Raw genomic sequence first — 115,343 nt, 5'->3', positions numbered from 1 at the left:
CCTGCGGAGGCGGGCCGTCCCCCTTGTGGCTCGGCTTCCCCGGGGGTTTAATATGGGATTGACCGACGAGGCTCCGGTCATGCAGCAGTGGAGGAACCCGAAGGAGTGATAGCGAATATGGACCCCAGGCTCAGGAACCTCGACTTCGCCTTCAACCCCCGCTCCATAGCCTTCATCGGCGCCACCGAATCCTTGCGCAAATGGGGTTTTCTCATCCTCAACAACCTGCTCACCGGGGGCTACGCGGGGGAGGTCTACCCGGTGAATCCCGGCAGGGACACCGTCCTGGGCCTCAAGGCCTATCCCCGCGTCCGGGACATCCCGGCAGAGATAGACCTGGCCGTGTTCACCGTCCCCTCCCGGCAGGTGATGGAGGCCCTTCAGGACTGCGTGGAAAAGGGAGTCAAGGCCGGGCTGGTGATCACCGCCGGGTTCAAGGAGCTCGGGGAACGCGGCGAGGCCATGGAAAGGGACCTGGTAAAAAAAGCCAGGGATGGAGGGATGGTGCTCATCGGGCCCAACTGCCAGGGCATCTGCTGCCCGGCGAACGACCTCTATCCCTGGATGCCCATCCTCTTCCACCCTCCCCGGGGGCGCATAGGGTACGTCTCCCAGAGCGGCAACATCCTCAACATGCTCATCGGCCACGCGGCCACCGCCGGGCTGGGTGTCTCCAAGGCCGTCTCCAGCGGCAACGAGGCCGACCTGCGCACGGTGGACTACTACACCTACCTGGGGGAAGATCCCGACACCGAGGTCATCGTCTCCTACATCGAGGGCCTCCAGGACGGCCGCGACTTCGTCGCCCGGGCCCGCGAGGTGACCCGCCGCAAGCCCATCGTGGTCCTCAAGGGAGGGCGCACCAGTTCCGGGATCTCAGCCGCCAGGTCGCACACCGGGGCCATGGCGGTAAGCGAGGAGCTCTTTGAGGCCGCCTGCCGCCAGGCGGGAGTGGTGGTCACCCGCTCCATAGAGGAATGCGGAGTAACCGCCGCTGCTTTCGTCAACCGGCCCCTCCCCCGCGGCAAGCGGGTGGGCATCGTCACCGGCGGAGGAGGGCTGGGGGTCATCGCCTCCGACTTCTGCACCGAGATCGGGCTGGAGGTGCCTCCCCTTTCCAACCGGACTCTGGAAAAGCTGGAGAAGATGCTCCCCGACTGGTGGGTCCCGGGAAATCCCGTGGACTTGGTGGCCGGGTTGGACTTTTCAGTCATCAAGCCGGTCATCGAGACCCTCATGACCAGTGGGGAGGTGGACGCGGTGATGTTCCTGTGGATAGGCGCACCGCGCCTGAAGAACGCCCGCATCAAGGGAGAGCGGGGCATGGACCTCACCGGGGTCTGGCGGACCATGGACCAGTACTTCCTGGAGCACATCGGTGAGCTCTACCAGCTCATGCATCAGCTGCAGGTCCCTCTCTACATCGCCACTTCCCTGCGCCTTGAAAACGGCGGCGGTGACCCCTCCGAGGGCTGCCCTCCCCTGATATTCGACAGCGTGGAGTCGGCCTGCCGGGCGGTGAGCGCCATGGCCGACTACCACCGGTACCGTGAAACGGTATCCTGACGCCGAAAAGGCGGGGCCCGGTGCGGATTCCCAGTACTGCCGCGGGGGTAGCCCCCATCGGGTGGTTTTTACTCCTTCCGGCGGAGCGAGAGTCGCCCTTTCGCGCGGGAACGGGACGGGGAGGGCGGTGGCCGTCCCAGGAGGTGCGCCGCGCCGAGCCCTGACCATGACGGTCCGGTAAGAGGCGGAAGATGACAAGTTTCAGGAAAATCCTTCCATCTAGGGACCGGCAGGCCGAGCTGGCCCTCCTTTCGGTCACCGTGGTCTGGGGACTGACCTTCTCCCTGGTCAAGAGGACCCTGGAGTCGGTGACCCCCTTCATCTTCATGACCTACCGCTTCTTGCTGGCCTTCCTGGTCATGCTGGCCGCAAGCCACCGTGTCCTGCGCACCCTGGATCGACGCGCCGCGTCCGCGGGGTGCCTCCTGGGCCTCTTCCTTTACGCCGCCTACTCCTTCCAGACCTTCGGCCTGAAGTACACCTCGGCGGGAAACGCCGGGTTCATCACCGGCCTCTTCGTGGTCTTCGTCCCCGTCCTCTCCACCCTGATCCTTAAGAAGAGGCCCGGGCCGCTCTCACTGATTTCGGTGGCAGTGGCGGTGGTGGGACTGGGATTTCTCTCCCTGCAACCCGGCCTGCGGGTCAACTCGGGGGACCTGCTGGTCCTGGCCTGCGCCTTCACCTATTCCCTGCACATCATCTACATGGACCGCTTCGTCCGGGAATACGACCTCCTCCTGCTCACCCTGGTGCAGATGGGGGTGGTGGCCCTCCTGCAGGCCGCATCCGCCTTCCTGTTCGAGGATTTCATGCTGCCCCGCGGGGGCTACGCCTGGATGACCATCGCCGTCTGCGGTATCTTCGCTTCCGCAGCGGCCTTTTTCATCCAGGCCTGGGCCCAGCGCCATATTTCCCCGGTGCGCACCTCGGTGGTCCTGATCATGGAGCCGGTCTTCTCCGTGCTCTTCGGGATGATCCTGCTGGGGGAGAGGCTCACCTGGCGCGGCTGGCTGGGCTGCGGGCTCATGCTGGCCGGCATGCTCATCACCGAGGTGCGCCCGGAGAGGGCGGGCCCCTCATAGGTGGGAGAGGATCTTGGAGAAGAAGTCCCTGGCCCGGGGGCTCTTCGGCTTGGTAAATATTTCCACCGGCTTACCCTCCTCCACTATCTCCCCCTCGTCCATGAAGATGAGCCGGTCGCCCACTTCCCGGGCGAAACCCATCTCGTGGGTTACCACCAGCATGGTCATCCCCGAGCGGGCGAGGTCCTTCATGGCGTCCAACACCTCCTTGACCAGCTCCGGGTCCAGCGCCGAGGTGACCTCGTCGAAAAGCATGATGTCCGGGTCCATGGCCAGGGCGCGGGCGATGGCCACCCTCTGCTGCTGGCCACCGGAGAGCTGGGAAGGGTAAGCGTGGGCCTTGTCCTCCAGGCCCACCCTCCTAAGGAGCTGCATGGCCTTCTCCTCCGCCTCCTCCTGCTTCATCTTCCTAACCTTGACCGGGGCCAGGGTGATGTTGCGCAACACGGTGAGGTGGGGGAAGAGGTTGAAGCTCTGGAAGACAATCCCCACCTTCTGGCGCATGGCGTTGATGTCCACCCCGCTGTCGGTGATGTCCACGCCCTCGATGAGTATCCGGCCGCTGGTGGCGTGCTCCAGCCCGTTGATGCAGCGCAGAAGGGTGCTCTTGCCCGAGCCGCTGGGGCCCACGATGACCACTACCTCGGAGGGCCTGACCTTCAAGTTGATACCCTTGAGCACCTCGTGGTGCCCGAATTTCTTGTGGAGATCCTGGACCTCCACCATGAAGCTCATGCGCCTGTACCTCCTCGCCCGGCCGGGAACCTCTCGCCCGGGGCCATGGCCTCTCTCCTTCTCCCACCTGGTATCCCGAAACAGCCCGCAGGAACATAATATAGAGTTCCGGGGCCGCGGGCCAGTTCCCTCCCCGGGGATACTTCTCCCCGGCGCGCCCCGGGGAGGTCACCACCGCGCATCTCATGCCTCGGGCCGGTCTATTCCGAGAACGCCTCGCCAGCTCGGTCCGTGAGGCGGGGCTGGACCACGGCGCCGTAACGGGTGATGGCGACCTCCCTTCCCCGGCGCCCCGGCTTCCCCTCCCCTTTCTCCAGGTCACGCCCCGTGACCCTCAGCGGCCCGCCGAGAGACGATCGGTTACGTACTGGACCAGGCGCATGAGGGGAAGGGTGATGATGAGGTAGCATATGGCCGCGCATACCAGGGGGGTCACGTTGTAGTATTTTCCCATCATCTCCGTCCCTCTCCGCAGCACCTCGGCCAGGGCGATCACCGAAAGCAGGGAGGTGTCCTTGAGCAGGGCGATGAACTCGTTGGAGAGGGGCGGTATGACGTTGCGTATGGCCTGGGGAAGGACGACGTAGCGCATGGCCTGCAGGTAGCCCATGCCCAGGGAGCGAGCCGCCTCCATCTGTCCCTTGTGGATGGACTCGATACCGGCGCGGAAGATCTCCGCCTCGTAAGCGGCATAGCAGATGGTCAGGGCGGCCACCCCGGCCACGAAGGGATCCAACTTGAACCCCAGGTAGGCCAGCCCGTAATAGACGATGAAGATCTGGAGCAGCAGGGGGAGCCCCCTGATCACGTCGATGTAGATGATGGCCAGCACGCGGAGGATGGGGTTGCGCGATATCCTGGCCAGGGCGATGACCAGGCCCACGACGAGGATGAAGACCTCGGAGACCAAGGCCAGCCTGACGGTCAGGGACAGCCCCCTTATCACGTAGGGCATGGACTTGCGGAAAGTCCTGGCGTTGAAGAACTCGTTGATGAAGGTCCTTCCGGCCTCGAAACGCAGGAAGAAAACCACTAGGAAGGCCAATATGCCCAGGGACAGGACCGTCCCCAGGACCCAGATAACCTTTCTCCAACGCTCGTCTATGGCAGGCACCTCCCCTCCGTACTCCGCAGGTTAAGCGGGCGGAAACCATGTACCGAACCGCCGGCCTCCGTTCCCTCTCCGGTCGCGGAAACCGGTCCATTTCCAGGCGCGGTCAGCCCCGAACCAAAACCGGGGCGGAAAGACAAAACCCGGTGCAGGTAATTCCCGTCTCCCGGTTTCCGCCCGGCCCTCCGTCCACCCCTTTCCGGAACGGGTTGTGCCGGTGGCCCAACTCTGGGCTTCCCCAGTTGCCGGGTCACCGGATATATAAAAGGGGCCCGCCCCGTGGCAGGCCCCCGGAATCACTCCGCGCCATCCGAGGAGTATCTCGCTTAGGCCTTTCCGAACCACTTCTCGTAGATGGTGTCGTAGGTACCGTCCTTCTTCATCTCGGCCAGCGCCTCGTTGATAGCCTCCAGAAGCTGAATGTTCCCTTTCTTCACCCCGATGCCGTATTTCTCGTCGGTCTTGATGGTGGCCACCACCTCGGTCTTTCCCCGGGTCTTGCTGATGTAGGCGTTGACCGGGTAATCGTTGACGATGGCGTCGATGCGGCCCAGCTCCAGGTCCTCGAAGGCCATGAGGATGGTGTCATACTTGCGGATCTCCTTAATGCCGGGGATCTCCTCGGCGGTGAACTGCCCCGTGGTGTCCACCTGCACCCCGACCACCTTACCGGCCAGGTCGGCCTCGCTCTTGATGGAGGTGTCGCCCTTCCTCACGGCGATGGACTGGTCGGAATCGATGTAAGGATCGCTGAAGTCGATCTCCATCTTGCGCTCGTCGGTGATGGTCATGGCGGACATGACGATGTCGTAATCACCGGTCTTGAGGCCAGGGATGATCCCCTCCCACTTGACGGAGACCACCTCCAGCTCCAGGCCCAGCCGCTTGGCGATCTCCCTGGCCAGGTCCACGTCGAATCCCACCGCCTCCCCCTTGTCGTCGATGGACTCGAAGGGCGGGTAGGTGGTGTCGCTGCCCATGAGGAGCTTGCCCTCCTGGATGGTGGTTACCTTGACCTCTTCCTCCTTTCCCTCCTCCTCGGCTTCTCCACAGCCTGCAAGCAGGGCCACGACCAAAGCCAGGACGAGAAAAACGCTCAGCAGGACGATGCCCTTTCCCCTTCTCATCTCCCCTCCTTTTTCTAAAACTGCACCTCCCTTGAGAATGGGGAAATTATATTATTATCTTCGCGCGATTGGAAGCAAACCGCTAAGCGACGCCGGATCCGGCAGCGAACCTTACCTGATGCCCATTATCCCCGCTAAACGGAATTCAGGGGTCATGCCCACCGCCCGAGCCGCCCGCCCGACGTCGAACCCGTCCAGGCGAAGGCCCACCGACCAGCCCAGGGAGGCGGCCATGAGGGTGAGGTGGGAAAAGGCGATGGGCAGGTCCACCATCCAGAAGGGCTTCTCGAAGAAGGTGGCTTCCCAACCTCCAGGCTGGCCCAGACCCACCACGGCGGCTCTCCAATCCTCAACCGCGCCGCAGGCCTCGGCTATCTCCACCAGGTTCCCCTCCCCGGTGACGGCCACGAAGCGCCACCGCTGGGCGTTCCCCGCGCTGGGAGCCAGTCGGGCCGCCTCCAGGCAGGCCTCCAGGCCCAGTTTCAGCGGCACATCACCCCCGCCGGAACGGTCCTCCGCCATCCAGCGCAACAACCCCGCCACGTCCTGGGTCGGCGACGTGGAGAGGGACGCGGGTTCCCCTTCCCCGACCGGAAAGGGATTTTCCAAGCTCTGCCAGCGGGCTACGGCGGGAAGCGGCTTGCGATGCCGGGATATGGTGCGGTAGACCAGGTGATCGAAGTCCGCCGCGCGTACCCTGGGCTTGGGCTTCCCGAAGGAGACCAGCGCCGGGACCACTGTTCCCGCTTCCAGCCTCAGCGCCTGCCGTACCTCCTCCTGGTTTATCCCTCCCAGCCAGCAGGTGCCCAGTCCCTGCTCCGTGAGCCAGAGCACCGTATCCTGGGCCGCGACCACGGCCCGCGTGAGCCTCCGCGGCGTCTCGCTCCGCACGTCTTCGGCGGGAACGGCCAGGACCAGAAAACCGTAGACCGGGGCCCTCGAAAGCCACAGGTTTATCTTGTTGGGTGCTCCCCGGTGGGCACGGCGCTTAATTCCCTCCACCGTTCCGGTGTCGGTTACCACCAGCAGGTCCCCTTCTTCCGCGCCGCGCGCGGAGACCGCCAGGCTCACCGCTTCACGAAGCCGTTTCTCCAACCCGCTTTCCCTCTCCATAGGAAGGTACTTCCGGTGCGAGCGCCGGGCATAGAGGGTCTCCCAGAAGGTCCAGGGCGTGCGGGATAGGGAGAGGTAATCGCGCGTCGGCTCCTTGGTCCTTTCCATGATGCCTCCTGCCGGAAATCCCGTCCTTGCGATTTCGCGTAATATTCTTCCCTCCCGGGCATGGGGAGTCAACGGCAGCGTTCGGAACTCCTTCCCGTAAAGCGCGAACGTTGACGGCGGGATAAACGAAAAACCCGGTGCAAGAGAACTTCCCGTCAAACTAAGCTCGCGAAATTATAAGCTTCGCGGTCGCACTCCCACACCGTCGAAAGAGGGGTTTTCACTCAGCCTTTGCCCAAGACGGCATGCCTTATTATCGTCCACAACCTCTCCGGGCGGGTATGCCGCGAGTCACTCAGGCATATCGCGTCGTGCTTAACGGTTAAAACATTTCCCTCTCCAGCAGCGAAAAGGAAGGACTTTCCATCATCGCCGGTTCCTTGTCGTAGGGACTCGGTGCAGGATCTGGACGTTGATTCTGGACGTTGATTCCCTCTTTCATCCGGTCACTTCCGAGAGTGAAACGGGAAGCTGGAAGAATCCGCGTCTCGCGGGTCATTCCCCGATCAGCTTCTTCACGCTCTCCAGGAGGGCGTCCGGTTCCACCGGCTTCTCGATGTAGTCGTCCGCCCGCACCTCCATGCCCCGGCTGCGCGGGATCTCCGTCTCTTTGGTCATACGGGAGCCGAAGCTGGTCAAGAGCATAAGCGGGATCTTGCTCAGCTCCTCGTCGGCCGCGATCTCGTCCGCCGCGGTGAAGCCGTCCTCGACGGGCATGATCACGTCCAGGATGATCAGGTCCGGCTTCACTTCCCGGGCTTTGGCGATCCCCTCGTCCCCGTCGTAGGCCACCACCACCTCGTACTTCTCCTCCAGCACGGTGCGCGTGGCCTCCACGAAATCCCGGTCGTCGTCCACGAGCAGAACCTTCTTCATCTTCCCCTCCTTTTGTCCCCAAGCGGCTGAATCCCTTATTTTCTTCATACCCCCGGCTCGCGGGTGCGAAACCTCAGGCTCCCTTCCTGGCCAGGGCCTTGCGTACCCTGTCCAGTACCACGTCCGGGTCTATGGGCTTCTCGATGTAATCGTCCACGTCCATGCGCACTCCGGTCTCCAGCTCGTAACGGCGCTGGCTGGCCTCCTCCCGCACCGAGGTCAGGACGATGATTGGTATTTCCTTCCACCTGGCCCAGCGGGGATCCTGGAGGGTCTTGCACACCCCGTATCCGTCCAGGCGGGGCATGAGCAGGTCCAAAATGATCAGGTCCGGGTTGAGCTCCCTTATCCTGGCCAGTCCCTCCTCGCCGTCGCTCGCGGAATACACCTCGTAGCCCTCTCCTTCCAGGAGGACAAAGAGAGCGTCCACGATGTCCGGGTCGTCGTCGATAACCAGTATCTTGGCCGCCATGGATACGCACCTCCTCAGAGCACGGGCCGGGGGAGCAACCCCGCCCTCTCCATTATCTCGGGCACCACTTCCTCCCAACCCACCGCCTGGACGTGGATCCCGTGCACGCCGGGGATCTCCTTGACCTCCTCGATGATCTCCAGGATGATGCGGATGCCTTCCTCCCTCACGTCCTTGGCCCCCTCCAGCCTCCTTATCATCTCGTCGGGCACCTCCACCCCCGAGACGTACTTCTGCATGTAGCGGGCCATTCCCACCGACTTCACGGGGATGATTCCCGCCAGGATGTGGACTTTCTTGTCCAACCCGGCATCGCACACCTCCTCCATCCATCGCCGGAACTTGGGTACGTCGTACACCGCCTGGGTCTGGATGAAATCGGCCCCCGCCTCCACCTTCTTGGCCAGGCGGGCGGAGCGGAACTCGAAGGGGTCGGCATAGGGGTTCTCCACCGCCCCGATGAACAGCGGGACCTCGCTCCCCACCTCCTCGCCGCAGATGAAGCGCCGCTCGTCCCGCATGTCCTTGACCGCCTTGATGAGCTGCACGGAATCGATGTCGAAGACCCGCTTGGCCTCTGGGTGGTTGCCGAACTTCACGTGGTCGCCGGAAAGACAGAGGATATTCCTTATCCCCAGGGCCACCGCCCCCAGCACGTCCCCCTGGAGTCGGATGCGGTTGGCGTCCCGGCAGAGCATCTGCATGACCGCATCCAGTCCCATGCGCCGCAGGATGGCGCAGGCGGCCAGGCTGCACAACCGCACCACCCCGGTCTGGTGGTCGGTGACGTTGAAGGCGTCCGCAGCGTGACCGATCTGCTCGCCCTTGGCCTCTATCACCCGGGCGGACGCGCTCTTGGGGGGTCCGATCTCCGCGGTGACCGCGAAGTGCCCGGCCTCCAGCACTTTTTCCAGGTTGCTGCCCGATTTCACGGCTCTTCCTCCTTCCGTCTCTCCCGGTAGGCGAGGTCGCAGACGGCACCCTTGGGTATGGTGAAGGTGACCCTGGTCCCGATGCCGCTCCCGGGAGCGGGGCTTTCCGCCCAGATCCTGCCGTGGTGCATCTCCACGATGCGCCGGCAGATGGAAAGCCCCAGGCCCGTACCCTCCTGGGCCTCCGGGTCACCCTTGAAGAAATCGTCGAAGATCTTGGGGAGGATCTCGGGCCGGATTCCGCATCCCTCGTCCTCCACGTATACCGTCACCTGATCCGGGTCCTGGAAGGCGCGGATGAAGATGCGCTTGCCCTCCGGCGTGTAGCGGACGGCGTTGGACACCAAATTGTTGACCAGCTGGCAGAGGCGGATCTCCGATCCGAAGATCTCCGGAAGGTTGGGGTCGATATCCACCACCAGCCGGATCCCCCTGGGCTCGGCCAGTCCCCTGGCCACCTCCACGCAGTTCTCCAGGACACTGCTCCAGGACACCGTCTCCAATTCGGGGGCGATGAGCCCCGCCTCCAGCTTGGAGAGGTCCACGATGTCGCTGATCATCTGCAACATCCCGTCGATGCGCTTCACGCTACGCTCCAGCCAGGTCCTCTGCTTGTCGTTCACCGGGCCCGTGCTTCCCCTCAGGATGACCTTTATGTAGCTCTGCACCGCAGCCAGGGGGGCCTTGAGGTCGTGGGCCACCATGCGGATGAAGTGCAGGAAACGCTCCCGGTCCTCGCTCAGGCGGCGCAGCTCCTCACGCGCCCTCTCCGCCTCCTGGGCCACCCGGTCGTGCTCCTCCTCCTTCTCCAGGACCAGCCCGGAGAGCTCGGCTATGGAATCCAGAAAGTCTATCTCCTCGGCAGTGAAATCTCGCACCTCCGAGGTATAGATGCGCATGATTCCCTTGATTCCTCCATAGGAACGCATGGGGATGGAGAGGATGGAGGCGATGCCCTCCCTGCGGGCCGCCTCCGGGTACTGCACGCGGGGGTCATGCGCCGCATCCCGGATGAACACCGCCTTCCCGGATAATACCTCCCGGACGGTCTCGTCCACCTCGATGTGGCCCTTGTTCACGTATTCGGGACTTATCCCGTAGCTGACCCGGTGGTAGAGCCTGTCCCCTTCCGGGGTGAGAAGGAGCAGCGAGCATCCCTTGGCCTCCGTGCCCAGGGTTATGGATTCCACGATGGCCCTTAGGACGTTCTCCACCCCCACGGCGGCGATGACCGGCTTGGAGATCTCGTAAAGAAGCCGTTTCCTCATTTTTCCTTGCTCTTCTCCTCGGGAGGGGGAACCGGGATGCGCATGCGGCGGGCTCCCCCGCTGAGGGACCGGCTCCAGTCCTTGTAGGGCCGGATGAGGGAGAGTTCCTCCAGCCTGCCCAGGGCCTTCATGCGGTCGTAGATGAGCTGCCAGCCGCAGGGAAGCCCGGGGTCCACCTCGCACTTGCCGGCCACCGACCCCCCGCAGGGCCCGTTGAACAGGCTCTTGGCGCAGTGGACGATGGGACATACTCCCGCGTAATCCCCCAGCAGGCAGTCCCCGCACTGGGCGCATTCCTCGACGAAGAACCCGGGCTCCGCCTCCCGCCCGATGAACAGGGTGTCCAGCGCGGGAAGCACCGGGAGGTCGGTGTAGTCGGAGACCATCCTCACCCCCAGGGAACAGGAGAGGATCAGCACGGCCTGTGCGTCCTCTAAAAGGGGCCGGAAACCCTTTTGAGCCTCACCGGGAAGTGGTTCGCAGGCCACGGGGATCACGGTCCTCGAGGCCACAGTCACCCCCCTCTCCTCCAGTTCCCGGGCCATCTCCTCCACCTGGCGGAGTCCTCCCGTCTCGGCCATGGTGGGGCAGGTCCCACATCCCACGAGGCTGACCTTCCTCGCTTTCCCCAGCAGACGGATTATCTCCTCCAGGCCCTTCTGTCTGGTGATGCTCTTCATCCTCGTACCCCCATCCCGTATGCCTTCCCCGATCCGGAAACCGTACCTTCCGTTTCATCTCCACCGCCGGAGCGTAAGCCGAAATCCTCCGGGAAGAATTCCATGCAGGCCCGTATCACCGGAAAGGTCCTGAGCAGCTGCGGGCAGAGGGCCAGAAGCTCCGCTCTCTCCAGCAGGTCCGCCATTCCCCGCCTCCCTTCTTCCCCGGTGCCGCCTTCCACGATGGAAGCCAGCACCGCGGCCGCGGCCGTCGGGGCCGTTCTTCCCGGCGTGCACCCGCCGCAACATTCCCCCTCCGCCGTAGCCAGCATGCGCTGCGCCCATCCGGCCATGCAGGTGGACTCGTCCAGGACCAGCAATCTCCTCGTGCCGCCGGGAATTTCCACCCGCTCCACACCGGACGGGTAGATACGGTTATCCATCCCCTCCAGGTAAAAGGCCCGGGGCGGCCGTTCTCCCGGAACTCCCTTCAGAAGACCCTCAAGATCCGAGGCGGAAAGGGAAGGCGGCGGCTCCAGCCACCGGGACGCCCCGTCCGGACTCACGGCGATCAGCGTCCGGCGCTCTTTCCATTTCTCTCCGCCGCCCTCTTGCTCCAGAACCCAGGGCAGTTTCCAGAGCGCCACGGCCCCGCACACCAGGGTGGGCGGGTCGAGGCGCAGGGGGCCGTCCCGGCCGCATATGGAGGCCGCCCTCCAGAGCATCATCCCCTGCAGGAACGCGGCCACGCCTATGTCCCGCCGGCATGGGATGGAAAGCGGGCCGGGAAGCACCTCCCACTCCAGCCCCGCCTCGGATGCCGCCTCCGCCGCCGCCAGGCGAAGGCGGGCTTCCAGCTCCTCCAGGTCCCAGGGAAGGAAAAAGATAACCTTCCTCGCCCCCAGGGCGGCGGCGGCCAGGACCGCCCCGGCGGCCACGACCTCCGGGCAGGACCTGGAGACCAGCAGATCGACACTCCCCTCCGAGGATGGACCCACCGCATCGCAGACCAGCAGGGCGGGAGGTCCGGCTCGTGCGAGGGGAGAGGAAAAACCGCATTCCTCCTCCAGGAACTCGCGGACCGACGTTGGATCCCGGGAGACCTCCTTCAGGGATCCCGTGTCCGGCGGCCGGGATAACCCCTTCCCGGACAGCGAGGCTAGCCAGGGGGATATCTCCCCTTCCGGAACCTCCACCGCTCCAGGGAACCGCTCTTCCTCCGGCAAGGGATAGGCGGAGAGGTCCCGGCGATCGAGGATCATGGTAAGTTCTTCCAGTTCACTCACCCGGAAACCCTCGATCAACCTCTCCCCCTCGCCGGGAAGGCGTGCCGTCAGCGCCGGTGAACGGTGAGGCCGCGCCAGTCCGGGTACCCGGAACACCTCGGCCCGCATGCCCAGTTTGGCAAGGGCACGCTCCGTCTCCGCTTCTGGCTCCACCGCCGCGCACGCAGGGCCGGAACATAACTGTAAAAGAGGCCGACCCGGGGGGCGGGTGAGCTCGGGGAACTGGCTGCAGAAACCGTAGACCCGGCTGGTAGGTATGCGCAGGCTGCGGGCTATGGTCTCCATGTCCTGACCGCTTAGGTACCCCTTCTCCCTGACCACGGAGACCACGGCGGACGCCAGGCCGGGCTGAGGGGGAACGTTCATCCTTCATCCCTCCCTTCCACTTTCTCCACCTTGACCGCGCACACCTTGAGGTCCGGTATCTTGCTCACCGGGTCCAGGGCGGGATTGGTGAGCAGGTTGGCGTTCTCCTCCCGGAAATGGAAGGTGGCGAATACCACCCCCGGCTGCAGGCGGGAGGAAATATGAGCCCGGCTGACCAGGGAACCCCTCCGGGAGGTGACCCGCACACCGTCTCCCTCGGAAAGGCCCAGGCGGGCGGCGTCCTGGGGATTCAGGGAGACCCAGCCCCGCTGCACCTTCTCCGCCAGGCCGCGCACCCTCCGGGTGAGGGAGCCGGAATGATAGTGGTAGAGCAGCCGCCCGGTGGTGAGGAGGAAGGGATATTCCTCGTCCGGCAGTTCATCCGCCGGCCGGAAGCTCACCGGGGTGAGCCTTCCCTTTCCCCGCGGGAAGGCCTCCACGTGCAGTACCGGCGTGCCGGGGTGGTCCTCATGGGGGCACGGCCACTGCAGGCCTCCCTCCTCCAGGCGCCGGTAGCTGATACCGGCGTAAGACGGGGTGAGGGAGGCGATCTCCTCCATGATACCGGCGGGCCCGGAATAGTCCATGGAATAGCCGAGCCGCTTCGCCAGGCTCACGATCACGGAGGCATCGTCCCTCGCCTCCCCGGGCGGTTCCACCGCCTTGCGCACCCTCTGTACCCGTCGCTCGGTGTTGGTGAAGGTGCCGTCCTTCTCCGCGAAACAGGCTCCTGGCAACACCACGTGGGCCAGTTCCGCCGTCTCGGTCAGGAAGATGTCCTGCACCACCAGGAGATCCAAGCGTCGCAGACCCTCCTCCACGTGCCCGATATCCGGATCGGTGACCAGGGGATTTTCACCCATGATGTAGAGGGCCTTGATCTCGCCCTTACGGGCGGCCTCCATCATTTCCATCACCGAAAGGCCGGGTGTTCCCGGCAGCTCTTTCCCCCAGGCCCGGGAGAACCTCGCGTTGATCTCCGGGTCGTCAACGCGCTGGTATCCCGGGAAGAAGTTGGGAAGGGCGCCCATGTCGCAGGCCCCCTGCACGTTGTTCTGCCCTCGTAGGGGGTTGATGCCCGCCCCCTCCTTTCCCAGGTTGGCGGTGAGGAGGGCCAGGTTGGCCAGGGCCATGACATTGTCCGTCCCGGTTACGTGCTGGGTGATACCCATGGCGTAAAGGATGGCCGCCCTCTCCGCCTCCGCATACAGGCGCGCCGCCTCCCGTAGGTCCCCGGCCGGTATTCCGGTGATTTCCTCCACCCGTTCCGGGGGGTAATCCTCCAGTGCCCGGCGCAGCTCCTCGAACCCTTCCGTGCGCTCGCGCACGAACTTCTCGTCGTAAAGGCCCTCCTCCAGGATCACCCGGGCCATGCCGTTTATCCAGGCCACGTCGGTGCCCGGCCGGGGCCGCAGCTGCAGCACGGCATAACGGGCGACGGGGAGCTCGCGCGGGTCCACGACGATGAGCTTCGTCCCCCCGGAAAGCACAGCCCGCTTGATGACCTCCCCGATTACTGGGTGGTTGACGGTGGGGTTGCTTCCGATGAGCAGCATCACCTCCGCCCTCTGGAGGTCGGAGATGGAATTGGTCATGGCCCCGCTTCCCAGCACTGCCGCCAGACCGGCGACGGTGGGGCTGTGTCATAAGCGGGCGCAATGGTCCACGTTATTGGTCCCCACCACCGCGCGGGCGAACTTCTGCAGGAGGTAGTTTTCCTCGTTGGTGGCCTTGGCCGAGGAGAGGAAGGCGATGGAATCCGGGCCGTGTTCCTCCCGGATGGCCGCCAGCCGGGAGGCCACGAAGTCCAGGGCCTCTTCCCACTCCACCTCCACCAGGCCCTCCTCCTTCCTGATAAGCGGCTTCCGAAGGCGGTCGGGGTGATCCACGAAATCCAGCCCGTAACGTCCTTTCACGCAAAGGCTCCACCCGTTGACCGAATTCTCCGCTCCCGCCTCCACCCCCACGATGCGGTTTTCCCTCACCTTGAGGACCAGAGAACAGCCCACTCCGCAGTAGGGGCAAACCGTGACCACCCTCTTGTCTTCCACTCCCCGGTGCAGATAGGGCTTTTGGAGAAGCGCCCCCACGGGGCAGATGGAAGCGCACAGCCCGCAGAACTCGCATACCGAGGCCTCCAGGTGGGTGTCCAGTACCGTTCCCGGCCGGGCGTGAGCGCCCCGGCCGAGCATCTCGTAATTCCCCACTCCCTGGATTTCATGGCAGGCGCGCACGCACAGTCCGCAGGAGATGCACTTGGACAGGTCGCGGTGGTAGAAGGGATTGGCGTCCACCACGGGCCGGAAATCCTGGTTCAAGGGGAGCTCCCGGCCGCTCACTCCCAGCCCGGCGGCCAGCTCCTTGAGCCGACAGCCGTTCGCCGCCTCGCAGACTTCGCAGTGCACGGGATGGGCAGTGAAAATGAGCCGCAGCGCTTCCCGGCGAGCCTCGAGCACCCGTTCCGTGTCCAGGAGGATGGACATGCCCTCGCACGCCGGGGTATCGCAGGCAGTGAGGAGGCTTCCGCTCCCTTCCTCCTCCACCACGCAGACCCGGCATGAGCCCTGGGTGGACACGGCGGGATGGTGGCACAAGGTGGGTACCTTGAACCCCGCTCTAACCGCCGCCTCCAGGAGCGAGTCCCCCTCCTCGAGCTCAACCTTTACGCCGTTGACCCTGAGCTCCATGGCCTCTACCTCCGTGATACTCGACGGGCATCCACTCCCGAGGAAACCCGGTTCATCCCGGACTCAATACGGAAAAGTAGCGCGGTACAACAAGCGTCGTCGGCGACGGTGGTGGGAATGGAGCTTGGTCTATGCACCGTCTGTTGCGGGGTTGGTGGGGCGAAGCCGCTATCCTTGGTGCCTTCAGTGTTATGAATATACCCCGAGCTGACTTCCGATAAACCGGCTTTCCCGAGATCCTTACGGACCCTTCAACTCGTGCTCATAACCTTCAAAGTAGGGATGGGGCAAAGAGATCGGGTTAAGTCTTGGCTTTCCAGGTTAATCACCAAGGGTGTGGTTCCAAGAGGTCCCGTCCCCAGCGGATGGAGATCCGCGCCCTTACTTTCCCGAGCCCCCGGCAAACTTTCCCCGGAAAGACCGGTAACGGTGCAGGGCGGCCAGGGCCCGGGCCGCCCTTTCCGGCGAGGGGATGACGGGTATTCCCGGCCCCAGGGCAAGGTCCAGGTCCTGGAGGAAGCCCCGGTCCCCCAGCGAACAGGCAACCAGGGGCTTTTCGGGCGCCAACTCCCGCAAGTTGGCGGCGCTGCCCAGGAAGTCCTGCACCGAGACTCCCCGGGCCTGGAACTCACGGAACACGGCGTAGGGCATGACCATGATGGAGAGCACCATGTCGATGCCGGGGTCCTCCAGGAGGGCCTTCATGGCCGGGAGGTAGGCGCCGGAGGGGCCCACGTCCAGGGGGTTGCGCACGTTCATCCACCGGGGAGCTATGTTCCTCATCCTGCTCTCGGTATCCCCCGAAAGGGCGGGCAGCGCGAGGCCCGCCTCTACCGCGGCGTCGGTGGCCAGGGCCCCCAGGCTCCCGCTGGAGGTGGCAATGCCCAGCCGGTTCCCCCGCGGCAGGGGCTGGGAGGAGAAGACCCGGGCCAGGTCCACGAGCTCCTCCAGGGTGCGGGCGCGAACGGCCCCCGCCTGTCGGAAGACCGCCTCATAGAGTGCGTCCTCCCCGGACATACTCCCCGTGTGGGAGGCGGTGGCCTCCCGTCCCTTTCCCGTGCGTCCGCTCTTCAGGATGAGCACCGGCTTGTCCGCGGTCACCCGGCGGAGGGTGTCCAGCAGTTTCCGACCATCGGCCGCCCCCTCCAGGTACATCATGATCACCCCGGTCCGGGGGTCGGCGTGCAGGTACTCCAGCACCTCGCATTCATCCACGTCCATGCGGTTCCCCAAGGTCACCGCCTTGGAGATGAAGACGCCCTGCTGGTGCAGGCCGTCCAGGAGGATGTTCCCAAAGACTCCGCTCTGGGCGATGACCCCCACCGTACCGGGGACCAGCGCCTCCTCCACCACCTCAACGGTAGAGAAACGGTTTTCGGTGTTGATGACCCCCACGCAGTTGGGCCCGATGACTCGAATGCCGTGACGGGCAGCCACCTCCCGGCACAATTCCTGGCGCGCCTTGCCTTCCCCTCCCACCTCTGCGAAACCGGCGCTCTCGATGACCGCGTTCCTGATACCGCGTTTCCCCAGTTCCTCGAGGGTGCGCGGCACGGCCTCGGCGGGCACGATGATCACGGCCAGGTCGGGATCTCCGGGAACGTCGGCCACGCGAGGATAAAGGGGCATTCCGTGCAGCTCGCCCCCGGCGGGATTTACGAGGTATAAGCGTTCTCCCCATCCCTGGCGCTGAAGGGCGAGGGGAAGGACGAAACCGAAACCGGGCGATCGGCGGGCGCCCACGATGACCACTCCCCGGGGCTCGAAAAAAGGCCGTAGATCGGAGTTTCCGGGCACCATCGATATTCACCCTCCTCCCTGGACCTTTCCGGATGGTTTCCGAAAAATTTCGTTATAAGCAAGTTATAGGCATCGCTGCCGACGTGCAAGTACCCGTCCATCCTCCGCCATGACCGCCGCCTTGTATATCCCGTGGAAAAAGGAGGGGAAGGCGAACCCCGGGCAGGACGCGTCCGAACGGATAATTAAGGCCGACAAGCGGAGGGAAAATTTTCCTAATCCAGCCTTCGCTCCGCGATTCCCCCGCCTATCACCTCGGCTTCCCGGTAGAAGACCACCGCCTGGCCCGGCGCGACAACCTTCTGTGGACTGGTAAACTTTACCATGGCCGATTCTCCTTCCAGGGGAACCAGCACGGCGGGAATCTCCTCCCCGCGGTATCGTGTAACCACCATAACTTCCAGCTCCCCGGTGGGAGCAAAGGCGCCCGTGTAGCTGACTTCCCGCAGGAAAACCCTTTCCTCCCTGTGGGGATCGCCGTCCACGATTATCGCGTTCCGGGAGGGATCCATATCCACTACGTACCAGCGACCGGGACGCGAGACCCCGAGCTTTCTCCTCTGGCCCAAGGTGTACAAGGGCAATCCTCGATGTGAACCCACCACCTCGCCCCTCCGGTCAAGGATGGGGCCCGGCTGGAACTCGGCCCTTCCCCTTTTGGCCAACAGGTCGACGTACCCGGCCTTTCCCACGAAGCACACGTCCTGGCTCTCACGCTTGTCGTGAACTTTCAGGCTGAGTTGCGCGGCGATCCTGCGGGTCAGTTCCTTGGTCATCTTCCCCAGGGGAAACAGGAGGCGGGAAAGTTTTTCCTGTTCGAGCATGTAAAGAAAATAGGATTGATCCTTGCGTGCGTCCATGCCCTTCAGGAGGAGGAACTCACCTCGTTTCGGGTCATACTCGACGCGGGCATAATGTCCGGTGGCCAGGTAATCGGCCCCCAAGGCCAGGCACCGTTCCAGGAGAACGTCGAATTTAATCACCCGATTACAGGCCAGACAAGGGTTCGGCGTCTCGCCCCGAAGGTAACCGTCGATGAAGTAATCGATGACCGCTTCCCGGAAAATTTCCTCCAAATCAAGCACATAGAAGGGGATGGAAAGAACCTGCGCCACTCTCCTGGCGTCATCCAAGTCCCGCAGGCCGCAACAGGTGCGGGGGCGCCCCTCTTCGGCGCCCGCGTCGAAGAGTTTCAGTCCCACGCCGATGACCCGGTAACCCTGTTCCTTGAGCAATGCCGCCGCCACGGAGGAGTCCACTCCTCCCGACATGGCCACCACGACCTTCTTGTTCTTCACCTCCTCCGACCTCCAGTCACGGAAAATACACCAGGCCTCGTCCGTGCGCGGAGTGATAAGTACCGCATGTACGGCTTTTCTACGCGGTCTCAGGGACCAGCATCCTCTCCACCGCGCGCAAAGCCCGTACGCGCACCGCCTCGGGGACCCTTACCCGCGGACGCAGGGTCTCCAGGGAACGCAGGACCTTGGAAAGGGTGGTCAACTTCATGTTCGGGCACAGGGGTTCCACCATCGGCGGGTGGAACCGCTTGTGAGGCAAGGCCTTCCGTAGCGGATGAAGCATTCCGCTCTCCGTGGCCACGATGAATTCCCGGGCCTCGGACTCCCGCGCCGCCTCCACCATCCCCGAGGTGCTGCGTATGTGATCCGCGAGCTCCAGCACTTCTTTCGTGCACTCGGGGTGGGCGATGATTTCCGCCCCGGGGTGAAGCTCCCTGGCCCTCAGGATGTGCTCCCTCCGAATGCCCTGGTGCACGTGGCAGTAACCGTTCCAGGGGATGATCCTCTTTTCCGGCACCCGTTCCGCCACGTAGGCGGCCAGGTTGCGGTCGGGAAGAAAAAGTATCTCGTCGCCTTCCACGCGGCGCACCACCTCCACCGCGTTGGAGGAGGTACAGCAATAATCGCTCAAGGCTTTCACCGCCGCCGTGGTATTCACGTAGGAAACCACCACCACTTCCGGGTGCTCCTCCCGGAACCTCTTCAGGTCCCGGGCGGCGGCCATGTCCGCCATGGGACAGCCGGCGTCGAGATCGGGAAGGACCACCACCCTGTCCGGGCAGAGGATGGAGGCCGTCTCGGCCATGAAATGCACGCCGCAGAAGATGATGACTTCCGCATCCGTGCGCGCCGCCTGACGCGCCAACCCCAGGGAGTCGCCCACGAAATCCCCCAGGTCCTGTATTTCCGGACGCTGGTAATTGTGGGCCAGGATCACCGCGTTCCGCTTTTCCTTCAAGGCGAGGATCCGCTCCACCAGGACTTCCTCGGGGAGCAGGAATTCCTCCTCGACGTGGTACTTCTTCATCTTCGGATCATCTCCATTCCCGACAGTCCCTTTTCAGTCCGAGTCTCATCGCCCGGGCCCGCCTCCTTGGGCCATTTCCTTCAAGTTTTATCCCGCTTTTTTCCATGCCCGTATCCCCGTGTCGTACCCGGTTTCAAGGGATGCGACGGATCATATGTAATACATCACCGTCGACCCCTCCTCCATCCGCCTCTGCATGCCCACCAGGTCGGCGAGGGACTTGCCGGCAAGCACCTCCCGCATCGACCTGGTTACCTCCTCCCAGACCAGCCGGGCGGCGCAATCGTCCACCCGGGCACAGAAATCCCTGCTCCTCACGCACTCCACCATGCTCAAGTCCCCTATGCAGGCCTCCACGATCTCCAGGAGGTCTATGCTCTCCGGAGGCCTGGAGAGCATGAAACCCCCTTTCGCTCCGCGAGCGCTGCGCACCAAGCCGGCGTGCCGCAGGAGGATGAAGACCTGGCCCAGGTAGCGTTCCGAGAGCATCTGCCTCGAGGCCACGTCCCGCAAGAGGACGGGGTGTTCGTGCCCTCCGTGCATGGCCAGGTCGAGCATGGCCCTCAACCCGTAGCGCGCCTTGGTGGGCATGCGCATGGCCATACCTCCCTCACCGGTACTTGAGCAGGCGGTACCGGCCGGAAACCCTTCTTATCCTCTCCACGATACCCGGCAGAACATCCAGCACGTAAGCGACATCCTCCTCGGTGTTCTCCCGGCCCAGCGAAAAGCGCAAACTACACTGGGCAAGATGAGGTGGCACGCCCATGGCCAGAAGCACGTGGGAGGGCTCCACCGACCCCGAGGTACATGCGGAACCGGTGGACACGGCAACCCCTTCCACGTCCAACCCGAGGAGCAGGGATTCACCGTCCGCGCCCTCGAAACTCAGGTTGAGCACGTTGGGTAACGAGTCCTCCGCGCTCCCGTTGCGGTACACGCCCGGTATTCTCTCCATTATCCCCGCGGCCAGCATCTCCGTAAGCTTCCGAAGGCGTGCGGTGGTCTCCTCCAGCTCCGCCAGCGTCGCCGAGAGGGCCCTGGCCATGCCCGCGATGCCGGGCACGTTCACCGTCCCGGGGCGCAACCCCCTCTCGTGATGGCCTCCTTGCATGATGGGCCGGATGGGGGTGCCCTCGCGGATGAACAGCGCCCCCACTCCCTTGGGCCCGTAGAACTTGTGCCCGGAAAAGGAGACCAGGTCCGCGCCGAGCTCGTCCACGTCCAGCCTCATTTTGCCCGCCGCCTGCACGGCATCGGTATGCAGGAGGATTCCCCTCTCCCGGGCCAGGCGCGCCACCTCGCTGATGGGCTGCAGGGTGCCCGTTTCGTTGTTGGCGGTCATGACGCTGATGAGGATGGTCTCCTCGCGGATGGATGCCCGGAGGAGATCCAAGTCGATGAGGCCCCGGGCGTCGACGGGAAGGTAAGTAACCTCGAATCCCTCTTTTTCCAGTTCCTGGCAACAATGCAGCACGGCATGGTGTTCCACGGCGGAGGTGATGATGTGATTGCCGACCTCCCTCGCTGCCAGGGCCACCCCCCTTATGGCCAGGTTGTCGCTTTCCGTTCCCCCCGCGGTGAAGACGATCTCCTCCGGCCGGGCTCCAATGCAGGAGGCGAATTCCTCCCTGGCATCCTCCAGCGCCTTGCGCGCCGCCTGGCCGTAAAGATGCACGCTGGAGGAATTCCCGAAGGCGTGCCGGTAGGTATCCGCCATGGCCTGCAGCGCCTCCTCCCGGATGGGGGTGGTGGCCGCGTGATCCAGGTAAACGGTTCTTCTCATCGATACCCTCCTTGCCTTGTGCCGGAAAAGGATCGCTTCACACACGCCGGGTCCTTCCTAAGGCCGTTGCCAGCCGGGCGCTTTATCCCGTTCCCGCCCGCTCGAGGGAGTCCTGGTCAAGGGGAAACCGTAGATTCGAAGAGCCAGGTGGAAAGGTAGCGTTCCCCGGTATCGGGCAGGATCACCACCAGGAACTTTCCCCGATTTTCCGGCCTCCGGGCCACTTCCAGGGCCGCCCAGGCCGCGGCCCCCGAGGAGATGCCTACCAGGATCCCCTCCTCCCGGGCCAACCTCCGGGCCATGACCCCGGCATCCTCGTCCTTCACCCTCACGATCTCGTCTATGAGCTCCACCTTCAATACCCCGGGAACGAATCCCGCTCCTATTCCCTGTATCTTGTGCGGTCCCGGCTGGCCCCCGGAGAGAACCGGGGAGGCGTCCGGCTCCACAGCCACCACATAGAACTCCGGCTTACGCTCCTTGATCACTTCCGCCACCCCGGTGAGAGTTCCTCCGGTTCCCACCCCGCTTACCAGGATGTCTACCCGGCCATCGGTGTCCTCCCATATCTCCCGGGCGGTGGTGCAGCGGTGAATGGCCGGGTTGGCGGGGTTCTCGAACTGCTGGAGCATGATGGCTCCCGGCGTGGAGCGCACCAGCTCCTCAGCCTTGGCCACCGCCCCCCTCATGCCCTCAGTACCCGGGGTGAGAACGAGTTCGGCACCCAGGACCTCGAGGAGCTTCCTCCGCTCCAGGCTCATGGTCTCGGGCATGGTGAGTATTAGCCGGTACCCCCTTGCGGCGCACACGAAGGCCAGGGCGATGCCCGTGTTCCCGCTGGTGGGCTCCACGATAACGCTGTCCTTTTTCAAAAGGCCCTTGCGCTCGGCGTCCTCGATCATGCTCACCCCGATGCGATCCTTGACGCTGGAGAGGGGGTTAAAGGACTCCAGCTTGGCGTACACCTCCGCCTCGATGCCCTCCGTCACCCGGTTCAACCTCACCAGCGGCGTGTTCCCGATGGTCTGGGTGATGTCCGCGTACAGCCTGGCCATCTTTCCTCCCGAGGTCGCATAAGTTTAAGACTATAAATACTATCGTTTTGATAATCTATTATATTACAATCCGTTTTTCAAGGGGCAATTTCGGGTGCCGTCTTCCCGGACATACTAACCGGACAAGGCACTGCCACTCAGGGCGATGGGGCACATCGTGGCCCTTTGGCGTACTTAACCGTAGGGGTGGGAAAGGTTCAGGCCCGCTTCAGGAGTATGTCCACGTAGCCCTCGCCTTCCTCCCGCCCCTCGAGGACGAGGTCCCGGTTTTCGAAGGTCTCCAGGAGCCCCCACACCCTCCCGGAAACGATGGGGCCCGAATAGGGGTTGAAGATCCTTATGTGAATGACGTTCCCCTCCCTCTTGAGGGTAGTCGCCCTTCCCCAGCTGCGCAGCGGGAACTTCAGGAGCTCGGCCTCCAGGGAGGTGCGATCCCTTATCTCCCCGTAATATTGCCGGGCGTAATCGCGGCTTATCTCCGCGATGATCTGCCCTATCTCCTCCCCCAGCTCCTCCTCCAGGACGCGGACCACGGCCACGATGCCGTTGGTGTTATGGAGGATGAAGCGCCTGCCGCTGATGCGCTCCCGGATGAGGGATATCTCCGGGTTCCACTCGAACTGCTCGGACACGGCCAAAGGTATGCCGCACTCGGGGCAATGACGGTACTCCAGGTCGCCTTCCTCCACGAAGGGGATGCCCAGCTCCACCTCCTGCTCGATGCGCTCCTCGAGCTCGGGTTCCCCCTCCACAGCCAGGACATCGATGATCTCTCTGGTGGATTCATCCCTCCAGCGCGGGTCTCCCCTCCTTCCGGCCGCCGCCTCGAAGACTCCTGCCCAGTCCCCCCGGGCCATGGGATCACTGTAGTAGTCTGGGGTCCGTATGGACAGGGCCTCACCCTCCCGATATTCCAGTATCTCGGCGATGCCCAACCCCCAGTAGGCACAGAAACGGGAGATCATGCGGAAGATGTCCATGGCCGCAGGTTCCATGCCCGCCCGGCGCAGGTTTTCCATGAGGGAGCGGGTGTAGCGAACCCCGTCCCTGCGCTTCCCCTCGATGACCAGCCGGGTGATGTCGAAGCCTATGCGCCGCGATATTGCGGGAAAGAGGTTGTTGAGCTCCTCCACATCGTAGAGGGTCCCCCTGATGTGCGGGGGCTGGCTGGCCGTGATTACCCCGTTCTTATGCCAGACGTTGCCCTTCCCTATCCCCCGGGGAAGGCCGCAGTGCGAACAGGCCCACTTCTTCCCTTCCATTACAACCTCCCTCCGCAAGATCCGGAATTTCCGCCCCTTCCCTATTGCCGCCCTCCGGTTCACCTTTACTTATTAATTCTTTATCCCCGGCCTTTCCCCTGCCGGGGTTCAGGCCCTCGCCTTCCTCCATACGCGTGTGACTCCATCGCCGGCCGCGGAGCGACCCTTCCGCTTCCGCCGCCTTCGACCATGACCACCGGGCTCCGGCAATCCTTTTCCCGATGCGGATGACGAACCCTCGGCCGACCAGGGCCGGAAACGGACGGCGACCACCTCCCCACCCGCCGCGCTTAGGCCCTCACCTTTTTCCATCCCGGGGGGAGCAGTTCCATCACCCGGTCGCGGATGAACTCGTTGTCCTCCTCCTCCGCCAGCCGGAAGAAGACGTCGAAGGGTATGTCCTTGCGGGACACGAAATCGGTGACGATGTGGATCATGCGGGCGATAAGCTTCATGCCCTTGCGGTCCCGAGGAACGGTGTCCGCCCACTGGCGCAGGGTCTCCACCTGCTGGATGAAACGGCCCTCGGCCTTCTCCCCCAGTTCCTCCAGGACCTCGTACATCCTACGCTTGGGCGGGAGGGTAAACAACTTCCCTATGTTTACCTGCACCCCCCCGTCCTCCTCCCGCCGGTAAACGGCCACCGGGAGGATGGGCGCCGGAGCGGCGCGGGCCAGGTTGGCCACCCCGAACTGGAAGGGCTTTACTTCCCCCGGCCTGCTCCGGGTTCCCTCGGGGAAGACGAGGACCAGCTCCCCCCGCCGCAGGTACCTGAGGCTGAGCCGTATGGCCTCTGAGTTGTCCCCCCCGGTACGGTCGATGGGGATGACCCCGAAGACCTTCCAGAGCATCTTTCCCAGGAAGCCCTCCGTTCCCGTTTCTATTTCCTTCTTGGCCCAGGGCCAGAGGTGTCGGTGCACCAGCGCCGGCTTGAGGGCCAGGGCGATGGCAATGATGTCCACGTTGCTCTGGTGGTTGGAAACCACGATGAAGGGCCCATATTTGGGCACGTTCTCCACGCCGGAAACCTTCAGGTTATATTTCGGCGACCTGGCCACCAGGGCGAAGGGCACCCTGAAAATTATGTACCGCCACCACATGGTTCGGACCTCCCAAAGCCACCGGGAGAACCGAAGCCCGGCTTATCATGCCGGAACCTGGTCCGCCTTCGATGCCGGAGGGGTAAGACTTTTCACCATCCGAGGTATTTCTTATTCCTTTAATTCGAATACGTCGCCAACCGGCTGACCACATACCGCTCCAACCTTTTCCAGTATACCCCATGGCCATAATCGAACCCCCCTGTGCGCCGGGGAACCGTCGGAGGCCGCAGCTTCATTTTCGCACCCCCTTTTCTCCTTCCTCCAGGATCGGCCGCACATGCGGGTCACCAATCCCGGGCGGCGGGTGAAAACGGGCCGAAGGGAACGGTCCAGGGAGGTTGAAGGATGGTCCGCGGCGGGGACGTGCCATTGGCCGAGTAAAATTACCGGTCCGCCCGTGTCCCTGAAACGGTTGTCTCGATGCTAACATTGAAGCACGGGAAATCGCGGCTTCGGGTGAAAGTCACTGGCGGTGGAAGGGTTAAAGGCGGTGATAAAGTTGAGGAAAGCGAGCACCGTGTTACGGAACCTCCTTTTATCGGCGGCGGCCGCGCTGGGTGAGTCCCTGCTGCGGGAAAGGGCCACGCGCAGCGCGCCGCGGGACCCCGTGGTGTGGACCCCGCTTCCGGGCCAAAGCGTGCTCCTTCGCGGCCTGGAGATCATAGACGTGATAAGGGGACAGGTGCTGCACCAGCGGGGGCTGCTCATCCGGGAGGGACGCGTCCAGGAGATACTCAGCGCCGCAAAGGCCGCCTCCCGGCAGGCGGACAGGGTGGTCGACGTCCCGGGGCTCTACGCCCTGCCCGGCCTGATCAACGCCCACTGCCACATCCTTCTCCCCATGGCCCTTGACATGCGACCCGACTTCCTGGCCGCCATTTCACGGCAGGCAGAGCGCAACTTCGAGGAATGTGTAGCCCACGGAGTGACCACCATCCGGGACGCGGGAACCTTCCCCATGCTGCTCCTCCGTTTTAAGGAGAGAATCGAGAGAGGTGAACTCCTCGGGCCCCGGGTCCTCTACGCCGGTTCCTTCATCACCGCCCCGGGAGGATACCCTTCCGACTACATGAAGCCCCTGCCGCCGTTCCTGGCCCGCCGCTGGGGAGATCCCGTCTTCCTGGTGGAGACCCCCGGTGCGGCGGCCGATGCGGTGAAGCGCAATCACGAGCTAGGGTGCTGCTTCATTAAGACGGCCATGGACGACCGGGCCCTCTTCGTGGGACAGAAAACCCTCCCCACCCTGGATGACGCCTCGTTGGCCGCGGTGTTGGAGCAGGCCCATGCGGCGGGCCTCAAGGTCTCCGCCCACCACCGCTTCCGGCGCGGGTTCCGGAGGGCCGTGGAGATCGGGCTGGACGGCCTGGAACACCTGCCCTCCGACGACTACCTCACCGAGGAGGAGGTGGAGACCTTCGTCTCCCGGGGTATGTACGTGGTCCCCACGGTGACCGTGGGGTGGGCCCTCAGCGGATACAGCAAAGGAGACCCCTTCCTGGACGATCCCATGGTACGGCGCTTCCTGGCCCACCGTCTGGAGTTCGTGAGGGCCTGGTATCCCGCCATAGCCGAAACCGGCGTCTACCGGGCCATGCTGCGTTTCGAGAAGCACTACCGCGATCCCTCCTTCGTGGAGCGACGCCACCTCATGTACACCCTGGATCCCGCCATTTTCACCGAGGCCCTGGTCAAGGGGAGGGAGAACCTCATGCTCCTTTACCGATCCGGGGCGCTCATAGGTTGCGGCAACGACGGGGGCATCCCTCAGTCCTCCCCGGCCCTGGTAGGCCTGGAGATCTATCTCCTGCAGGAAGCGGGGATGGAACCCATGGACGCCCTCCGCGCCGCCACCATCAACAACGCCCGCATTCTGGGCATGGAGGAGGAGCTGGGGAGCCTGGACCCGGGCAAGCTGGCCGACGTGGTGCTGGTGGCGGTAAACCCTCTCCAGGATCCGTTAAGCCTGCTGACGCCGGTCGCCGTGTTCAAGGAGGGAAAGCTGGTCTACAGCGCCCATCGTTTCGAGCTCGGGGGGGACGGAGGCCCGTCCAAAGGGGTCTCCTCCCCCTTGGAGGAAAAGGGCGGATGAGAGAAGGGCACTGGGGCGTCATCACGGTGGGAGCCTGACCGGGCGGCCTGACCACCGCCCTGCGCCTGGCCCGGGAGGGCCTTCGGGTGCTGGTGGTGGATTCCGCTCCCCATCCCGGGGGCACCGCTTACGTCTATCGCCGGGGAGACTTCCTCTTCCCCATGGGACCCCTGGGCTGCGCCAATCCGGAACTGGTCCGGGAAACCCTGTTCCGCGCCGAGCTGGAAGGTTCTCCCAGTTTCCGAAGGGTCCATTACGGCCTGCGCGCCGCGGAGTACGTTCTAAAAGGCTTCGGGCCGGTGGAGGACATGGAGCTCGCCGGGACCTGGAAAATCACCGGGCCCGGTAAAGGGCAAGCGCTCTTCCCGTCAAGGGATCGCACGTCCTGCCGATTAATAAGGAGAAAGCGGGATAAAGCGGTCGATTTCGTAGATATGAACGCCGGATTACCCGGTTATGGGTCGACGGACCGGCAGCCGGAAGGAAAAGGCCCGCTCCCCGGGTTCCACCGGGGGTGAGGCTGTAATTACACGAGGCCGCCTCTCCGAGAGCGCTCTCACCGGGTGGGCGTGGTTGGAAAGGCAATAACCGGGCGCGATGCCCATTCCGCACCGCGGACAGTCCCTGAGCCTGGAGCCAGAGGGGCCTCCGCGTTTGGACGGTAAGCGCTTCCTTCTCCGTCCCGCCCCCCGGCAGGAGAATCGGAATCCCCGCGCGAAACGGCCCGGGGAGATCCGGGAACGGAACCGGGTAAAGGTTTGTACACCCCGCGGGACAAAGGAAATGCGCCGGATGAAGGGAGTGGCGAAGAACAAGGCCGGACAATCGCCGGACAGTACGGAGGGCCGGGGGTGGAACCTGCGCCGCAAGGTGGTGGCCCTCTTCGCCATCGCCTTCCTGGCCATGGTGATCATCCTCAACCTGGTGGCGTGGTATGTCGTCCTCGGGGGCTATCGCGAACTGGAGGAGGACCGTGTGCTGGAGGACATTTCCCGGGCCACCGACGCTTTCCGCCACGAGGGGGAAAACCTCGACCTTGTGGTCAGGGACTGGGCCTTCTGGGACGACACTTACGCCTTCGTGGCCGACCCCGATCCGGCCTATATCCAAGCCAACCTGACCGAAAGCACCTTCACGGGATTACGCATCCAGGTGATGCTCTTCCTTGACGACCAGGGCCGCATGGTCTATGCCAAGGGCGTGGACCTCAAGATGGAAAGGGAGATGCCCGTTCCCGAAGGCCTCCTCTCCCATCTTTCCGGCGATTGTCCCCTTCTCCACCCTCTCTCCACCGGCGAGGGGGTGACCGGCCTGCTCCTGCTCCCCGAAGGGCCCTTCCTGGTGTCCTCCGAACCCATCCTCACCAGCGACCAGGAAGGGCCGCCGCGAGGAGTACTGATCATGGGTCGGCTCCTGGACGGGGAGGAGATGGATCGAATCACCGGGCCCTACCACCTGGAAGCCCAGGCCCGCGCCGCGGGGACCGTTGCCGGGGCCCCGGAGTGGGAAAGGGTGCAGGAGCTCCTCGCCTCCGGAAAAGGGGACGTCATCCGGACCGAGGGCTCGAGGCTCATACACGGCTACACGCTCCTGCGCGACATCTACGGTGAACCCGCCCTGATTCTCCGGGTCACCCGGGACCGCTCCCTGTACCGCCAGGGCGTCAGGACCATACTCTATTTCACCATCTTCATCACCGGGTTCTGCCTGGTGATCATGGCCGCCACCATGGTCCTCCTGGAAAGGTCCTTCCTGCGCCGTATAAGCCGGCTGAGCGAGGATGTCTCGCGCATGGGCGGGGAAGGCGAGCCGGGATGGAGGGTGAGCGTCTCCGGAAACGACGAGGTCTCAGCCCTGGCGCGCTCCATCAACCGAATGGTGGAGCTCAGGGAGGAGGAGGAAAGGCGCTTCCGTTCCCTGGTGGAGCACGCCCAGGACATCATCGTGGTCCTGGACCGGGAGGGCACGGTCACCTACCAGAGCCCCTCCACGGGAAATATCCTGGGCTACGGGCGGGATGGGATAGTGGGAAAAAACGTCTTCGACCTCATCCACCCCGAGGACCTTTCCCGGGCCCGCCACGTCTTCCGGCGCGGCGTGGAGCAGCCCGGTTCCCTGGGACGCCACGAGTTGCGCTTCCGCCGCGGCGATGGCTCCTGGTGCCGCCTGGAGTTCACCGGGCTGAACCTCCTCGAGGACCCCGCCGTCCGGGGGATGGTGGTCAACGCCCGAGACATCACCGCCCAGGTGGAGGCCAGGGAACGGCTGGAAAGGATCAACCGCCTCTTCACCGGACTGGGAGCCGAGGTCATGGATAACATCGACCGCATCGTCTTCGCCTGCCGTGAAATACTGGGGGTGGACTTCGCCGCCTACAGCCGGGCGGAGAAGGACAAGCTGGTGGTCATCTCCACCGCTCCCGGGGAGGAGGGCTTCAAGGTGGTCGAACCCTCGGAGAAATGCCCCTTCATCAATCTGATTTCGATCAACGCGAGGGAGCCCCTGCCCCCGCGGAGGCTCAATGTTCAGGAGCACTGCGGTGAATGCCCGGTGGGTTCCCTGGAGGGATACGGGCTCTGCGCCGCCTATCCGGTGACCCGGGTCGACAAGACGGTGGGCTTCCTTTCCGTGTTCGACCCCCAGAAGAAGGACCTCTCCCGGGACGAGCTGGAAACCCTGGGGACCCTGGCCCGGGCCATATCCGTTGAGGAGGAGCGCCTGGCCCACGAAGCGGAGCTCAAGGACTTCATCGACATCGCCTCCCACGAGCTGCGGCATCCCATAACCCTTATGAAGGGGTACGCCGTCACCTTGCGTGATTACGGGGAGCGTATGCCCGAGGAGACCCGGAGGGAGCTGCTGGAGAACATCGACCGGGGGGCTGACCGCCTGGACCTGCTCATCCGGGAGCTCCTGGACGTCTCCCGCATTGAACGGGGACGGCTGGACCTCAACCTCCGGGAGGTTCCGCTGCGGCCGGTGGTGGAGCGCGCCCTCTACGAGATGGAAGCACGTGGATACCGGGGACGCTTCCGGTTGAACCTCCCCTCCGGGCTCTCGCCGCGCACCGTGGATCCGGAGAAGATACAGCGCGTGCTCATAATACTCCTGGAGAACGCGGTCAACTTCTCCCCGCCGGAGAGCCCCATCGAGCTGTCCGTCGAGGAGAAGGACGGCGGGGCGGTGTTCTCGGTCCTGGACCGGGGGCCGGGTGTGCCGGATAAGGACCGGGAGCGTATCTTCGAGCGCTTCTACCAGGTGGAGGACGTCCTCCACCACTCCAAGTCGGGCATGGGCATGGGCCTGTACATCGCCCGGGAGATAGTGGAGGCCCATGGTGGAAAAATCTGGTATGAACCGCGTCCCGGCGGCGGCTCCGTCTTCCGCTTCACCCTTAGATAGAAGGCCGAATTCGAGTATACCCGACGGGTTCGGCAGGCGTCACTCGTCCCCGAAGGAAGTCCCCACCGACTTGGCATACATTACCATTTCCCCGTCCGGCGGTACCTTTTTCTGCTTGCAAACCGCCTCCAAGAGATCCACGGAGCAGATGCGCGGTGTCCGGAGGCAGGCCATGCGTCCGAAGTCGCCGTCCGCCACCATCTCCACCGCCTTGACCCCGAAGCGGGTGGCCAGTATGCGATCAAAGGGGGAAGGGCTTCCTCCCCTCTGAAGATGACCCAGGACGGTGACCCTGGTCTCCATCCCGGTCCGGGACTCGATCTCCCCGGCAACCAGTTCACCTATGCCGCCCAGGACTCGGTTTCCGTTTCCAGTCTCCTTGTAGATCACACCCTTCTCCGGGTGCGGGGTTCCCTCCGCTACCACCACGATGCTGAATTTCTTTCCTCGCTTCTTGCGCTCCATTATCTTTCGCACTACGTTTTCAAAGGAAAAGGGTATCTCCGGGATGAGTATGACGTCCCCGCCCCCGGCTATGCCGGACTGCAGGGCGATCCACCCTGAATTACGCCCCATCACCTCCACCACCATTACGCGGTGATGGGATTCGGCCGTGGTGCGCAGCTTATCTATGGCTTCCGTGGCCGTGTGCAGGGCGGTATCGAAGCCAAAGGTTATATCGGTAGCCATGATGTCATTGTCAATGGTTTTGGGGATTCCCACCAGGGGAATGCCCTTCCGGTAAAGTTCCAGGGCGATACGCAGGCTTCCGTCTCCCCCGACTACTACCAGGTGGAGCTCATCGATTATGGCGCCGTGGATGTTTAGTAATACGCAGGCTTTCCTCTCCCCCGATTACTACCAGGGCATCGAGTTTAAGTCAGTGAAAATTCTCGACGACCACGTTCGAGAAATCAGCATATACTTTGCCGTTCTCATCCTCCCGTATGAGGTAACGGAAGGGATTGCCGCGGTTGGTGGTCCCCAGTATGGTCCCACCGCGGTGCAGGATGCCTGAAACCCCACGGTCGGTCAGCTCACTCCACTTCCCATGGATCAGGCCGCCGAAACCATCGCTTATTCCCACCACCTTCATGCCGAAACGGTGGATGGCGGTCTTGGTGACGGCCCGTACCACCGCGTTCAGGCCAGGGCAGTCGCCTCCCCCGGTGAGCACTCCTATGCGCCCGGCGGCCGTGTGGGGCATGACCTCCTCCTCGCCAGAGCACTTCGTCGGAACAGCAAAACCGGTTTTAACTCTCCGATACCGTTTCGTCATCCTGCGTGCATCCCCAAAAAGGGTGGGCGTCCGCTCGGCCAAGGAGGGGGCTTACGCCGTCGTGAGATATCATCCTGACAAAAACCACAGGTCAACAGGACGGTAAATGTTTTCAAGCGCTTCCGCTTCTGGTATTATTCTTTTCACGGCTGTCTACGGTGTACCGGTTCAAGGAAGGAAAAGGGGAAAGCGAGGCGAAGCACTGTATTCGTAGCCCGAGCCACGACACCGTCGGGAACGGTGGAGGACGGTTCTTGCTTATTCCACCCGACGGGAGGGGCTTCTTCTTCCATCTTCCTTAACATACCATTCGTAAGCATCGCCCGGCGGTGAAAAACCGGCGGCGGAAAAGCGCCGGGAGGTAACGGTTGTGAGCAAGGAGGGAGAGATATGACCGACATCTATGCCGAAAAGCCCTGGCTGAAGAACTACGACGAGCACGTTCCGCCCAAGCTGGAGTACGAGGAGAAGACCTTCGCCGAGAAGTTCCGGGAGATTGTGGAGAAGTACCCGGACAAGACCTGCCTCATATACATGGGTAAGATGATCTCCTACCGCGAGGTGGACCGACTCTCCAACCAGCTGGCCGCCTACCTCATCAAGAACGGCCTCCAGCCGGGCGACGTGGTGGGGATGCACATGCCCAACATCCCCGCCCATTACCTCGGCGTGGTGGCAGTGCAGAAGGCGGGCGGGGTCTCCACGGGATTGAGCCCCCTGCTCACCCCCCACGAGATGGAGCACCAGCTCAACGACTCCAAGACCAAGTTCGTCATGACCGTGGACGTGCTCTTCGAGAAGATCGCCGAGGTGGCGGATAAGGCAGGATTCGAGACGGTCATCGTCAGCGAGATAGCGGATTTCCTGCCCGGCATCAAGCGGGTACTGGGGAAGGCATTGAAGAAGATACCCACCGCCGAGGTCAAGCCCCTTCCGGGTAAGAAGGTGGTGCGCTTCATGGAGGCCATAAAGGGTATGCCCACCGACCCGGTGCTGGTCAAGCGGAGCATGGATGACCTCATCTTCCTCATGTACACCGGGGGCACCACCGGACCCTCCAAGGGAGCTATGCTCACCCAGCGCAGCTACATGTGCAACCGCCTGCAAACCCTAACCTGGCTGGATCTTAAACCGGATGAGGTGGCCCTCTCCGCCTTCCCCCTCTTCCACATCGCCGGCCTGGCCCTCGGGGGATTCTCCCTCACCAACGGGGCCACCATCATCTGCGTGCCCAACCCGCGGGACGCCCACTTCATCATCGAGTGCGCCAAGAAGTACAAGCCCACCATCATCGTCAACGTGCCCACCGTCTTCTACGAGCTCATGAAGAACCCCGAGTTCAAGGAGCTGGACTTCAGCGGCATCAAGTTCTGCCTCAGCGCCGCCGCCCCCTTCCCGCCGGAGAGCATCGATGAGCTGGAGAGCGTGATCGGCAAGAACCGCTTCATCGAGCTCTACGGGATGACTGAGACCTCCCCGGTGACCTGCTGCAACCCCCGCTACGGGAAGAAGAAGCCGGGCTCCATCGGCATGCCCATCTCGGACACCGAGTTCAAGCTGGTGGACCCGGAGACCGGAGAGCTTGCCCCCCTGGGCCAGCCCGGGGAGATCGCCGTGCGCGGGCCCCAGCTGATGAAGGGGTACTACGAGAAGCCCGAGGAGACGGCCAACGCCATACGCGACGGATGGATGTACACCGGCGACGTGGCCTACATGGACGAGGACGGTTACTTCTACGTGGTGGACCGGGTCAAGGACATGGTCAACGTCTCCGGGTTCAAGGTCTTCACCCGCGAGCTGGACGATATCCTGGTCAAGCATCCCGACGTGGACCTGGCCGCCTCCATCGGCGTGCCCGACCCCGATCGTCCGGGATCGGAGAGGGTGGCCGCCTTCATCATTCTCAAGCCCGGCGTGGAGAAGAGCGAGGCGGAGAAGGAAAAACTTCTCCAGTACCTGCGGGACAACGTGGCTCCCTACAAGGTGCCCAAGGTCATCGAGTTCGTGGACCAGCTTCCCACCAGTGGCGTGGGCAAGATCCTCAAGCGCGAGCTGCGCGAGATGGCCAAAGACATACTAAAGAAATAGGGGTCAGTTATTGAATTTTGATATCCCGGGAGGTATATAGGATCATCCCAAACGAGGGTGCCCGGGTTCTATTGTAAAGAGATAAATTTTTCGCAAGGGCATGAAGGCCGGGAAGGGACATTTCATGTTTACTTTCGATCACAACCCCGGCATTCCCGTATTGTAGGAAAATTTCGCCTCCTGAAGGCAGCGAAAAGGGAGACTACTGCTTAAGGCCTGCAGGCTGACGTGTTCAGCCACGATGGCGTTATTTTGCGGCGAGGGATTCGCCAAGGGAAATCAGGAGATATTATTTATTTAGCAACTGGATTATCCATACGGCATTAAGTAGAATTTTCGAGTGGGTCCCGGAACAGGTATCTATTAAGGGGGAATTCTTATGTCCGAAGTGTATTTCGCCAACATGCGCTGCGCTCCCAGCCGGGGGATGCTTGTGAAGCTCTCTGAACTATGCCGAAGGGTGGGCCTCAAGAACATCATCGCGGAGAGGGATTTCGTGGCCATCAAGACTTCCTTCGCCGAGCCCGGCGGAACCGCCTACATCCCCTCCATCTACATCCGCACCATGGTGGAGGAAGTGAAAAAGGTCGGGGGGCGGCCCTTCGTCAGCGATACCAACACTCTGTACGTGGGAGGCAGGGCTCACGCCCTCCGCCACCTGCAGACGGCGGCGGCCAACGGGTTCACCATGGAGACGGTGGGAGCCCCCATCATCATCGCCGACGGCCTGCGCGGCCACGATTTCCACGAGGTGGAGATCGAGGGCCGCATCCTCAACAAGGTGAAGATAGCCGCCGCCTTCTACCAGTCCGATGCCTTCGTGGTCATGTCCCACCTCACCGGACACGAGTTCATGGGGTTCGGGGGAGCCCTGAAGAACGTGGGCATGGGTATGGGCAGCCGGGGAGGCAAGCAGCAGATGCATTCGGACATCAAACCGGCGGTGAACCCGGAGCGGTGCACGGCCTGTGCCAAGTGCATCGAGTGGTGCCCGGCTGGCGCCATCTCCATCGTGGGTAAAGGCAAGGAAAAGTACGCCAAGATCGACCGCAACCTGTGCATCGGGTGCGGGGAGTGCACGGTGATGTGTTTCCAGGCCGCCATCCAGGTGCGCCTCACCGGGGTCCTGGAGAACGCCCAGAAGAAGGTGGTGGAATACTGCATGGGAGCCCTCAAGGGCAAGGAGAACAAGGTGGCCTTCTTCAACTTCCTGATCAACGTGACCCCGGACTGCGACTGCTGGAACTATAACGACGCCCGGGCCGTGGAGGATATCGGTATCCTGGCCAGCCGGGACATCGTGGCCATCGAGCAAGCCAGCCTGGACCTGCTGAACGAGAAGGCGGGAAAGGACCTCTTCCGCTCCATCTACCCGGCGGTGGACTGCCAGAAGCAGGTGGATTACGCCGCGGAGATGGGCCTGGGCAGCAAGGAGTACGAGCTCATCAGCATAGACTAATAAAGCCGCTCCTCCAGGTAGCCGAGGCCCAGGTCGCGCAGCTTCTCCGGCCTGGGGAGACCGTCCTCTCGCAGGCCGCGGTACTCGTAGAACTCCCGGAGCATGGTCTCCATGTCCGGGACTACCCCGGCGATGTTCCCCTCCTTGACCGGGGTCATTATCCTCTGGCCCAGGCGGTCGTCGGCCCCGGTGGCTCCCCAGATGTGGCCCAGGCAGCGTTGTAGGAACCAGACCCGCTCCCCAGCCCTCATCATGGCCTCCACGTCCCACCCGTAGCCGGCCACGGCGTTGAAGAGTCCCACCAGGATGGGGATGGTGAAGTCCGTGGCCGGGAATTCGCACCAGCAGGCGGAGTTCATGATACAGCCCAGGTCGGTGGCCTTGGCCACCGACTCCGCCTTGGTCTCCGTGGTCATCCCCGGGTGGTGCTTATCCAGCCCTATCTCCGGCCAGCGGATGGCCCCCCACTCCAGCTGGTAGGTCATGTTGGAGACGTGGCAGGCCCCCCGCACGGAGATGGCGTAGGCCAGGCCGTCCCCCCAGTCCAGGCGCGGGTCGTGCATGGGGGCCTCCAGGCCCTTGGTGTCGGTGAGGAAGCGCTCGCTGCCTCCTCCTACCTCCTCGGACGCGGCCCGGGAGCCCTTGGCCAGGAGGGCGGCCAGCTTTCCCTCCCTCCTCACCAGCTTGGGCAGGAGGTCGATAATCGTGTCTATGTCCCCCCACTTGAGCTCAATGCCCTCGTAGTCCTCGGGCTTGAGGATGCCATGCTCGTAACAGTCCATGGCCCAGGCGAAGGTGGCCCCGCAGGTGATGGTATCCATGCCCAGCCTGTTGCAGATGTCGTTTATCTTGGCCACCGCCCGGAGGTTGGAGTTCATGAGCATGGTCCCGAAGGCCCCCAGGGTCTCGTATTCCGGGCCCGGGCCGGGCCCCATGGCGTAGGGTCCCTCCTCCACCTGGACCACCGGCTTGCAGCGCACCACGCAGTGGCGGCAGGCGCGCCTCCTCACCAGGATCTCCTCGGTGAGTGTTACGCCCGAAAGGCGCTCTCCTCCCTCCTCCCAGATTCCCAGCCCCCAGTTGCGGGTGGGGACGTCCCCCTCGATCATCTTGGACTCCATGTTGCTGGGGGTCCCGAAGGCGCGCAGGGCCTTGGTCATCCCGCTCCGTTCCACCCGGGCGGTATAGGCCTTGGCCAGCTCCTCGAATTTCTCCGGGTCCCTGTAAGTCATCCGGAGGTCCCCCTTGGCCACCACGGCCTTGAGGTTCTTGGAGGCCATCACCGTGCCCATCCCGGTGCGCCCGAAGACGTGCCCGTAGTCGTTGACGATGCTCCCGAAGGGGATGAGGTTCTCGGAAGCGGGGCCGACGGCCAGCACCCTGTAGGTCTTGCCGTGCCTCTCCTTGAGGATATCGGTGGTCTCGTAGGTGTCCTTTCCCCAGAGGTCGGAGGCGGGAAGGAGCTGCGCCGACCCCTCTTCCACCAGGAGGTAGACGGGCTGGTCCGACTTTCCATGGAAGAAGATGGCATCATAGCCGCAGCGCTTCAGCTCCGGCCCGAAGTTTCCCCCGCAGGAGGCCTGGCCCCAGATCCGGGTGAGGGGGGAGCGTGAGCCTACCGACAGGCGGCTGGAACCCGAGAGTCCCACGCCGGTCAGGGGTCCGGCGGCGAAGATCAGCGGGTTCTCTGGATCCAAGGGCTCCGCCTCCAGGTGCCCGTGGTCGTAAAGCAGCTTGGCGGCTAGCCCGGCCCCACCTATGTAATCCCGGTACATCTCCTCGGGGAGTTCCCTGTCCTCCATCCTTCCCGAGCCCAGGTCCACCACCAGGATCTTTCCCATGTTCCCGAAGGCCATCGTCTCCTCCTTTCCGGCTCTACCCCACCGATCCCCACAAGGTTGGCCGCGGAAAAAGGCAAAAGGTGTTTTTCTCCCCGCTGTTTCCCTTCCCCTCGAAAAAGGTCATCCGAGCCCAGTGCAGACAACCATCTTGCGGAGTACCTCACGCCCTTTCCTCGCTGAAGTTGACTTCAATGTAAATTATATAGAAGTGAGGTCAGCCATACTACCGGTGGGTTAACGGGCACGAGTGAAGGGCTGTCCCAAGAAAACACGCGTCTTGCAAGCGACCACCGCGTCTCAGGTGTCTCCGCCTGGGACACGATCATGGCCTCCAGCGGCTGGCCCATGTGATTAAATCACCTGTTCGGCAGGGTATCGAATGGCTACCCATCGCGGTCCCGTCGGCAAGGAGCAAACGGTCTCCAATCCGTCGCCCGTAATACCTGGGCCGAACTCGCGATTTTCCCTCCCCCGTGCCCGGATTGTCCCCGGACAATTACCAAGTGAGCTCCGTCATTCCGCACGGTTGAACTGCCAGAGGGCCAAGGTGAAGAGGAAGGCGCCGAAACCGGCCATCACCAGCACGTCCAGCCAGAGCGGGTGGGCCTGGGCGGGGAGGGAAGCCTGCTGGGCCATGGTGGAGAGGGCCGAGGGATCCGGGTATCCCTTGCCCAGCCCGATCCTCAGTATCTCTGGGTCCTTGAACCAGGCGGCGAATTGGGCCAGGTTGCTGGGCATCCCCGATGCCAGGTTCATGCCCTTGAGCATTATCCCCCGCAGCGCGTCCACCCCGTAGGTCAGGGGGTCGATCTTGGTGAGGACGTCCATCCAGCGGGGCAGCCCTTGTAGGGGGAAGAAGGCCCCGGAGAGGAAGAACATGGGCATGAGGAGGAAGTTCATGATTATGGGAAATCCTTCCATGGAGGTCATGCGCGCGGCCACGGACACCCCCAGGGAGGTAAGGCTCAAGGACATAAGTATTATAAGGGGCATTACCGCCAGGACCTTCCACAGGGTGTCCAGGCTGAAACCGTAGACCCACGGGGTGAAGGCCAGGACCAGGAAGATGGCCCCCTGGATGAGGGCGGTGATGGAGCCCCCGATGATCTTGCCCAGGGCCACGCTAGAGCGGGGAACCGGGGAGACCAGGACCTCCTTGAGGAACCCGAATTCCCGGTCCCAGATGATGGAAATGGCCGAGAACACCGAGGTGAAGAGGACGGTGAGCCCGAGGATGCCGGGGAACATGAACTTGATGTAGGGAACGTCGCCTCCCCCGAAGACCTTGAAGGCGCTCTGCATCCCCACCCCCAGGAGGGCCAGGTACATGATGGGCTGGGCGAACCCTCCTATGCGCCGCGCCCGGTCACGCCAGAACCGCCGGAACTCCCTCAACACGATGATGTATATCCCGCGCATGGCCCAGCTAAGGCCGGAGGATTTACTTCTGGCAGGCGTCGTGATCTCTTCTGATCCCAGGTCTACCGCTTTCTCCTCCAGAGCTCCCATCCTTGTTTCCTCCGGTTCTTCCGATAAACCGCCTCGACTTCCCGTGTCCGCGTACCACCCGTGCGCCTAACGGGCGAAGGGAGGCCTCACCCTGGTCACCATCTGCCTCATGCCTGCGAGTCCATCCGCTTCATCGTCCCGGATCTCCCTTCCGGTGAGCTTGAGGAATACGTCGTCCAGGGTGGGGCGATGCAGGCTGATGGACTGGATGGGCACGTCCAGCTCACGGATTAGCCGGGGGATGAACTCCTCGCCTCGCTCCACCTCGAAGCACAGACAGTCACGGTCCTCGAGGATGCTCACCCTGAACCTCTCCTTCAAGAGCTCCTCGGCACGGGCATCGTCTTCGGTCTTCATGCGGATGACGTCCCCACCCACCATGTTCTTGAGGTTTTCGGGCGTGTCCATGGCGATGATGTTCCCGTGGTCGATGATGGCGATGCGGTCGCAGTGCTCCGCCTCCTCCATGTAATGGGTGGTGAGGAAGATGGTGATCTCCTCGCGTCTCCTCAGGTCCTTGATGTAATCCCAGATATACCTCCGGGTCTGGGGATCCAGGCCGATGGTGGGCTCGTCCAGGAAGAGCACTCGGGGATGGTGCAGGAGCCCCCGGGCGATCTCCAGCCTCCTCTTCATGCCCCCGGAGAAGGTGATCACCAGGTCGTCGGCGCGGTCCAGGAGATCCACCATCTCCAGGAGTTCCCGCTTGCGGCTCTCCCGGATGGAAGGGGGAACGGCGTAGACCACGGCGTGGAAGTCCAGGTTCTCGTTTGCGGTGAGACGGTCGTCCAGGCTGGGGTCCTGGAAGACCAGGCCTATGCGCTGGCGTACCTCCCGCTTGTGCTTCACCACGTCAAAACCGTCCACCGTGGCCTTTCCGGCGGTGGGGGTGAGCAGCGTGCACAGCATGTTGATGGTGGTGGTCTTCCCCGCCCCGTTGGGACCCAGGAACCCGAAGACCTCCCCCCGGTCAACGTTGAAGGTCACCCCGTTCACGGCGACCAGGTCCCCGAACTTCCTCACCAGTCCCTCGACTTCCACCGCGTAATCTTTCATGTACCTTCCTCCCGGTCACCCACCCTCCGGGTCATAAGACCTTTTTTAGCACAGCTAAACATAGCATAACTTAAAACCTCCCTCGCCGCCCTGTCAATATGCAGGATCATGGAGGCGGGAAGCCGCCTGTCCATGCTGGCCCATGTCCCCTCGCTTGGACACCAAGGTCCCCGCACCCCCGAGAGAATTGCCTTCCCGCCCCGAAGATGGGCAGAGGGCGACCGAAGATCGAAGCCAGGCCCCGGTCGCATCATCGATCCGTCATGGCGCCTGTAAAAACCGTTTTTCTGCTCAAAGAACAATGCAGCCCTCTCCAGTCATTCTTCGAATCGTAGAAGCGTTTCTTGGGACCGAATCGCACTCCAGTGCGACATCCAATAAAGGCAAGGGGTTTCCGGAAGGTCTACCCTCGATCCGATTCCCCTTCCAGGGCGGCCGAAAGCCGGGCGGTGAACCTCTCCAGCCACCCCAGGAAGGACTCGATCTCCCGCAGGTCATGGTCATCGATGAGTCTCAGGAGCTCCTCCTTCTGCATCATCCCCAGTTCCTCCAGGATTCGGTGGCCTTCCCGCGTGAGGCGTACCCGGGTAAGGCGGCGGTTCTCCGGGTCCTTCCATCTCTCCAGCCACCCCTTCTCGCAAAGGTTGTCGATCATCCGGCTGGCGGTGGGCGCCGCCACCATCATCACCTGGGAGGCCTGGGTGACGGTCATCTCCCCGTGGGCTTTGACCATCTTCAGGAGGAAGAACTGGGGCAGGGTCACCCCGTGCTTGCCCACAGCCCGGCGAAAGGCGTTGCCCCGGATGCGCATGATGACGCCGAGGCTCTCGATGAGGCGTTCCGCCAGTTCCTCCCGCCGCTCCCGCTCCTTCGTCATGCCGACTTCCTCCGCCTCCCGCGCTGGGGGAGTGATTCTCTCTCGCGCCGCCACGCCAACATTATGCCACACCCACCACCGTCATAAGGGTGGAAAGGATATCTCACGCCCCGCGAGGCAACCGATGCTCGAGAGAAACGTCGGGGGCCGTTAACCCTGCCTGGCAAGTCCCTTTCTCACCGCGGCAGAGCAGCGAGTTCCGTGGGAAGCTCCGGGATATCCCTCCTCGACGTGGGATTGGCAATCTGAAGCCAGGGAAGCGCATCGGGCACGCCTGTTACACGAAGCGATCGGGACCCGGACCGCGCGTCACGTCCTAGATAGAGCACCTCCCCCGCTCAGAGAAGGCGGGTTAGCTCGCGCACGTCGTCCAGTTCCTCCAGACGGTCCACCGTCTCCGCGATCTCCTCCCGGCGCGCGTCGTCCAGGATGTCCCGGGTGCAGATGGCGAGCTTCTCCCCCACGTCCACCGGGTTGAGATGGGAACCCCTCATCGCTTCCGTGAACCTGGAGACCTTCCGGCCGTCCCTGAGTAACAAGGTCACCTCCCCAGCATTGACGCCCTCCTCCATCTCCTTCAGGTCGAGCAGGGGATCGGCGGTGTAGGAAAAACGCCCCAGGAACCTCCGCAATTCGGGGTCCTTCATCCTTTCCTTCCTGAACTGGGCCGCGGTGAGTTCCCGGTCCATGACGGCCACCGCCAGGGGATAGGTGGCGTCGAAGAACAGGGGGACCGGGGTCAGCCATTCCGTCTCCGCGATGCGGTCCATGAGGTCCAGGAGCTCCTCCAGGGGCCGGCGCAGCAGCAGGGTCACCGTGGGGCACCTCACCTCCACCCTATCAATATCCTTCCAGGTGATCGAATGCTCCTCGAGCAGTTCCAGCGCCGAATCCACCAGGGCATCCAGCCACCCGCAGCAGGGATAGACCTTGGGGGAGTGGGTGTCCGTCCTCCAGTCGGTACCCAGGTCCCTTACCATCTCCTCCAGGTCATACCTCTCGAACACGGCGTTGGAAAAGCCGTCTGGATGCTCTATGATGCCCCGGAAGCCGTGCATACCGTGGGCGGCGAGGGAGGCAGCGGTTATCCCGGCCAGCGCCGGGGCTCCGGTTATCATCCCCTTGGTGCCGGACATCCACCCGGCGAAACACTGGGTGAGGGGCGGAAAGCAGGCCTTACCTTCCTTTCTCGAATCCCTGGCTCTCGCGCTCGGCCCAGTAGTCGAGAAAGCCGCGCATCACCGCCCAGTACCAGTCCTCGTCGAAGCCCATGAAGGCGCAGTGCGAGCCGGTGGGAAGCACCCAGATGTCCAGGTTGGGATTGCCGCGGCCGGCCCGGCGCAGCTCCTCCATCTCCTCCACCGGGCACACCGGATCGTCCTCGGCATGCACTATGAGCACCGGGTGCTCAATCCGGTCCACGAAGTTCCGGGGGCTGGAGAGGGCATAGATGGCCTCCTCGCTCTTCCCGTAATGGGGGGCCACCACCTCCCGCACGTAGCGCCGGAAATCCGGGGAGAAGGGCCGGTCGCCCAGGGTGGCCACTATCTCTTCCTTTCCCCGGCGCAGCATCTCCAGGCGCCTTATCTCGGTCAGGAAAATGAAGGCCGCGTAATAGGGGAAGAAGGGGTCGTTCACGGGAGGCCTGCGGCTGAATCGAGACACTATCGCCTCCATGGAGGCGAATCCGCTCCAGGCGATGATTCCCCCGGTGATGTAGGAATAGAGGTCGTTCTGGTAAGCCGCGTTCAGGACCGCGCTCGCGCCCAGGCTGTAGCCCACAGCCCCTACACTGGTAACTTCTTCCATCCCGCCCAGGAAGCGGCAGGCACCCAGGATGTCCTGTCCTTCCTTCCACCCGCCCGTGGAGGGAGCGTGCGAGAGGTCCCGGCTCTCGCCGAAGTCGCGCAGGTCCAGGGCCAGGACGTTGTAGTCCCATTCCGAGAAGGCCTTGAGGGCCGCCTCCATGATGTAGTTTTTGTTCTTGGAGCCGTGGAAGCCGTGGCAGAAGACCACCCCGGGGCGCCTCCTGCCGTCCCGGTGCAGCCCCAGGATCCCCACCAGGGGCGTATCATCCAGGCTGGGAAACACTACCTTCTCGAAGTTCTCGGGATAAGGACGGGTGCCGTCCGGCATGGCGCCCAGGATGTCCGTGCTTATCCTGGTAAAGTCCGGTGAGTAGGCATCCGCGAGGGCCAGGAGGCGCGGCCTGCGCGGCACGAAGGGAATCTCGCGCAGCCTCTCCCCTATCTCCACCATGCTCTTTACGGACATCGCCTTCCCTCCGGCTGACGAGAATCCCGCAACGCAAGTGATCCGCCTTGTTCCTCCGAGCTCCTATCCGTCACTTGACTCCCCAAGCCCTTGGGAAATCCGGAATGCGGATCAGCCGCTCCTGCCATCGGGCTTTTTCCGTCCTTCCCGGAACCCCGATTTGTTCTCCGCGATACGCAAATCACCTGCCGATCTCGCCTATGCCTTCCCTGAGCTTTCCGAGGGCTGCAAAGAGGGCGGCGGCCTCCGACTCCGTAAGCCTGCCCATGATCCTCTCCCCCAGCCGGGCTATCTCCGGCACCACTTTCTCCTTCAGCTCCTCCGCCAGCTCCCTTCCTTTTTCGGTCAGGGAGACGTAAACCACCCGCCTGTCCCCGCGGCCGCGCCTTCTCCTCACCAGGCCCTTCGCCTCCAGCCTGTCCACCAGGCCGGTCACCGTGCAGCGCGCGCGGGAGAGTCCCTCGCTCAACTGGCCCAGGGTCTGCGAACCCGCCTTGCTCAAGAGCAGGATGGCCCTGAGCTGGACGAAGGTCACCCGGTTCTCGCGCAGCCACTCGGCGGCCCTCTCGTTCCAGGCCTCCGCGATGCCGGTGACCGCGTCGAGCACCTTCTCAAATCCGTCTTTCCCGCTTTCTATCCTCCCCGCCATACCTCTCGAACGTCCCCCTCATGTAAATATTTTATATATAAACTTTTTACATAAAAATTGCATGGCTCAAGCTCGACGTCAAGCGATCGTCGCCGTCCTAAACCACGCCGCTCGCCAAAGGACCTCGATCGCCCGACCGACGGAGGGGATACCGGGCTAATCGGCTTTCTTCCCCAGGCCGGGTCATGGGTGTCGATATCTCGACGCCACCGGTGACGCGTACCATGTGCCGGAGCGTTCCCCGGTGGAATACGGACGGCCCACCCCCGCCCACGAATACCGGATGTCCACGTGGACGGACACGGCCGAACCGTACACCTGCCCGCTCGCCTGGGCACTCGAAGCGGGCGGAAAGACCGCTTCGGGGGTTCAACGCTTCCGGATAGGGAATAATGTAGAAAAAGTCACAGTTTTCGCCGCGCCGCGTCGGATCAACACCTTCGGATGGTCGGTTGGGAAGCGAAAAAACCGCTAGCGCGAGGCGGATAAGAAACCGGGGGCGCCGCGAAGCCAAGCCGGCAAGCGGAAGGATAAGGAGAAGCGCATGGTCTCACCGATCACCATGCGGGGAGATGAGGGGAGGCTGGCCACCGTTCTGGAGGCGCTGCGGAGATCGCTCGCCGCCACCAGGAAATACATCTTCGGGAGCATGGCCTTTTACCTGGTCCTCGTCACCGTTTTCGCCATCCTGGTGGCCACCGTAAAGGACCCCGAGGCCAGGGGAGCGGACCTGGGGATCCTCATCCTGGTGTCCCTGGGGCTTCTGGGTCTTTGGATCTCCGCCCTGCGCGGGTTGCACGGCAGGAAGATCAACCCGGCCGTCTTCCTCAACCTTTTCCGCCTTCCCCTCACGGAGGACCTCCGAAAGATGGAGGACCACGACTCCTGGGACAGCGAGGAAGAACGCCTGCGCAAGGCCGTGGAACTGCTGGAACACCAGGCCGCCGCGGAAAGGGAACACCGGGACTGGCCCAACCGGCTGCTCAGCCTGTCGGTGATAACCGCCATCGATCTGCTCATCTGGCTGGCCTGGAAAAACTGGGTAATGGCCCTGGTGAACCAGGTCATAGCCATGATCGTGAGCCAGGTGCATATCTCCATGGGCCCAAGGAGGGCCATCGAAGCCCTGGCCTCCCTGGAAGAACGCGAGTGACGGGCGAGCCACGGGAAAAAGTCTCTTTATCTCCATACGGAGAGGGGTCACATGCGGCTTCCTTTAACCGGCCTCGGCGCGTTCCCGGTGCGCCCGGTTCATGGCCTGGAAGGGCCCGCCGGACAACCTCTCCACCACCGGCATGACCAGGGGAGCGAGCAGGCCCTTGACCAGCACCCCGTGCCGGAGCAGGGTGCCTCCTCCCGGCTCCGGCTCGAGTATCCAGTAATGCTCGAAGTCGAAGATCCCGGGCAGCGGCGGCCAGCCGCCCCAGCGCAACTCCCTTTCCGGGACCACCACCCGCAGCCGGGGATTAAAGGTCCTCCCCCTTTTCCTCTCCCGGGGATGGAAGCGGACCCTCAGCCTGGCGCCTTCCCGGATCTCCCCCTCCGCCCACCTGATCATGGGGTTCCATGCAGGGTAGGAGGAGAGGTCGGTGAGCACCTCCCAGACCCGGCGCGGCGAGGCCTTGATAACCACGCTGGTGACCATCTCCCTTTCCGGCACCTTCATACCTCCATTACCCTAGGAACTCCTCGGGGCGGCGTAAATTTCGCTCCCGTCAAACTCCGCCCGTCTACCCGAAAAACATGTTCCGGAACAACCTCATTATAAGGGCCGCAACCCTATCCAACCCACTCCTTGGAACACGTGCGAGGACAAGGCTCGCTTGCCCTCAGGAGTCCTTGTAGTCCAGCGTTCGCATCGATTTTCCATCTTTTCCCATTGATTTCCCTTCCCTTATTATTTAACCGTCGCTGAAACCCGGTCTTCCCCGGCTCCTTCTCCCCCTCCCGATCTTCGTTTCTTTTTCCCGTCCTTCCGATTTTCCACCTCAATCCAGGGGTCGCCCGAATCGACCGCGATATTCGAACTGGTCGTGGGCGGCGATAAGTACCACGTCGTCCAGCAAGCCCCTCACTTTCACGAGCTGGTAAAGGGCCAGGGGGAGGTTCACGTGGGCCATGGTGCGGAATCCCGTTACCCCCAGGGGGGCCTTGTTCCCCTCCCTCAGCTCCTCCTTAACGTAAAAGGCGTCTCCGCAATGGAGAAGCCATCCCTCGCAGGTGTACACCGCCACCCCGCAGTGGCCACGGGTATGGCCTCGCAGGGGAACCAGGAACAAGCCCTCGGGAAGGCCGCGCAGGGGAATGCGCCTGAGATCCCGCCACTCCTCCCCCTGCCTTTCGTCGTAGGTCTCCCATCGCGGTCCGTGGGCGAAGTGGCAGGGGCGGTACCTCTCCCTCTCCCGCGCATTGCGTGGGGAAAGTGCCGCTTCTTTCTCCTTCCCCAGCACGTGGACCCTGGCGTAGGGAAAATCTGCCAGCCCTCCCGCGTGGTCGCGGTCCAGGTGGGTACAGATGATGTCGCTCACCTCGTCGGGGTCATGGCCGAGACTCTTCACCTGTTCCCTGGCGGTCAAGCCGGTATCCATGCGTGGGTTCAAAAGCCAGGCCCCGAACTTGCCCAAGCGGGCGGGGTCGGCCACGTCCCGGGTCCCGAAACCGGCGTCCACCAGCACCAGCCTCCCCTCGTCCTCCAGGAGAAGGCACAGGCAAGGGACCCGGTCCAGGTGGGGAACGAAAACCGGGGCCAGGCGGGGGTGCATAAGGCCGCAATTCAAGAAGTGGACTTTCACCTTCTCTCCTTTCTACCGCCCTACCGCGCCCGGTGCCGCGAGGCGCTCCTGCAACCACTCGAAGCTCAAGTCCAGCCACTCCCGGTAATGTCCCATGGCGCAATGGTCGTCGTTCTCGTAGAGCTTGAGCAAGGCCCGGGGGGCCCGGGCGCAGAGGAGCAGGGAGTCCTCGCTTCCCAGCAGGGTGTCTCTCTCGCCGTTGATCACCAGCACGGGAATGCGGATGCGTCTGAGGAGATCGTTCCTTTCCAGGGAGAGGGCACGCAGCTTCTCCCCCATCTCGGCCAGGTTTCTCGCACCGGTGACCTTCTTGAGCGCTTCCACGACGATCTCCGGCGTTCCCGGGAAATTGGACATCCCGAAGGCCCGGTGCAGCGGGGCCCCGCAGACCACGGCGCAGGACAGGTGCGGACTCACCACCGCCATTCTCGCCGCCCAGTAACCCCCGAAGCTCACCCCCACCATGGCCAGGCGCTCGGGATCCACCCGGGGGTGCGTGACGAAGTATTCGATCACCCGGGAGTAAATACGTTCCGACTCTCCACTCATGGGCTTCCGGTAGGAATAGGTTCCAGGCATCTCCATGAGGAAGACCCCCAGGCGGGCCTCCCGGTATTCCAGGAGGGGCAGGGCGAGTTCCTGCAAGGTGCCCTCCAACCCGTTGGTAATGATCACCATGGGAACCCGGTTTTCCCCGGGAGGGAAGCGCACCATGCCCTCCACCTTCTCCCCTTCCGCCTCTAGGACCACCTTCTCCATGTGTTCGTCCACCATGGGGGCTACCCTCTCGAAAAGGTCCCTGGCCTTGCGGTAAGCCTCCAGGCGCCCGGGCGAGGTTCCCGGGAAGGCGCTCACCGTGTAGTAGGTGATTGCCTTGATGTACAGGTCCACGGCCTCCTGAGTAACCTCGCCTCCCGCGCTGCGGAGAGCCTTCTCCGCCCTCTCCTGGTAGGAGGCGGCGATGGCGTTCCAGTACCCGCACCAGCGGGAGTCCTCGAAGGACTTGAGCTCATCCAGCTGCCGGGAGAAAGCCGCCGCGTCCAGGCCCCCCATGTTGGCATAGCGCAAGGTGAAGAGCCGGGGCAGGAAGCGGCGCACTCCCAGCCTGGACGCCGCCCGCTCGGTGGTCCCGGTGAGCATGCACGTGGTGACCAGGATGTCCTCCGCGATCATCGATAACCTCCTCTTGGCCGCTCCCTATTACTCATCTCCTTGCTTCTTTTTTGCCCTTCAAATTAACCGGAAGACGCCCTGGCCAGGGCCCTGGCCGATGCCGCTCATCTGCTTGCTTCTGAGTTCCGCCCTGCAAATCAACCCGCCGCCCCATTCTCAATCCGCCGGTCTCCATGGCGGGAGATACGGATTACGGGGCGCGTCCAACTCCTCCCAGTGCCTTTTTTCTCATCCGCTTTCCCCGCCTTCCCCCGGAGCAGCGTCCTCCCGCCACATGATCTCCTTCAGCCATTCCGCAATGGAAGGCACGATCTCGTCCACGTAGTCGATCATCACCAGGTGGGGCGCATCCGGTAGATAGAGGAATTTTTTCTCGCAACGCAGGCGATCGTAGACGCGTCGCACGTAGTCCTCGGGGAAGATGTTGTCCTTCCCAGAATGAATGACCATCACCGGGGTGGTTATCTCCTCCACCCGCCTGGCCAGGGGCGTGGTGGGCAGGGAATAGAGGGCCCCCAGGCTCACCGCGTTCACCGCCAGGGGGTCCTGCTTCAAGAATTCGGCCACGTCGGGCACCAGGCGCGTGGGTTCCGCGGCCAGGTCCAGGTAGGTGGTCACGGGAATCATCAACTTTCCCAGCGGGGATTCCATGAGCGGCTTGAACAGGGGGAGCAGGGGCATCAGGGGACGGAAGAGGGAGGGATTGCGGGTCATGCGGTAATTGTCCGGCTCGTCGGGTGCGATGAGGTTATGGCATACCGCTGCCTTGAGGCGCGGCTCCGCCGCCGCGCAGTAGAAGGCGGTCATCCCTCCCTGGCTGGAGCCGGCAATCGCCACCCTGGGGTGGTAGCGGCGCACGACATGATCGATGACCGCCTGTGCGTCCTCCACCAGCCCCCCCAGGGTATAAACGCCGCGCCAGCCCGAACTCATGCCGTGGCCGCGGGGATCGAACCCCACCACGTTGAAGCCCCGGCGGCTGAGCTTGTACAGGAACTCCGTGTACAGCAAGGCGTAGACGCTGGTCCCGGGCACGAATACCACGACCGGGTCCTCGGGTTGGCTCCGGAAATGGTAAAGCCGCAGTTCCCGGTCCTCCAGGTATAGCGCCTCATCCTCCCAGGTGCCGTAAAGCTCACCCATTCCCACCCTCACCAGCAGGGAACGGGCGTAAGCCTCGGCCTTTTCCCTTTCGGGAACCGGCTTGTTCATGACCTTCAGGCTGTAGGCCGCCCATGCGCCGGCCCCCAGCGCCGTTCCCACCGCCGCCAGCGTTCTTGCCTTCAAGGCCGACCTCCTTTCCCTCCGCGACTGCCGGACCGCGGCCCTGGTGATTCCCGTTTTAAGCATGTCACACCGGTGAATGCAGGGCCTCTCTTCGTCCCCACCGCCTGGATGCCCACCCCCATACTATCCATCCAACGGGAGACATCCCCGCCACGGGGTTGAGACATTTTCGTCCCCGCCGCCTGGATGCCCTCCGCCGCCGTACGTCATCGCCTCCCGGGAGCTTTAAAACCTATACTGTCCATGACCTATCCGCTCTTGTTATTCACGGAACGCCACGTTCACGAAACGCCATCCGAACGAGAAGGCGTCGCTCCGCGGACGGCATCCGTTTTACCCCCCCCGTGTCAACCCCCACGGTTTTCGAAGATTCGACTTACAGATAAATGAGTGAATTCTCATTCAATATTTTGGGTTTATATTATATAAAGCCAGCCCGGTTAAGATGTCAAGGAACAACTTTAGCACGCTGAAATCCATTCATATTGAGATATTTCCCAATGATCATCCTTCTCCTCCTTCCTGCACTTTTCCCGCTTTAACAATTATTGATGGTTTGTTATTATTAGTTTTATTTATTACTAATACACAATATTTGCGGTGAAGGATGAGCGAGGTGACCAACGTGGAAACTGATGCCCAGGTGTTGAGGATGAGCGACCTGGAGAGGCTCTCCGGGATACCACGTCACACCATACACCAGTACATCAGGCGCGGCCTTCTCCCCCCACCGGTGAAGACGGGAAAGACCTCCGCCTACTACAACGAGATCCACCTGGAGGGCCTGAAAAAAATCCGGGAAATCAAGGGAGGGTCACGCCTGCCCCTTTCCTACCTTAAGCGTCTGCTGGACGAGAGCGGCGCGGAAAACGGGAAGGGAGAAGAAACGGCTATCGTTCAAGGGGAGCATAACCACCGGGAGGACGAGAAGGAAAAGAAGCGGCGTCGCATAAGGGAAGCCGCCCTGGAGCTCTTCGTCCGGAAGGGCTACGGGGGCACCAAGATCAAGGATATCACCTCCCGCGCCGGTGTGTCGGTGGGCACTTTTTATCTTTACTACCGGGACAAGAAAGAATTGTTCATGGATGCTGTCGATGAATTGATACAAAGCGTTGTCCACGCCATAGAGAAAGAGGCCTCCCGGGACGGCGATCCCTTCCGGAAAGCCATCCGCACGGCGCGCTTCTACCTGGATAATTATTCCAAGTTCTCAGTTATCATCAATCAGCTGCGGGGCATGATGGTAACCGAGAATCCCGACGCTTATCACAAGTACATAGCCCTACACAAGCGAATAGCCGATCCTGTGGTCCGCGAGCTGCGCAATGCCGCCAAGCGAGGACTGATCAGGGACCTGGATCCGGAACTTCTGGCCCGCGCGGTCATGGGGATAGTGGAGTTCACGGCCATTTTTCTGACCTTCGACCGCCGCTATGACTCCGGAGAGGCAGTGGCTTTTATCGTGGATCTACTCAAAAACGGCCTGAGGGTGTCCAAGGAATAAGACTTATCCTTGCGATAACGTCCGCACCTCCTTCCGGTATGCCAAACTCCCATGTCTATGAATTCGGATGTTCCCTGAAGGCGACGGAACCGGAAGTGGCCCGAAAACAGATGGACGTAATGCCAATACCGGGAAATATTGTTCCTTTTTCGCCTGAACGGGTCATTGCAATAGGTCAATTGCGTCGACACGCATTCTACGGAAATTCTTGAAGGTTGACGTTTATCGGCATGCTTTCCTCTAAAAAACAGGCCGGAAACACGATGCTCCGGCCTCCTATCCTGGTGGGGGAGGGTGGATTCGAACCACCGAAGGCTGCGCCAACGGATTTACAGTCCGTCCCCTTTGGCCACTCGGGTACTCCCCCGCTAAACTCTCTACGTCCCGGTTCCTCTCCGGTTCCTGCTCCTATAGGGTCCGCTCTGCTTATCTATCCCCCCGCCGTCCACCGACGAAGGGAAGGCATCCCGGGTTCCCCTTTCAATCATCTAGGCACCGCTGCAAATTATCGTAAATGGCGAACACTTTGTCCAGACCGGTAATGGAAAAGACCTTCATGATACTACGTTTGCTGCACACCAGGCGGATGCGTCCGCCCTCCATGCTGGTCCTCTTGAGCACCGCCACCAGCACCCCCAGGCCGGTGGAATCCATGAAGTCCAGGCCGTCGAGGTCCACGACGATGTCACGCTTACCGGAGTCGATCAACTGGTAGACGGTCTCCTTGAACTGCGGGGAGGTGGAGAGGTCCACCTCGCCCTCCAGCTCCACCACGGGTATTCCCCGCTCCTCCCTCACCCTGGTCTGAAAAAAGACCGTCCTCTTTTCTTCCACGCAAACTCCTTTCCCGGACCCCCCGCACCAATCTATTCTCAATTCCCATTTAACATGAAACCCTCGCAGCTTATCAACCCGACACATGATAAAAACCCCTTTACGCTCCGTTTGGTTCACACCGGGATATCCGGATTGTTCTCCTAGTGCGGGGACCTTAACCCGCTCTTTCTTCCTCCGGCAATCGTCCAGGGAGCGGCCGCCATCCGGTTCGAGTTCGCCGAGGCAGTAAAACGGCATCGGTGGCGCAGGACCCGGCCATCCGCCTTGCTGAAGCGGGTGATGGGTTGATTTCCCCCCGGACGATACCGTGAAAAAGTGCGGGGCGAACCGCCTGGAGTTTGAGCCTCGCGGTTTGGGGAAAATTATAAGACTAAGACTATGGACGCGCCCTCCCACAGGCCATGAGGGTAAGGCTGCGGACGGCCCACGGCAGGCCGGGAAAGGAGGTTTGACCGTTGAGGGACAGCGGCGATCTGGTCAGGCTGCGCCTTCCCGCCGAACCCTTCTCCAGGCAGCTTATCAGGCTGGCTGTCTTCCTGGTGGCCAGCCGCATGAACTTCGATCTCTCCACGCTGGAGGACCTCCGCCTGGCCGTGGACGAAGCCAGCAGCTTCGCCATCGCCCATTCCCCGCCCGAATCCTCCCTGGAAGTTGAAATAGAGCCGGGAAAGGAGTACCTTGAAATCGAGCTAAGATCCCGGTTTGCCGAGAACGGGGAGAAACGAACCACCGTACCGGAATCATTCAGCCGCATGATCATGGAGTCCGTCGTGGACCAGATGGACCTTCGGAGGGAGAAAGATACCTGCCGCATCCTGTTGAGAAAGAGATGCGCCGGCTAGTCGAAGTGCGCCGGGATGATGAACCCCACGAGGAGAAATCCGTGCGCGAAGAGGAGGAGAGGCGGCGGGAAAGGCGGGAGAAGGTCCGGGAACTGTTCGAAGAGTTGCGCCGGACCGGGGACCCGCGGATACGCGATCAGCTCATCGCCCACAACATCCACCTGGTGGAATACCTGGCCCGGAAATTTGCCAACCGGGGCGAGCCCCTCGAGGACCTGCTGCAGGTAGGATTCATCGGCCTCATCAAGGCCATCGACCGCTATGACCTGGACCGCGGCGTGGAGTTCAGCACCTACGCCACGCCCACCATCGTGGGGGAACTAAAGCGCTACTTCCGGGACAAGGGCTGGGCCATCCGCATACCTCGGCGCCTGCAGATGCGCGACTTGGAGCTCAACCAGGCCGTGGACCACCTCACCCAGGAACTGCACCGCGCTCCCACCCTCCAGGAGGTGGCCGAGCACCTGGAGATAAGCCTGGAGGAAGTTGTGGAGATCATGGAAAGCTCCTACGCCGCCAATTACCTGAGCCTGGACAACATCTTCTACACCAACGAGGGGGAGGACCGGGGTTTCAGCCTCCTGGACTACCTGGGAGGGGAGGACGACGATTTCTCCCTGGCCGAGGACCGGGACACCCTGGCCAAGCTCATCTCCAGGCTATCCGACCGGGAGCAGAAGGTCATCTACATGCGGTTCTTCCGGGGAATGACTCAGATGGAGATCGCCCGGGAGCTGAACATCTCCCAGATGCACGTCTCCCGCCTGCTGCGCAAGATACTGGACAAGCTCCGCGGCGACCTGGATAGCGACGCCCTGGAATGACCGTTTCCGCCGGCTCCCTGCCACTGCCCTTTCCGGCCCATTCCCGTCCGGGCCGGGAAATTATGTCATTCCTCCCAAAGCTTCGGGTAACCCGTTTCCGCCCCCAGCGGCACCACCCTCTCCGGGGGCAGGAGGGAGGCCAGCATGACCGCGTTGCGGGGGGCCTTACCCCGGTAGTGGTTGTTGAAGATGGCGTAGGTCCGCTCCGCCTTTTCGTCCAGCTCCAGGATCCTCGGAACCCACTCCCCCAGCTCGTCCTCGGTGTATAGATAGTCGTACCTCTCCCACGACTCCCGGTTGCGGTCCCACCAGGTCTCGTAATTGCGGCCGTGGAACCTCACGTATCCGATACGGGAGGTCAGGAAAACGTGCGGGCGCACAAGTCCTTTCAGGCGCGGCTCATCAACGCAGCAGAAACCCATGCCCAGCTCGCGGAGCAGGCCCAGGGTCTCATCGGTGATCCATCCCTCGTTTCTGAATTCCACCACCAGCTCACGGTCGGGGATGAGCTCCCGGAAACGGCGGAGGTAGTCGCGGTTGGCGGGGGTGTTCTTAAATCCCCAGGGAAACTGGGCCAACACGCAGCCCAGCTTCCCGTAGTCCTCCAGGGGGCGGATGACCTCCAGGAAACGCCGGAAGTCCTCCTCGTTGTCCTCGTACTTGTGTGTTAGCCCCTGGTAGGCCTTGACGACGAACTGGAAGTCCCGTGGTGTTCTCCGGGCCATGGAGAGGATGGTGCGCGGCGATGGAAGGGCGTGCCAGGTGCTGTTCACCTCCACCACCGGGAACCGGGATGAATAGTACTCCAGCATGTAGCGTTTATCCTGGTCCTCGGGGTAGAAACGCCCCTTCCAGTCCTGATAGCTGAACCCGGCCGTCCCGATATGGATCATGCCCTTGAACCTCCTCCTACCGGGCGCCTCGACGGATCATCCCGGCCCACCCGATCGATGAACCACCCACGGCGGTTGGGTTCGGGCTCGAGCCGGCTACAAGTGGATGTTGGCCGCCCGCCGGCCCGCTGTCCCTTACCCTTACCATCATGATAACCCTTGTTCGACGATGGCCGGTGATCGGGGGACATTGCGGACGGAAAGGGCGGCCAGGTGCTCCAGCGAAATGCAACCGGCAATTTCATGATTACCTGGTAATTCTCGGCCTGAGCCGGAAAAAGTGGCCAAGTATTTCCCATGAGATGCGGCCCGTCCGCCGTAACCCGAAAAAAGAATCCCGCCGGCGGGATCCCGGCGGGTCGTGGTCTCGCGGTGAAACTTGTCAATTCAAAATCTTCACGTCGTCGATGGCCACGTCCACGTAGCTGTAGGCCACCCGCTCGTCCACGTTGCGGCGGTTCTTGAAGCGAAAGAGAAATACCGTGGGGTAAACGCCCTCGATGACGCCTTCCCTCTCCTCCCAGTGGGTCTTGGGCTTGGATTCCTTGACGGAGATGCGCACCACCTTGCCCACCAGCTTGCGCATGTTCTCCATGATGTCCGAAAGGTTCTGGTTCTCGATTCCCGTCGGCTTCATTCTTTACCACCTCTCGCGCTTCTGAGAACGGAAATAAATATTATACCAGACTTGCTTCCGATCTCCAACACCATTCTAACACAATTGACGGAAGATTTGGCGATTTTGTTCCGCCAAATATACCCTCGCCTCTTAAAGAGTCTTCGCCACCCGTCACGTTAGTCCTTCCCGCCCCATCCCTGCCTTACGGTAAATCCCCCGTTAACCGCTGCCTTATTCTGCCTTATCTACTTTCCCGGCATGAGAGCTCGCCCATCGCATGAGAGCTCGCCCATCGTTTTTACCTGGCGGCGCGAACCATTCCCTCATCCACCGCCCCTCTCTTCCTGCATGGAAAGCAGAACGGGAATCCCGGCGTCTATTCGCCGGGGCAATGACAATGATAAAACCCGTCCACACCCGGGAAACCTTTTCTATCTATCAAATTTAAATAACTTATTAAGTTAAATGGTTACAGGGTAACGCCGCCCTACCGGTCATTGTTTCCGAGCAAGTCGATGGATAATGGAATCCCGCCTCCGTGAGAGGCGGGAGGAGGTCATGATCGCCACTCCGAAGAAGGCGCGTTGATGGCAGGACGCTTAACTACCTGAACAAGGGAGATGTTTATCAAGGTTATTATTGCCAGGCGAGGAGTTGCTCGCTGATTCCGCCGTAGAGATCGAGAGCGAGGCACATGTCTATCCAGATATCGATGGCCACGCCGAAGAAGGTGCACAAAGAAAGCTGTGGCGCTGCGGCACGCGAGTAGCGGTGGGCGGTGTCTTCCCTCAATCCACCGTCGGCGAGAGGGCTTTCAGTGCCTCCTCCAGCGAATCCACCGGGATCAACCGCATGCGTGTGTCCACGCCCGCCAGGTCATCCTGGTTCTGGCGCGGGTAGAGAAAAACCTCGGCTCCCCGCGCCTCGGCGGCCTTGATCTTCATGGGCAGCCCTCCTATGGCCCCTACCCTCCCGTCCAGGAATACCTCGCCCGTACCTGCCACCCTTCTTCCGTGGGTGAGGTCCTCCGGAAGCAGTAGGTTCAGGAGGGAGAGGGTCATCATCAGGCCGGCGGAAGGGCCCCTCACCGATTCCATCTTCCAGGTGACGCGCACGGGAGAGCGGCAGGCGAAATAATCCCGTGTGTAGACCCCGATCACTCTCCTTCCCAGCTCCCAGTCCCATACGGGAATAAGAGACACCTCCCGCGTCTCTCCGGCCATCAGCTCTTCGGGGTCGGACCATTCACCTCCCTTCAGGCTGGAACCTAGGGCTTCCCAGTCTATCTCCCGGACTCCAAGGACCACCTCCTCCCCTTCCGACGCGGCCGCGATGCGCTCGCCCAGATCGGTCGAGCCCTTCACGGGAACCCCGTCCACGGTGGCGATAACCTGGCCGGGATTGAGCCTCCCCTGGGCGGGTGACCCCTCGACCACACCCAGGACCAGGGCACCGAGCTCCTTCACTTCTACCTCCAGGCCGGCTCCGCGCAGGGCAAGCACCGCGGCCGTCTCCTGGCTGAGCACGGTCAGGGCCCCGTCCAGCCGGTCCTGGGTCTCCATGTCCAGTTCCTCCCCCAGGAAACGCCGCGCCTCGATGAGGCGGTTGTCGCGCTTGGCAAGGGAGAGTAGCTGGTAGACGAGGTTGGATTCCCGCAGGCTCACCGAGGTGAGCAGGAACTCGCCCCGGGAGGGATGGGTCTCCGCTCCCTCCACCTCGAGCTCAGCCTGGAGGTCGAAGGAGGGCCCCGGGCTCTCGAGCACGAACCCGGTGGGTACCGAGGTGAGCAGGAAAGCCAGTGGGAGCAAGAAGGCGAGCACCAGTTCCATCAAGCGGCGCAGGAACCCGTCTTCCCCACCTCCGGGAATCGAGTGCCGCCTCCCTTCTGCGGGCGGAGGGCAGAAAGACCCCCTCCCATTCCCGCCTTCACATTCCCTCAAGGAACCGGTATCCCCCACCATTTCACATGACCACGTCCGCCGGGCGTCCGCACCGGGAACAACCCCCGTCCCTGATCCCGGCCACCGAGACCAGGTAACCCCGGCGGGATATGAGGAGGTTGCCACACTGCGGGCAATAGGTATGCGAACCATCGCTCACCGCCACGTTCCCCAGGTAGACGTAGTAGAGCTTCTCCCGGGCTATCTCCCTTGCCCGCAGCAGGGAGGAAAGGGGGGTGGGCTCGATGCTCATCCGGTAACTGGGAAAATAGGCGGAGAAGTGGAGGGGCACCTCGGGCCCCAGGGAATGGACGAAATCCACCAACCGGGTAAAGAGCTCATCGGTATCGTTCAGGGTGGGGATGACCAGGTTGGTTATCTCCACGTGGATGCCCGCCTCCCGGGCCTCCCGGCAGGTGGCCAGCACCGGTTCCAATTTGGACTTGCATATCTTGCGGTAGAAATCGGGGTCCATGGACTTCACGTCGATGTTCATGGCGTCTACGTAGGGCGCCAGGCGGGAGAAGGGCTCCGGGTTGATGGAACCGTTGGTCACCAGGACGTTGACCATTCCCCTTTGCCTGGCCAGCCGGGCGCATTCGAGGACGAACTCGTACCAGATGGTGGGCTCGTTGTAGGTGTAGGCTATGCCTACCGAACGATTGGCGAGGGCTTCCTCCACCGCCCTGCCGGCATCGAACTCCACGGTGGGGGCGTCGTCTTGCAGCATGTGCCAGTTCTGGCAGAAGTCGCAGTGCTGGTTGCATCCCCGGGTGCCCAGGGAATAGATGGGCGCCCCGGGATGAAAGTGGTAGAGAGGCTTCTTCTCCATGGGGTCCATGGACCTGGCCATCACCCGGTTGTAATTCTCGCTGTAGAGGACGCCGTCCACGTTGACCCGCACGCGGCAGAAACCCTTTTTCCCCGGGGCGATCACGCAATCCTGGGGACAGAGCAGGCAGTGGACCTTCCCGTCCTCGACCTTCTCGTAGAACAGCGCTTCCCTCATGACCCACCCCTTCCGGACAACCACTATTTTACCCCCTCCCACCCGCGGTCTATGCCTGAAGAAGCGCTATCACCAGGTGGGAGAGGCCGCCAAGGAGCAGGGCCAGGATAACGGTGGAGGCGGCCACCAGGAGGGAATCCCTGGGGCCCAGTTCCCTCCACAGCACTGCCAGGGTGGCCACGCAGGGGATGTATATGGAACATACCAGGACGAAGGTGAAGACCTGCCCCCGGGTCATGAAATCCAGCAACGTGGAGCTCTCCGTGACCCCGGGAATGACCCTGGCGGCCAGGACCACCAGGAGGGCCAGGGCCAGTTCCTTGCGTAGGAAGCCCAGTACGAGGGCCAGCCCGGCCACCGCCGGGATCCCCAGCCACCACTCCGTCAGCGGGCGCAGCGGTCCGGTAAGGTGGACTATCCATCCGCTCTCGTAGAGGATGCCCAGGACCACGCTCCCGGCCACGATGAGGGGTGCGGCGATGTAGAGGAAGTCCCTGATGCGCAGCCAGGTCTTCTTGGCTATGCTGGCTACGGAGGGGGCGCGGAAGGGGAACATCTCCATGACCAGCCCCGTGGATTCTCCCGGAAGGAAGCGGTTCAAAAGGAGCCCAGCCCCGACGACCAAGAAGAGGAGGATGGCGAAGAGCAGCAGGGCGTAGGGCCAGCCCACGAAGCGGGCCACCCCGCCCATGATCACCGCCACCCGGGCGCTACAGGGCACCAGGACGATGAGGGCGCAGGCGATTATCCTCTCCCTGCGGGTGGAGAGGACCCGGGTCCCCATTATCGCCGGCACGTTGCAACCCGCGGCGGTGATGAGGGGGATCACCGCCCGGCCGTGAAGCCCCAGCCGGTGCATGAGGCGATCGGTCAAAAAGGCCACCGCGTTGAGGTACCCGCTGTCCTCCATCACCGCCAGGATGACGTAGAAGACCAGGAGGTAGGGCAGGGCGATCTCCAGGACGGCCCCCAACCCGTCCACCGCCCACTGGATGGTCCGGGAGAGGAGGTTGGCGCCCAGCGTGGAGTCCAGCAACCGGCCCAGGGGTGTGCTTACCAGGCTTTCCCAGAAACGGGAGAAGAGCGACGCCAGCTCCCCTCCCCCCCAGAAGAGGGCGGCGAACACGGCACCCATTACCAGTATCAGGATGGGGAGGCCGCTCCTGAAGGAAGTGGTGTATTCCCAGAGCCTCTCCCCCCACAGGGGCCGCCGGTACTCGCGGCGCACCTGGACCCCCTCGGCGATGCTCCCGGCGATGCCGTGACGCTCCCGGGCCAGGATGACCGGGGCCCTCTCGCCGTGTTCCCTCTCGATCTCGGAGGCCAGCCGGCGGGCGTACTCCAGGATTCTCCTGCCCTCCTCCCGCTCTTCCATCCACTCCACGAACTCCCGGTCCTCCTCGAACAGGAGTATGGCCAGGGCGCGGGGTGAAACCCCGTAAGGGATGTCCTCCATTTCCCTCTGGATGCGGCGCGCCAGGCGGCGTAGGCGGGTCTCGATGTCCATGGCGTAGGAAAAGGGGATGACCGGATATTCCTCCCGGCGCTCCGCCACCTCCACCGCCTGGGCCATGAGCCGGTTGAGCCCGTCCCCGCGCACCCCCACGGTGGGAACCACCGGCACGCCCAGGTACTCGGAGAGAAGCCCGGTATCGGTGTGGATACCCGATTTCTCCGCCTGGTCCACCAGGTTGAGGGCGGCCACCACCGGGAATCCGAGGTCCAGGAACTGCAGGAGAAGGTAGAGGTTGCGGGCCAGGTTGTTGGCGTCCAGGATGACGATGACCACGTCCGGCCTTCCCTGCAGGACTCCCCGCCGGGCCACCAGCTGGTCCTCGGAGACCGCCCCCAGGGCATAGGTCCCCGGGAGGTCCACGATCCCCAGGCGGCGCCCGTCGAACTCGGTCAGGGCCAGGTTGAGCTCCACGGTCATCCCGGGATAGTTGGCGGTCATCACCCCCAGGCCGGTAATACGGCCGAAGATGGTTGATTTTCCCACGTTGGGGTTGCCGGCCAGGGCGAAGACGTACTCCGCCCGGGAACGTAGTTTCTCCAGCTCCTCCAGGACCTGCATCCCTACCTTCCGCCACTGCCCCTACGCGGACCGGGACCCCTCCCTTTGCCTCCCCTGCGCGCCGGACCCTTGCGAGTCCAGATCTTGGAGGCCACCTCCCTGCCCAGGGCGTACTGGGAATCCCCTATCCTCACCAGCAGGGGCCCGCCGAAGGGGGCCACCTCCATGACCTCCACGTCCACGTCGGGCATCACGCCCAGGGAGGCCAGGTACTGCAGAAGCTGCGGCTCGTCCTCCTCCACCCTGGCTATGCATCCTTTCTCATCGGGGCAGAAGTCACAGAGGGGCTTTATCTCCTCCTCCGCCATGTGCCCGTTCTCGTCCGGTATGGGATACCCGTGGGGGCAGGTTTCGGGGTTGCCCAGCATCTCGGAAAGCTTTTCCTCCACCACCGGGGAGATGACGTGCTCCAGGCGGCAGGCCTCGCGGTGCGCCGATTCCCAGTCCAGTCCCAGCATGTCGGTGAGGAACCTCTCCGAGAGGCGGTGCCTCCGGATAAGGGTGCGGGCGGCCCTCTCGCCCTTGGGGGTTAGGACGATGGTCCGCCTTGTCCTGCCGGAACCCGCTCCCCTGCCCTTCCCAGTCCCCGGGCCCTGGTAACGGATGTAACCTTCCTTCTCCAGCCTGCGCAGCATGTCCAGGGTGGTGGGCGGGGTTACCCTCATGTATTCGGCCAGGCGGGTCGGCGTGAGGGCGCTTTCCTCCCTCCTGAGCTTGAACAGGGCCTCCAGGTATTCCTCCATCTTCTCCGTGAGCATACCGGCGCCTTCGTCGTGCATGGCCTCCACCTCTCTTCCTCGCTCCGCCTGCGGCCAGGGCCTCGCCGTCCCGGGCAGCCGCCTCTCCCCGCCCCGCACCGGCCTCAGCCGCATATGTGGTGCATATCTTCAAAATCGTTAGACTTATTTAACTATATTTCTATTGCACCTCAAAAGGAAGGGATAAGATCAATATCCCTAAGAAATGATGATATTCCGAAAGCTTTCGACGCGAAGCCCGAACCCGAAGAGGACCGGACGGGTTCCGGGCGCGCGGGAAGGTAACTTGCTCCCCTTGGGGTTGACGCCGCGGGCCACCCAAGGGGTCCGGACAGGGGAGAAACGACCCCGCGAACCCGGCGAGGTTCAATATACTGTAACCGTCGGCACCGACGGAGGAGACAGGGTGAGGCCCGAGGCAATCCGTTGACTTTCATCGGGTAAGAAATGTTCGGTCGAGGATTCCGTCGGAAAAAGGCGTCGGGAGAAAGGGGAGGGGATATGTTCGAGCTCCACGGAAAGGTGGCGGTGGTAAGCGGTGCCGGGCGGGGTATCGGCAGGGCCATCGCCCTGGCCCTGGCCCGTGCCGGGGCCGACCTGGTGGTTTTCAGCCGCACCGAGGAACAATTCCAGCGCACGGCGGATGAGATCCGCCGGCTGGGACGGCGGGCTCTGGGCCTCCGCGCGGACGTGAGCCGACCCGAGGACGTGGATTCCATGGTCCGCTCCACCCTGGAAACCTTCGGGCGCCTGGACATCCTGGTCAACAACGCCGGACTCAACCCCAGCTATACCCGGATGGAAAGGGTCAGCGAGGAGGATTACGACCTCATCATGTCCGTCAACGTCAAGGGGGCTTTCCTCTGCTCCCAGCGGGCCATCCCGGTCATGAAGGAACGAGGCGGGGGGTGCATAATCAACGTGGCCTCGGTGGCCGGCCTCAAGGGGCTTTTCAAGTGCAGCGCCTACACCGCCAGCAAGGGCGCCCTGGTCCAGCTGACGCGCACCATGGCCCTGGAGCTGGCCCCATTCAACATCAGGGTGAACGCCCTCTGCCCGGGTTTCGTGAGGACTGAACTCACGGATGGCCTCCTGTCCTCGGAAAGGGGCCGGGAAAGGGTCCTCTCCCTCATACCCATGGGGAGGACCGCCGAGCCGGAGGAGATCGCTCCCGCCGCGGTGTTCCTGGCCTCCGACGAGGCTTCCTACGTGACCGGAGCCGTGCTGTGCGTGGACGGCGGCTGGTCCGCATGGTGAGGAACCGGGCAGGGGAAGCTCAATCCGTAAGCCCCCGGCGCCGGCAGGAAGCCAGGGCCTTGCGGGCTTCGTTGCGCAGGATGGGGTCGGGGTCGTCCAAATACTGCCGGATGAGGCCCACCACCCCGGGGCCCCCTATCTGCCCCAGCGCGTAGCAAGCCGCCGCCTTAACCCGCGGATGGACCGACCGCCGCCGGATGGAGAAGGTCCTCCGGCGTAGGATATCCTGCAGCGGGCCGAGGGCCTTCTCCGGGCCCAGCCTGGCCAAGGCCAGGCAGGCGGCTTCCTCCACCCCGGGGTGCTCTTCGCCCAGCGGAGACTTACCCTGCAATATGCCCAGTAGGGCATCCACCGCTTCCGCGTCGTCGATGGTGCCCAGTCCTCGCACCGCCTCCCGGCGCACCTCCGGTGCCTCGTCCCGTAGCGCTTGGAGGAATAGGGGAAGCAGGGCGGGGTCCCCGGGGGACATCATGGCCAGGGAACGCAGGGCCTGCTTCCTCACCTCGGGGATGGGATTCCTGACTGCCGGTTTCGCCAGCGCCAGAGCGGCGTTACCGCCCACGCCCTCCAGCAACCTCAGGACCCGGACGTAGACCTCCTCCCGGGCGTTGGACTCCAGGATCTCGGAGAGGGCGGAAATGAGGGGGTCGCCCAGGCAGCGGCAGAACTGCGCCAGCCCGGGCGTCACCTCCATCTCCTCCTCCCCTTTCAGGCGGTCCACCAGGTATTCCACCGCGAAATCGTTTTTCATGCGTAGGAGCAGCCCAGCCGCCAGGGAGGCCATGTTCTCGTCGCCCTTAAAAAGACTTTCCAGCAGTGGTTTCCCCACCTCCCAGGGATCGAGGGAACCGAGTGCCTCCTCCGCCGCTTCCCGGCATTCGCCGCCGCTTTCCGCGTAGCGTAGCAGCGTCCGGCAGGCGCGCATAAAATCCTCCCCCCGGCCTTCCGCGAAGGAGGCGCCGGCGAGGTCCCCCAGGAGGCGGAGCATTCCTCTTTTCACCTCCGGGTCGTCCTCACGGTCCAGCAGGCCCAGCAGCCATCCCAGGTCGGAGACCACTACGGGGCTGAAGCCCAGCCGGCGGAAGCAGCGGTACATGCGGTCCAAGAAGCGGGCGGCACGCAGCCTGAAATCCGGGCGCTCGCTCTCCAGGTTCCGCGCCGTGACCGCGGTTATCCTATCCACCCAGCCCCGCTCCCCCATCTCCAGGAGCTTGGTCGCCACCTCGATCACCTGGTCGTCGTCCAGCCCCTCCAGGGGGCGCAGGGAACCGCTGTCCCGAATCCGGGCGATGACGGAATAGGCCTCCATATCCTTTCCGGCCTGGGGATGGACCTCGGCCAGGCGGGATAGCAAGCCGGATCTCTGCAGGCGCTCGGTGATGCCCGCATGGTACTGGGGGTCGGATTCCGCGTACAGGTCGGCCACGATCTCGTTGAGGACGGCGGAGATGTCCCGGAAATCCTCGGGATCCATGCTTGCCTTTTCATCCAGCAGGCGGTGATATTTCTCGATCACCTGGTCGGCGAGGAGGAGGACGTTCTCCCCCTCCACGGAGGAGATGATCTCCCTCCGGGTCTCCGCGTCGTTCAAGGCCTGGGGAGTTTCCTCGGAGAGCACCTCCACCAGCGTTTCCGGCTCCAGGGCGGCCAGGATGTTCACCATCTCCTCGCTGAGGGTCTCCCGTAGACCTTCGTCGGCCAGGGACTCCACCAGGGTGAACATGCGGTCCACGGTATCCTTTATCAGGCGGGCCTTTTCCGCTCCCACCTCGCCCCCCGAACTCTTGAAGCCGAGCATGACGGCCTGGAAGGTGGCCTTCACCCTCTGCGGATCGGACAGGAGCCCGGCCACCTCCCCGGGCGGGACGTCCAGGGCGGGCAGGTTGCCTACCAGGAAGCGCACGAAGACCTCGTCCCGGAGCATCTCCATGGCTCCCGCTTCGCTCCCGCCCCCGAGGGAGGACAGCTCCTGGTCCTTGCCGATGGACACGTAGATCTTCTCGTCCACCCTGACGTGTTCCACCCCGCCCCTCGACAGGAGCGCGGAAAGGCCCTCCTCGAGGCCTTGTCCGCGCTTGCGGCTGAAGACCTCCAGAAAACCCCGCAGGTCCTCGTCGGTCAGGCCGCGTTCGAAGGTGATGCTCCGGGCTTCCCACCTGGCCAGCTCGCGGAGGAAGGATACGGTGTTGGGGCGGGACTGGTCCCTCTCGTCCAGGCAGAAATCGTTGATGAGCAGTTTCCCTTCCAGCTCACAGAAGGTGACGCTCTCCCATTGAGCCAGGGCCTGATCCAAGTCCTGCTTGGCCCGCAGCACGGATTCCCTAACGATTTCCGAAGTCTCCGGGTAGAGATGGTAGTTGACCATCGCCGCGTGCAGGGAACTCAAGATGGCCAGCGACCGCTCAGCCAGGTCGGGTTGCCTCGCACCTTCCATTTTTCACTCCGGTTCTTCCAGGCGGAACCCCCCTTACGGTCTCAACCCTGATTTCTATGGTCCTTATCGGTATCCCTTTGCCATACTTTTAATCCCTGCCCCATGCCGGCAGGCAACAAGGTTTTTCAATTCCTCCGCCTAGAGGTACCGAAGGGTAAAGGTTTACGTTCCCGCTCGAAGACCCTGATTTTTCCGGGGTACGGCGGCCAGGAGCAGGGAAGCCGCCAGGGCCAGGCCGGCGCCCGCAAGGAAGGCTGTCCTTGCCCCCACGGTGCTCCACAGGAGCCCCATGAACAGGGAGGCGGGAAGGACGGTGACGCTGACGGTGAAATTGTATATACCGTAGGCGCTTCCCCGCAGTTCGGGAGGGACCATATCGGCCACGAAGGCCTTCAGTACCCCCTCCGTAAGGTAATAGAGTCCGTAGAAGGCGAAGAGCAACCAGGTCCAGGCGGCCCCCCTCAGGAGGGCGAAACCGGTGTAGGCAAGGCAATATATTCCCCACCCCAGGAAGATCACCCTCCTGCGGCCCAGGCGGTCGGAGAGGGCACCGCCGGGGATGGATACGCCGGCCTTAACCACGTGCAGCACCCCCCAGAGGGCGGGAAGCAGGGCCAGGGAGAAACCGCCCACCTGCCGGGCCCACAGTAGGAGGAAGGCGTCGCTCGAGTTCCCCAGGGTGAAGACGAACACCGCCGCCAGAAGCCACCTGAAACGTCGGTCGAACGGGCGGAGGTCCAAGCGTGGAAAACTCGTTCCCTCCACGGCGGCGCAGGTCACCTCCTTCTCTCTCACCTGCCACAGGAGAAGGAAAATCCCCAGGGCTATGGGGACCAGGGCCAGGGCGAAGATGATGCGGTAACCCGGGGAAAAGGCCGCCAGGAGGAGGGAGGAAACGGCCGCCCCCAAAAGAGCGCCGCCGTGGTCCATGGAACGCTGGTACCCGAAAGCGCGGCCCTTTTGACGGGGATGGCAGGAATCGGCAATCAGGGCATCACGGGGAGCAGTGCGTACCCCCTTTCCCACGCGGTTGAAGAACCAGCCCAAAAGGGCCTGCCAGGGCGCCATCACCAGGGCCAGCGAGCCGCGGGAAAGCGCCGAAAGCGTGTACCCGCCTGCCACCAACCCTTTCCTGCGCCCGAGGCGGTCGGAGATCCAACCGGACAGGAGGTTGAGCAGGCTGGCCACGGAATCGGCCAGGCCCTCCACCAGCCCCAGGAACCATGCTCCTGCCCCCAGGAATTCGGTGAGAAAGGTGGGGAAAAGAGGGTAGACCATCTCGCTCGACAGGTCGTTGAAAAAACTCACCAGCCCCAGGCAGAAGACGTTGCGCGAAAGGCCGGCTACGTTCCCCTTCTTATCCCCGGAGCGCCCCACGTTCCTGCCTTTCGTTCACTCTTTATTCCGCTCTACCTTCTCCGCTCCCCTCTTCCGATGCGAAGGGGTTAAGGAAATCAGTGAACACGGACTCGCAGGGATGCCCGTAGGTGACCAGCACCCTACGGCTGCGGGGAAGCATGATCAGGGAACAGGTGGTGGTGAAATAGGGACCGTGCCGGCAGACGGTGTTGTCGTCGCCCCGCCCGCTCTCGCCGTGATCGGAGAACACCCGCAGGAGGTCCTTCAGGGAAAAAACCTCTGTCTCGGAAAAGAGCTGCTCCACCCGGGCGTAACGCATCTCGCTGGACTCATGCACCCGCACACCCCGGAGGGCACGCACGTTGCGGGTGGTATAGAAGGCGTTATGGGGAATGTCGTAGGATATCATCTCCCGGCACCGGTAGTGATTGGTGTTGATCAGCACCCCCTGCTCAGGCTCCCGCACCCCGCTGAAGTTGGGGGAGAGCTCCACGGTAGCCATCTCTCCTTCGGCGTCCGCCACCAGGAGGATGGCCCCTCCGGACCTCTTTCCCGCGCGCAGGAAGGAGACCGCCTCTTCCGTGGTGGCACAATTTTCCAGGGCCTCCTGGACCAGCACGCTGACCGGGATGCTGCAGGTGGGCAGGTCCGTCCCGTGCCCGGAATTGCAGGAGATGCACAGGCCGTGCTCATTGATGCCGTCGTGACATCCAGCCAGGGGAGCCATGGTGACGTCCAGGGTGGAAGCGGTTTCCGCGGAGCGGTTTAACCGGGACACGTAATAGGGCTGGAAGAACTCCGGGTGATCGAAATTCTTGATCACCACGGGCTCCCCCAGGGCGCTCCTCTCCGGCGTCAGCCCCGCCGCGGTACAGGAACCCAGGCGGTAGTCCGCTTCGGCCAAGAAGGTCTCCGCGGCCAGGGCCAGGAAGAGCAGGTGCTCGCTTATCCCCGCCCCCTTGGCGATACCCTCCATCCGCGCCTTCTGCCGGGGATAATAATCGTAGAGGTCCTGCGCCGCTTCGCGGAACGCCCTCTTGGCGGCCATGACCACGTGCGTCCGGAAGGGCAGGAAAAAGGGTCTTTTCCTCCGGAAGGTCTCCAAGTCCCTGAGATGGTCGAAAAAATGGTGGATGGCCTCCCTCATCTGTAGGCCCTGCTGGTAACCCATCTCGTAGTGGCTGCCCTGCAGGTCGAAGAGGCGCACCTGCCGGCGACCCGGCGTTTCTCCCCTTCCCAGGGTGGTCCCCAGGTCCAACGCTTCCACCTTCTCTACCCCTGCTCTCCCCTTACTCGGCCGATGTAAGAAATAGTAAACCATCCCCGGCCCACCACACCAACCGGCCCGGGATTCACGCGGTTTGTCGTGGAGCAGTCATTCTCCCCCCGGCCGGCGACCGAAGGCGCGAACTTTCCCACCCTCCTAGTCCCTTATTCCGCGGGGGCTTCCCATAATCCTTGTCCTCGTCAAGAGTATTTTCAAGGCCAGTGGGCGGGTTGTGAGGGGTCCACGGGAGTCCTTCACGAGCCCGGCGGTCCACCCAGAATGCAAGGATGGAACGAGCTTCATGGGTGGGCCAAAGAAGGATCGCCGATAAGCCCCGGGGGCTTCACGGCTTCCCTTCCGCCCATCGCTCTTCCTTCCCTCCCGATCACCCCGCTCTCCAGGAAAGGAAGGTCCGTTAATCGTTCCTTCACTCCCGGTCGACCCCCCGGATACCAGCGGCGGGTACTTCAATCAGGGCCGGCACAGCCGGCCTTCCGGCCATCGGTTGAAAGAAGGTTTACGAAACCCGGCCTTGTGGATGGACAGGAGAAAGGGAAGGTGACGGGGACACGCCGGCCACGATTCGCGCAAAGGCCTCTTCTCGACCTTGAACGGAGCGCTGCGGGCGACAGGAAACGATCTTCTGCTATCCTTAACCCGTAAGGGATTCGAACGGTGCCGAGGGTAAAGGAGCCGCCTGCATGCCCGAGTTGGATCCATCCCGCTTCTCCGGCTGCCTTCTGGGCCTGGCCGTGGGCGACGCCCTGGGTATGCCCCTGGAGGGCATGAGGGCCTCGGCCATAAGAAAGCGCGTGGGCCGGGTACGAGACTTCTTGGACGCCCCCTGGAGGATGCTCAAAGCGGGCCAGTGGACCGACGACACCAAGATGATGCTCTGTCACGCCCGCAGCATCCTGGAGCGGAAAGGGGTGAACGTGGAAGACACGGCCCGCAAGTTCGTTGCCTGGTTCGAATCCGGTGACTGGCGGGGAATCGGAGGTTCCACCTACGAATCCATCCAGAGGCTGCGCGCCGGGGTCCACCCCCAGGAAAGTGGGGCCCGGGGCGAGATGGCGGCGGGAAACGGGGCGGCCATGCGCATCGCCCCGGTGGGCCTGGTCGACTGCCTGGACCTGGAGAAACTGCGCCGGGACGTGCGGGAGGTATCCATGATCACCCACGCCAACCCGGAGGCGGTGGCCGGGGCCCAGGCGGTGGCTTTCGCCGTGGCACGCGCGGCACGGGGGGACCTGGACCCCTCCTCGCTGATTGCGGAGACGGTGGATTTCATCGGCCCCTGCGCGGTGTCCGAGCGCCTCCTGCTGGCAAAGGATTTCCTGGCCAAGGACATGGAACCCGATGAAGCCCTGGCCCGACTGGGGACCAGCGGCTACGTGGTGGAGACGGTGGCCAGCGCCTTCTTCTGCTTTCTGCGCACTCCGGGCGACTTCGAGGAAACGGTATCCCGCGCCGTCGAAGGAGGGCTGGACGCCGACACCACGGGGGCGGTGGCCGGGGCCGTCAGCGGCGCCTTCAACGGACTGGAGGGTATTCCCGAGAGGTGGAGACAAGGCGTGGAGGCCGCCGAGGAGATAATCGACCTGGGGGAAGGGATATTCCGCCTGGTCTCGGGAACCTGATCCGGGCGGCGAAAAGTATATCAACGGACTGACGCTTCGAGCTCCAAACCAGTCCCAGCCGTCCAAGAACCGTCTTTCCCCCTCTCCCAATCCCCACGACTCCCGGCCCTGCCGCGGAACCCGGGCGCCCTGCCACTGCGCGCCTCCCGGAAGCGGGAATAACGACCGGGCGCCCCAAGGGGAAGACGGGCATAAAGGACGGAAACGGGATAGGACGGCGTCATGATCGTCCTGGAGCGACACGGTCACCAGGGGGAGGGACGAGAGACTGCAAGGGGATGGACCGGGCGTTTCGAGTTCGATGGATAGGGAATAATAAATATAAATCCCCGGGGATAAAGGGACAAGAATCGGGGAACCGCGGGCCGCGAGCGGCAAAGGGCTGCGGACCGGGAGCGAAGGGATACCGGGGTGTTCAAGAAAGGGGGAAGAGAAGATGGAAGCTCCGGAAGTCGAGTTCCTTCTCTACCTGCTCACCCGCTACATCCGCAACAACAACATCGACCCTGCCAAGGTGAGCGTGGCCGAGCTCATGGAGAACATCAACGTCAACCTCACCCCCATCGGGGGAGGCTGATTCTCAATCCTGGCTCGCCCGGGGAAAATGGGCGGAACACGATCCGCCAGGTAGAGAAAATGGCAATTAAGGCGAGAATGGTGATCGCTTTCCCTTCATATGGAAAATAATGCCAATTACGGCGCGGAACTATTGCTTTACATGAGGCTAAATCGTAACTGGCGGCACACACGCAGCAGACGAGGAACGCGTGGAGTATCTGCTCGGACTGAAGAAAACGGGTGTCTCCGGAGCAAGAACCCCGCCCTTCCTATGCAGTAACGGGGGTACACCGGCGTACCAAGCTCCGATTGTCGATGCTCGCCGACCTTCCGAGTATCCTTGGCCCCGGGTTACAAGCAGGTTTATCGGGGTGCTTCCTCGAGGAAATAGCGGCGGGGGTCGAAGATGCGCACGTCGTAGAGCTCCTCGCGGGTGGGTGGTTCGACGCGCCTCAGGGAAGACGCGGCCCGCAGCTCCCACCCGCAGTGGGAACCGATGACCTGCAGGGCTTCCCTCCCGTCCGCGGCCACGTGGGGGAAATAGGCGGTGAGCACCAGTTCCTCCTCCCCGGGCGGCTTCTGGAAAACCCCCTCCGTGGTGACCACGGTTTTCACCCTTTCCCCGGGCGCGGTGACGTAGGAGACCCTTTCCGGAGTGCGCAACCGGTCCTGGGCCACGGTCACCAGGACCTCCCCGGCTCCCAGCGCCACGTCGCAGGCTCCCCCCGAGCCGACCAGGAAGAGCTTCAGCTCGGGGATCTTGGTGGAGTTGATGTTTCCGAAGCGGTCCACCTGCCCGGCCCCCAGGGCGCCTATGGCCCGGCTGCTTGCCGCTCCCACCATGGAACCCAGGACGGTGAGGATGTCGGTAAGCATGACGCAGGTGGGGATGTTGCGGAAGTTGAAAATGAAGGGGTCGGCGGGTCGGGGCGTGTACCCATAGAAGCCGACCTCGGCCATGAGCTCCACCGGGACTCCCTCCTTCCGGAGGTCGTACCAGGCCTTCCAGGCGGCCAGGTTGGAGGCGCCGATGCCGGCCAGTATGGTCCGGTAACCGGCTTCGCGCACGCGCCGGCGCAGCAGCCGCGCCGCCTCCACCACCATCATCTCCACCGGGGTATATTCCTCCGTATCGGGGATGGAGGTGACGCGGTCGGCCAACTCGGAGACCCAGGAATCTCCGGCCGCCCTGCCCTTCAGGTACCATATCCGCTCGTGTCCCAGCTTGGCCAGGTAATGTTCGTGGGATTCCACCCCCAGGAGCCATTCCCGCACCCATTCCTCCAGCGTTTCCTCGGAACGGCAGGCCTCCCGCAGCCGGAGCATGAACTCCTCGTCCTCGGCGTAGGCGTCGAACTCCTTTATCCCCTGGTTGGATGCCCCGGAGGGGTGCACCCCCATGGGAGCCGGACAGACCGCGCGCACCAGGTAACCTGGAACCTTCACGAAATGGGAGTAGCGGCGCAGGAAGGAAGTGGGGACCACCTGCTCCACGGTCGCCAGGACTCCCTCCCGGGCGGCGAAGGCGGCGAAGACGTTTTCCGCGTAGGGGGGCGTGAGCAGGACGTTGCCCGCCCGGTCCGCGGCCCAGGCGTGGATGAGGGTGAGGTCCGGGCGGAGGGCACGCACCATGCCCACCCGGCTTCCGTCGGGCATCTCCACGACCCGGAAGTCCCCGGCGTTCTCCTCCTCCATGGAGCTCCCCAGGAGGGAGTGAGTGGGCATCCATTCCACGCCCATGGCGCCGGCCATCAACCGCTGCGGAAGGGTGAGAACCGTCCAGTTCTCTATCTCCAGCCAGCCCTCCCGGTATGCCTCCTGGTATACTCGGTTGGGCCCCGGAAAGGGGTAGGAATCGCCGCAGAAGGTGGTTATCAACTTGCGGGCCAGCCCCCCGTGGACCAGGAGGACCATGTTGGCTATGAAGCCCAGCGAGGAGACGGTGAACCCGGGATCCTTTCTCCAGAAGCGGCGGCAGATCTCGTAGAGAGCGGCATTGGGGCGCATGTAGGCGTGCCCCAGGTGGAGGTGCATCCCCGGCCTGACCAGTTCCCCTACCGCCCGGTGGAGATCCATGACCTTGTTTTCGGAGGTCTCGCTTTCAGCCGCCGAGAGGGCCTCCGCCACCCGGTCGGAGAAGATGCCGAACATGCCTTCCACTCGCATTTCCCCCTTCGCTACTGCCCTTCCCGCGAATTCTGCTATACTATAACACACCTTTTCCGGTGGAAAGTGCGGAAGGCGGGGCGCGACCCCGCCCGCAGGGAGGGAGAAAGGAGATCCCACCGGGTCCGGCACCCGGGGATCCGGCGCCACCATACGGACACGAGGTCCGCGGACCCGGATGCGGCCGGTTCTCCATTTGGTCCTTCCCACCCGCGTTGGATGGGAACTCCCTGCGGCCTCATGGCTCGACCGCCGGCAAATCCCGGGGATCGCCGTTTCCACCGTTCGCCGGTAACCATAGAATAGGGTAGCGGCATACGTCGCCATGGCGGCGGGAAGACGGGCAGCCGGTCTACGCTTAAGGGAGTTCCCAAGCGAGGCGCAACGATCTGCCGTGTATGACAACAGGATAAAAAGCCAGCCGAGCCTCCGCCGGCGGAGCGGCGGGACACGACGCGTCGAAGGAGTGAAGACCATGCTGAAAAAACTCTTGACCCCCCTGCGCATCAAGGACCTGGAGCTCAGGAACCGTATCGTAATGACCGCCATGCACCTCAACTTCACCCCCGACGGACGGGTGAACGACCGCATCGTGGCCTTCTACGAGGAAAGGGCCCGCGGCGGCACCGGGCTGATCATCGTGGGAGGAGCCATCATCGACGATTACGCCGGGGCCTACTGGATGCTAGACCTGCGGGACGATTCCTGCGTGGAGGGGCACCGTATCCTCGCCCAGGCCATCAAGAAGCACGGCGCCGCGGCCGCCTGCCAGCTCTACCACGCCGGGCGCTATTCCCATTCCATCTCCATGGAGGGGAGGCAGGCCCTGGCCCCCAGCCCGGTGGCCTCCCGCTTCACCCGGGAAACCCCCAGGGAGATGACCCGGGAGGACATCCAGAGGACCATCCGGGCTTATGCCGACGCGGCGCGCCGGGTCAAGGAAGCGGGTTACGACATGGTGGAGGTCCTGGCCTGCACCGGCTACCTCATCTGCCAGTTCCTCTCCCCGGTGACCAACCTGCGCACCGACGAGTACGGGGGTTCCTGGGAGAACCGCATGCGCTTCGGCCTGGAGGTGGCCGATGCGGTGCGGGAGGCGGTGGGGCCCGATTTCGTCGTCGGCTTCCGCATCGCCGGGCACGACTACATGGAGGGCGGAAATACCAACCGCGAATGGGCGCTCTTCGCCGCCGAGCTGGAAAAGCACGGCGTGGACCTCATTAACGTCACCGGGGGATGGCACGAGACCCGGGTGCCCCAGCTCCCCATGTCCGTCCCCCGCGGGGGCCTGGCCTACCTGGCGGCCCACGTCAAGGAGAAGGTGGGCGTGCCGGTTATCGCCTGCAATCGCATCAACGACGTCTTCGTGGCCGACGAGATACTGCGCATGGGCATGGCCGACCTCACGGGCATGGCCCGCGCCCTTATCGCCGATCCCTACCTGGCCCTGAAAGCGTCCGAGGGCAGGTATGAGGAGATCACTCACTGCATTGGCTGCAACCAGGGATGCTTCGACCACGTCTTCTACCTCCAGCCGGTGACCTGCATGCTCAATCCCCGGGCGGGGCGAGAGCTGGAATACAGGGTGGAGCCGGCGGCCCGGCCCCGCAAGGTGGCCGTGGTGGGAGGCGGACCGGCGGGGATGAAAGCCGCCCTGACCGCCGCCGAGCGGGGCCACCAGGTTACCCTGTTCGAAAGGAAGGATTACCTGGGAGGACAGCTCAACCTGGCCGCCGTTCCCCCGGGCAGGGAGGAGTTCTGGACGGCCATCGAGGACCTGGAAACCCAGCTGGATAACGCCGGAGTGGAGCTGCGCCTGGAGACGGAGGTCACCGCCGACCTCCTCCGCGAGGAGGACTTCGAGTCGGTGGTGGTGGCCACGGGGGCGCGCCAGGCGGTCCCCAGCATCCCGGGCATCGACCAGCCCCACGTGGTCATGGCCTGGGATATCCTGGAAGGAAAGCGGGACCCCGAGGGTCGGGACGTGGTGATCATCGGGGGCGGAGCCGTGGGGTCGGAGACGGCCATGTACGTGGCCAGCATTGGCACCATCTCCCCGGAGACCCTTTTCTTCCTCTTCATGAACAACGGGGAGGACGTGGAGACCCTCCGGGAACTTTGCAGCCGGGGCATCAAGCGGGTCACGGTGGTGGAGATGCTGGACAAGGTGTGCCGGGATGTGGGCATCTCCACCCGCTGGACCATCCTCCAGGACATGCGCAACCTGGGCATCCAGGTTCGGAACAACGCCTCCGCCAGGCGTATCGAGCCGGATCGAGTGGTGGTGGAGGTGGAGGGAAAGGAGGAGTCCATACCCGCGGACACGGTGATCATCGCCGTGGGAAGCTGCCCGGAGAACCGCCTCTACGAGGAGCTCAAGGATTCGGGACTGGAAGTTCACCTGGTCGGGGACGCCCGGGAAGCGCGCAAGGCCATCGAGGCCATCCAGGAGGGCTACGAGGCTGGTTTGAAGGTCTAAGGTTTATAGCCGAATCGCCGCAGGGTATCCCTGGCCAGTTTCACCAGCTCCGCTATCTGGGCGTCCATCTGGAAGCCATGCTGGACCACCAGGTCCAGCATCTCCTTCTGGCGCTCGTTCAGCTCGCCCACCTTTCCCCGGCTTACCGTGCTGGCGTAGGAGATCATCACCGTTAGCGGGGTTCGCAGGTCATGGGACATGACCGAGCGCACCTTTTCCAGAGCTTCCAGGAGCTCCCGGGTTTCAGCGTCGGGAGAGCGTTCTCCTTCTCTTTCCCCCTCCCGGCCCGGCTGCGTTGCCGAACCCCGGCTAACCGCCGCCCCACCGGATGGGCTGACGGCAATTCCCTTCCCGGACGGGAGGCCCTGGACCGGCGGATGCCCTTCCCTTGCGCCCTGCCACATGAACTCCCGCACCATGCGGGGGAAGAGATCCACGTCCACCGGCTTCTGGACGTAACCGTCGAAACGCTCGAGTACCTCCGGCCGCTCCTCATCCTTCAGGGAAGCGCTGATCGCCACTATGGGAACCTTTTCCAGTCCGGGCATCTCCCGCAGGCGCTCCGCCAGCTGGCAGCCCTCCGTCCCCTCCAGGTGGAGGTCCAGGAGTATCATGTCGGGGCGCACCCTTGCCGCCATCTCCAGGCCTTCCTCCGCTTTCTCGGCGGTAAAAACCCGGAAACCGTCGTCCTCAAGGAGCCGCTGCACTATCCTGCGCTCCACCCCGCTGTCGTCGATGTACAGAACTACCGGCGTCAAAACAGAACCTCCTTCTCCTTTAATAATCTTTCGGTATCCTGCCACAAGAAGGTAAGGGGGTCTTATTTTCAATGTTCGGTTCCCGAAACGACTGGAAAATTTCATTTTTCTTGGGCGGAGCAGCCAAATATCGAAGTACAACCCCCTTGTTTATTACACGCCGCTCGGAGGTGTTTTATAATTCCATCAGGTTTCCATAAGGTTTGACGAGACGTGAGGGAGCACCGTATGCGGGCGGAGGGGCTGTACCCCTGCCGCGGAAGTAATCCTAGCCCGGTCGGCTTGGACCCGGACGCTTAGCGAGGCGACTTCGGGGTCCGGCGGGGGCGGGGTGAAGAAGAGGAGGTTTTCCGTGGAGATAATCACCTTTACCGACTATTCTTTCGGCAGCAATACTTACCTGGCAGTCAACGAGGAGGAGAAGAAGGCGGTGCTCATCGACGCCGGTGTCTCCCCTTCGCAGGTGTTGAAATACCTCGAGGACCACGGCCTGGAGCTGGAAGCCGTGCTGCTTACCCACGGGCACCCGGATCACCTCATAGGCCTCAAGGAAATCGTGGACGCCACCGGGGCGCCTGCCTACATGCACCCGGCGGACGCGGAAATGGTGAAGTCCATCCCTCCCCTCTTCCTGAGGATGCTGGGGCTGGACGACCTGGATCTCCCGGAGGAGTTCCTGCCCCTGGAGGACGGCCAGGAACTGGAGCTTGGCGGGATGAAGTTCAAGGTGCTGCACACCCCGGGGCACTCGGAGGGGAGCGTGTGCTTCCTCACCGACGGCGTGCTCTTCGGCGGGGACCTAGTGTTCAGGGGTTCCATCGGCCGCACCGACTTCCCCGGCGGCTCCATGCAAACCTTGCTGCGTTCGGTCAAGGAAAAGGTCTTCACCCTGCCCGGCGATACCCGCATCCTTCCCGGCCACCTGGATTCCACGGTGGTGGGCTGGGAGAAGCGCACCAACCCCTTCCTCATAGGGATCTGATCATGCACCGCAGGCTCTTCTTTTCCGTGTCCCTCCTGGTCCTGCTCCTGGCCCTGGCCCCGGTGGGGTACATGGCCATAGAACACATGAGCTACACGGAAGCTCTCTACATGACAGTGATCACCATCTCCACGGTGGGCTTCCGCGAGGTCCGTCCCCTGTCCCAGGCGGGAATGTATTTCACCATCCTGGTCATATTCACCGGGGTTTTCAGCCTCTTCTTCATAATATCCGGCCTGATAAGCTACACCTTCGGCGAGGCCTTGCGGGAGATCTTCGGGAGGAGAAGGATGGATCTCAGGATAAAGAAGCTGCGGGACCACCACGTGGTCTGCGGGTTCGGGCGCGTGGGGGAAGTGGTGTGCGAGACCCTGGCCGAGGCAGGGGCCGATTTCGTGGTCATCGACAAGGATCCGGAACGGCTGGCCGTGGCCCAGGACAGGGGTTACCTCTGCCTGGAGGGTGACGCTACCTCGACGGAAGCGCTCCTCAACGCCGGGGTGGAGAGGGCCCGGGGGGTGGTGTGCGCCCTGGAGAACGACGCCGACAACCTCTTCACCACCCTCTCGGCGAGGAGCCTCAACCGGGAGGTGACCATCGTGACGCGCTGCGTGAGCCCGGACTCGGTGGACAAGCTACTCTACGCCGGCGCCGACCGGGTCATCTCCCCCTACGCCTTGAGCGGGAGGCGCATGGCCACCTTCCTTTTGAAACCGAGCGTCTTCGACTACCTGGACCTGGTGGCCCACGGCATCTCCCTGAACTACCGCCTGGAGGAACTGGTGGTGGAGGAGGGATCCGAGCTGGCGGGCAGGACCATCGGGGAGATGGACATCCGGGTTCGTACCGGGGCCCTCATCGTGGCCGTGCGCAAGGCGGCCGACGGCGAGTTCAACACCAGCCCGGACAAGGACACCCGCCTGGACGCCGGGGACCTGCTCATCGCCCTGGGTACGCCCCGCGACCTCTCCAACCTGGAGAACGTGAGCGCAGTGCGGCGCTGACCCCATGGGTCAGCACGGGTCGGCTCCGCCCGGTCCTCCTGCCGGAATCTACGGGTGTAGGTGAGGAAGGTGCGGTGTTTATGTCGGTACGGAAAAACTCAGTAATTTCCGTGGTCATTCGCCGATCCGCCCCCCCGGTGCCGAACGTACCCGGGAGTGAGGTTGCTCGCCCTTCGAAGCCTTCTACCATCTACCGACGGAGGATTGCGGGATCCACGGGTGCAGGCGAGACCTGATAATGCCCTGCCTGGCGCCCCCACGCCACATATCGCCGACGGGTGATTCAACTGCCCCCGGAGGGGATGAACACCGCCCCCAGGTCGTCCGCCACCAGAGCCCCCGCCCCCTCCACGTTCAAGCGGACCATGAGGCTGTCCGCACCTCCGTCCAGGGGAATCCGGGCCTCGAATTCCTCCCAGCCCGTGCTTCCGACCAGTTCCCGCGAGGCCATGAATCCCAAGGAGCCGGAAACCCCGAAGGCTACCGCGTCCACCCATACCCTGCCGGACACGGCCTGGGCGCGTAATCTACCCCGCAGGAGCAGGGACCCCTTTCGCCCCGAAAGCCCCGGCACCGTCTGGTAAAACCCGGTATGGGCCGAGGGGTCGGCGCCCGGCTGGTTTTCTACCCGCAGGGAGCGTTCCTTCCCTGACCAGCCGGGTTCGGAGCCGTAAACGGGGGGCCTGTCCGTCCCGGAGAAGAATAGGTGCCAGTACCTCGCCCCTTCCTCGAAGGAGGGATTGCCGAGGAGGTTCACCCCCGCCGGAGGATATTCCTCCCTCTCCTCCACCTCCAGGGACACGTCGTCGAACCAGGCCCTGCCTCTCCCGTACATCCCGCATTCCAGCCACACCTCGCGGGCCTCCAGGGGCACGTAGCAGCGCAGCTCCACCGGCGTCCACCCCGTGGTTCCCTCCCCCCGGTCGGAGTAGGCAACCACCAGGGTGCGCAGCTTAGCCTCTTCCTCACCGGCGCCCCGGACGATAATCCCCAGGTATGCCTGCCCCTCCAAACCCTCGGTGCGCACCTGGCCCCTGAAGACCGCGTCGTGGCCCACGGGCGTCTGTCCCAGCATCGTGTACCAACCGGCATCCACGAAGTCGCTTTCCTGTGAACTGACCGCCGCGCTGGCGAACCCCTTGTAGGAACGTTGCCGGTCCCTGAAGACCAGCGCGCCCCGCTCCTCTCCCTTCTTGGCCCACCCCCAGATAGTCTCCCTCGTGCCCACCTCGAAGCTGTAGTTGCTGATCAGGTTGGTGTGCAGCGGGATATCCGATGCCGGGTGCCCTTCCTCGCCGTGTTCCTCCTCTTCGGCGTGGACGTGTCCTTCCTCGTGTTCGTGATCTTCCTCGTGCTCATGGGCGTGGGAGTGGGCGTGTTCGGAAGCCAGGCCCGTCACCACCTCCCGGCGGACCATGTACTGGATGGGCACGGAGGCGGCCAGGGCGGCCAGGACGACCACCACCACCCACCACCTGCCCCACAACGTTTTGAGTCTTCCAGCCATCAACCGCACCTCGCCATCGATCGGGCCGAGGGGTATCCGTATTTACGCCTTGTCATCAGGCCTTAACGCGCATACCAGTGATGTCGGGGCCTTCCGGTTCCCGTCAAGGTTCATCGCTTTCACCTCGCCTCCGGTCCCGACACCGGGGAGGAGCCCCCGGGAAGGTAGAGCCTGGGGAACGGTCATCCTTAGCAAGCGGCCAAGCCCTCCCACCCCCAGGGAACCCGTGACCGCGCTTCCGGTACCGGACCATTGTCACACGCTGTTCTTCCCCTCGCGCCGCGATTCCTCGTGACCACGCCTTCGTAATCCCGCCTTTTTAACCATGATATTACTTGTAACCACGCGTTCGTAAACATTGATAACCATGAAATACAGCGGTCACCTCGTTTCGCTGCATATCCCTCTTCCTATATTTTCGGTGCACATTCATATTCCTGTATCGCTCCGGCTGATATCCATCTTCCCTTCCGTTCCACGCCCCCATGCTCCCTTCCCGTTGATCCTCCGGGCCTCCTCTCCGTATATAATGTTGGCGGGACACAAGGAGGTCGTGGAAGTGAACCGCATGGAATTTATATCCAGCCTGCGAACGGCAGCCGGGTCCAAAATGGTTCTCCTGGTCCTGGACGGCCTGGGGGGTCTTCCCCACCCGGAGACCGGCCTCACCGAGCTGGAGACAGCCCGCACGCCCAACCTGGACGCCCTGGCCCGGGACTCCGCCTGCGGGCTGATCCACGCCGTGGGCCCGGGCATCACCCCGGGAAGCGGCCCCGCCCACATGGCCCTCTTCGGGTACGACCCGGTACGTTACGAGGTGGGAAGGGGGGTGCTCTCCGCGCTAGGGGTGGGCATGGACCTGGGCCCCGACGACCTCGCGGCGCGGGTGAACTTCTGCACCGTCGAGGACGGGGTGATAACCGACCGGCGGGCCGGGCGTATACCCACGGAGAAAAACGCCCGGTTATGTGAGAAACTCTCAGCCATCAGGCTGGACGGAGCGGAAGTGATAATCCGCCCCGAGAAGGAGCACCGCGCCGCCCTGGTGCTGAGGGGCGAGGGCCTATCCGAACGCATCTCGGACACCGACCCTCAGAAGACGGGGGTACCTCCCCTGCCCTGCCGTCCCCTCGTGGAAGGGGACGAGGCGGCGGAGAGGACGGCGGCCCTGGTCAATAAATACTTGGAAGAAGCTTCCCGGTTGCTCGCTGACGAGCACCCGGCCAACATGTTGCTCACCCGCGGCTTCGCCAGGAAACCGGACATCCCGCTCATGACCGACCTCTACGGCATACGGGCGGGAGCGGTGGCCACCTACCCCATGTACCGCGCCGTGGCCCGCCTGGTGGGCATGGAACTGGTGGAAACCGGTCCCTCCTTCGCCGACCAGGTGGAGGCCCTGGCGAAAGCCTGGGAAAAGTACGATTACTTCTTCGTCCATTACAAGTACACGGACAGCCGGGGCGAGGACGGCGACTTCGACGCCAAGGTGGCCTGCATCGAGGAGGTGGACGCCTCCGTGCCCCGGATACTGGAGCTCCAGCCCGAGGTCCTGGTGGTGACCGGCGACCATTCCACCCCCGCCCTCCTCAAGGCCCACAGCTGGCACCCTTCCCCCCTGATCTTCCATTCCCGCTGGGAGAGGAGGGACGACGTGGATTCCTTCGGGGAGAGGGCCTGCGCCCGCGGTATCCTGGGGACCTTCCCGGCCCTGGACCTCCTGCCTATGATGCTGGCCTGCGCCCAGCGTCTCACCAAGTTCGGCGCCTAACGGGGTCAGGTCTTGAATTTTGATACCCCCGGGGATATTGAGGAGCAGTACAGACCTTCTTCGAATTAAGGCCGCCTTGGGAGGTATCACTGGACGGTGCTTCTCAGGGATTTCCCCGCTGAGCGGAAACACCCGGGGGCGGTCATACCCGCCACCCTGCAGCGGAAGGTCGTGCACTATGTCGCTAATCTTTCCCTCTTGGGTATTTCCAGGTCGAAATTCCGGCCAACCTCCTCGAAGATCTCCCTGACCGCCTCTTTCTCCCCCAGAATGATACCCCCACGCGCACCCGCGAGGGGCGATGGTGCCTCAATGCCCTCCTGGACGTAGGACACATAAGCCTTATAGCCTCATCTTTTAGGTTGGAAAACAAGCACAGGATATGGCTCGCGTTCAGAAACTTTTTCGGCTTGTCCAAGCCTACCATTGCCCGATAAGACGACCATTTCCAATCCTCCGGCCTTTCCACCATGCCGGCCCGCACAGGGTTGAGGACTACGTAGCGAGCTACCGTCAGGAGCCTCTCCTCATCCTTAATAAGGAAGGCCTTGAACCTTCCCTGGAAGACATGACCTACCCTCTCGTGGCACCGGTTGAAATACTGCGCATATACCCCGTTCAACTGGCGCATTCCCCTGGAAAGGTTGGCCTGCTCTGTTCTTAGAAGAAGGTGATAGTGGTTTCCCATAAGGCAGTAAGCGTACACAGTCCACCGGTAACGCTCGGCGACCTCGGAAATTTTCTTCAGAAAGACGTAACGGTCTTGATCGTCTAGAAAGATTTAACCTTCTCATTGCCGCGCGAAGTGATATGGTAAAGCCCATTCTCTTACCTGCAGTCTAAGAGGCCTGGACATGGGAGTTATTCGATCCGATAGTTCAGTAAATCTAATACCATATTGTTATATTATTTATATTATTAATGTTTTATAACTTAATATACTTTATACATTCAGTCAAGTGACCGGCCATCCGAGATAAAAATACCCGCAAACGAGAAATCAGGTTTATCGCGAGGAACAAGATATACCCATGGGGGTATCAAAATTCAAGACCTGACCCCTTGTACCTTGACGGCGCAGACCTTGAGCTCGGGGATCTTGGCCACGGGATCGAGGGCGGCGATGGTCAGGACGTTGGCCGCCGCCTCGGCGAAGTGGAAGGGCATGAAGACCACGCCCCTCCCCACCCGGTCGGTTACCCGGGCCTCCACCTCCACGCTGCCCCGGCGCGAGGAAAGGACGACGCGTCCTCCGTCGACGATTCCCAGCTCCTCCGCGTCCTCGGGGTTTATTTCCGCGAAGGGGCGGTCCACTTCCTTCACCAAGGAAGGTGAGCGCCTGGTCATGGTCCCCGTGTGATACTGGAAAAGGATGCGCCCCGTGGTGAGGATGAAGGGGTACTCCTCGTCCGGCACCTCGGCCGGTGGGCGGTAGGTCACCGGGGTGAACCTCCCCTTCCCGATGGGAAAACTTTCCACGTGAAGGATGGGCGTCCCGGGATGGTCCTCGGTGGGACAGGGCCACTGCAGTCCCCGCGTACCCAGCCGCCGGTAGGTCATCCCCGCGTAGCTGGGGGTCACCATCCTTATCTCCTCGAAGACCTCCTCCGGGGAAGCGAAATCGAAACCGCCCCCTCCCATACGCCTTCCCAGCTCGCAGATTATCTCCCAGTCCGGACGGGCCTCTCCCGGAGGCTCCACGGCCCTTCGTAATCTCTGCACCCTGCGCTCGGTATTGGTGATAGTCCCCTCCTTCTCGGCGAAGGAGGCGGCGGGAAGCGCCACGTGGGCGTAGCGCAGGGTCTCGTTGTCCATGATGTCCGCCACGGCCAGGAAATCCAGCCTGGACAGGGCCTCCCGCACGTGGTTGACGTCCGGGTCGGAGACCATGGGATTCTCTCCCATGATGTACATGGCCCGCAGGTCGCCCCGGGCGGCCGCCTCGGTCATCTCCACCACCGTGAGCCCCGGCTTCCTGGAAAGCCCTTCCACTCCCCAAGCGGCCTCGAACCTGCGCGCCGCCTCCTCGTCCTCCACTTTCTGGTAGCCGGTGAACACGTTGGGGAGGCCACCCATGTCGCATGCCCCCTGGACGTTGTTCTGGCCCCGCAGGGGATTGACCCCCGTGCCCGGCCTGCCAATGTTGCCGGTGAGCAGGGCCAGGTTGGCCACGGCCAGGACGTTGTCCGTGCCGGCGACGTGCTGGGTGATCCCCATGCAGTAGACGATGGCCGCCCTGTCCGCGCTCCCGTAAAGGCGGGCCGCCTCCACCAGGTCCGCAGCCGGGATCCCGGATATCTCCTCCACCCGCTCGGGGGTGTATTCGGCCACCGCCCTCCGGAACTCCTCGAAGCCCTCGGTCCGGGAGGCGATGAACTCGTTGTCCTGCAGCCCCTCCTCCAGCACGACCCTGGCCAGGCCATTGAGGTAGGCCACCTCGGTACCCGGTCGCGGGCGTAGGTAGACTTGGGCGAAGCGGCTGAGGTGGATGGAGCGGGGGTCGATGACTATGAGCCTGGTCCCCTTCCTCATCGCGGAAAGTATCCTCTCTCCGATGATGGGATGCTGCTCGGTGATGTTGGAGCCCACCACCAGGATTACCTCCGCCTCCTCCAGGTCCTGGATGGAGTTGGTCATGGCCCCGCTGCCCAGCGCCGTCGCCAGACCGGCGACCGTGGGGCCGTGTCATAACCGGGCGCAGTGGTCGACGTTATTGGTGCCGACCACCGCGCGGGCCAGCTTCATGAGCAGGTAGTTCTCCTCGTTGGTGCAACGGGCGGAGGCCAGAAAGCCCACGGCGTCCGGACCGTGTTCATCCCGTGCCTTCTGCAATCCCTCCACCACCACCTGGAGCGCCGTATTCCAGTCCGTTTCCACCAGCTCACCGTTCCGGCGTACCAGGGGTCGGGTTAGGCGGCGCGGGCTGTGCACGAACTCGTGAACCGCCCATCCCTTGATGCAGAGGGTCCCGCGCGACACGGGATGGTCCTTCTGGGGAAGGGTCCCCGTCAGGCGGCCGTTGCTCGCCCGCAGGAGCACCCCGCATCCCGTCCCGCAGTACACGCAGGTGGAGGGCACCATCCGGAAATCGATCTCCTTGTCCGCCATCGAATCTACCTCGTCTCTACGTTGGTCCTCATACCGGTTTTTCATCCCTCGATACCCGGGGGGGTATCAAAATTCAAGATCTGACCCCATGATCTTTTTGATTTCTTCTTCGGTGCCCAGTTCGCTCAGGGGGTTTCTCCGATCCGGGTCCTCGCCCGGGCGGTACCCGAAACGCTCCTCCATGACCTCCTGCATCTTCCGGTAGATAGCGCGCAGCGGTATCCCCGCCGGGCAGGCCTCCTCGCACAGGCCGCAGTCAACGCAACGCCCCGCCATGTCCAGGGCCCTTACGAGGTGGAAGGAAGGGAACTCCGGCGGGATAACACCGGGTTCCACCAGTTGCGGGTTCTCCAGGGCGCAGTCCTCGCAGAAACACATGGGGCATACGTTGCGGCACCCGTAGCACTTGATGCACCGGGAGAAGTGTTCCTCCCAGAAGCGCAGGCGCTCGGGGTCGGGCAGGGACTCCGCCTCCTCGATGACCTCGCGGGAGGGTGCCGGCTCCGCCCTCTCCCCCAGGTCCACCCGGCCGGGATAGGGCTGCCGGCAACCGCAGGCCCTAGCCTCCTCCTCCGTGCAGGCCAGGCCCACCAGCTCCACCCGGTCCAGGTCCACCTGCTCCAGCTTGGCCAGCTCCACCAGGGCGCGCTCGTCGCAGCCCCGCACCAGGACGGCAAAGCGTCGCTCCGGGTATTCCCGCAGGAGCTCGACGAGGAGCCTCCCCAGGGGATACCGCGTGTCGCCCAGCGTCAGCCGTTCCAGTTGCGGGGAACCGGGATCGGTGATCAAAGCCGGGAGGGGACTTCCCTCCTCCTCCACCAGGCAGAGGAAGGCGTCCGCACCCTCTTCCAGTTTCTTCCTTACCAGGGATTTCAATCCTTCCATGATCCGACCGCTTATGTACTCCTCTCCGCTTCAACCTCCACCGCTCGCCCCGGAGCGCCAGAACCTGTCCCCCGCCGGGTTCCTCCGGTCCCTCCATCCGTGACCGCTCCCCAGGCCGCACCAGATCCGGAGGGGGAACCCCATCCCCGGCGTTCTTCGGCGCCTCCTCCCTTTGCCATGTTTTACCATGCGGCCCTCCGTTCAGCCCGCTCCCCCGCCTCCCTTCCCCGGCGCACTGGTTTCCGGCGCAGGGGCGAGGGCCCCAGGGCCTTGACCTGCTCGGTGAAGGAGCGCACCACCTCGGCGTACTTCTCTCCCTCCGCCGCGGAAATCCACTCCAGGCGCAGGCGCCTTTCCTCCAGCCCCAGGAACTTGAGGGCCTCGCGCAGCACCAGGAAGCGCTTGGCGGTCATGTAATTCCCTTTCAGGTAGTGGCAGTCCCCTATGTGGCATCCGGCGATGAGCACCCCGTCCATGCCCTCCTGGAAGGCCTTGACCACGAAGTAGGGGCTGATGGTCCCCGTGCACATCACCCGCACGTCCAGGACGTTGGGTGGATATTGCAGGCGGGAGACCCCGGCCAGGTCCGCCCCGGCGTAGGAACACCAGTTGCACAGGAAGGCCAGGATGCGGACGTCGTCCGTGGAACCCCGTCCTTCTTCACCTTGCTTCTTCTCCGTCTCCGCCATCTCCGTACCTCGCCGCCTATACGACCCTCAACCCTCCCAGGCGGTGGCCGCCGCCTCAATCTGTTCGCATATCTGGTCGGACCGGAACCCCTGCAGCCTGCTGGCCCCCGCCGTGCAGGCCGCGGTGCACGTTCCGCAACCCTTGCACAGGGAGGGGTTGACGGAGGCCTTCCTTCTCTCCCGGTCCAGGGTCACCGCCTCGAAGGGGCACAGTCGCACGCAGATGCCGCACCCGGAGCACTTCTCCTCCTCCACCACGGCCACCACGCCCTCGGTGATTATCTTCTCCCTGCACAGCACGGACTCCGCCCGCGCCGCCGCGGCAGCCGCCTGGGCCACGGACTCCTCGATGGACTTGGGGGCATGGGCCAGGCCGCACACGAAAACGCCGTCGGTGGCGAAGTCCACCGGGCGCAGCTTCATGTGCGCCTCCAGGAAGAAACCTTCCGCGTTGCGGGGGACCTTGAGCATGGGGGCCAACTCGGCGTTGTCCGGGTTGGCCACGATGCCCACGGAGAGGACCACCAGGTCGGCGTCCACGGTCACCTCCTCGCCCAGCCCCGCCTCCGGGACGGTGACCCGCAGGGCCCCTTCGGAGCGCGTCACCCGCGGTCGTACCTGGTCATCGAAGCGCAGGAAGACCACCCCGGCCTCCCGGGCCTTCCGGTAGAGGTCCTCCCTGAACCCATAGGTGCGCACGTCCCGGTAGAGGACGAATACATCCACCCCCGGGTTCAGCTCCTTCAGGGCCAGGGCGTTCTTCACCGCCTCCGTGCAGCAGACCTTGGAGCAGTAGGGTCTCTCCTCGTCCCGCGAGCCCACGCACTGGATCATGACCACGCGCCTGAGATCCCGCAGCCCCGGGTCCCGGGAGGCCAGCCTGGCCTCCAGGTCCCACTGGGTGAGAACGCGGTCGTCCTCCCCGAAAAGGTACTCGGTGGGCTGGTACCGCCCGCCGCCGGTGGCCACGATGACCGCCCCGTGCTCCAGTAGGGTTTCCCGCCCCTCGCCGTCGCGGATGAGGGTGCGGAACTGGCCCACGAAACCGGAGACGTCCACCACCCGGTGCCCGGTAAAGACGGTGATGAGCTCCTCCCGTTTCACCTTTTCCACCAGGTCCCGGAGGTAGGCCTGCACATCCTCGCCCCGGTAGTCGAAATGCACGTTGCGCGCCAGGCCGCCCAGCTCGTCCTCCTTTTCCACCAGGTAGACCGGGAAGCCGGAACCGGCCAGGTGCAGGGCGGCGTTCATCCCCGCCACCCCTCCCCCGATGACCAGGGCGCGGGGGATGACCTCGCTCTCCCCCTCCGCCAGGGGCTCCAGGCGCCTGGCCTTCTCCACGGCCATCCTCACCAGGTACTTGGCCTTGCGGGTGGCCCGGTCCGGCTCCCGCATGTGCACCCAGGAGCAGTGCTCCCGGATGTTGGCCATCTCGAAGAGGTACTTGTTTATCCCCGCCGAGCGCAAGGTCTCCCGGAAGAGGGGCTGGTGGGTACGCGGGGTGCAGGAGGCCACCACCAGGCGGTTCAATCGGTGCTCTTCCACCGCCTGGCGTATCCACTCCTGGGCGTCCTGGGAACAAGCGTAAAGCCTCTCCTCGGCGAAGACCACTCCCGGAAGGGTGCGGGTGTATTCCACCACCGCGGGCACGTCCACGAAGCCCCCGATGTTGGACCCGCAGCGGCAGATTATGGCCCCCACCCGGGGTTCCTCCCCGCGCACGTCCCTCTCCGGGGGATGCTCGCGGCGGGTAAGCAGGGTCCCCCGGGCCTGGTGCAGCTCAAGGGAAGCCACCCCCGCCGCCGCCGTGGCCTGGGTCACCGTGTCCGGGATGTCCTTGGGCTCCTGGGCGGCCCCGCAGACCAGGATTCCCGGGCGCGAGGAGAGGACGGGCAAAAAGGGGTCCGAGCGGGCGAATCCGTATTCGTTTACCTCCAGGCCCAACCCCTCGGCCAGCCCGCAGGGTGCCTCCAGGCCGATGGAAAGAACTACCAGGTCGAACTCCTCCTCCCGCATGCGCCCCCCGCCATCCAGGTAGCGCAGGAGCAGGTTCTTGGTGCGCTGCTTCTCCCGTATCCCGGAGATCAGCCCCCGCACGTAGCGAACGCCGTGGCGCGACTCCGCTCCCGTGTAGTACTTCTCGAAGTCCTTCCCGTAGGCTCGCAGGTCGATGAAGAAGATGGTGGGCTCGATGGAGGGGAGGTGCTCCTTGGCGATGAGGGCCTGCTTGGTGGCGTACATGCAGCACACGCTGGAGCAGTACCCGTTGCCCACGGTCACGTCCCTGGACCCCACGCACTGTATGAAGGCCAGCTTCCTTACCTCCCGCCCGTCGGAGGGCCGGACCACGTGTCCCTGAGTGGGGCCGTTGGCCCCCAGGATACGCTCGAACTCCAGGGAGGTGACCACGTTGGGATATATTCCGTACCCGTACTCCGTCTTCCGGGAGGCGTCGAAGGGACGATAGCCGGGGGCGGCGATCACCATCCCCACCTCGAGGGTTTCCTCCCGCTCCCGGTCCTCGAAGTTCACGGCTCCCGCCTGGCATACCTTCACGCAGTTGCCGCACTTCCCCCTGGTGAGGTAGCGACAGACCGTGCCCTCGATGACCGCTGCCCCGGGGACCGCCTGGGGAAAGGGCACCCGGATGCACCGGGTGGTGTTCAGGTTAGCGTTATAAGGGTCGGGTATCTTCACCGGGCACTTGGCGGTACAGTCCCCGCACCCGGTGCATTTATCCACTTCCACGTAGCGGGGCCGCAGGCGCAGCCGCACCCGCATTTCTCCCGGCTCCCCCTCCACGGAGAGCACGTCGGCCAGGGTGATGACCTCGATGTTCAGGTCGGAGGCCACCTCCACCATCTTGGGGGAGAGGATGCACATGGAGCACTCGTTGGTGGGGAAGGTCTTGTCCAGCATGCCCATGACCCCGCCGATGGAGGGGGAGGACTCCACCAGGTACACGCGGTAGCCCAACCCGGAGAGCTCCAGGGAGGCCTGGATGCCGCCCACGCCACCGCCCACCACCATCACCGAACCCAGGGGGCTCTTGCCTCCAGGTCCTCCGGGGTGTTTTTCCATCCTCTTTTCCCGTTCCGCCATCCCTATCCCCCCGTGGGTATCCCGGTCCTCCAGAGGAGGGGCCGCGGGTCCAGGAGGTGCTTGGAAAGCCAGCCCTCCGCCTCCTCCATCCCCAGGGCCAGGCCGATGAGCTCGGTGAAGAAGAATACCGGGAGGTCGTGCTCATGGCCGAAACGCAGCCTTCCCTCCCGCTGGCGCATCTCCAGGTTGGCCAGGCACATGGGGCAGGCGGTGACCAGGCTGTCGGCGCCGGCCTCCTCCGCCGCCTCGAAGAGCCGGTTCACCAGCCCCACCACCAGGTCGGTGCGGGTGAGGGAGAGGCTTCCCCCGCAGCAGTCGGTCTTGTAGGACCAGGGTTTCACCTCCGCCCCCAGGGCGGATAGCAACTCGTCCATGCGGGTGGGATGGTCGGGGTTGTCGCCCTCCATCATCCCCCGGGGACGGGCCATGAGGCACCCGTAATAGGAGACCGGCTTGAGCCCGCGGAGGGGATTGACCACCCTCTCCCGCAGGGCCTCCAGGCCCACCTCCTCGTAAATGACGTCCAGCAGGTGGACTATGCGGCCTCGAAAGCGGGGGTCGGAACCTATTATTTCCTCCACCCGGGAGGCCAGCGCCTCATCCTGGAGGAGCTCCTCCCGGGCCGATCTCAGGTTGTGGTAACAGGCGGCGCAGACCACCACCAGGTCTTTCCCCAGCTCCCGCGCCTGGGCCAGGTCCCGTGCCGGGAGGGCCACCGAGAGGAGATGGTTGGTCATGTGGGCCGAGGAGGCGCCGCAGCAGCTCCAGTCGGGGAGGGGCTCCAGCCGGACGCCCAGGGCTCCGGCTACTTTCACCGCCGAATCCCCGTACTCCTCCGCCGAGGAGAGCTGGGAACAACCCGGGTAATAACTGTAGGTCCTCATTCCCGGCTCACACCCCCGCGCTTCCCTTCTTCCTGCTCTCCCGGAAGATGCGCCGGATCTCGCGGCGTCCACGCGCCAGGCTGGGGATGAGCCTTATCTTGCCCTTGCGGAGCATCTCCACCGCCAGTCCGAGGTCGCTGAAGAGGTCTCCGGACAGCGCCTTGTAAGCCCCCATGAGCACGGGCTCGCTTATCCTCCCCGTGGCCTGGATGTTGCCCAGGAAGCAGTAGTGGAACAGGGGGATGTTCTTCTCGGCGGGCTTCACCCCTCCTTCCAGGGCCATCTCCCGCAGGGAATCGATCACCCGGGCCACGTCGATGTCGTTGGGACAGCGGGCCGTGCAGGTGACGCAGGAGGCGCAGATCCAGATGGTGCGGCTGGCGAGAAGCCTATCCTGCTGCCCCAGCTGCACCAGTTTCATAGCCTGATGGGGAAGAACGTCCATGGCCGGGCTGAAGAGGCACCCCGTGCTGCACTTACCGCACTGGTAGCAGAGCCGTACCTTCTCGCCGCTGCGGGCTTCGATCTCCTTCTCCAGCCCGGATCCGCTCGCGCTTATCATCCTTCCTCCCTGCCCGAAACTGACAACGAATCATTATATTATTCTCATAAAGTTTGCCATGCGCTACATCATGCACTGATTTCAAATCCTCTTCCAATAAAAGTCCCGATCGGGCTGCGTTTACGGCCGCTTCCGTCACCGTGACATGGATTTGCCTGCCTCCTAAAGGTTTTACATCCATCCCTCGACACCACAAGCCTCCTCCGCCATGAATCCTGCAATTAAGAATCTCGGCCTTTTCACGCCCTCCCGGGGGAACGTGCATGCCCGGACACGATAAAACAAAATAGATATAATTATTGACTATATAGTATTTTATGATATCCACTAAATTGTCAACTGGTCATGGCCGAGATTTAAAGGATATCCCGGACGGCAGATAGAATTTTTCGTAGCGAAAGACCAGGTGATGGGCAAAGCTTCACTGGATTAAGATGAGGGTAAAACCGGTAAGAGCTGAATATGCGGCGGTAATTATTTTTTTCTTCCTGGTTTCGGTGCTATATACCTGGCCGCTGGCCCTACATGTCCATAATTCGCTTCCCGGCGACAACGGGATATACAAGCCCACCGGGGAGCTGGGAGGCTTCGGTGATTCCCTCCATGCCGCCTGGCTTACCTCCTGGAATGCTCGCAAGATTTTCACCGATCCCGGCAACTTTTTCCAGGGCAATATCATCTATCCCTCGCGGGACGTTAACACCTACTCGGAGCACCTTTTCATCCTCGGGGTTTGCGGCGCTCCAATATTTTTAATAACCGGAAACCCGATCATAACTTTTAACTTCCTTCTCTTCTTCTCGCTGATTCTCACCGCCTTCGGTACTTACCTCTTTCTCAAAGAACTGACCGGAAATCCCATGGCGGGTCTCGTGGCGGGATCGATATTCGCTTTTGCTCCCTTCCGCATGGCCCGACCGGATCACCTCTGGTTCCTCTTCTCGCCATTCATGCCTTTCATGTTGCTCTACCTTCATCGATACCTCGACATAGGTCTTAAAAAACATCTTTTTTTATTCACCCTTTTCTTCCTGCTTCAATCCCTTTCCAGCTGGCATTACACCATGTTCTGTACCCTCGCCGCCGGACTCCTTCTGCTCTGGAAAGCCATCTTTTCACGCAGAAGCACGGAATGGAAAAGAATAGGCCTGTCCACTTTATCCCTGATAGTCGTATTTCCGCTCCTGATACCGCTTCTGCTCCCCTACCTGAGGACTCATTCCCGCCTCCCCGGTTTCGAGAGATCGGTCTCGGAAACCGTGCCCTATTCCGTTCACGCCTCGGATTTTCTGCGGGTTCTTCCCCAGAGCGTGTTCTACGGAAAAGCTCCCGGTCCCTTGCGTACTATCATGGCCTTCCGTGGCGTGGCATTGTTCCCCGGCTTTTCGGTCATCATTCTCTTCCTGTTCGGACTGTTCGCCTTCTACCGCCGCGTGAGGGGCCGAACCGTTTCCGCAAATGAAGATCCCGGTGACCCCGATGAGACAATGCCTGCCCTGGAAAGGGACCCTTGGAACGGAGAACCGACGCCGGATAGAACCAGGCACATGCCCTTGCAAACCTCGAAGACCAAACGTGATGCCGGTTATTTCTTGCTTCTAACGGCAGTAGGATTGTTGTTCTCTTTCGGGCCCCGCTTTGGAAAACTGAGTAACCCCTTTTACACCATTCCCTATAACCTCGGAATCCTGAAATTCACCCGTACGCCCATGAGGATATACCTCCTCGCCCTGCTAGGAATCGCCGGCCTGGCGGGATACGGTGCAGCCTATCTCCTCACTCGCATGGCCGTCATCCGGAAAAGAAGCCGCCTACGGCTGTCCGTGGTGAAGGCGTTTCCCTTTCTGCTCCTTGTCCTCCTGGTACTTGAGATGGCCACTTTCAACATCCCCATCTACCGGGTTGCGGTTGGTAAGGAAGTTCCAGAGGTTTACCGTTGGGCTTCGAAGCAAGATGGTGCTCGCTTCATCGAACTTCCCTCCCCACCTATAGCCCAGGGCGCCCTCACCTACGACGGGTGGGAGCTTGGCTTCATGACCGCGGACCCGGTGGAATATATCGATCATGATGGCCTAGCGATGTACTACAGTACCTATCACTGGAAAGAAATCGTTAACGGGCGTAGCTCATACTTCCCCTACTTCTACCGACGCATATACAACGAGATGACCGCCTTCCCGTCCACAAGGACCGTCGACCTCCTGGCCGGTCTCCATGTAGATTACGTCATTTGGCACTGGGAATGGACCGAGGAGGGCGCAAGCGAGGAGCTGCGGGAAAAACTGCTCTTCTCTCCGGGACTCGACCTGGAGAGGGACTTCGGAGACCAGACCGTCTTCCGGGTGAAGGAACACGAACTCGCGGAGGTAGGGGAGCTCGAACTTACCCTTGCCTCCCCAGATTCCGCACCTCAAGGGGAACGCCTGAATCTAGGGCTCGTTATGCGTAATCCCTCCGGGAAACCGTTCGTCATGGCCGTTGAGGAGGCGCAACCCTTCATCGCCCGCTTCGAAGGCGAGGTTGATTACGAGGTCCGGGGAACCTTCCGCATTCCTCTGTATCTGGCGCCGGGAGAGATGACCTCCATCCCTCTCCAGGTGCCGAGCACACCCTCGGCCGGGGATTACCACCTGGAGATCCGCCTGGATGAAGGCGTTTTTGCGCCACGCTCCCTTTCTTCTAACATCACGCTTCGCGGTTACGAAGAGCTGGTCGGGTCGGGCATTCTGAACGGAAAGGTGTCTTTAACCGGAGACAACAACGCATTGGACATCCCCCTGTGTGGCGGACTCTACCCCGTTGTGCTCCAGGTGGAGAACACGGGTCAGAATTATTGGATGGCCTACTGGGACCAGGGGCGGGTGGAGGAATATCCCTACGGCCTAGTTCGGATCTGGGTGGGATGGTCGCAAGGAAATCAATGGACTTGGGACCAGCACATCTCCTTTCTCCCCTGCGACCTCGCCGCCGGACAGACGATGCAGGTCCCGATCCTGGTAAGGCCGCCGAATCATTCGGGAATCTACGGACTTAACCTGGCTCTGTACGACGAGCAGTTGGGTCAGCTGAGCGAGATGTTTCAGCTCAAGGTCAGGATAGGCATGAACCCTGGTAATGCCGGGCCCTAAAGAGGTGTTGCCGTTCGGGATTCCTGCCGTGTCATATACGCCACGATAACGTAGAACAAGGTACGAATGGTTTATTGCTTACTCGTTTATTCAACCATCCAGAGGAGGTTTTCCGCCTCCTCCTCCTCGCCGGCAGCCTTCATGAGATAGGCGGCAAGCTGGGTGGCCAGCACCTTGAGGTCATCGGTGTTCAGGTAGCGGGAACAACAGCGGTCGTAGAGCACGCGGCACTCCGGCGGGAACTCCTCATCTCCCCAATGAAGAACGAGAAGCAAAGGTACGCGGGGAAAGGCATGGAAGACGAAGGACTCGTCGCCGAAGTCCGCCCTTACTCCCCCCAGCCGGACCGCGGCCTCGCCGAGGGCTCCCCGCCGGTAACCGTATATATCGGCCAAGGGCCGCTCTATGGTGGGGGCAAGGGTAGCGGCGTAGAACCTTCCTCCCGGAAGGTCCCGGTAGGCTATCCATTCACCACTTTCCGGTACCCCGCAGGAGAGTTTCACGTAGCGCAGGGCCAGGACGCGCAGGGAGAGGCTGTCCAGGTGAGGAGGTACGCTCATGCGGCCATCCGGTATCCATACCTTTACTTCTCCGTTAAAGGAAGGGATGATGAGCAGGAGAGCGCCGCCTTCCAGCTCCCGGCAGGAAAATCCCCCCAGTTCCGCCTGGCGCCTAAGATCGAGCTCCTTCAACTCCTCCAGCGCCTGACGGAAAGCGGCCTTTCCCTTGTCCTCGGCCTCCGATTTCCAGGTCATTCTCTCCTTCGCCGGCACTACCCCTCCACCCGCAACGCGTCCCTGTTACCGGGAGCGCGATTCGTTTCCGCCACCCTTTCTCCGGCGCTAATTCTCTCCCTGTTCCACCGCCCCTTCCGGAGGGTGGTAGGGAGTCTCATCCTTCACCTTTCGGCAGGTGGCCTGCTTGGAGAACCTGCCCCTTCCCTTCCAGAAATCGGGCACCAGCATCTGCACTCCTACCACCTCCCGATATCTTACCAATTTTATAATCTTTCAACTCATTTATAAAATAATATAATATAGATAAAAATTACAACAGTTTTAAGGTCATGTCTCAGCGCGAAGCGAAGAGGGGGAGGTAGCGAGGATGGGGATATTCCATCGCCGCATCGAATTCGACATCGACGAGGATGAAGGGGGAAGGGTTTTTCTCACCGGGACGCTCCAGGACACCCGCCTGGGGCAGCCGGTGCACCACATGGTGGTCAAGGCCGCCGTGGACCTGGTGGAGGGACGCATTCACTCCCTGGAGGGGGAGATGCCCCATGTCCCCCACGAGGACTGCCGGCATGCCCTCCTCACCCTGGAGCGCCTGGTGGGCGAGGAGATAAGGCCCGGTTTCACCCAGCTGGTCCGCGACGTGGTGGGTTCCCCCGAGGGTTGCTCCCACCTGGCCGTCCTGGTCACCAACCTGGGACACGCCAGCGTACAGGGTAGGGGCGCCCTCCTGGTGCACAGGTTCGGCGGCGGCGAGAGGGCGGTGCGCCTGATGCGCGAACAGGCCTTCCGGCTGGGAATCATGGGGGGCTGCTACACCTGGAGGGAGGATGGCCCGCTCATGAAGCGGATGCGGGAGGAGATGGGGGAATGACCACCAGCCCCCTCATCCGCTCTGGAGTCGGGGGATCAAAACCTGGATGGCAAGGGCGAATCCGCCTTATCGACCAGGGGCGGCCGGATCTCGAGTGTGCAGGAAAAAGGATGCCTGGACCACAGGGCTCATATTGTTTTCATGATTCAAGATTTTCACCATTCAAGACCGGCGAGTTGCGCCAGAGGAGCCGGGCGGGTTAACAAAATACAGTGATGAACCGAATAATCGATTGGTCCGTTGAAAGGCGCGGTCTATCGTTCCGCTATTACAAGGCGGGGAAAGCAAATCCGCGATCTTGAAAAAGTCGTGGGGTCGGGGAATATTCCTTAAGCCCCGCGCTTGGAGGAGAGGCCTGGTGAGTCCATGGGATGGAAGATCTACGGTTCAGCGGTGATCTTTCTTCTGGGACTGGTGGTGGGGAGCTTCGACAACGTCGCCGTCTACCGCATCCCGGAGGGGTTATCCCTGTGGTCCCCACGCTCTTTCTGTCCCCGCTGCAGGTCCCAGATCGCCTGGTACGACAACATCCCGCTTTTGAGTTACGTGCTGCTTCGCGGACGCTGCCGGAAATGCGAAGAACCAATTTCCTTCCGCTACCCACTGGTAGAGCTCATCAGCGGGCTGCTCTTCCTGGCCGTCTTCGCACGGCTGGACTTCGAGTGGCGGGCGGAGCTCGTCCCCCATCTCTTTCTGATTACCGTGCTCATCATCGTCTCGGTCATCGACCTGCAGCACCAGATAATCCCCAACCGGGTGATCTATCCTTCCATGCCCCTGGGCCTGGCGTCCATGGGAGCCGTGGCCCTGGCCAGGGGCGACGCCGGCATCTTCCTGCGCAGCCTGGCCGGACTGGCCATCGGGGGCGTGCCCCTGGGACTCCTCGCTCTCCTGCTCCCGCGCGGCATGGGGATGGGCGACGCCAAGCTGGCGGCATTCACCGGGATATTCCTCGGCTATCATCAGCTTACAGCCTTGTTCTTCGCCTTCCTCACCGGCTCCCTGGCCGGTATTACCTTAATTGCCACGGGACGAAAGGGGAGGAAGTCCCGCATACCTTTCGGTCCCTTCCTGGCCCTGGGCTCCTTTCTGGCCTTCCTGTTCGGGGAGCAGATATGGACGTTCTACCGCCAATTCCTATAACCGTTATTCGCTTTCTTCCCGGGAAGGCTTGCAGGGGACGGGGAAAGAATAAATGATGTGATGTGGTAGTGCCGGGCTAACTCTCGGATCCGTGGTCCCAAGACACATGGTTGGAAAGAGGCGGACAAGTTCTTTTACCGGCAATGCTGTGATCTTCGATCCACCGAGAGGGTGACCGATGAGCGGACTGGCGCAAGATGAATGCGGCGGAAACTTGATAGACGGCGGCGGCCGCGCCGTTCGCAAGGTCCTGCATGGCGCCGGGCGACGTTTATCCCCCGTGCTGGAGAGATATTACCAATCGACCACCCCCTACCGATTGTCTACCGTAGATAGAATCTCCGCCCTCGGCCTGACGGCGTTCTTTTTCCTTCTTTATCTGTACACCTGCAGCCACAGCCCGAACATGGCCGGGGATTCCCCAGAGCTTATCGCCGGCAGTTATTCCCTCGGCGTCGTTCACCCTCCAGGCTATCCCCTCTATACCCTCCTGGGATTCCTGTTCTCCCGCCTTCCCCTCGGGAGCGTTGCTTTTCGCGTCAACCTGACCTCCGTCATCTATCATACGCTGGCACTTCTCCTCTTCTACGTCTGCGCACTGAAAATCACGAGGAGCCGGTTGGCGGCGGCCATCGCCGGCGCGGCCCTGGGCTTCTCTCCCCTTTACTGGTTCTATTCCCTGATGGCCGAGGTCTTTCCCCTCAACGACCTCTTCATAATGCTCATAATATATACGGCCATAAGATCACGAGAAAAATGGCAGGAAGGAGATCGGCGGGGTTCATCGCGCCGGCTGCTCCTCCTTTCCTTCCTGCTTGGACTGAGCCTGTGCAACCACCAGACCATCGTCCTTGTCTTCCCCGCCGCCCTGCTTATCGCCTTGCAGCCCCTCCTTCACCACCTGAGAAGGATGCGCTTTGCGGCACTTTGCGCGGCGGCATTCTTCTTAGGGGTCCTGCCCTACGTGTACCTCCCCCTGAGCGCTTCGCGGAGCCCCTACGTAAACTTTGGCGATCCTTCCACGCTGAGGGATTTCCTTAACGTGATCACCAGGCGATATTACGGCACCGCCAGGCTCTGGAAGGGGGTCAGCGCCGAACACCGCCTGGACCTGGTACTCGACTGCCTCAAGAATATAGGGGTACAAGCCCACGCTTTCGGTATGGCTGTCGGCGGGCTCGGCATCTTCCGCATGGCAAGAAGGAGAATGGGTGATTTCCTTCCCCTGATGACCACTTTTATCGGGGGCCTTGTGCTTTTCCCCGCCGTGGCCAACGTCAAATTGCTGGGAGCCTTTCACATATCCACCATCGAGAGATTCTATCTTCTTCCGGGCATCCTCTTCTTCTTTTTCATCGGGGAAGGAATCGAGGCCATCCGGCAGGGAACCCAAAGGCTCCTCTCCAAGGCCCCCCTCCGGGAGGATATCCTGAGAGGCGCGGCCTGGACGGTCATGCTTATACTCGCACTTCCCTTCATCCTCCCCGCAGGCCGCACGGTCACGGAGGTCAGCCTGAGATACGACGTCCTCGGTGAGGCTTATATCGATAACCTCCTGGCATCCGTGGACGAGGGTTCGCTGATATTCGTCGAGGGGGACGTACCTACACAGTTGATGGAATATTATGAAACCTGCCTCCCGGAGAGGAAAAGGGTTTACATAGTCATCTATCCTTTCATATTCAATTCCTGGTACGTGAAAACACTGCATAAGTGGTATCCCGATCTTAGATTCCCCGAATTCACGGAGCTTCCCCTCCACAAGGGAATGTCCATAGACGAGATGAGGCTCATCTACGTGCAATATATCATCGCTTCCAATCCTCAAGTCACCAGCTTCCATATGCTCACCAAACCCGCATACCTGGAAGAACATTTCGAGCTGGTTCCCTGGGGCATGACCTTCAAGATCCTTCCGAAGGGAACCGAGCCGGAAATGGAAGGCTACCTGGACCGACAGCTGGATTTCTGGCGGAGTTTCGAATCACGGGGCATGGACATGCTCTATTATGGATACAACCGCAGGGAATACGATATCATCCCTTATCTATCTCAGTTCCCGGGGGAGCTGGCCGATTACCTTAAGAAGAGGGGCCTGCGCCAACAAGCGCTCCGCTTCCTTCTCATCGCCCACTCCATCGCCCCGGATCCCGATTACCTACGTCGGATTGCCGAGATATACAGGGAAGTCGGCAACCTGAGGGAATTTTTCGCCTTCTACGCTTTGACCGCGGGCTTGGATCAGCACGACTACCGGGTCATCACCGAAGAACTTCTGGCCCTTGAAAAAGCCCTGGAGGAATACCATGGAGGACAAGGATCACCCTAAACTCAAGATAAAGCTTTTGCTGCTCCTGGGGATGTTCCTGGTGCTCCTTTTTTTCACCTTCCCCTTCTGGAGCACCACACGTATTCCCTTCCAGGGAGATGTAATAAACAGCGACGTGACGGAATTAAATTTTCCCATTAAGGTCTTCTATGCCCGCTGCCTGAAAGAGGGGAGGTTGCCACTCTGGGTCCACGAGATAGGCTGCGGCTTTCCCCTCCTCGCCGAGGGACAGAGCGGGCCTTTGTATCCCATGAATCTCCTGCTCTACCGGCTGCTCGACCCCATCCTGGCCTTCAACCTGTCCCTTATCGTGAGCCTGGCACTTTGCCTGCTCTTCTCCTATCTTCTTTTCAAGAATTACGGCCTCTCACGGGCAGCATCTTTCCTGTCCTCGGTGGCCTTTACCTTTTCCGGTTATACCATGGCCAGGCTTAAGTTCACCTACATGATACTCTCACTGTGCTGGATTCCCCTGGCCATCCTCGGATTGGAAAGGAGCTTCCAGCGCGGGAACTTCACCAACCTTTTCCTCACCGTTCTGGCCCTTTCCATGCAGATACTCGCCGGTGGGCCCCAATTCTTCATGATTACCCTGGCGCTTCTGGGCTTCGTCTTCCTGTGGAGATACCTGGCTTCCCTAACGCGGTTGCCGTCCTTGAAGGATGAACACGACGGGCGAGCGGTGCGAAAAAGCATCGTCATTCCTTTGCTTTCCGTAATCGTTTGCATCCTCCTGGCCCTGTCCCTGGCCGCTCCCCAGCTGGTGCCCATGTTGAGAGGTTACACGGTTTCCGACAGGGCAATGAACCCGTCCTTCGATTTTTCCCTTGGAGTGGCCATGCAGCCCCGCAACCTGGTGATGTTTTTCTCCCCCTACCAGTTCGGCAACCCGGCATGCAATACCTACGACTTGGAACGCGATTTTTTCTGGGAAAACATCGCCTACCCCGGCCTTTTCACCCTAGTCCTCGCCCTCCTCGCCCTCTTCTTCTTCCGCCTGAGGGACGAGACGACCCTGATGTGGTGTACCGCGGGGTTGCTGGCCCTCATGATCTCTTTGGGCGCCCTGACTCCCTTTGCCGAATTCCTGTGGCGTTACGTTCCGGGATTTCGTTTCTTCCGTTTCTGGCAAAGGTTCCTGGTAGTTGTAGGGCTGGCCATAGCCTTTCTGGCCGGCAAAGGCCTGGACGCCATGCTCAAGAGGGTCGGGTCCGGGAAATGCTGGCGTTTTACGCTGTCCGCCCTCTGCATCGTGGTAATTCTCGTGGACCTCGGGTTTTTCGCACGCCAGCAGGTTTCCACCATCCGCGCAGACCACCTCATGGAACACAATCCCACCGCGGAATGGCTGAGGGAGAAGCTGGATGCCCCGGAAGTGGGACCCTTGCAGCGGATAGCAACGGTGGGCGAGGAAGAACTATGGAAGGAGGTCATACGGCAGTCGAAGGGCTGGCTCGGCGACAAGGAAGCTTTTGATGGATTCTTCCTGTTTCTGCCCCCGAACCACAATCTCTTATACAGCTTGAACTCCTTCTCCCAATACGGCGATTACGGAATCTACAGGTTTAAACTCCTAGACGGCCTGGCCCATTATTTCTACACCCGAGAGGAGGGCTGGAACGGAAGATTGACCCGCACCGCCGTGAATATCCTGGCGCTTTACGGGGTCCGGTACCTCCTCAGCCCCCTAAAACTGGACCAGGAAGGCCTCCGGATGGTGGAGAGTCGGGATACTTCGATACGCGGCGTCACCTTGTACGTATATGAGGTGGAAAACCCCCTGCCCGCGGCAAGGATAGTGCAGGACGTACAGCTTTTGGAAACCGGAGAGGGAATCAATTATCTTCAGATTCTCGAGGCCTTCTGGAACGCTGAGGCCTCCAGGGAAAGGGTCATCCTGGAGAAGCGACCCCTTGAGCAGTTCGGCCCCGGACCTGCTGGCGAGGCGGAAGTAACGTCTCTTGACAAGGCCAGGGTTTCCGTTTCCGCGGATACACCTGGGGGAGGTATACTGGTCCTAAACATCACCTACTATCCCGAATGGCGTGTGTACGTGGACGGTGAGGAGAAGGAACTCCTGCGGGTAAACTTCGCGGCCATGGGGGTGGTCCTGGAGCCCGGAAAACACACCGTAGAGTTCGTTTTAAGGCCCACATCCCTTTACTACGGTATACTTTTGTTTTCTGCCTCGCTCGTGCTCATGGCCCTCTTATGGCTGTGGAGCGGCAAGAAGGGTTACCTGCGCCTGCCATGAAAGCCTATAAAAGAAATGGGGGCTTTCCGCCCCCATTGGTTCTCCACCGCCCCGGTCTTAACCGGAAGGTGTCCCGTGCGAAGAGCACGAGGGCGAGGGTGGCGCCGAAATGGTGAAGTTCCAGGTAATGCTCCCGCCAGACGGGCAGTTGGTTATGCTGTCGAGGTTCTCAATATAACCCGAAAGCTGCCCGATGGCCGTCGGATAAGTCCCGTCGTTGCTGGCCGCATAGACGTTGGACTGAGTCTGAACGGTCTTCATATTGGCCTTGCAGGTCTTTGCTTGGGCGTTCCCCCTCGCTGCCAGGAACACCGGCACGGCGATACCTACCAAGATACCGATGATTAAGATGACGATCATCAACTCGATGAGGGTGAAACCTGCCTCCCTGTGCATCCTTCTGGCCATATCCTAACTCACCTCCTTTCCTTCAAAATGTTGAAGCGACTGCCAAGCAGCGATTTCTCAGCCCCTCGATCACCTCCTTCCTCGCATCCCGCCTTTTGCAAGTATTTCATCGGCAATTTGCCCGCCTTTCTTTAGTTAACACTCGCCCTCTTGTAGACTAACCCTTCCACGCGTGAGAATCGAGATGGCGACAACCCTTCCTGGCCACCGAGACCACGGACAGCCCCCAGGGAAAGGGCACCCTGCCCAGCAGGAAACGCTCGGTGGAGAAGACAATTTCCAGCAAAGAGTTCAGCATCGCGGGAGGCTCCCTGAGGTCGGGGCCCGGCTCCACCCGGCTCAACCTGCTCCAAAGCCTCTGGGCCGCGGCGGGGGGGAAGAGGAGGCAGTTGTAGTAGGAGGTGAAAACCTCGGAAAGGCCGGCCCCTCTCACCATATCCCTGACCTCCCTCCGGGAATACCTCCTCCGGTGATGGTGAAACCGGTCCCGGGGGGAATAGAGCCACCGATAGGCGGGAACGGTCAGCAACAAGACCCCCCCTTCCGCTAACAGGTCCGCGGCGGCCGTTACCGCCTTTTTATCGGCGTCCAGATGCTCCAGGAGGTCAAGCATCAGAACGGCGTCGAATTCTTCCTGCAAGCCGGCCAGGTCCTCCGGTATATTCCCCTTGAGAAGGCGCGCCCGGGTACGGGTGGAAGCGAAGGCCAGAGCCTCTTCGGATACATCCATCCCCGTGGCCTCGCCGAGTTCTTCGAGCGCTTGCAGCATGGAACCCGTCCCGCATCCCAGGTCCAGGACTCGCGGTCGTGCCTTTTCAGCCACCAGGTACCTTCTCAGGAGCTCCAGGACGATCCGCCGTCTTGCCACGAACCACCAGTGGCGGGTCTCCATCTCATACATCTCGCGGTAGAGCGCCTTCTCCACCCTCCGCCTCCTCGATTCCCAGCGTCTCCGACACCAGGTATAGCGGCCTTTCCTGTACCTCACGGTACATCCTGCCCACGTATTCCCCGAGGAGGCCGATGAAAAATATCTCCACCCCGTTGAGCAGGAAGAGGCTGATGACCAGGAAGGCATAACCTGGAACCGGAATACCGAAAAACAGTTTCTGGACCAGGACCACCAGGATGGCCACCATGCTGATGAACAACATCACGAATCCCATGATGCTCATGATGTGGAGGGGTACGGAAGAAAAGGATGTTATCCCGTCCAGGGCCAGCCGGAGCCTTTTCCACGAGGAGTACTTGGTCTCGCCCTCCAGCCGTGGCTCACGCCGGTAGGGCACCTCCACCGCGCTACCTCCGAGCCAGGCGATCTCGGCTCGAACGAAGCGGTTCCTCTCCGAGAGAAGGCGGAACCTTCTCACCACCTGCCGGTCGATGAGGCGGAAATCGCCCGTATCCACGGGGATCTCCACCTCGGTGAGCCTTCTTATCAAGCGGTAGAATAGGCGCGAAGACGCCTTTTTGAGAAGCGGTTCACCGGCCCTTTCCAGCCTCTTCCCATACACGATGTCGTACCCCTCCTCCCACCTCGCAAGCATCTCGGGGATGACCTCCGGCGGGTCCTGCAAGTCGGCATCGATGATGACCACGGCATCCCCACGGGCGTAGTCCAGGCCGGCGCTGGTGGCCATCTCGTGGCCGAAGTTGCGGGTGAAGGAGACCAGCTTGACCCGCGGGTCTTCCTGGTGAAGGTCGGAGATCTCGGACCTCGAGCCGTCGGTACTTCCGTCGTCCACGAACAGTATTTCCAGGTAACCGACCAGGGGTTCAAGGACAGATACCAGCCTCCGGTAGAGAGGAAGGATATTGCCCTCCTCGTTGAAGACGGGCACCACCACGGTCAGTAGCGAGTCGGAAGCTTTCCTTCTCTTCTCCATCGATTCCATCCCTTTAAACTCGTTGAAATTCCCGAACCAAGGCAGTGGATGGTTCATCCCCCACCATTCCCGTACCAGGCGATGGCCTTTCGAGATCCCCGGTAAGACATTCCGGATATATTTTCGCTTATCCTTCCACATAAATGAAAATCGTCCCGCATGTTCGCCCCCTTTACCGTGAAACCAGTCACGACCACCGTGACCCGCGCTGCGTCGCGAACAGCTTTGAGCTGGCGAGTTTTAAGTCGATATGTCGTCGCTGCCCGGACGCCTCACCAAACAGTCGGTGGCGGGACGTCACCATATCCAACGCATTAGGGTTTATTTAGAACTCTCGATGACGGCCGCGAACATCGGGTATATTAACGGCGTGGTCCTCCGACCACGACATCGCCATAAAACGGAACCTTCAAGGGGAAGGGATTCCCGGGCAAGGAGCTGGCTCCCATGCGCATTCTGGCCCTGGACATAGGGGTGGGGACCCGTGATGTCCTCCTCTACGACTCCGGGAGGACCCTGGAGAACTGTACCCGCATGGTGCTGCCCAGCCCCACCCGCCTCCTGGCGTACCGGGTTGAGGAGGCCACGTACTCAGGAAGGGACCTCTTCATAACCGGGCACACGGTGGGAGGAGGACCCTTTTCCCGCTCCGTGAAGCGGGTCCTGGCAGCGGGAAGGAAGGTTTATATGACCCCGGCGGCGGCCCTCTCCATCCGCAACAACCTGGAGGACGTGGCCTCCCTGGGCATAGAGATCGTTAATTCTCCGCCGCCCGGTTTTTCCGGGATCACCGTAACCGCCGACGAGCTGGACCTCCAGGCCCTGGCCAATTTCCTGGCCCGGAGCGGGGAAGACATGTCGCGCCTGGACGGCGTGGCCGTGGCCGTGCAGGACCACGGAACGTATGCCTCCGGAGAGAGCAACCGCAAGACCCGCCTCCGTTACATGAGGGAGCGCCTGGAGGCTGATCCACGCCCCACCGCCCTGGCCATGCTCTCCGGCGAGGTGTCGGACGCCTTCCCCCGCCTGGCCTCCGCCGCCCGGCGGGCCGGTGAGCAGTTCCCCTCCTGCCGCATCCTGGTCATGGACACCGCCCCGGCGGCGGTGGCCGGGTGCCTGGCTGACCCGCTGGTCGCCTCCCGAGCCCCAGGGAACATCCTGCTGGTCAACGCCGGCAACGGGCACACCCTGGCTTGCATCCTGTCCGAGGGATGCGTGGTGGGGCTTCTCGAACACCATACCCACCGGCTGGACCCGGGTGCCTTCGCCGACTACCTGCGCCTCTTCTGCGACGGAGGTGCCCGGGACGAGGACCCCTTCATGGCCGAGGGCCACGGCCTTTTCTACCTGGAGGAAGCCCCGGGGTGGAGGAACCTGGACCTCATCGCCGTGACCGGTCCCAACCGCGGCCTGCTCAAGGAAGCCGGCCTGGATGGCTACTTCCCTGCCCCGGGCGGGGACATGATGATGACCGGTCCACTGGGGCTGGTGCGGGCTTTCATGGAACACAAGGGTTGAAGTCTTCCCCCGCCACCTTGTCGCACCATTTGCGCCAACCATAGTGGTGCGGAGCTTCCGGTAACCTGTCCACCGACGTCTTCCGGGCGTAATGTCGACCGGTTTGTCGGCACTCAACCATGAACAGTAATCAAGGAATGTGTTGTCGCTCTCCACCCCTGAAATTTCTCATCCTTCCACGAAGTGCGCGCGGGAGACTACATCAATCTCGTCAAGTGCGGTATCGCTCCCGCCCCCCGAACCTCCTCCTCCCCGCCCCTTCCTCACCCCCGGCCAGTCACCCTCTCCGCTCCCGCCCGCGATTCCCGGTCCTTCTCTCCTCCAGCCCCACCGCCGCCAGTCCGACCAGGATGAGGGCCGTACCCAGGAAAAGCCCGGCGTTCACCCTCTCGCCCAGCCAGGCCCAGCCCCAGAAGAGGGAGATGGGGGCGATGAGATAGGTGTAGAAGGCCGCCTGGGTGGCGCCCAGCCCCTCCAGCCCCCAGGAATAGAGGAGGTAACCCGCCACCGTGCATCCCAGGCCGAGGAAGGCGAGCCACGCCCATCCTTCACCGGATATGTCTCTCACCTGGCGGGCGCAGTCCCCACAAGCCAATGCCAGGGGGAGCAGGGCCAGGGTGCCCAGGATGACGGCGTAGGCGGTCACGAAGAGAGGGTCATGCTCCTCCACCAGCGGCTTCAGGAGCACCGTGTAAACCGCCCAGGCGGCGGCGGCCAGGAGCACCAGGAGCGCTCCCTGCACCCTCCCGGCACCCAGCGAAGCGTCGCTTCCCAGGATGGTGATGATCGCCACCCCTCCCATGGCGGACAAGATGCCCAGGGCCTTCAGCCGGCCCAGGCTCTCTCCCAGCAGGAAGCCGGCCAGGAGGGCGGCGAAGACGGGGGTGGTGTTGGCGATGAGGCCGGCGGTGCCCGCGGGTATGGTGGTCTCCCCGTAGGTCAGGGCCAGATGATATCCGTAGATGGCGCATATCCCGGCCACGCAGACCAGGGTCCATTCCCCGGCGGAAAGGCGGGGCCTTTTCCCCCACCTGGCCAGCAGCAGGGGAAGGAGCGCGCAACCGGCCAGGAGGAAGCGGAGCAGGTTGAGGGTGATGTAGGAGACCTCCTCCAGGAGCACCTTCACGCCCACGAAGGCCAGGCCCCATATCCAGCACACGGCGAAGAGGGCCAGGTGATAGCGCCATCCGGGCTTCATGAGGCCCGCTCCGCCCCGGAAGTAACCCTTATCGTCCCCTGGTCATCGGGTCACCGGTCCTCTTCGGGCACCTCGTAGGCCCGCTCGGCCAGCCGGTAACCCAGCTTAAGCCACAGGGGGTAGGTAGCGAAGATGGCCGCGGACACGGCGTGGCCTCGTGGAGAGACGTTGCGGTGGTCGAACTTGAAAACCCCAGAGTTTATCATCCAGTCTCTTCCCGATTCGGCCCGGCACATCTCCCATATCCAGCGCGTCCACTCCAGGTTGAAATAGAGGCTGATGCTGGTGGCGTAGAAGGCCCCCAGGGTGGCCAGGTCCAGGAATCTCCTCACCTTCTTCCTATTTTCCTCGTCTTTCACCAGCCTCCGGGTAGCCCTGGCGTAGAGGTAGCCGATGGAAACCAGCCAGGGAGGATCGATGAGAAAGCTGTCATACGGGATCATGTGACCTCCTTTCTCCGCATCCTGCTATCCCGATTATATACGAGTATCGACCTGAAAATCCCCGGGCCGGATTCCTTATCCGTTCACCCGGAAAAATCCCTATACCTTCAGGTGGGAGGACAAGGGGAATGAAACAGGGAAAGTACCCGCCCCGGGTGAGTGGGAACATGCACGGCGGCGTTCATGGATCGAAAGCGTTGTTTACAAGACGCGGCGTTGCCAGAAAGGAACTGCAAAACCCGGTTGAATCCCCGCTTTAAGCCTGCCCCGCCGACCACCGGAAAAAAGTTGGATTTCCTCGATCGCGACTGGATACCTAATGGAATCCGCTCCCCCGAACGAGCATAATAGTGCGTGACGCCTGAGCGTCCACCGGCGCGGCGCCGACATTGGTGCGCCGACGAGGCACCGTCCAACCGAGACCGAGCGCCACTCCTAAGAGATGGGAGACGGGAAGAAAACATGAGGCTCTTACGCCGTAAGTTGGTGCGGGAGATACGCCAGGCCAAGTTCCGCTTCCTGGCCGTAAGCCTGGTGGTGGCCATCGGCATCGTACTCTTCACCGCCTCCTACATGTCCTATCTCAACCTCTCCAAGTCCTACGAATATACTTACGAGAAGCTCAACTTCGAGGACCTGCTGGTGCGCGTGGAGAGAGCCCCGGAACGGGTGGTTGACCGTCTCTCCGAGCTCCCCAATATCGAGCTCCTCACCCCCAGGATAAGCGAACCGGTTAGCATGGAGCTGGAAGACGGCTCCCGCATCACCGGCCAGGTGATAAGCGTACCCGCCCAAAAACCATACGTGAACACCCTTCATCTCCTGGAGGGCAGGGAGCTCACGGGACGCGAGAAGGAGCTCACCTGCCTGGTGGAGACCCACTTCGCCAAGTTCAATCACCTTAAGGAAGGAGATCTTGTATACGCGGTGCAGAACGGAGAACGCCTGCCGGTGAGGGTGGCCGGCGTGGTAGCCAGCCCAGAATACCTGGTAGTCTTCCGCAACCGGCAGTTTCCCATGACCTCGGCCTCCGTCTACGGAGTCTTCTACTTCAACCCGGAACAGGCCCGTTCACTGGCCGGGTTCCCCTCCGGTTCCTACAATGAGTTCGCTTTCACCCTTAAGGACTACTCCCTCTTGGAGACCACCCGGGAACAGGTGGAGGCCATCCTTTCCCCCTACCAGATAGAGGAAGTCACCACCAGGGACAACCAGATATCCAAGACCCTCCTGGAAATGGATATCCAACAGTTCCATAACTTCGCCCTCTTCTTCCCCATTCTCTTCTTCACCATCGCCGCCTTCAGCATCTACATGATCCTCTCCCGCATGGTGCGCATGCAGCGGCCGATAATCGGCCTTATGCGGGCCATCGGCTATCCCTCCCGGACGGTACTCCGCCACTACCTGTCCTTTGCCCTGGTAGTGGGAATCATCGGCATCTTTCTGGGAAGCCTGCTGGGGATCGCGGCCACCGCCCTGGTCTCCAAGATCTACGCCAGGACCATGGGAATCCCCTTCGTGCATTTCGGCCTCTATCCCCAGGTCTTCGGCTACGGGTTCCTGCTGGCCATGGGGTTCTGCGCCCTTGCCGGGTTGGTTCCCGCTCGCCAGTCGGCGGCCGTACATCCCACGGAAGCCCTGCGGGGGTCGGTAGACATCTCCCGGTACGGCAAGCCAACATGGGTAGAAAGGCTGCTCCCCTCCATCGCCCGTCTCCGCGTGTTCTGGAGGCTTCCGCTACGCAACGTCTTCCGCAACCGGAGGCGCACCGCCTTCACCGTGGTGGGCATAATCTTCGCCATCGTGCTCATCCTCATGAACCTGGGCATCAGCGACACGGTGCACGCCAATATGGACCGGGCCTTTAACCACCTTTTCACTTTCGACATCGCCGTCCTCTTCCTGGAACCCCAGACCAGGGTGACCCAGAGGAAGCTGGAGAACCTCCCCGGCGTGACCCGGGTGGAACCCACCGCCGGTCGTCCCTGCACCATAAAGGCCGGGAACCGGGACGTGGAGAGCATCGTCATGGGGGTGCTCGCCGACACCGTGATGCGCGGTTTCCTGGACGAGGAGAACCGGCCGGTGAAGCTCTCGCCGGGGCACTGTCTCCTGAGCAACAACTACCGCGAGCAACTGGGGGTGAGTGAAGGGGACGTGGTGACCATCTCCGCGTCCCGGCGCTCCCGGAACTTCATCGTCTCCAGCTTCATCATGGAACCGCTGGGTTCCTTCGTCTACGTCCCGGTGGAGGAGGCCCGCGAGCTTCTGGGCTACGGGACGCGCTCCTCGGCCTTCTACATCAAGTTGGATCCCGGGTATTATCACCAGGTGCGCGACGAACTCTACGCCATGCCCAACGTGCTCACCCTGGTGGACCTCACCCAGATACATGCGGAGATCGAATCCTACATGGCCCTCATGTACATCGTCATCGCCGTGATGCTCATCTTCGGGCTGGTCATGGCCTTTACCCTGGTCTTCAACACTTCGACCATCAACATCATGGAGAGGGGGCAGGAGGTGGCCACCATGCTCACCCTGGGGGTTCCCCACTGGAAGGCCTCCCTCTCCCTGACCCTGGAGAACGTGATCATGGGGTTCCTGGGCCTCTTTCCGGGCTTTATCGCCGCCCGCATCGTCATGGAACAGGCCATGCGCCTCTACCAGAGTGACCTGTTCTCCTTCACCCCCGCGGTGTCCCTCTGGAGCTATCTCATAACCGCCGTTCTGGTCCTGGGGTTAATGGTGCTCTCGGAATTCCCCTCCCTGCGCTACATCCGGAACCTTAACCTGGCCCAGTCCACCAAGCGCCGTTCCCTCTGAGCGGGCCGCGAATGTCCCTTTTCCTTGTTAAAAGAAGGGGGATGAAGTAAGGGGTTGAAGAAAGGATCTAGATAAAGGATTTCGGTCAGCGCGTCCCGGAACCTCGAAATACGAGTGCAGTACAGGTCACCGGTTCGCCCCGAGGGGGCTCACTCCTCCGCCTCTTCCGCCACTTCCTGGAGGTAGCATTCCCGGCAGTAAATGAACCCCCCGTGAAGCCCCTCCACCACCCCCACGAAGAGCCATTCCCGGACCTCGAAGGCGTGGCCGCACCGGGTGCACAGGGAACCAGCCTTCACCTCAATGCCCAGGGTCCGCTCCTCCGCACCCGGCTCCTCCACGGCCAGGGCCGGCTCCAGGCTGAGGACCCCCTTGGGAAGCTCGTCCTCCGAGGGACGACACCTCTGGCAGTAGAGGTACTCGCGCATCTCCTCCACCTCGGCGGCCAGGGAGTACACCTTCTCTCCCGCCCGCAGCCTCCTCCCGCATCCCTCGCAGACTCCCCCTCCGCTGACCAGCCTGCCGCTGATGAACTTCCTCATGGCCTATCCTCACCTTCCGGAACGCCCACGCACCGCGGCCTTTCCCAAGGCTTTCCCCACGCCGGCGCGAAGCTTCCTCTTAGGACATCCTTAATAGTAATACTTTACGCGTATTCGATGGCGTCAACGTTATGCATGTGTGACGGTGTATCCGACGATATCCAATGACGATTCCCATGATCCACGCCTCCCTTTCCCTTCGAGACCAGGACAAGGCTTTCATCCCCGTTCGAGGCGACACTTGAGGGCAGGTCTGACACGTCGCTCAATTCTTCTACATCTTTCGCCTTCTTATCATTATCTGTCATGTCACTCTGGGGAAATAAAATCCTTTCAGGAGGTGTTCCGATGCCCCGGACGGGTTTTGCGGACCTACCCCTGCACGGAGGGAAGGCGCCACGCTGGCTCTTCGAGCGCATGGTGCGCCTGTCCAGCGACATCATGACCTGGATGGTGGAGGAGCTGGGACCGGGGGCCACCCTGGAGCGCTTCGCCGACCCCTTCTGGTTCCAGTCCCTGGGATGCGTGCTGGGATTCGACTGGCACAGCTCGGGAGTCACCACCACCACCTGCGGAGCGGTAAAGGAAGCCCTCCACCACCGGCGCGACCTGGGGATATTCGCCGCGGGCGGCAAGGGGGCCGCTTCCCGGCGCACTCCCTTGGAGATAGAGGAGAAGGGCGAGCGGGCCGGGCTGGGAGAGAGGATTCCCCAGCTCATTCACGCCAGCCGCATGGCGGCCAGGGTGGACAACAACGCCCTGCAGGACGGCTACCAGATTTACCATCACTTCTTCCTCTTCACCACCGAGGGAGAATGGGCGGTGGTACAGCAGGGGATGAACGAGACCTGCGGCTACTCCCGCCGTTACCACTGGCTTTCCTCGCGGGTCCGGGACTTCACGGAGGAGCCCCATGCCGCCATATGCTCCCAAGCGGCGGGGAACGTGGTGCTCAACCTGGTGGCCGCGGAAAGCCGGGAGGCCAGGGACGTCCTGGGGCCCCTTTCCTCCCTCAACCCGGACCACACGGTCCGGGAACTGGAGCGCCTTCATGCCCTCACCCTGCCTTCCCGGCACCGCCTCCTGCTGCGCGACCTGCATCCGGATTCCATCCGCAAGGTGCTCCTGAGAACCTATGAACGCCAGCCGGAGGACTTCGCCACCCTCCTGGGGATGCCCGGCGTGGGGGCCAAGACGCTGCGCGCACTGGCCCTGATCGCCGAGCTGGTCTACGGAACACCGGTGAGCTGGCGGGATCCCGCGCGGTACAGCTTCGCCCACGGGGGAAAGGACGGCTATCCCTATCCCGTGGACCGGGAAACCTACGACTCCTCCATCGACTACCTGGACAAGGCCCTGCGGGCCTCGAAGGTGGACAGAAGCGAGAGGGAGGCCGCGCGCCGGAGACTGCTCCGTTTCTACCGCTCCCTCTCCGAGCCGGGTAAAAATTCGATCCGGCCATGGGAGCCTCCCGAAGAATATCGTGTCCAAGAGGGATGCGCCGCCGGATCAAGGGGGGATACCTCTCGGAATGAAGAAAACCCGGGGCATGTAAACCGGCGTTTCCCCTTGCGGGATGACCCTCGCTCAAGGCAGACTTCCTTCCCTTTCTGACCCTTTCCCGGCGGTGCCCTCCACCCCGTCAACCTACCACCGGACTCCCAGAACCAAAGGATGACGCGGGCGGAGGGGTCCTTCTCGAACGGCGTGTCATTCCACCGTTCATGCCCGAGGACAAACCCGATGCCCTTCCTTTACCGGGTTGTTGGTCGCCCTCCGTCTTGGTATATAATTAATGCGGTTTTCAGAGCAAAGCGAGCAAAGAGGTGATCGCGGTTGAGTTCCGTCATCAAGAAGCGCCGCAAGAAGATGCGGAAGAAAAAGCACAAGAAGCTCCTCAAGAGGACTCGCTGGCAGAGGAGAAACAAGTAACCCGTCTCCGCCCGGGAGCCGCCGTAGACCATACCGGCGGCGGCGACCGTCACCCCTCTTCCGGGCGCTTGCGATATCACCCGGAATCCACGGTAGAACCGAACCCACCGCCCCCGGGAGTCTGGATCACGAGCACGTCCCCCTCCTCCACCCACGTCTCCGTCTTGGAAGGCATGCGCTCTTTCCGGCCGTCCCTCCTGAGGATGTGGTCTTCGCCCGGCTTTCCCGGTTCGCCTCCCGCCAGGCCGTAGGGACCGCGGCGCCTCCGGTCGGCCAGGAGGGTCAGGCGGGCGGGTTCCAGGAACTGGATATGGCGCTCCAGCCCGTCCCCGCCCCGGAAACGCCCCGTGCCTCCCGTGCCTCTGGCTATGGCATACCTGAGGACGCGCAGCGGATACTCGAACTCCAGGGCTTCCACGGGGGTGTTCATGGTGTTGGTCATGTGGTTGTGGGTAGCGTCCATGCCGTCCTTGTCCGGACGGGCGCCGCATCCCCCGGCGATGGTCTCGTAGTAGGCAAAGGGGCGTGGCCTCTCTCCGCCCACGGCCAGGTTGGTCATGGTCCCGTAGCTGGCTGCCGGTATCTTCTCCGGTAGGGCCTGGGCCAGGGCTCCCAGCAACACGTCCACCACCCTCTGGGAGGTCTCCACGTTCCCGCCGGCCACCGCCCGCGGCAGGGAGGCATCCAGGAGGGAGGGCCTGGATATGATCACCTCCACCCTCTCCAGGCACCCGTGGTTGAAGGGGGCCCCGGGGGGCAAGAGGCAGCGGAGCACGTAATAGACCGCGGATAGGGTCACCGAGGAGGGGCAGTTCAGGGGCCCGGTCACCTCCCCGCTGGAGCCGGCGAAATCCACCCTCATGCGGCCGTCGGAGATGGAAATATTCACCTTGATGGGGATGTCCTCGTGCCCCCACCCGTCGTCGTCCAGGTAGTCGGTGAAGGAGTATTCGCCCTCGGGAAGACGGGAAAGGACCTCGCCGGTCACCCTTCCGGCGTAGCGCTGCAGTTCCTCCATGTAGGCCTCCACGACCTCCAGGCCGTGACGGGCCACGATGTCCCGCAGCCTGCGTTCCCCGACCCGGAGGGAACCAAGCTGGGCCCGCAGGTCGCCCCTCCTCTCCTCCGGGGTGCGCACGTTGGCCAGGATGAGCCTCTCCACGTCCTCCACCACCCGGCCCTCCCGCGCATAGTGGAGCATGGGGATGATGAGCCCCTCCTGGTAGACCTCGCTCCCCAGGGGCATGGAACCTGGCGCCCTGCCGCCCACGTCGGCGTGGTGAGCCCGGTTTACCACGTATCCCACCTGGCGGCCTTCCCACCACACCGCGGAGGCCATGGTCAGGTCGGGGAGGTGGGTGCCTCCCCGGAAGGGATCGTTCCACAACACCACGTCACCCTCGCGCAGGGTCTCGCCCCGCCCATCCAGCCATTCCACCAGGGCCCGCATGGAGGTGGGAAGGGCGCCCAGGTGCACTGGAATATGGGCCGCCTGGGATACCAGCCGCCCCCGGGCGTCGAAGACGGCGCAGGAAAAATCCCTTCTTTCCTTGATGTTCGCCGAATGGGCGGAGCGCCCCAGGACCACCCCCATCTCCTCGGCCACCTCCGCCAGCAGGTTATGGAATATCTCCAGGCTCGCCGCGTCCATTTCCATCTCCCTACCGTTGCCTTCCATCTTTTCACCCCGGGGACCGCCCCGATTCACACTCCAGGACCAGGTTCCCGTAGCCGTCCACGCCTCCCCGCCAGCCCGGCGGCACCACCACCGTGGCATCTTCCTCGCTTACCAGGCAGGGCCCGGCGATGCGGTCGCCGCTCCCCAGGGATTCCCTTTCCAGGACCGGGCATTCCGCCTCCTCCAGGTTCCCCTCGACTACGCCGAAGAGCACCTTCGCCCTTCCGGGCCCCCTGGACCCATTTTCCTTTTTCTTCCATGCCGGGAAGGAGGCCTCCGACGGCTTCACGGAACGCAGCCGCAGGTTCACCAGCTCCACTTCCGCGTCCTCCAGGTGGAAACCGTATCGCCTGTAGTGAGCCCGGTGGAAGGCCTCGGCCACCTTCCCGGCGTCCCACCCCTCCTCCACCTCTATCCTGAGCTCGTAGGCCTGGCCCCGGTAGCGCAGGTCCAGCGCCGGGCGGTGGCGGCAATCTTCCATTTCCTTCCATGCAGGAGGCAGGGCCTCCCTCATCCATCTCCAGGCTTCCCTGGCGCGTTCCATGGCCTCCGGCCCCAGGGGAAGCATGAGGGTAAGGGAGGAATCGCGCACCCGGTCGGCCATGGCCAGGCCGCAGGCGGAGAAGGTTCCCGGGAAGGGGGGCACCAGGACCCGGCGCATCCCCAGGAGTTCCGCCAGCTCGCACCCGTGCATGGGACCAGCCCCACCGTAGGCCACCAGGACGAAGTCCCGTGGGTCGTGGCCGCGGTCCACGGTCATCAACCTCACCGCCCTCGCCATATGGTTGAGGACCACGGAGAGGACGCCCGCCGCCGTCCTCCGAGCATCCCAGCCCAGGGGCCTCCCCAGGGCCCGGAGGGCGGCATGGGAGCGCTCGGGGTGCAGGCGCATCTTCCCGCCCAGGAAACGGGCCACCGGCAGCCTGCCCAGGACCAGGTTGGCGTCGGTCACCGTGGGAAGCTCGCTCCACCCGTAGCAGGCCGGACCCGGACGGGCACCCGCGCTCTCCGGGCCCACCTTGAGGGCGCTTCCCTCATCCAACCGGGCTATGCTTCCCCCTCCCGCCCCGATGGAATGGATGTCGATCATGGGAAAGCGGAGGGGGAATCCCTCCACCTCTCCCTCGGAGGTGAGGGTCATTCCCCCGTCCAGCAGGGAGACGTCGGTGCTGGTCCCACCCATGTCCAGGGCCACGGCGCGCGGGAGGCCGACCAGTTCGCACATCCTGGCCGCGGCGGCCACCCCTCCGGCGGGACCGGACATGAGGGTCCTGGCCGCCGCCTCCCTCGCCTCGCCGGGGTGCATGGTCCCGCCGCCCGAATGCATGATCTCCAGTCGCCCCTCCCCCAGCTCACGCTCCAGCGCCGCGATGTAGCCGGCTACCCTCCCCGCCACGTAGGCGTTGACCACCACCGTGCTGGCCCTTTCGTACTCCCGGTATTCGGGAAGGAGGCGGCTGGAGAGGTGGACGTCCAGGCCCGCCGCTTTCAGCGCCTCGCCCACCCTCAACTCGTGTTCCGGGCACAGGAAGGAAAAGAGCAGGCACACCGCGGCGGCCTCCACCTCCAGGGCACGCATCCTGCGGGCCAGTTCCTCCACCTCCGCTTCCGCGAGGGGGACGACTATCTCTCCCCTGGAACCGACCCTCTCCGCGACTTCGAAGCACAATTCCGGGGGCACGAGGGGCCGGGGCTTCTCCACCCCCAGGTCGTAGAGGCGCGGCCGCGTCTGCCGGCCGATGGTCAGGAGGTCGGAGAAACCCCGGGTGGTCACGAAGGCGGTGCGGGCGCCCTTCCTCTCCAGCAACGCGTTTACAGCCACCGTGCTCCCGTGGACTATCCTGGCAGCCCCTTCCATCCCCCCCTCGCGCAGCCCCGCGAAGAAAGCCTCCTCCGGACGGGAGGGGGTGGAGGGCAGCTTGTAGATGTGCAGGGAGCCTCCTTCCACAGCCACCAGGTCGGTGAAGGTGCCTCCGATATCCACTCCCACCGGCATGTCCCGCTTCCTCCACGCATCCCGGCCCGCACGCCCGGCGGTCACATCCGTTCGCCCGACGAAAGACCGCCGCCTCCGCCGGTTACCGGAGATGAACGATTCCCGGAGACGAACATATTTTATACACCAAACGATCGCGCCCCGCCTTCCGGCCGCATTTCCAGGAGGAGCACGTCCCCTTGATCTGCCGGGCTCCCGATCGAAGGTGGAGGGGTAAATGATATGCCGGGTTTCTGCCCGGAGGTGGAACGAGGAAAAGCCCGCCCGCTCCCCTTTCTCGATCCGTCGTCCGCGCTTCAAGTGGGGCCACATTTCTGGGATAATGTTGGTCGGTGTTGCGCATGAGAGGCATGAGAGGAAGGAAAACCCTGGCCGTGGTGCTGGCGGTGGTGGCCGTCCTCTTTCCCCGGGGGTGGACGGCGGCCGCGGAGGCCGGACATCCCGCCGTTACCTACCGCCTGGACCTGACCGGGCTGAAAGGCGACGTGGCGGCGGTGACCATGGAGCTGGAATCTCCTTCCAGTCCCTTGCTCCTGCGCATGGAGGAGGGTTTCGGCGGGGGACTGGTCGTCGACCTGCCCTCCCACCTGCGCAACCTGAGGGCCTTTTCGAAGGGGGGAGGAGAAATTCCCGTGTCCAGGGAAGGGGATGCCTGGTCCGTCGCCGGGGAGGGACCCCTTACCATCGCTTACGAGGTGGACCTCTCCGGTTATCGGTCCGGCACACCCTACCTGGAATCCCTGTCCGCGGACCCGCCGGCCTGGCCTTATTTCCCCTTGCTTCGTGAGGACCTGGCCTACATCCCCGGGTACGCCGTCTTCCTGCGCCCGGAACCGCTCACCGAGGGCGAGGTGAGCCTGGAGGTCGACCTCCCGGAGGGCTGGCAGGCGGTCATTCCCGGGGAAAACGGCGGAGGAAGCCTGGACGACCTGCTCAAGAACCCCGTACTGGCCGGAAGGCTAGTGGTCGAGGACAGGGGTTCCTTCGTCATGGCCATGCCGGAATCCTCCTCCCCCCCACAGGGGACCAGGGAGGAGTTCTCTTCCCGCCTGCACACCTTGCTCTCCCGGGCAGCAGCACTTTCCGGCAGCGGGGAGGGAGCGGAGACGGAGAAGCTTCGGGTTTTCCTGCTTCTGCACGGGGAGGGGGACCGCCTGGAAGATGCCTTTTATCCCCTTGAAAGCTACAAGGATACGGTGGTCGTCAGCGTACCCGAGGGCGTGAACCTGCTCTCCGAGGCCTGCCTGGAGGCGGTCACCCGGGGGGTCGTGGCCCTCTACTTATCCCGTTCCCTTCGGCTGGACCCGGAATCCCGCTGGCTCCTGGAGGGAGCCGCCTGGTACCTCCAGGACCTGCTTCCCTATGAGACCGGTATCTGGGGAGGCTCTCTCTTCTGGGATCGTTTCAGCGCTCGATACGATAACTACCGCCGAAGCAGGGATGCCGTCCCCCTTTCCATTGCCGAAGCGGGAGAATCGGAAGCCAGGAGCACGGAAGCCGCCGCCCTGCTGGCCTGCGGAGGAGCCGCGGCTTGCGCGGCCGTGGATGCCGAGCTCCGGGCCGGGGGGGAGTTCGCCGGGGACCTGGTGGCCTTTCTCCGCGAGCTGGGAAACCTGGAAGGGGATGAAAGGCCGCTAAATAACGAGGATTTGAGGCAGCTTCTGGAGATGAGAAGCGGAAGGTCATGGTCCGCCTTCTTCGCCGACCATATCCAGGGCCGCCTGGAGATGTCTCCCTCCCTCTTCTCGGCCTTGAAGGTGGCGCCCGGTGAGCCGAGCTTCCTGCCGGAAGAGGCTCCCTCCAGGCCGGCTTCCATTTCCGACTGGGTCCTCCTGGCCGTCGCCGTGGCCGTGGTCCTACTCATCCCCTTCGTCCTGGAGCCCTACACCATGCGTCCACGCAAGCCCGGCTTCCTGGAGAAGAAGCTCCGCGACGAGGACTGAACCCGCGAATCCCCTTGAGTCCCAAGTGGATGTGGTGGTCAACACCTTTTTCCGTTCACGGATAGATACGAGGGGTTAAATCCCGAGGTCTTCCACGGATACGGTCATGGACCGCCTCGAGATCCGCCACCCCGCGAATGGGGAGATCCAGCGGATGCGGGATCAGCCCCTTTCCCATCCTTGAACAAATGTGGTTTCAAGCCTCAATTTCATCCACGGACATATACGGAGACTGGCCGCGAGAGGTAGCGTATACGAAATTGTGTCACCAAATCCATAGACATTATGGAGAGCAATCA

At 62.8% G+C, this 115,343-nt stretch carries 87 protein-coding genes, 1 tRNA gene and 2 pseudogenes; 28 read left to right on the top strand and 62 right to left on the bottom strand.

Annotation, left to right across the window (positions count from 1 at the left end; genetic code table 11):
- The first annotated feature begins 105 nt into the window (after positions 1-105).
- On the top strand, positions 106-1,566 hold the full coding sequence (locus QME84_09280; protein MDI6874455.1) for a CoA-binding protein: 1,461 nt from the start codon (positions 106-108) through the stop codon (positions 1,564-1,566).
- Positions 1,567-1,757: 191 nt separating this feature from the next.
- On the top strand, positions 1,758-2,648 hold the full coding sequence (locus QME84_09275; GenBank protein ID MDI6874454.1) for a DMT family transporter: 891 nt from the start codon (positions 1,758-1,760) through the stop codon (positions 2,646-2,648).
- Here QME84_09275 and QME84_09270 read toward each other — a convergent pair.
- The 19 genes from QME84_09270 to QME84_09180 form a co-directional block, all read right to left on the bottom strand.
- The gene (locus QME84_09270; GenBank protein MDI6874453.1) at positions 2,643-3,374 is read right to left on the bottom strand and encodes an amino acid ABC transporter ATP-binding protein; all 732 of its coding nucleotides are present in this window, start codon (positions 3,372-3,374) and stop codon (positions 2,643-2,645) included. The genes QME84_09275 and QME84_09270 overlap by 6 nt on opposite strands.
- Positions 3,375-3,717: 343 nt before the next feature.
- Positions 3,718-4,497: an amino acid ABC transporter permease gene (locus QME84_09265; GenBank protein MDI6874452.1), complete on the bottom strand. Its 780-nt coding sequence runs from the start codon at positions 4,495-4,497 to the stop codon at positions 3,718-3,720.
- A 323-nt stretch (positions 4,498-4,820) separates the two neighbouring features.
- On the bottom strand, positions 4,821-5,621 hold the full coding sequence (locus QME84_09260) for a basic amino acid ABC transporter substrate-binding protein (GenBank protein ID MDI6874451.1): 801 nt from the start codon (positions 5,619-5,621) through the stop codon (positions 4,821-4,823).
- Positions 5,622-5,732: 111 nt separating this feature from the next.
- Entirely contained in the window at positions 5,733-6,842 is a 1,110-nt protein-coding gene (locus QME84_09255; protein MDI6874450.1) for a nitroreductase family protein, read from the bottom strand.
- Between the two features lie 495 nt (positions 6,843-7,337).
- On the bottom strand, positions 7,338-7,718 hold the full coding sequence (locus QME84_09250) for a response regulator (protein ID MDI6874449.1): 381 nt from the start codon (positions 7,716-7,718) through the stop codon (positions 7,338-7,340).
- A gap of 73 nt (positions 7,719-7,791) precedes the next feature.
- Positions 7,792-8,190, bottom strand: coding sequence for a response regulator (locus QME84_09245; protein MDI6874448.1), 399 nt, complete (start codon positions 8,188-8,190; stop codon positions 7,792-7,794).
- Between the two features lie 14 nt (positions 8,191-8,204).
- Positions 8,205-9,122 (bottom strand): methylenetetrahydrofolate reductase, encoded by a 918-nt coding sequence (locus QME84_09240; protein MDI6874447.1) that lies wholly within the window; start codon positions 9,120-9,122, stop codon positions 8,205-8,207.
- Positions 9,119-10,390, bottom strand: a complete 1,272-nt coding sequence (locus QME84_09235) for a GAF domain-containing sensor histidine kinase (protein ID MDI6874446.1) — start codon at positions 10,388-10,390, stop codon at positions 9,119-9,121. Before QME84_09235 ends, QME84_09240 begins: the two co-directional genes overlap by 4 nt.
- Positions 10,387-11,070 carry a methylenetetrahydrofolate reductase C-terminal domain-containing protein gene (locus QME84_09230; GenBank protein ID MDI6874445.1) on the bottom strand — a complete coding sequence of 228 codons (684 nt, stop codon included), beginning with the start codon at positions 11,068-11,070 and terminating at the stop codon, positions 10,387-10,389. Before QME84_09230 ends, QME84_09235 begins: the two co-directional genes overlap by 4 nt.
- Complete coding sequence (locus tag QME84_09225) at positions 11,067-12,701, bottom strand: NADH-ubiquinone oxidoreductase-F iron-sulfur binding region domain-containing protein (GenBank protein ID MDI6874444.1); 1,635 nt, start codon at positions 12,699-12,701, stop codon at positions 11,067-11,069. The genes QME84_09230 and QME84_09225 overlap by 4 nt, the downstream gene beginning before the upstream one ends.
- Positions 12,698-15,388, bottom strand: coding sequence for a formate dehydrogenase subunit alpha (gene fdhF / locus QME84_09220; GenBank protein ID MDI6874443.1), 2,691 nt, complete (start codon positions 15,386-15,388; stop codon positions 12,698-12,700). The genes QME84_09225 and fdhF (QME84_09220) overlap by 4 nt, the downstream gene beginning before the upstream one ends.
- 381 nt (positions 15,389-15,769) lie before the next feature.
- Positions 15,770-17,188 (bottom strand): CoA-binding protein, encoded by a 1,419-nt coding sequence (locus QME84_09215; GenBank protein ID MDI6874442.1) that lies wholly within the window; start codon positions 17,186-17,188, stop codon positions 15,770-15,772.
- Between the two features lie 215 nt (positions 17,189-17,403).
- Complete coding sequence (gene mnmA / locus QME84_09210) at positions 17,404-18,486, bottom strand: tRNA 2-thiouridine(34) synthase MnmA (protein MDI6874441.1); 1,083 nt, start codon at positions 18,484-18,486, stop codon at positions 17,404-17,406.
- A 79-nt stretch (positions 18,487-18,565) separates the two neighbouring features.
- A complete protein-coding gene (nadA, locus tag QME84_09205; GenBank protein ID MDI6874440.1) occupies positions 18,566-19,516 on the bottom strand; it encodes a quinolinate synthase NadA in 951 nt (316 codons plus the stop codon).
- A 150-nt stretch (positions 19,517-19,666) separates the two neighbouring features.
- On the bottom strand, positions 19,667-20,113 hold the full coding sequence (locus QME84_09200) for an Rrf2 family transcriptional regulator (protein ID MDI6874439.1): 447 nt from the start codon (positions 20,111-20,113) through the stop codon (positions 19,667-19,669).
- A 13-nt stretch (positions 20,114-20,126) separates the two neighbouring features.
- Complete coding sequence (locus QME84_09195; GenBank protein ID MDI6874438.1) at positions 20,127-21,302, bottom strand: cysteine desulfurase family protein; 1,176 nt, start codon at positions 21,300-21,302, stop codon at positions 20,127-20,129.
- A gap of 116 nt (positions 21,303-21,418) precedes the next feature.
- Positions 21,419-22,357 (bottom strand): cysteine synthase A, encoded by a 939-nt coding sequence (gene cysK, locus QME84_09190; protein MDI6874437.1) that lies wholly within the window; start codon positions 22,355-22,357, stop codon positions 21,419-21,421.
- Positions 22,358-22,554: 197 nt separating this feature from the next.
- Complete coding sequence (locus QME84_09185; protein ID MDI6874436.1) at positions 22,555-23,619, bottom strand: hypothetical protein; 1,065 nt, start codon at positions 23,617-23,619, stop codon at positions 22,555-22,557.
- A 290-nt stretch (positions 23,620-23,909) separates the two neighbouring features.
- Positions 23,910-24,719: a lysophospholipid acyltransferase family protein gene (locus tag QME84_09180; GenBank protein ID MDI6874435.1), complete on the bottom strand. Its 810-nt coding sequence runs from the start codon at positions 24,717-24,719 to the stop codon at positions 23,910-23,912.
- Positions 24,720-25,221: 502 nt separating this feature from the next.
- Here QME84_09180 and QME84_09175 point away from each other — a divergent pair.
- The 3 genes from QME84_09175 to QME84_09165 all read left to right on the top strand — a co-directional run bounded on the left by QME84_09175 (position 25,222) and on the right by QME84_09165 (position 30,213).
- Entirely contained in the window at positions 25,222-26,811 is a 1,590-nt protein-coding gene (locus QME84_09175; GenBank protein ID MDI6874434.1) for an amidohydrolase family protein, read from the top strand.
- A gap of 47 nt (positions 26,812-26,858) precedes the next feature.
- Positions 26,859-27,329, top strand: a complete 471-nt coding sequence (locus QME84_09170; protein MDI6874433.1) for an NAD(P)-binding protein — start codon at positions 26,859-26,861, stop codon at positions 27,327-27,329.
- 283 nt (positions 27,330-27,612) lie between these two features.
- Complete coding sequence (locus QME84_09165; protein ID MDI6874432.1) at positions 27,613-30,213, top strand: CHASE4 domain-containing protein; 2,601 nt, start codon at positions 27,613-27,615, stop codon at positions 30,211-30,213.
- A 39-nt stretch (positions 30,214-30,252) separates the two neighbouring features.
- Here the strand turns inward: QME84_09165 and QME84_09160 are convergent.
- A pseudogene (locus tag QME84_09160) lies at positions 30,253-31,420 on the bottom strand (ATP-dependent 6-phosphofructokinase).
- 462 nt (positions 31,421-31,882) lie between these two features.
- On the opposite strand from QME84_09160, the gene QME84_09155 reads away from it, so the two are divergent.
- Together QME84_09155 and QME84_09150 are read left to right on the top strand one after the other, a co-directional pair.
- The gene (locus tag QME84_09155; protein ID MDI6874431.1) at positions 31,883-33,580 is read left to right on the top strand and encodes an AMP-binding protein; all 1,698 of its coding nucleotides are present in this window, start codon (positions 31,883-31,885) and stop codon (positions 33,578-33,580) included.
- A gap of 379 nt (positions 33,581-33,959) precedes the next feature.
- On the top strand, positions 33,960-35,039 hold the full coding sequence (locus QME84_09150) for a DUF362 domain-containing protein (protein MDI6874430.1): 1,080 nt from the start codon (positions 33,960-33,962) through the stop codon (positions 35,037-35,039).
- Here the strand turns inward: QME84_09150 and QME84_09145 are convergent.
- From QME84_09145 to QME84_09115, 7 genes are all read right to left on the bottom strand, one after another.
- Positions 35,036-36,895, bottom strand: a complete 1,860-nt coding sequence (locus QME84_09145) for an aldehyde ferredoxin oxidoreductase family protein (GenBank protein MDI6874429.1) — start codon at positions 36,893-36,895, stop codon at positions 35,036-35,038. The genes QME84_09150 and QME84_09145 overlap by 4 nt on opposite strands.
- A 498-nt stretch (positions 36,896-37,393) precedes the next feature.
- The gene (locus tag QME84_09140; protein ID MDI6874428.1) at positions 37,394-38,389 is read right to left on the bottom strand and encodes an ABC transporter permease; all 996 of its coding nucleotides are present in this window, start codon (positions 38,387-38,389) and stop codon (positions 37,394-37,396) included.
- Between the two features lie 66 nt (positions 38,390-38,455).
- Entirely contained in the window at positions 38,456-39,445 is a 990-nt protein-coding gene (locus QME84_09135; protein ID MDI6874427.1) for an ATP-binding cassette domain-containing protein, read from the bottom strand.
- 403 nt (positions 39,446-39,848) lie between these two features.
- A complete protein-coding gene (locus QME84_09130; protein MDI6874426.1) occupies positions 39,849-40,322 on the bottom strand; it encodes a MarR family transcriptional regulator in 474 nt (157 codons plus the stop codon).
- Between the two features lie 338 nt (positions 40,323-40,660).
- Positions 40,661-41,440 carry a hypothetical protein gene (locus QME84_09125; GenBank protein MDI6874425.1) on the bottom strand — a complete coding sequence of 260 codons (780 nt, stop codon included), beginning with the start codon at positions 41,438-41,440 and terminating at the stop codon, positions 40,661-40,663.
- Between the two features lie 58 nt (positions 41,441-41,498).
- Positions 41,499-42,596: an alpha/beta fold hydrolase gene (locus QME84_09120; protein ID MDI6874424.1), complete on the bottom strand. Its 1,098-nt coding sequence runs from the start codon at positions 42,594-42,596 to the stop codon at positions 41,499-41,501.
- 181 nt (positions 42,597-42,777) lie between these two features.
- Positions 42,778-43,245 (bottom strand): MarR family transcriptional regulator, encoded by a 468-nt coding sequence (locus QME84_09115; GenBank protein MDI6874423.1) that lies wholly within the window; start codon positions 43,243-43,245, stop codon positions 42,778-42,780.
- 544 nt (positions 43,246-43,789) lie between these two features.
- On the opposite strand from QME84_09115, the gene QME84_09110 reads away from it, so the two are divergent.
- Positions 43,790-44,398 (top strand): hypothetical protein, encoded by a 609-nt coding sequence (locus tag QME84_09110; GenBank protein MDI6874422.1) that lies wholly within the window; start codon positions 43,790-43,792, stop codon positions 44,396-44,398.
- 63 nt (positions 44,399-44,461) lie between these two features.
- On the opposite strand, the gene QME84_09105 is transcribed toward QME84_09110, so the two are convergent.
- The 4 genes from QME84_09105 to QME84_09090 form a co-directional block, all read right to left on the bottom strand.
- Positions 44,462-44,905 (bottom strand): SRPBCC domain-containing protein, encoded by a 444-nt coding sequence (locus tag QME84_09105; protein MDI6874421.1) that lies wholly within the window; start codon positions 44,903-44,905, stop codon positions 44,462-44,464.
- Between the two features lie 328 nt (positions 44,906-45,233).
- Positions 45,234-46,037: an MBL fold metallo-hydrolase gene (locus QME84_09100; protein MDI6874420.1), complete on the bottom strand. Its 804-nt coding sequence runs from the start codon at positions 46,035-46,037 to the stop codon at positions 45,234-45,236.
- Positions 46,038-46,049: 12 nt separating this feature from the next.
- Positions 46,050-47,210, bottom strand: a complete 1,161-nt coding sequence (locus QME84_09095) for an alpha/beta hydrolase (GenBank protein MDI6874419.1) — start codon at positions 47,208-47,210, stop codon at positions 46,050-46,052.
- A gap of 228 nt (positions 47,211-47,438) precedes the next feature.
- A complete protein-coding gene (locus QME84_09090; GenBank protein ID MDI6874418.1) occupies positions 47,439-48,497 on the bottom strand; it encodes an alpha/beta fold hydrolase in 1,059 nt (352 codons plus the stop codon).
- Positions 48,498-49,104: 607 nt separating this feature from the next.
- Between QME84_09090 and QME84_09085 the strand changes: the two genes are divergently transcribed.
- Positions 49,105-50,001 carry a TetR family transcriptional regulator gene (locus QME84_09085; GenBank protein MDI6874417.1) on the top strand — a complete coding sequence of 299 codons (897 nt, stop codon included), beginning with the start codon at positions 49,105-49,107 and terminating at the stop codon, positions 49,999-50,001.
- Between the two features lie 282 nt (positions 50,002-50,283).
- On the opposite strand, the gene QME84_09080 is transcribed toward QME84_09085, so the two are convergent.
- Together QME84_09080 and QME84_09075 are read right to left on the bottom strand one after the other, a co-directional pair.
- A tRNA-Tyr gene (locus QME84_09080) sits at positions 50,284-50,368 on the bottom strand.
- 113 nt (positions 50,369-50,481) lie between these two features.
- Positions 50,482-50,835, bottom strand: a complete 354-nt coding sequence (locus tag QME84_09075) for an STAS domain-containing protein (GenBank protein MDI6874416.1) — start codon at positions 50,833-50,835, stop codon at positions 50,482-50,484.
- 458 nt (positions 50,836-51,293) lie between these two features.
- On the opposite strand from QME84_09075, the gene QME84_09070 reads away from it, so the two are divergent.
- On the top strand, positions 51,294-51,680 hold the full coding sequence (locus QME84_09070; protein ID MDI6874415.1) for a hypothetical protein: 387 nt from the start codon (positions 51,294-51,296) through the stop codon (positions 51,678-51,680).
- Entirely contained in the window at positions 51,668-52,504 is an 837-nt protein-coding gene (locus QME84_09065; GenBank protein ID MDI6874414.1) for a SigB/SigF/SigG family RNA polymerase sigma factor, read from the top strand. Before QME84_09070 ends, QME84_09065 begins: the two co-directional genes overlap by 13 nt.
- A gap of 65 nt (positions 52,505-52,569) precedes the next feature.
- Here the strand turns inward: QME84_09065 and QME84_09060 are convergent, their stop codons facing one another.
- The 6 genes from QME84_09060 to QME84_09035 all read right to left on the bottom strand — a co-directional run bounded on the left by QME84_09060 (position 52,570) and on the right by QME84_09035 (position 59,911).
- On the bottom strand, positions 52,570-53,397 hold the full coding sequence (locus tag QME84_09060) for a DUF72 domain-containing protein (GenBank protein ID MDI6874413.1): 828 nt from the start codon (positions 53,395-53,397) through the stop codon (positions 52,570-52,572).
- Between the two features lie 382 nt (positions 53,398-53,779).
- The gene (locus QME84_09055) at positions 53,780-54,034 is read right to left on the bottom strand and encodes a Veg family protein (protein ID MDI6874412.1); all 255 of its coding nucleotides are present in this window, start codon (positions 54,032-54,034) and stop codon (positions 53,780-53,782) included.
- 770 nt (positions 54,035-54,804) lie between these two features.
- Positions 54,805-55,836: a PDZ domain-containing protein gene (locus QME84_09050; protein ID MDI6874411.1), complete on the bottom strand. Its 1,032-nt coding sequence runs from the start codon at positions 55,834-55,836 to the stop codon at positions 54,805-54,807.
- A gap of 142 nt (positions 55,837-55,978) precedes the next feature.
- A complete protein-coding gene (amrS, locus tag QME84_09045) occupies positions 55,979-56,965 on the bottom strand; it encodes an AmmeMemoRadiSam system radical SAM enzyme (GenBank protein MDI6874410.1) in 987 nt (328 codons plus the stop codon).
- Positions 56,966-57,014: 49 nt separating this feature from the next.
- The gene (gene feoB / locus QME84_09040; GenBank protein MDI6874409.1) at positions 57,015-59,039 is read right to left on the bottom strand and encodes a ferrous iron transport protein B; all 2,025 of its coding nucleotides are present in this window, start codon (positions 59,037-59,039) and stop codon (positions 57,015-57,017) included.
- Positions 59,040-59,041: 2 nt separating this feature from the next.
- On the bottom strand, positions 59,042-59,911 hold the full coding sequence (locus tag QME84_09035) for a metal-dependent transcriptional regulator (GenBank protein MDI6874408.1): 870 nt from the start codon (positions 59,909-59,911) through the stop codon (positions 59,042-59,044).
- Between the two features lie 387 nt (positions 59,912-60,298).
- On the opposite strand from QME84_09035, the gene QME84_09030 reads away from it, so the two are divergent.
- Complete coding sequence (locus QME84_09030; GenBank protein ID MDI6874407.1) at positions 60,299-61,054, top strand: SDR family oxidoreductase; 756 nt, start codon at positions 60,299-60,301, stop codon at positions 61,052-61,054.
- A 19-nt stretch (positions 61,055-61,073) separates the two neighbouring features.
- On the opposite strand, the gene QME84_09025 is transcribed toward QME84_09030, so the two are convergent.
- The 3 genes from QME84_09025 to QME84_09015 all read right to left on the bottom strand — a co-directional run bounded on the left by QME84_09025 (position 61,074) and on the right by QME84_09015 (position 66,114).
- Entirely contained in the window at positions 61,074-63,488 is a 2,415-nt protein-coding gene (locus tag QME84_09025) for a HEAT repeat domain-containing protein (GenBank protein MDI6874406.1), read from the bottom strand.
- 162 nt (positions 63,489-63,650) lie between these two features.
- Positions 63,651-64,865 carry an MFS transporter gene (locus tag QME84_09020; GenBank protein ID MDI6874405.1) on the bottom strand — a complete coding sequence of 405 codons (1,215 nt, stop codon included), beginning with the start codon at positions 64,863-64,865 and terminating at the stop codon, positions 63,651-63,653.
- A gap of 22 nt (positions 64,866-64,887) precedes the next feature.
- Positions 64,888-66,114 (bottom strand): C45 family autoproteolytic acyltransferase/hydrolase, encoded by a 1,227-nt coding sequence (locus tag QME84_09015; protein MDI6874404.1) that lies wholly within the window; start codon positions 66,112-66,114, stop codon positions 64,888-64,890.
- 701 nt (positions 66,115-66,815) lie between these two features.
- Between QME84_09015 and QME84_09010 the strand changes: the two genes are divergently transcribed.
- Together QME84_09010 and QME84_09005 are read left to right on the top strand one after the other, a co-directional pair.
- Complete coding sequence (locus QME84_09010; protein ID MDI6874403.1) at positions 66,816-67,754, top strand: ADP-ribosylglycohydrolase family protein; 939 nt, start codon at positions 66,816-66,818, stop codon at positions 67,752-67,754.
- A gap of 436 nt (positions 67,755-68,190) precedes the next feature.
- A complete protein-coding gene (locus tag QME84_09005; protein ID MDI6874402.1) occupies positions 68,191-68,331 on the top strand; it encodes a hypothetical protein in 141 nt (46 codons plus the stop codon).
- A 344-nt stretch (positions 68,332-68,675) separates the two neighbouring features.
- Here QME84_09005 and QME84_09000 read toward each other — a convergent pair whose 3' ends face one another.
- On the bottom strand, positions 68,676-70,478 hold the full coding sequence (locus tag QME84_09000; GenBank protein MDI6874401.1) for a CoA-transferase: 1,803 nt from the start codon (positions 70,476-70,478) through the stop codon (positions 68,676-68,678).
- Between the two features lie 475 nt (positions 70,479-70,953).
- Between QME84_09000 and QME84_08995 the strand changes: the two genes are divergently transcribed.
- On the top strand, positions 70,954-72,957 hold the full coding sequence (locus tag QME84_08995) for an FAD-dependent oxidoreductase (protein ID MDI6874400.1): 2,004 nt from the start codon (positions 70,954-70,956) through the stop codon (positions 72,955-72,957).
- Here the strand turns inward: QME84_08995 and QME84_08990 are convergent.
- Positions 72,954-73,715, bottom strand: a complete 762-nt coding sequence (locus QME84_08990; GenBank protein MDI6874399.1) for a response regulator — start codon at positions 73,713-73,715, stop codon at positions 72,954-72,956. The genes QME84_08995 and QME84_08990 overlap by 4 nt on opposite strands.
- A 331-nt stretch (positions 73,716-74,046) precedes the next feature.
- Between QME84_08990 and QME84_08985 the strand changes: the two genes are divergently transcribed.
- Both QME84_08985 and QME84_08980 read left to right on the top strand, forming a co-directional pair.
- Complete coding sequence (locus QME84_08985; protein MDI6874398.1) at positions 74,047-74,697, top strand: MBL fold metallo-hydrolase; 651 nt, start codon at positions 74,047-74,049, stop codon at positions 74,695-74,697.
- 2 nt (positions 74,698-74,699) lie between these two features.
- Positions 74,700-75,701 (top strand): potassium channel protein, encoded by a 1,002-nt coding sequence (locus tag QME84_08980; GenBank protein MDI6874397.1) that lies wholly within the window; start codon positions 74,700-74,702, stop codon positions 75,699-75,701.
- Positions 75,702-75,984: 283 nt separating this feature from the next.
- Here QME84_08980 and QME84_08975 read toward each other — a convergent pair whose 3' ends face one another.
- A complete protein-coding gene (locus QME84_08975) occupies positions 75,985-77,208 on the bottom strand; it encodes a hypothetical protein (protein MDI6874396.1) in 1,224 nt (407 codons plus the stop codon).
- Between the two features lie 568 nt (positions 77,209-77,776).
- Here QME84_08975 and QME84_08970 point away from each other — a divergent pair.
- On the top strand, positions 77,777-78,979 hold the full coding sequence (locus QME84_08970) for a 2,3-bisphosphoglycerate-independent phosphoglycerate mutase (GenBank protein ID MDI6874395.1): 1,203 nt from the start codon (positions 77,777-77,779) through the stop codon (positions 78,977-78,979).
- A gap of 1,047 nt (positions 78,980-80,026) precedes the next feature.
- On the opposite strand, the gene fdhF (QME84_08965) is transcribed toward QME84_08970, so the two are convergent.
- The 7 genes from fdhF (QME84_08965) to QME84_08935 all read right to left on the bottom strand — a co-directional run bounded on the left by fdhF (QME84_08965) (position 80,027) and on the right by QME84_08935 (position 89,186).
- Positions 80,027-82,087: a formate dehydrogenase subunit alpha gene (gene fdhF / locus QME84_08965; GenBank protein MDI6874394.1), complete on the bottom strand. Its 2,061-nt coding sequence runs from the start codon at positions 82,085-82,087 to the stop codon at positions 80,027-80,029.
- Between the two features lie 66 nt (positions 82,088-82,153).
- Positions 82,154-82,972 carry a 4Fe-4S ferredoxin gene (locus QME84_08960; protein ID MDI6874393.1) on the bottom strand — a complete coding sequence of 273 codons (819 nt, stop codon included), beginning with the start codon at positions 82,970-82,972 and terminating at the stop codon, positions 82,154-82,156.
- A gap of 182 nt (positions 82,973-83,154) precedes the next feature.
- Complete coding sequence (locus QME84_08955) at positions 83,155-83,661, bottom strand: hydrogenase iron-sulfur subunit (GenBank protein MDI6874392.1); 507 nt, start codon at positions 83,659-83,661, stop codon at positions 83,155-83,157.
- Positions 83,662-83,688: 27 nt separating this feature from the next.
- Complete coding sequence (locus QME84_08950) at positions 83,689-86,763, bottom strand: CoB--CoM heterodisulfide reductase iron-sulfur subunit A family protein (protein ID MDI6874391.1); 3,075 nt, start codon at positions 86,761-86,763, stop codon at positions 83,689-83,691.
- Positions 86,764-86,765: 2 nt separating this feature from the next.
- The gene (locus tag QME84_08945) at positions 86,766-87,647 is read right to left on the bottom strand and encodes a CoB--CoM heterodisulfide reductase iron-sulfur subunit B family protein (protein MDI6874390.1); all 882 of its coding nucleotides are present in this window, start codon (positions 87,645-87,647) and stop codon (positions 86,766-86,768) included.
- A gap of 7 nt (positions 87,648-87,654) precedes the next feature.
- Positions 87,655-88,209, bottom strand: coding sequence for a 4Fe-4S dicluster domain-containing protein (locus QME84_08940; protein ID MDI6874389.1), 555 nt, complete (start codon positions 88,207-88,209; stop codon positions 87,655-87,657).
- A 752-nt stretch (positions 88,210-88,961) separates the two neighbouring features.
- Positions 88,962-89,186, bottom strand: a complete 225-nt coding sequence (locus tag QME84_08935) for a hypothetical protein (protein ID MDI6874388.1) — start codon at positions 89,184-89,186, stop codon at positions 88,962-88,964.
- A gap of 333 nt (positions 89,187-89,519) precedes the next feature.
- Between QME84_08935 and QME84_08930 the strand changes: the two genes are divergently transcribed.
- Positions 89,520-91,337 (top strand): hypothetical protein, encoded by a 1,818-nt coding sequence (locus QME84_08930; GenBank protein MDI6874387.1) that lies wholly within the window; start codon positions 89,520-89,522, stop codon positions 91,335-91,337.
- Between the two features lie 86 nt (positions 91,338-91,423).
- Here QME84_08930 and QME84_08925 read toward each other — a convergent pair whose 3' ends face one another.
- Both QME84_08925 and QME84_08920 read right to left on the bottom strand, forming a co-directional pair.
- The gene (locus QME84_08925) at positions 91,424-92,092 is read right to left on the bottom strand and encodes a DUF3786 domain-containing protein (GenBank protein ID MDI6874386.1); all 669 of its coding nucleotides are present in this window, start codon (positions 92,090-92,092) and stop codon (positions 91,424-91,426) included.
- A gap of 87 nt (positions 92,093-92,179) precedes the next feature.
- Positions 92,180-92,308, bottom strand: a complete 129-nt coding sequence (locus tag QME84_08920; protein ID MDI6874385.1) for a hypothetical protein — start codon at positions 92,306-92,308, stop codon at positions 92,180-92,182.
- 133 nt (positions 92,309-92,441) lie between these two features.
- Between QME84_08920 and QME84_08915 the strand changes: the two genes are divergently transcribed.
- The 4 genes from QME84_08915 to QME84_08900 all read left to right on the top strand — a co-directional run bounded on the left by QME84_08915 (position 92,442) and on the right by QME84_08900 (position 98,671).
- Entirely contained in the window at positions 92,442-92,945 is a 504-nt protein-coding gene (locus QME84_08915; GenBank protein ID MDI6874384.1) for a DUF2889 domain-containing protein, read from the top strand.
- A gap of 366 nt (positions 92,946-93,311) precedes the next feature.
- On the top strand, positions 93,312-94,088 hold the full coding sequence (locus tag QME84_08910) for a prepilin peptidase (protein MDI6874383.1): 777 nt from the start codon (positions 93,312-93,314) through the stop codon (positions 94,086-94,088).
- Between the two features lie 178 nt (positions 94,089-94,266).
- Positions 94,267-96,417 (top strand): DUF2723 domain-containing protein, encoded by a 2,151-nt coding sequence (locus QME84_08905; GenBank protein MDI6874382.1) that lies wholly within the window; start codon positions 94,267-94,269, stop codon positions 96,415-96,417.
- Positions 96,395-98,671: a YfhO family protein gene (locus tag QME84_08900; protein ID MDI6874381.1), complete on the top strand. Its 2,277-nt coding sequence runs from the start codon at positions 96,395-96,397 to the stop codon at positions 98,669-98,671. Before QME84_08905 ends, QME84_08900 begins: the two co-directional genes overlap by 23 nt.
- 57 nt (positions 98,672-98,728) lie before the next feature.
- Here QME84_08900 and QME84_08895 read toward each other — a convergent pair whose 3' ends face one another.
- The 3 genes from QME84_08895 to QME84_08885 form a co-directional block, all read right to left on the bottom strand.
- A complete protein-coding gene (locus QME84_08895; protein MDI6874380.1) occupies positions 98,729-99,079 on the bottom strand; it encodes a prepilin-type N-terminal cleavage/methylation domain-containing protein in 351 nt (116 codons plus the stop codon).
- 157 nt (positions 99,080-99,236) lie between these two features.
- Positions 99,237-100,004 carry a class I SAM-dependent methyltransferase gene (locus tag QME84_08890; GenBank protein MDI6874379.1) on the bottom strand — a complete coding sequence of 256 codons (768 nt, stop codon included), beginning with the start codon at positions 100,002-100,004 and terminating at the stop codon, positions 99,237-99,239.
- Positions 99,973-100,965: a glycosyltransferase family 2 protein gene (locus QME84_08885; GenBank protein ID MDI6874378.1), complete on the bottom strand. Its 993-nt coding sequence runs from the start codon at positions 100,963-100,965 to the stop codon at positions 99,973-99,975. The genes QME84_08890 and QME84_08885 overlap by 32 nt, the downstream gene beginning before the upstream one ends.
- Positions 100,966-101,412: 447 nt before the next feature.
- On the opposite strand from QME84_08885, the gene QME84_08880 reads away from it, so the two are divergent.
- Complete coding sequence (locus tag QME84_08880) at positions 101,413-102,483, top strand: DUF1786 family protein (GenBank protein MDI6874377.1); 1,071 nt, start codon at positions 101,413-101,415, stop codon at positions 102,481-102,483.
- Between the two features lie 277 nt (positions 102,484-102,760).
- On the opposite strand, the gene QME84_08875 is transcribed toward QME84_08880, so the two are convergent.
- Both QME84_08875 and QME84_08870 read right to left on the bottom strand, forming a co-directional pair.
- Complete coding sequence (locus QME84_08875) at positions 102,761-103,681, bottom strand: DMT family transporter (protein ID MDI6874376.1); 921 nt, start codon at positions 103,679-103,681, stop codon at positions 102,761-102,763.
- Positions 103,682-103,731: 50 nt separating this feature from the next.
- Entirely contained in the window at positions 103,732-104,124 is a 393-nt protein-coding gene (locus QME84_08870) for a hypothetical protein (GenBank protein MDI6874375.1), read from the bottom strand.
- Positions 104,125-104,586: 462 nt separating this feature from the next.
- Between QME84_08870 and QME84_08865 the strand changes: the two genes are divergently transcribed.
- Positions 104,587-106,953 carry an ABC transporter permease gene (locus QME84_08865; GenBank protein ID MDI6874374.1) on the top strand — a complete coding sequence of 789 codons (2,367 nt, stop codon included), beginning with the start codon at positions 104,587-104,589 and terminating at the stop codon, positions 106,951-106,953.
- Positions 106,954-107,102: 149 nt separating this feature from the next.
- Here QME84_08865 and QME84_08860 read toward each other — a convergent pair whose 3' ends face one another.
- Positions 107,103-107,495 carry a hypothetical protein gene (locus QME84_08860; GenBank protein ID MDI6874373.1) on the bottom strand — a complete coding sequence of 131 codons (393 nt, stop codon included), beginning with the start codon at positions 107,493-107,495 and terminating at the stop codon, positions 107,103-107,105.
- Positions 107,496-107,843: 348 nt separating this feature from the next.
- Between QME84_08860 and QME84_08855 the strand changes: the two are divergent.
- A pseudogene (locus tag QME84_08855) lies at positions 107,844-108,905 on the top strand (DUF763 domain-containing protein).
- A 426-nt stretch (positions 108,906-109,331) separates the two neighbouring features.
- Positions 109,332-109,427, top strand: coding sequence for an AURKAIP1/COX24 domain-containing protein (locus tag QME84_08850; protein ID MDI6874372.1), 96 nt, complete (start codon positions 109,332-109,334; stop codon positions 109,425-109,427).
- Positions 109,428-109,503: 76 nt separating this feature from the next.
- On the opposite strand, the gene QME84_08845 is transcribed toward QME84_08850, so the two are convergent.
- Positions 109,504-111,105, bottom strand: coding sequence for a hydantoinase B/oxoprolinase family protein (locus QME84_08845; GenBank protein ID MDI6874371.1), 1,602 nt, complete (start codon positions 111,103-111,105; stop codon positions 109,504-109,506).
- A gap of 4 nt (positions 111,106-111,109) precedes the next feature.
- Positions 111,110-113,101 (bottom strand): hydantoinase/oxoprolinase family protein, encoded by a 1,992-nt coding sequence (locus QME84_08840; GenBank protein ID MDI6874370.1) that lies wholly within the window; start codon positions 113,099-113,101, stop codon positions 111,110-111,112.
- Between the two features lie 350 nt (positions 113,102-113,451).
- Between QME84_08840 and QME84_08835 the strand changes: the two genes are divergently transcribed.
- Positions 113,452-115,044 carry a hypothetical protein gene (locus QME84_08835; GenBank protein ID MDI6874369.1) on the top strand — a complete coding sequence of 531 codons (1,593 nt, stop codon included), beginning with the start codon at positions 113,452-113,454 and terminating at the stop codon, positions 115,042-115,044.
- Positions 115,045-115,343: the final 299 nt, after the last annotated feature.

Source organism: Actinomycetota bacterium (genome assembly GCA_030019255.1).
Lineage (GTDB): Bacteria > Actinomycetota > Geothermincolia > Geothermincolales > RBG-13-55-18 > Solincola_A.
Note: the sequence above shows the minus strand (reverse complement) of the source record. Positions and strands in the feature narration are given on the sequence as shown.

Coding starts and splice junctions, on each gene's coding strand:
- QME84_09035 (MDI6874408.1), bottom strand. CDS start 59,911: ATGCGGCTGAGGCCGGTGCGGGGCGGGGAGAGGCGGCTGCCCGGGACG.
- QME84_09055 (MDI6874412.1), bottom strand. CDS start 54,034: ATGAAGCCGACGGGAATCGAGAACCAGAACCTTTCGGACATCATGGAG.
- QME84_09275 (MDI6874454.1), top strand. CDS start 1,758: ATGACAAGTTTCAGGAAAATCCTTCCATCTAGGGACCGGCAGGCCGAG.
- QME84_09185 (MDI6874436.1), bottom strand. CDS start 23,619: ATGGAAGGGAAGAAGTGGGCCTGTTCGCACTGCGGCCTTCCCCGGGGG.
- QME84_08895 (MDI6874380.1), bottom strand. CDS start 99,079: ATGGCCAGAAGGATGCACAGGGAGGCAGGTTTCACCCTCATCGAGTTG.
- QME84_09005 (MDI6874402.1), top strand. CDS start 68,191: ATGGAAGCTCCGGAAGTCGAGTTCCTTCTCTACCTGCTCACCCGCTAC.
- QME84_08955 (MDI6874392.1), bottom strand. CDS start 83,661: ATGGCGGAGACGGAGAAGAAGCAAGGTGAAGAAGGACGGGGTTCCACG.
- QME84_09140 (MDI6874428.1), bottom strand. CDS start 38,389: ATGGGAGCTCTGGAGGAGAAAGCGGTAGACCTGGGATCAGAAGAGATC.
- QME84_09225 (MDI6874444.1), bottom strand. CDS start 12,701: ATGAACGTTCCCCCTCAGCCCGGCCTGGCGTCCGCCGTGGTCTCCGTG.
- QME84_08905 (MDI6874382.1), top strand. CDS start 94,267: ATGAGCGGACTGGCGCAAGATGAATGCGGCGGAAACTTGATAGACGGC.
- QME84_09235 (MDI6874446.1), bottom strand. CDS start 10,390: ATGAGGAAACGGCTTCTTTACGAGATCTCCAAGCCGGTCATCGCCGCC.
- QME84_09120 (MDI6874424.1), bottom strand. CDS start 42,596: ATGTCCGTAAAGAGCATGGTGGAGATAGGGGAGAGGCTGCGCGAGATT.
- QME84_08970 (MDI6874395.1), top strand. CDS start 77,777: ATGGAATTTATATCCAGCCTGCGAACGGCAGCCGGGTCCAAAATGGTT.
- QME84_08875 (MDI6874376.1), bottom strand. CDS start 103,681: ATGAAGCCCGGATGGCGCTATCACCTGGCCCTCTTCGCCGTGTGCTGG.
- amrS (MDI6874410.1), bottom strand. CDS start 56,965: ATGAGGGAAGCGCTGTTCTACGAGAAGGTCGAGGACGGGAAGGTCCAC.
- QME84_09215 (MDI6874442.1), bottom strand. CDS start 17,188: ATGGTGCCCGGAAACTCCGATCTACGGCCTTTTTTCGAGCCCCGGGGA.
- QME84_08845 (MDI6874371.1), bottom strand. CDS start 111,105: ATGGAAGGCAACGGTAGGGAGATGGAAATGGACGCGGCGAGCCTGGAG.
- QME84_08880 (MDI6874377.1), top strand. CDS start 101,413: ATGCGCATTCTGGCCCTGGACATAGGGGTGGGGACCCGTGATGTCCTC.
- QME84_08980 (MDI6874397.1), top strand. CDS start 74,700: ATGCACCGCAGGCTCTTCTTTTCCGTGTCCCTCCTGGTCCTGCTCCTG.
- feoB (MDI6874409.1), bottom strand. CDS start 59,039: ATGCAGGTCCTGGAGGAGCTGGAGAAACTACGTTCCCGGGCGGAGTAC.
- QME84_09060 (MDI6874413.1), bottom strand. CDS start 53,397: ATGATCCATATCGGGACGGCCGGGTTCAGCTATCAGGACTGGAAGGGG.
- QME84_08925 (MDI6874386.1), bottom strand. CDS start 92,092: ATGACCTGGAAATCGGAGGCCGAGGACAAGGGAAAGGCCGCTTTCCGT.
- QME84_08900 (MDI6874381.1), top strand. CDS start 96,395: ATGGAGGACAAGGATCACCCTAAACTCAAGATAAAGCTTTTGCTGCTC.
- QME84_09010 (MDI6874403.1), top strand. CDS start 66,816: ATGCCCGAGTTGGATCCATCCCGCTTCTCCGGCTGCCTTCTGGGCCTG.
- QME84_09000 (MDI6874401.1), bottom strand. CDS start 70,478: ATGCGAGTGGAAGGCATGTTCGGCATCTTCTCCGACCGGGTGGCGGAG.
- QME84_09245 (MDI6874448.1), bottom strand. CDS start 8,190: ATGGCGGCCAAGATACTGGTTATCGACGACGACCCGGACATCGTGGAC.
- QME84_08960 (MDI6874393.1), bottom strand. CDS start 82,972: ATGGAAGGATTGAAATCCCTGGTAAGGAAGAAACTGGAAGAGGGTGCG.
- QME84_09270 (MDI6874453.1), bottom strand. CDS start 3,374: ATGGTGGAGGTCCAGGATCTCCACAAGAAATTCGGGCACCACGAGGTG.
- QME84_08910 (MDI6874383.1), top strand. CDS start 93,312: ATGGGATGGAAGATCTACGGTTCAGCGGTGATCTTTCTTCTGGGACTG.
- QME84_09095 (MDI6874419.1), bottom strand. CDS start 47,210: ATGATCGCGGAGGACATCCTGGTCACCACGTGCATGCTCACCGGGACC.
- QME84_09155 (MDI6874431.1), top strand. CDS start 31,883: ATGACCGACATCTATGCCGAAAAGCCCTGGCTGAAGAACTACGACGAG.
- QME84_09230 (MDI6874445.1), bottom strand. CDS start 11,070: ATGAAGAGCATCACCAGACAGAAGGGCCTGGAGGAGATAATCCGTCTG.
- QME84_08915 (MDI6874384.1), top strand. CDS start 92,442: ATGGGGATATTCCATCGCCGCATCGAATTCGACATCGACGAGGATGAA.
- QME84_08870 (MDI6874375.1), bottom strand. CDS start 104,124: ATGATCCCGTATGACAGCTTTCTCATCGATCCTCCCTGGCTGGTTTCC.
- QME84_09125 (MDI6874425.1), bottom strand. CDS start 41,440: ATGATAACCGGAGCCCCGGCGCTGGCCGGGATAACCGCTGCCTCCCTC.
- QME84_09085 (MDI6874417.1), top strand. CDS start 49,105: ATGAGCGAGGTGACCAACGTGGAAACTGATGCCCAGGTGTTGAGGATG.
- QME84_09135 (MDI6874427.1), bottom strand. CDS start 39,445: ATGAAAGATTACGCGGTGGAAGTCGAGGGACTGGTGAGGAAGTTCGGG.
- nadA (MDI6874440.1), bottom strand. CDS start 19,516: ATGAAGAAGTACCACGTCGAGGAGGAATTCCTGCTCCCCGAGGAAGTC.
- QME84_08945 (MDI6874390.1), bottom strand. CDS start 87,647: ATGAGGACCTACAGTTATTACCCGGGTTGTTCCCAGCTCTCCTCGGCG.
- cysK (MDI6874437.1), bottom strand. CDS start 22,357: ATGGCCAGGCTGTACGCGGACATCACCCAGACCATCGGGAACACGCCG.
- QME84_08885 (MDI6874378.1), bottom strand. CDS start 100,965: ATGGAGAAGAGAAGGAAAGCTTCCGACTCGCTACTGACCGTGGTGGTG.
- QME84_09180 (MDI6874435.1), bottom strand. CDS start 24,719: ATGTGGTGGCGGTACATAATTTTCAGGGTGCCCTTCGCCCTGGTGGCC.
- QME84_09255 (MDI6874450.1), bottom strand. CDS start 6,842: ATGGAAAGGACCAAGGAGCCGACGCGCGATTACCTCTCCCTATCCCGC.
- QME84_08840 (MDI6874370.1), bottom strand. CDS start 113,101: ATGCCGGTGGGAGTGGATATCGGAGGCACCTTCACCGACCTGGTGGCT.
- QME84_08865 (MDI6874374.1), top strand. CDS start 104,587: ATGAGGCTCTTACGCCGTAAGTTGGTGCGGGAGATACGCCAGGCCAAG.
- QME84_09130 (MDI6874426.1), bottom strand. CDS start 40,322: ATGACGAAGGAGCGGGAGCGGCGGGAGGAACTGGCGGAACGCCTCATC.
- QME84_09195 (MDI6874438.1), bottom strand. CDS start 21,302: ATGAGAAGAACCGTTTACCTGGATCACGCGGCCACCACCCCCATCCGG.
- QME84_08835 (MDI6874369.1), top strand. CDS start 113,452: ATGAGAGGAAGGAAAACCCTGGCCGTGGTGCTGGCGGTGGTGGCCGTC.
- QME84_08995 (MDI6874400.1), top strand. CDS start 70,954: ATGCTGAAAAAACTCTTGACCCCCCTGCGCATCAAGGACCTGGAGCTC.
- QME84_09260 (MDI6874451.1), bottom strand. CDS start 5,621: ATGAGAAGGGGAAAGGGCATCGTCCTGCTGAGCGTTTTTCTCGTCCTG.
- QME84_09150 (MDI6874430.1), top strand. CDS start 33,960: ATGTCCGAAGTGTATTTCGCCAACATGCGCTGCGCTCCCAGCCGGGGG.
- QME84_08935 (MDI6874388.1), bottom strand. CDS start 89,186: ATGAAGGTAGAGCAACATGAAAGGCATGAATGGCGAGAAGAGGAACCA.
- QME84_09145 (MDI6874429.1), bottom strand. CDS start 36,895: ATGGCCTTCGGGAACATGGGAAAGATCCTGGTGGTGGACCTGGGCTCG.
- QME84_08950 (MDI6874391.1), bottom strand. CDS start 86,763: ATGGCGGAACGGGAAAAGAGGATGGAAAAACACCCCGGAGGACCTGGA.
- QME84_09065 (MDI6874414.1), top strand. CDS start 51,668: ATGCGCCGGCTAGTCGAAGTGCGCCGGGATGATGAACCCCACGAGGAG.
- QME84_09250 (MDI6874449.1), bottom strand. CDS start 7,718: ATGAAGAAGGTTCTGCTCGTGGACGACGACCGGGATTTCGTGGAGGCC.
- QME84_08940 (MDI6874389.1), bottom strand. CDS start 88,209: ATGATAAGCGCGAGCGGATCCGGGCTGGAGAAGGAGATCGAAGCCCGC.
- QME84_09200 (MDI6874439.1), bottom strand. CDS start 20,113: ATGCGCATGCCCACCAAGGCGCGCTACGGGTTGAGGGCCATGCTCGAC.
- QME84_09025 (MDI6874406.1), bottom strand. CDS start 63,488: ATGGAAGGTGCGAGGCAACCCGACCTGGCTGAGCGGTCGCTGGCCATC.
- QME84_08860 (MDI6874373.1), bottom strand. CDS start 107,495: ATGAGGAAGTTCATCAGCGGCAGGCTGGTCAGCGGAGGGGGAGTCTGC.
- QME84_08975 (MDI6874396.1), bottom strand. CDS start 77,208: ATGGCTGGAAGACTCAAAACGTTGTGGGGCAGGTGGTGGGTGGTGGTG.
- QME84_09115 (MDI6874423.1), bottom strand. CDS start 43,245: ATGGCGGGGAGGATAGAAAGCGGGAAAGACGGATTTGAGAAGGTGCTC.
- QME84_09110 (MDI6874422.1), top strand. CDS start 43,790: ATGGTCTCACCGATCACCATGCGGGGAGATGAGGGGAGGCTGGCCACC.
- QME84_09030 (MDI6874407.1), top strand. CDS start 60,299: ATGTTCGAGCTCCACGGAAAGGTGGCGGTGGTAAGCGGTGCCGGGCGG.